At 65.7% G+C, this 107,295-nt stretch carries 123 protein-coding genes and 1 tRNA gene (1 of these 124 cut by a window edge); 51 read left to right on the top strand and 73 right to left on the bottom strand.

Annotation, left to right across the window (positions count from 1 at the left end; genetic code table 11):
• The 8 genes from VGN62_RS05030 to phhA all read left to right on the top strand — a co-directional run.
• Positions 1 to 292, top strand: the end of a protein-coding gene (locus VGN62_RS05030; protein ID WP_310088366.1) for a hypothetical protein. 1,640 nt of this gene lie to the left of the window's left edge; the window shows 292 of its 1,932 coding nt (coding positions 1,641-1,932); the start codon falls outside the window, past its left edge; it ends in the stop codon at positions 290 to 292.
• Between the two features lie 258 nt (positions 293 to 550).
• Positions 551 to 1,720, top strand: coding sequence for a sterol desaturase family protein (locus VGN62_RS05025; protein ID WP_327451646.1), 1,170 nt, complete (start codon positions 551 to 553; stop codon positions 1,718 to 1,720).
• Positions 1,721 to 1,785: 65 nt separating this feature from the next.
• Positions 1,786 to 2,178, top strand: coding sequence for a DUF2946 family protein (locus VGN62_RS05020; protein ID WP_327451645.1), 393 nt, complete (start codon positions 1,786 to 1,788; stop codon positions 2,176 to 2,178).
• A 72-nt stretch (positions 2,179 to 2,250) separates the two neighbouring features.
• The gene (locus tag VGN62_RS05015) at positions 2,251 to 4,260 is read left to right on the top strand and encodes a TonB-dependent receptor family protein (protein ID WP_327451644.1); all 2,010 of its coding nucleotides are present in this window, start codon (positions 2,251 to 2,253) and stop codon (positions 4,258 to 4,260) included.
• A gap of 54 nt (positions 4,261 to 4,314) precedes the next feature.
• Positions 4,315 to 5,079 (top strand): molybdate ABC transporter substrate-binding protein, encoded by a 765-nt coding sequence (modA, locus tag VGN62_RS05010; RefSeq protein WP_327451643.1) that lies wholly within the window; start codon positions 4,315 to 4,317, stop codon positions 5,077 to 5,079.
• Complete coding sequence (gene modB, locus VGN62_RS05005; RefSeq protein ID WP_327451642.1) at positions 5,079 to 5,774, top strand: molybdate ABC transporter permease subunit; 696 nt, start codon at positions 5,079 to 5,081, stop codon at positions 5,772 to 5,774. Before modA ends, modB begins: the two co-directional genes overlap by 1 nt.
• Positions 5,764 to 6,384: a molybdenum ABC transporter ATP-binding protein gene (locus VGN62_RS05000; RefSeq protein ID WP_327451641.1), complete on the top strand. Its 621-nt coding sequence runs from the start codon at positions 5,764 to 5,766 to the stop codon at positions 6,382 to 6,384. The genes modB and VGN62_RS05000 overlap by 11 nt, the downstream gene beginning before the upstream one ends.
• A 40-nt stretch (positions 6,385 to 6,424) precedes the next feature.
• The gene (gene phhA / locus VGN62_RS04995; protein WP_327451640.1) at positions 6,425 to 7,297 is read left to right on the top strand and encodes a phenylalanine 4-monooxygenase; all 873 of its coding nucleotides are present in this window, start codon (positions 6,425 to 6,427) and stop codon (positions 7,295 to 7,297) included.
• A gap of 7 nt (positions 7,298 to 7,304) precedes the next feature.
• Here phhA and VGN62_RS04990 read toward each other — a convergent pair whose 3' ends face one another.
• The 5 genes from VGN62_RS04990 to VGN62_RS04970 form a co-directional block, all read right to left on the bottom strand.
• The gene (locus tag VGN62_RS04990) at positions 7,305 to 8,117 is read right to left on the bottom strand and encodes a hypothetical protein (RefSeq protein WP_327451639.1); all 813 of its coding nucleotides are present in this window, start codon (positions 8,115 to 8,117) and stop codon (positions 7,305 to 7,307) included.
• A gap of 62 nt (positions 8,118 to 8,179) precedes the next feature.
• Entirely contained in the window at positions 8,180 to 9,151 is a 972-nt protein-coding gene (locus tag VGN62_RS04985; protein ID WP_327451638.1) for a 50S ribosomal protein L11 methyltransferase, read from the bottom strand.
• A gap of 3 nt (positions 9,152 to 9,154) precedes the next feature.
• A complete protein-coding gene (locus VGN62_RS04980; protein ID WP_327451637.1) occupies positions 9,155 to 9,847 on the bottom strand; it encodes an SDR family oxidoreductase in 693 nt (230 codons plus the stop codon).
• Between the two features lie 52 nt (positions 9,848 to 9,899).
• The gene (locus tag VGN62_RS04975) at positions 9,900 to 11,252 is read right to left on the bottom strand and encodes a methyl-accepting chemotaxis protein (protein ID WP_327451636.1); all 1,353 of its coding nucleotides are present in this window, start codon (positions 11,250 to 11,252) and stop codon (positions 9,900 to 9,902) included.
• A gap of 130 nt (positions 11,253 to 11,382) precedes the next feature.
• A complete protein-coding gene (locus tag VGN62_RS04970; protein ID WP_327451635.1) occupies positions 11,383 to 11,868 on the bottom strand; it encodes an Lrp/AsnC family transcriptional regulator in 486 nt (161 codons plus the stop codon).
• 166 nt (positions 11,869 to 12,034) lie between these two features.
• On the opposite strand from VGN62_RS04970, the gene ald reads away from it, so the two are divergent.
• The 5 genes from ald (at position 12,035) to sdhA (ending at position 16,287) form a co-directional block, all read left to right on the top strand.
• The gene (gene ald / locus VGN62_RS04965; protein WP_327451634.1) at positions 12,035 to 13,150 is read left to right on the top strand and encodes an alanine dehydrogenase; all 1,116 of its coding nucleotides are present in this window, start codon (positions 12,035 to 12,037) and stop codon (positions 13,148 to 13,150) included.
• Between the two features lie 22 nt (positions 13,151 to 13,172).
• On the top strand, positions 13,173 to 13,406 hold the full coding sequence (locus tag VGN62_RS04960) for a hypothetical protein (RefSeq protein WP_327451633.1): 234 nt from the start codon (positions 13,173 to 13,175) through the stop codon (positions 13,404 to 13,406).
• Positions 13,407 to 13,621: 215 nt separating this feature from the next.
• Positions 13,622 to 14,071 (top strand): succinate dehydrogenase, cytochrome b556 subunit, encoded by a 450-nt coding sequence (gene sdhC, locus VGN62_RS04955; RefSeq protein WP_327451632.1) that lies wholly within the window; start codon positions 13,622 to 13,624, stop codon positions 14,069 to 14,071.
• Positions 14,064 to 14,471 carry a succinate dehydrogenase, hydrophobic membrane anchor protein gene (gene sdhD / locus VGN62_RS04950; protein WP_327451631.1) on the top strand — a complete coding sequence of 136 codons (408 nt, stop codon included), beginning with the start codon at positions 14,064 to 14,066 and terminating at the stop codon, positions 14,469 to 14,471. Before sdhC ends, sdhD begins: the two co-directional genes overlap by 8 nt.
• Position 14,472: 1 nt before the next feature.
• Positions 14,473 to 16,287 carry a succinate dehydrogenase flavoprotein subunit gene (sdhA, locus tag VGN62_RS04945; RefSeq protein ID WP_327451630.1) on the top strand — a complete coding sequence of 605 codons (1,815 nt, stop codon included), beginning with the start codon at positions 14,473 to 14,475 and terminating at the stop codon, positions 16,285 to 16,287.
• Positions 16,288 to 16,327: 40 nt separating this feature from the next.
• On the opposite strand, the gene VGN62_RS04940 is transcribed toward sdhA, so the two are convergent.
• The 5 genes from VGN62_RS04940 to leuC all read right to left on the bottom strand — a co-directional run bounded on the left by VGN62_RS04940 (position 16,328) and on the right by leuC (position 20,021).
• A complete protein-coding gene (locus VGN62_RS04940) occupies positions 16,328 to 16,627 on the bottom strand; it encodes a hypothetical protein (protein WP_327451629.1) in 300 nt (99 codons plus the stop codon).
• A 74-nt stretch (positions 16,628 to 16,701) separates the two neighbouring features.
• Positions 16,702 to 16,911: a DUF167 domain-containing protein gene (locus VGN62_RS04935; RefSeq protein WP_327451628.1), complete on the bottom strand. Its 210-nt coding sequence runs from the start codon at positions 16,909 to 16,911 to the stop codon at positions 16,702 to 16,704.
• Between the two features lie 65 nt (positions 16,912 to 16,976).
• Positions 16,977 to 17,972: an NADPH:quinone oxidoreductase family protein gene (locus tag VGN62_RS04930; RefSeq protein WP_327451627.1), complete on the bottom strand. Its 996-nt coding sequence runs from the start codon at positions 17,970 to 17,972 to the stop codon at positions 16,977 to 16,979.
• 31 nt (positions 17,973 to 18,003) lie between these two features.
• Positions 18,004 to 18,594 (bottom strand): 3-isopropylmalate dehydratase small subunit, encoded by a 591-nt coding sequence (leuD, locus tag VGN62_RS04925; protein WP_327451626.1) that lies wholly within the window; start codon positions 18,592 to 18,594, stop codon positions 18,004 to 18,006.
• Positions 18,591 to 20,021, bottom strand: a complete 1,431-nt coding sequence (leuC, locus tag VGN62_RS04920) for a 3-isopropylmalate dehydratase large subunit (RefSeq protein WP_327451625.1) — start codon at positions 20,019 to 20,021, stop codon at positions 18,591 to 18,593. The genes leuD and leuC overlap by 4 nt, the downstream gene beginning before the upstream one ends.
• Before the next feature lie 90 nt (positions 20,022 to 20,111).
• On the opposite strand from leuC, the gene VGN62_RS04915 reads away from it, so the two are divergent.
• Positions 20,112 to 20,630, top strand: coding sequence for a sterol desaturase family protein (locus VGN62_RS04915; protein ID WP_327451624.1), 519 nt, complete (start codon positions 20,112 to 20,114; stop codon positions 20,628 to 20,630).
• Here VGN62_RS04915 and VGN62_RS04910 read toward each other — a convergent pair.
• From VGN62_RS04910 to VGN62_RS04880, 7 genes are all read right to left on the bottom strand, one after another.
• Positions 20,627 to 21,307, bottom strand: a complete 681-nt coding sequence (locus VGN62_RS04910) for a glutathione S-transferase family protein (protein WP_327451623.1) — start codon at positions 21,305 to 21,307, stop codon at positions 20,627 to 20,629. The two genes, VGN62_RS04915 and VGN62_RS04910, sit on opposite strands and share 4 nt — an antisense overlap.
• The gene (locus VGN62_RS04905; protein WP_327451622.1) at positions 21,295 to 22,272 is read right to left on the bottom strand and encodes an NAD(P)-dependent oxidoreductase; all 978 of its coding nucleotides are present in this window, start codon (positions 22,270 to 22,272) and stop codon (positions 21,295 to 21,297) included. Before VGN62_RS04905 ends, VGN62_RS04910 begins: the two co-directional genes overlap by 13 nt.
• Positions 22,273 to 22,339: 67 nt before the next feature.
• The gene (locus VGN62_RS04900; protein ID WP_327451621.1) at positions 22,340 to 23,620 is read right to left on the bottom strand and encodes a serine hydrolase domain-containing protein; all 1,281 of its coding nucleotides are present in this window, start codon (positions 23,618 to 23,620) and stop codon (positions 22,340 to 22,342) included.
• A gap of 80 nt (positions 23,621 to 23,700) precedes the next feature.
• Complete coding sequence (locus VGN62_RS04895) at positions 23,701 to 24,150, bottom strand: hypothetical protein (RefSeq protein ID WP_327451620.1); 450 nt, start codon at positions 24,148 to 24,150, stop codon at positions 23,701 to 23,703.
• Complete coding sequence (locus tag VGN62_RS04890; RefSeq protein ID WP_327451619.1) at positions 24,143 to 24,778, bottom strand: CoA transferase subunit B; 636 nt, start codon at positions 24,776 to 24,778, stop codon at positions 24,143 to 24,145. The genes VGN62_RS04895 and VGN62_RS04890 overlap by 8 nt, the downstream gene beginning before the upstream one ends.
• Positions 24,778 to 25,656 carry an HAD family acid phosphatase gene (locus VGN62_RS04885; RefSeq protein WP_327451618.1) on the bottom strand — a complete coding sequence of 293 codons (879 nt, stop codon included), beginning with the start codon at positions 25,654 to 25,656 and terminating at the stop codon, positions 24,778 to 24,780. Before VGN62_RS04885 ends, VGN62_RS04890 begins: the two co-directional genes overlap by 1 nt.
• Entirely contained in the window at positions 25,656 to 26,366 is a 711-nt protein-coding gene (locus tag VGN62_RS04880; protein WP_327451617.1) for a CoA transferase subunit A, read from the bottom strand. The genes VGN62_RS04885 and VGN62_RS04880 overlap by 1 nt, the downstream gene beginning before the upstream one ends.
• 91 nt (positions 26,367 to 26,457) lie before the next feature.
• Here VGN62_RS04880 and VGN62_RS04875 point away from each other — a divergent pair, with 91 nt between their 5' ends.
• A complete protein-coding gene (locus tag VGN62_RS04875) occupies positions 26,458 to 27,351 on the top strand; it encodes a LysR family transcriptional regulator (RefSeq protein WP_327451616.1) in 894 nt (297 codons plus the stop codon).
• On the opposite strand, the gene VGN62_RS04870 is transcribed toward VGN62_RS04875, so the two are convergent.
• The 3 genes from VGN62_RS04870 to VGN62_RS04860 are packed head-to-tail and all read right to left on the bottom strand — an operon-like array spanning position 27,343 to position 29,576.
• Positions 27,343 to 28,002, bottom strand: coding sequence for an HAD-IA family hydrolase (locus VGN62_RS04870; protein WP_327451615.1), 660 nt, complete (start codon positions 28,000 to 28,002; stop codon positions 27,343 to 27,345). The genes VGN62_RS04875 and VGN62_RS04870 overlap by 9 nt on opposite strands.
• A gap of 16 nt (positions 28,003 to 28,018) precedes the next feature.
• Complete coding sequence (locus VGN62_RS04865; protein ID WP_327451614.1) at positions 28,019 to 28,423, bottom strand: hypothetical protein; 405 nt, start codon at positions 28,421 to 28,423, stop codon at positions 28,019 to 28,021.
• Between the two features lie 46 nt (positions 28,424 to 28,469).
• The gene (locus VGN62_RS04860) at positions 28,470 to 29,576 is read right to left on the bottom strand and encodes a DUF2855 family protein (RefSeq protein WP_327451613.1); all 1,107 of its coding nucleotides are present in this window, start codon (positions 29,574 to 29,576) and stop codon (positions 28,470 to 28,472) included.
• Between the two features lie 57 nt (positions 29,577 to 29,633).
• Between VGN62_RS04860 and VGN62_RS04855 the strand changes: the two genes are divergently transcribed.
• Positions 29,634 to 30,017 carry a DUF488 domain-containing protein gene (locus VGN62_RS04855; protein WP_327451612.1) on the top strand — a complete coding sequence of 128 codons (384 nt, stop codon included), beginning with the start codon at positions 29,634 to 29,636 and terminating at the stop codon, positions 30,015 to 30,017.
• On the opposite strand, the gene VGN62_RS04850 is transcribed toward VGN62_RS04855, so the two are convergent.
• Positions 30,014 to 30,703, bottom strand: coding sequence for a VIT family protein (locus tag VGN62_RS04850; RefSeq protein ID WP_327451611.1), 690 nt, complete (start codon positions 30,701 to 30,703; stop codon positions 30,014 to 30,016). The genes VGN62_RS04855 and VGN62_RS04850 overlap by 4 nt on opposite strands.
• A gap of 7 nt (positions 30,704 to 30,710) precedes the next feature.
• Positions 30,711 to 31,631 (bottom strand): SMP-30/gluconolactonase/LRE family protein, encoded by a 921-nt coding sequence (locus tag VGN62_RS04845; RefSeq protein ID WP_327451610.1) that lies wholly within the window; start codon positions 31,629 to 31,631, stop codon positions 30,711 to 30,713.
• A gap of 45 nt (positions 31,632 to 31,676) precedes the next feature.
• On the opposite strand from VGN62_RS04845, the gene VGN62_RS04840 reads away from it, so the two are divergent.
• Complete coding sequence (locus VGN62_RS04840; protein ID WP_327451609.1) at positions 31,677 to 32,276, top strand: TIGR02466 family protein; 600 nt, start codon at positions 31,677 to 31,679, stop codon at positions 32,274 to 32,276.
• A gap of 50 nt (positions 32,277 to 32,326) precedes the next feature.
• Positions 32,327 to 33,760 carry an NAD-dependent succinate-semialdehyde dehydrogenase gene (locus VGN62_RS04835; protein ID WP_327451608.1) on the top strand — a complete coding sequence of 478 codons (1,434 nt, stop codon included), beginning with the start codon at positions 32,327 to 32,329 and terminating at the stop codon, positions 33,758 to 33,760.
• 135 nt (positions 33,761 to 33,895) lie between these two features.
• Here VGN62_RS04835 and VGN62_RS04830 read toward each other — a convergent pair whose 3' ends face one another.
• Complete coding sequence (locus VGN62_RS04830; RefSeq protein ID WP_327451607.1) at positions 33,896 to 34,657, bottom strand: SDR family oxidoreductase; 762 nt, start codon at positions 34,655 to 34,657, stop codon at positions 33,896 to 33,898.
• Positions 34,654 to 35,025 (bottom strand): dihydroneopterin aldolase, encoded by a 372-nt coding sequence (locus tag VGN62_RS04825; protein WP_327451606.1) that lies wholly within the window; start codon positions 35,023 to 35,025, stop codon positions 34,654 to 34,656. Before VGN62_RS04825 ends, VGN62_RS04830 begins: the two co-directional genes overlap by 4 nt.
• A gap of 79 nt (positions 35,026 to 35,104) precedes the next feature.
• On the opposite strand from VGN62_RS04825, the gene VGN62_RS04820 reads away from it, so the two are divergent.
• Genes VGN62_RS04820 through VGN62_RS04805 form a run of 4 tightly spaced genes read left to right on the top strand, consistent with a single transcriptional unit; the run spans position 35,105 to position 38,016 of the window.
• Positions 35,105 to 35,608, top strand: coding sequence for an N-acetyltransferase (locus tag VGN62_RS04820; RefSeq protein ID WP_327451605.1), 504 nt, complete (start codon positions 35,105 to 35,107; stop codon positions 35,606 to 35,608).
• A 46-nt stretch (positions 35,609 to 35,654) separates the two neighbouring features.
• Entirely contained in the window at positions 35,655 to 36,239 is a 585-nt protein-coding gene (locus tag VGN62_RS04815) for a DUF1285 domain-containing protein (RefSeq protein WP_327451604.1), read from the top strand.
• Positions 36,239 to 36,823, top strand: a complete 585-nt coding sequence (locus VGN62_RS04810; protein WP_327451603.1) for a CoA pyrophosphatase — start codon at positions 36,239 to 36,241, stop codon at positions 36,821 to 36,823. The genes VGN62_RS04815 and VGN62_RS04810 overlap by 1 nt, the downstream gene beginning before the upstream one ends.
• A complete protein-coding gene (locus VGN62_RS04805) occupies positions 36,820 to 38,016 on the top strand; it encodes a CCA tRNA nucleotidyltransferase (RefSeq protein ID WP_327451602.1) in 1,197 nt (398 codons plus the stop codon). Before VGN62_RS04810 ends, VGN62_RS04805 begins: the two co-directional genes overlap by 4 nt.
• On the opposite strand, the gene VGN62_RS04800 is transcribed toward VGN62_RS04805, so the two are convergent.
• On the bottom strand, positions 37,989 to 39,671 hold the full coding sequence (locus VGN62_RS04800) for a putative bifunctional diguanylate cyclase/phosphodiesterase (protein WP_327451601.1): 1,683 nt from the start codon (positions 39,669 to 39,671) through the stop codon (positions 37,989 to 37,991). The genes VGN62_RS04805 and VGN62_RS04800 overlap by 28 nt on opposite strands.
• Before the next feature lie 89 nt (positions 39,672 to 39,760).
• Complete coding sequence (parC, locus tag VGN62_RS04795; protein ID WP_327451600.1) at positions 39,761 to 42,064, bottom strand: DNA topoisomerase IV subunit A; 2,304 nt, start codon at positions 42,062 to 42,064, stop codon at positions 39,761 to 39,763.
• 99 nt (positions 42,065 to 42,163) lie between these two features.
• On the opposite strand from parC, the gene VGN62_RS04790 reads away from it, so the two are divergent.
• The 3 genes from VGN62_RS04790 (at position 42,164) to VGN62_RS04780 (ending at position 45,034) form a co-directional block, all read left to right on the top strand.
• Positions 42,164 to 43,504, top strand: coding sequence for an acyltransferase (locus VGN62_RS04790; RefSeq protein WP_327451599.1), 1,341 nt, complete (start codon positions 42,164 to 42,166; stop codon positions 43,502 to 43,504).
• 256 nt (positions 43,505 to 43,760) lie between these two features.
• Entirely contained in the window at positions 43,761 to 44,219 is a 459-nt protein-coding gene (locus VGN62_RS04785) for a hypothetical protein (protein WP_327451598.1), read from the top strand.
• Positions 44,219 to 45,034 (top strand): ferredoxin--NADP reductase, encoded by an 816-nt coding sequence (locus tag VGN62_RS04780; RefSeq protein ID WP_327451597.1) that lies wholly within the window; start codon positions 44,219 to 44,221, stop codon positions 45,032 to 45,034. The genes VGN62_RS04785 and VGN62_RS04780 overlap by 1 nt, the downstream gene beginning before the upstream one ends.
• 109 nt (positions 45,035 to 45,143) lie before the next feature.
• Here VGN62_RS04780 and VGN62_RS04775 read toward each other — a convergent pair whose 3' ends face one another.
• Positions 45,144 to 46,571, bottom strand: a complete 1,428-nt coding sequence (locus VGN62_RS04775; RefSeq protein WP_327451596.1) for a M20/M25/M40 family metallo-hydrolase — start codon at positions 46,569 to 46,571, stop codon at positions 45,144 to 45,146.
• A gap of 130 nt (positions 46,572 to 46,701) precedes the next feature.
• Here VGN62_RS04775 and VGN62_RS04770 point away from each other — a divergent pair, with 130 nt between their 5' ends.
• The 4 genes from VGN62_RS04770 (at position 46,702) to VGN62_RS04755 (ending at position 49,460) form a co-directional block, all read left to right on the top strand.
• Positions 46,702 to 47,328, top strand: coding sequence for a lysophospholipid acyltransferase family protein (locus tag VGN62_RS04770; protein WP_327451663.1), 627 nt, complete (start codon positions 46,702 to 46,704; stop codon positions 47,326 to 47,328).
• On the top strand, positions 47,325 to 48,143 hold the full coding sequence (locus VGN62_RS04765) for a DUF1295 domain-containing protein (protein ID WP_327451595.1): 819 nt from the start codon (positions 47,325 to 47,327) through the stop codon (positions 48,141 to 48,143). Before VGN62_RS04770 ends, VGN62_RS04765 begins: the two co-directional genes overlap by 4 nt.
• Complete coding sequence (locus tag VGN62_RS04760) at positions 48,119 to 48,523, top strand: ribose-phosphate pyrophosphokinase (protein WP_327451594.1); 405 nt, start codon at positions 48,119 to 48,121, stop codon at positions 48,521 to 48,523. The genes VGN62_RS04765 and VGN62_RS04760 overlap by 25 nt, the downstream gene beginning before the upstream one ends.
• 103 nt (positions 48,524 to 48,626) lie before the next feature.
• A complete protein-coding gene (locus tag VGN62_RS04755) occupies positions 48,627 to 49,460 on the top strand; it encodes a DMT family transporter (RefSeq protein ID WP_327451593.1) in 834 nt (277 codons plus the stop codon).
• A 12-nt stretch (positions 49,461 to 49,472) separates the two neighbouring features.
• Here the strand turns inward: VGN62_RS04755 and VGN62_RS04750 are convergent, their stop codons facing one another.
• The 11 genes from VGN62_RS04750 to VGN62_RS04700 all read right to left on the bottom strand — a co-directional run bounded on the left by VGN62_RS04750 (position 49,473) and on the right by VGN62_RS04700 (position 60,552).
• Positions 49,473 to 49,928, bottom strand: coding sequence for a PilZ domain-containing protein (locus tag VGN62_RS04750; protein WP_327451592.1), 456 nt, complete (start codon positions 49,926 to 49,928; stop codon positions 49,473 to 49,475).
• A 104-nt stretch (positions 49,929 to 50,032) separates the two neighbouring features.
• Entirely contained in the window at positions 50,033 to 51,358 is a 1,326-nt protein-coding gene (locus VGN62_RS04745) for a M20/M25/M40 family metallo-hydrolase (RefSeq protein ID WP_327451591.1), read from the bottom strand.
• A 129-nt stretch (positions 51,359 to 51,487) separates the two neighbouring features.
• Positions 51,488 to 52,024: a hypothetical protein gene (locus VGN62_RS04740; RefSeq protein WP_327451590.1), complete on the bottom strand. Its 537-nt coding sequence runs from the start codon at positions 52,022 to 52,024 to the stop codon at positions 51,488 to 51,490.
• A gap of 185 nt (positions 52,025 to 52,209) precedes the next feature.
• Complete coding sequence (locus tag VGN62_RS04735) at positions 52,210 to 52,749, bottom strand: hypothetical protein (protein ID WP_327451589.1); 540 nt, start codon at positions 52,747 to 52,749, stop codon at positions 52,210 to 52,212.
• 196 nt (positions 52,750 to 52,945) lie between these two features.
• The gene (locus VGN62_RS04730) at positions 52,946 to 53,782 is read right to left on the bottom strand and encodes a glycine zipper 2TM domain-containing protein (protein ID WP_327451588.1); all 837 of its coding nucleotides are present in this window, start codon (positions 53,780 to 53,782) and stop codon (positions 52,946 to 52,948) included.
• A 108-nt stretch (positions 53,783 to 53,890) separates the two neighbouring features.
• Positions 53,891 to 54,388 carry a GAF domain-containing protein gene (locus tag VGN62_RS04725; RefSeq protein ID WP_327451587.1) on the bottom strand — a complete coding sequence of 166 codons (498 nt, stop codon included), beginning with the start codon at positions 54,386 to 54,388 and terminating at the stop codon, positions 53,891 to 53,893.
• A complete protein-coding gene (locus tag VGN62_RS04720) occupies positions 54,388 to 56,541 on the bottom strand; it encodes a prolyl oligopeptidase family serine peptidase (protein ID WP_327451586.1) in 2,154 nt (717 codons plus the stop codon). The genes VGN62_RS04725 and VGN62_RS04720 overlap by 1 nt, the downstream gene beginning before the upstream one ends.
• 86 nt (positions 56,542 to 56,627) lie before the next feature.
• Positions 56,628 to 58,139: a TIGR01777 family oxidoreductase gene (locus VGN62_RS04715; RefSeq protein ID WP_327451585.1), complete on the bottom strand. Its 1,512-nt coding sequence runs from the start codon at positions 58,137 to 58,139 to the stop codon at positions 56,628 to 56,630.
• Complete coding sequence (locus tag VGN62_RS04710) at positions 58,136 to 58,834, bottom strand: DUF4166 domain-containing protein (RefSeq protein WP_327451584.1); 699 nt, start codon at positions 58,832 to 58,834, stop codon at positions 58,136 to 58,138. The genes VGN62_RS04715 and VGN62_RS04710 overlap by 4 nt, the downstream gene beginning before the upstream one ends.
• Before the next feature lie 10 nt (positions 58,835 to 58,844).
• On the bottom strand, positions 58,845 to 59,420 hold the full coding sequence (locus VGN62_RS04705; RefSeq protein ID WP_327451583.1) for a GbsR/MarR family transcriptional regulator: 576 nt from the start codon (positions 59,418 to 59,420) through the stop codon (positions 58,845 to 58,847).
• Between the two features lie 202 nt (positions 59,421 to 59,622).
• Complete coding sequence (locus tag VGN62_RS04700) at positions 59,623 to 60,552, bottom strand: isopenicillin N synthase family dioxygenase (RefSeq protein ID WP_327451582.1); 930 nt, start codon at positions 60,550 to 60,552, stop codon at positions 59,623 to 59,625.
• A 135-nt stretch (positions 60,553 to 60,687) separates the two neighbouring features.
• Between VGN62_RS04700 and VGN62_RS04695 the strand changes: the two genes are divergently transcribed.
• Entirely contained in the window at positions 60,688 to 61,113 is a 426-nt protein-coding gene (locus VGN62_RS04695; RefSeq protein WP_327451581.1) for an EVE domain-containing protein, read from the top strand.
• 12 nt (positions 61,114 to 61,125) lie between these two features.
• Here the strand turns inward: VGN62_RS04695 and VGN62_RS04690 are convergent, their stop codons facing one another.
• From VGN62_RS04690 to VGN62_RS04650, 9 genes are all read right to left on the bottom strand, one after another.
• A complete protein-coding gene (locus VGN62_RS04690) occupies positions 61,126 to 61,449 on the bottom strand; it encodes a PilZ domain-containing protein (protein WP_327451580.1) in 324 nt (107 codons plus the stop codon).
• Between the two features lie 87 nt (positions 61,450 to 61,536).
• Complete coding sequence (locus tag VGN62_RS04685) at positions 61,537 to 62,127, bottom strand: SOS response-associated peptidase family protein (RefSeq protein WP_327451579.1); 591 nt, start codon at positions 62,125 to 62,127, stop codon at positions 61,537 to 61,539.
• A gap of 54 nt (positions 62,128 to 62,181) precedes the next feature.
• Positions 62,182 to 62,355 carry a hypothetical protein gene (locus VGN62_RS04680; RefSeq protein WP_327451578.1) on the bottom strand — a complete coding sequence of 58 codons (174 nt, stop codon included), beginning with the start codon at positions 62,353 to 62,355 and terminating at the stop codon, positions 62,182 to 62,184.
• Positions 62,356 to 62,412: 57 nt separating this feature from the next.
• A complete protein-coding gene (arfB, locus tag VGN62_RS04675) occupies positions 62,413 to 62,814 on the bottom strand; it encodes an alternative ribosome rescue aminoacyl-tRNA hydrolase ArfB (protein WP_327451577.1) in 402 nt (133 codons plus the stop codon).
• Positions 62,807 to 63,490 (bottom strand): RNA pseudouridine synthase, encoded by a 684-nt coding sequence (locus tag VGN62_RS04670; RefSeq protein WP_327451576.1) that lies wholly within the window; start codon positions 63,488 to 63,490, stop codon positions 62,807 to 62,809. The genes arfB and VGN62_RS04670 overlap by 8 nt, the downstream gene beginning before the upstream one ends.
• 25 nt (positions 63,491 to 63,515) lie before the next feature.
• Positions 63,516 to 64,274: a DODA-type extradiol aromatic ring-opening family dioxygenase gene (locus VGN62_RS04665; RefSeq protein ID WP_414713246.1), complete on the bottom strand. Its 759-nt coding sequence runs from the start codon at positions 64,272 to 64,274 to the stop codon at positions 63,516 to 63,518.
• Between the two features lie 46 nt (positions 64,275 to 64,320).
• Complete coding sequence (gene wrbA / locus VGN62_RS04660; RefSeq protein ID WP_327451574.1) at positions 64,321 to 64,923, bottom strand: NAD(P)H:quinone oxidoreductase; 603 nt, start codon at positions 64,921 to 64,923, stop codon at positions 64,321 to 64,323.
• Positions 64,924 to 65,009: 86 nt separating this feature from the next.
• Positions 65,010 to 65,606 carry an FMN-dependent NADH-azoreductase gene (locus VGN62_RS04655; RefSeq protein ID WP_327451573.1) on the bottom strand — a complete coding sequence of 199 codons (597 nt, stop codon included), beginning with the start codon at positions 65,604 to 65,606 and terminating at the stop codon, positions 65,010 to 65,012.
• Between the two features lie 75 nt (positions 65,607 to 65,681).
• On the bottom strand, positions 65,682 to 66,377 hold the full coding sequence (locus tag VGN62_RS04650; protein WP_327451572.1) for a pirin family protein: 696 nt from the start codon (positions 66,375 to 66,377) through the stop codon (positions 65,682 to 65,684).
• A 139-nt stretch (positions 66,378 to 66,516) separates the two neighbouring features.
• Here VGN62_RS04650 and VGN62_RS04645 point away from each other — a divergent pair, with 139 nt between their 5' ends.
• The 3 genes from VGN62_RS04645 (at position 66,517) to VGN62_RS04635 (ending at position 68,927) form a co-directional block, all read left to right on the top strand.
• Positions 66,517 to 67,452 (top strand): LysR family transcriptional regulator, encoded by a 936-nt coding sequence (locus tag VGN62_RS04645; RefSeq protein ID WP_327451571.1) that lies wholly within the window; start codon positions 66,517 to 66,519, stop codon positions 67,450 to 67,452.
• A gap of 196 nt (positions 67,453 to 67,648) precedes the next feature.
• Entirely contained in the window at positions 67,649 to 68,356 is a 708-nt protein-coding gene (gene ctrA / locus VGN62_RS04640) for a response regulator transcription factor CtrA (RefSeq protein WP_058804653.1), read from the top strand.
• Positions 68,357 to 68,510: 154 nt separating this feature from the next.
• Positions 68,511 to 68,927 (top strand): contact-dependent growth inhibition system immunity protein, encoded by a 417-nt coding sequence (locus tag VGN62_RS04635; RefSeq protein ID WP_327451570.1) that lies wholly within the window; start codon positions 68,511 to 68,513, stop codon positions 68,925 to 68,927.
• A 94-nt stretch (positions 68,928 to 69,021) separates the two neighbouring features.
• Here the strand turns inward: VGN62_RS04635 and rplQ are convergent, their stop codons facing one another.
• The 7 genes from rplQ to VGN62_RS04600 all read right to left on the bottom strand — a co-directional run bounded on the left by rplQ (position 69,022) and on the right by VGN62_RS04600 (position 74,372).
• A complete protein-coding gene (rplQ, locus tag VGN62_RS04630) occupies positions 69,022 to 69,444 on the bottom strand; it encodes a 50S ribosomal protein L17 (protein WP_327451569.1) in 423 nt (140 codons plus the stop codon).
• A 109-nt stretch (positions 69,445 to 69,553) separates the two neighbouring features.
• Entirely contained in the window at positions 69,554 to 70,612 is a 1,059-nt protein-coding gene (locus VGN62_RS04625) for a DNA-directed RNA polymerase subunit alpha (RefSeq protein ID WP_058803170.1), read from the bottom strand.
• A 101-nt stretch (positions 70,613 to 70,713) separates the two neighbouring features.
• Entirely contained in the window at positions 70,714 to 71,103 is a 390-nt protein-coding gene (gene rpsK / locus VGN62_RS04620) for a 30S ribosomal protein S11 (RefSeq protein WP_003040416.1), read from the bottom strand.
• 104 nt (positions 71,104 to 71,207) lie between these two features.
• Positions 71,208 to 71,576, bottom strand: a complete 369-nt coding sequence (rpsM, locus tag VGN62_RS04615) for a 30S ribosomal protein S13 (protein WP_077031818.1) — start codon at positions 71,574 to 71,576, stop codon at positions 71,208 to 71,210.
• Positions 71,577 to 71,776: 200 nt separating this feature from the next.
• Complete coding sequence (locus VGN62_RS04610; protein ID WP_327451568.1) at positions 71,777 to 72,568, bottom strand: 3'(2'),5'-bisphosphate nucleotidase CysQ; 792 nt, start codon at positions 72,566 to 72,568, stop codon at positions 71,777 to 71,779.
• 13 nt (positions 72,569 to 72,581) lie between these two features.
• Entirely contained in the window at positions 72,582 to 73,925 is a 1,344-nt protein-coding gene (locus VGN62_RS04605; RefSeq protein WP_327451567.1) for a TldD/PmbA family protein, read from the bottom strand.
• Between the two features lie 48 nt (positions 73,926 to 73,973).
• Positions 73,974 to 74,372, bottom strand: a complete 399-nt coding sequence (locus VGN62_RS04600; RefSeq protein WP_327451566.1) for a hypothetical protein — start codon at positions 74,370 to 74,372, stop codon at positions 73,974 to 73,976.
• Between the two features lie 297 nt (positions 74,373 to 74,669).
• Here VGN62_RS04600 and VGN62_RS04595 point away from each other — a divergent pair, with 297 nt between their 5' ends.
• Complete coding sequence (locus tag VGN62_RS04595; protein WP_327451565.1) at positions 74,670 to 76,607, top strand: S9 family peptidase; 1,938 nt, start codon at positions 74,670 to 74,672, stop codon at positions 76,605 to 76,607.
• Positions 76,608 to 76,651: 44 nt separating this feature from the next.
• Here the strand turns inward: VGN62_RS04595 and VGN62_RS04590 are convergent, their stop codons facing one another.
• The 10 genes from VGN62_RS04590 to VGN62_RS04545 all read right to left on the bottom strand — a co-directional run bounded on the left by VGN62_RS04590 (position 76,652) and on the right by VGN62_RS04545 (position 84,621).
• Positions 76,652 to 77,254, bottom strand: coding sequence for a hypothetical protein (locus VGN62_RS04590; protein ID WP_327451564.1), 603 nt, complete (start codon positions 77,252 to 77,254; stop codon positions 76,652 to 76,654).
• 76 nt (positions 77,255 to 77,330) lie between these two features.
• Positions 77,331 to 77,846, bottom strand: a complete 516-nt coding sequence (locus VGN62_RS04585; protein WP_327451563.1) for a demethoxyubiquinone hydroxylase family protein — start codon at positions 77,844 to 77,846, stop codon at positions 77,331 to 77,333.
• Positions 77,843 to 78,325, bottom strand: coding sequence for a disulfide bond formation protein B (locus tag VGN62_RS04580; RefSeq protein ID WP_327451562.1), 483 nt, complete (start codon positions 78,323 to 78,325; stop codon positions 77,843 to 77,845). The genes VGN62_RS04585 and VGN62_RS04580 overlap by 4 nt, the downstream gene beginning before the upstream one ends.
• Before the next feature lie 13 nt (positions 78,326 to 78,338).
• A complete protein-coding gene (locus VGN62_RS04575) occupies positions 78,339 to 79,736 on the bottom strand; it encodes a S41 family peptidase (protein WP_327451561.1) in 1,398 nt (465 codons plus the stop codon).
• Positions 79,737 to 79,869: 133 nt separating this feature from the next.
• A complete protein-coding gene (locus VGN62_RS04570; RefSeq protein ID WP_327451560.1) occupies positions 79,870 to 81,087 on the bottom strand; it encodes a murein hydrolase activator EnvC family protein in 1,218 nt (405 codons plus the stop codon).
• Positions 81,084 to 81,512 carry a 23S rRNA (pseudouridine(1915)-N(3))-methyltransferase RlmH gene (locus VGN62_RS04565; RefSeq protein ID WP_327451559.1) on the bottom strand — a complete coding sequence of 143 codons (429 nt, stop codon included), beginning with the start codon at positions 81,510 to 81,512 and terminating at the stop codon, positions 81,084 to 81,086. The genes VGN62_RS04570 and VGN62_RS04565 overlap by 4 nt, the downstream gene beginning before the upstream one ends.
• Before the next feature lie 145 nt (positions 81,513 to 81,657).
• A complete protein-coding gene (gene rsfS, locus VGN62_RS04560) occupies positions 81,658 to 82,089 on the bottom strand; it encodes a ribosome silencing factor (protein WP_414713245.1) in 432 nt (143 codons plus the stop codon).
• Positions 82,053 to 82,706, bottom strand: a complete 654-nt coding sequence (locus VGN62_RS04555; RefSeq protein ID WP_327451557.1) for a nicotinate-nucleotide adenylyltransferase — start codon at positions 82,704 to 82,706, stop codon at positions 82,053 to 82,055. Before VGN62_RS04555 ends, rsfS begins: the two co-directional genes overlap by 37 nt.
• The gene (locus VGN62_RS04550) at positions 82,703 to 83,281 is read right to left on the bottom strand and encodes a hypothetical protein (protein ID WP_327451556.1); all 579 of its coding nucleotides are present in this window, start codon (positions 83,279 to 83,281) and stop codon (positions 82,703 to 82,705) included. The genes VGN62_RS04555 and VGN62_RS04550 overlap by 4 nt, the downstream gene beginning before the upstream one ends.
• Before the next feature lie 53 nt (positions 83,282 to 83,334).
• Positions 83,335 to 84,621, bottom strand: coding sequence for a glutamate-5-semialdehyde dehydrogenase (locus VGN62_RS04545; protein WP_327451555.1), 1,287 nt, complete (start codon positions 84,619 to 84,621; stop codon positions 83,335 to 83,337).
• Positions 84,622 to 84,699: 78 nt separating this feature from the next.
• On the opposite strand from VGN62_RS04545, the gene VGN62_RS04540 reads away from it, so the two are divergent.
• Positions 84,700 to 85,824, top strand: coding sequence for a DUF3667 domain-containing protein (locus VGN62_RS04540; RefSeq protein ID WP_327451554.1), 1,125 nt, complete (start codon positions 84,700 to 84,702; stop codon positions 85,822 to 85,824).
• Positions 85,825 to 85,880: 56 nt separating this feature from the next.
• Positions 85,881 to 87,512 (top strand): alkaline phosphatase D family protein, encoded by a 1,632-nt coding sequence (locus tag VGN62_RS04535; RefSeq protein WP_327451553.1) that lies wholly within the window; start codon positions 85,881 to 85,883, stop codon positions 87,510 to 87,512.
• Here VGN62_RS04535 and VGN62_RS04530 read toward each other — a convergent pair.
• Positions 87,497 to 88,393, bottom strand: a complete 897-nt coding sequence (locus VGN62_RS04530; RefSeq protein WP_327451552.1) for a hypothetical protein — start codon at positions 88,391 to 88,393, stop codon at positions 87,497 to 87,499. The two genes, VGN62_RS04535 and VGN62_RS04530, sit on opposite strands and share 16 nt — an antisense overlap.
• A gap of 114 nt (positions 88,394 to 88,507) precedes the next feature.
• On the opposite strand from VGN62_RS04530, the gene VGN62_RS04525 reads away from it, so the two are divergent.
• Positions 88,508 to 88,924 (top strand): Lrp/AsnC family transcriptional regulator, encoded by a 417-nt coding sequence (locus VGN62_RS04525; protein WP_327451551.1) that lies wholly within the window; start codon positions 88,508 to 88,510, stop codon positions 88,922 to 88,924.
• On the opposite strand, the gene VGN62_RS04520 is transcribed toward VGN62_RS04525, so the two are convergent.
• On the bottom strand, positions 88,921 to 89,289 hold the full coding sequence (locus VGN62_RS04520) for a RidA family protein (protein ID WP_327451550.1): 369 nt from the start codon (positions 89,287 to 89,289) through the stop codon (positions 88,921 to 88,923). The genes VGN62_RS04525 and VGN62_RS04520 overlap by 4 nt on opposite strands.
• Before the next feature lie 234 nt (positions 89,290 to 89,523).
• Between VGN62_RS04520 and VGN62_RS04515 the strand changes: the two genes are divergently transcribed.
• From VGN62_RS04515 to VGN62_RS04505, 3 genes are read left to right on the top strand one after another with little or no spacing between them, the layout of a single operon-like run.
• Positions 89,524 to 89,850, top strand: a complete 327-nt coding sequence (locus tag VGN62_RS04515; RefSeq protein ID WP_327451549.1) for a metalloregulator ArsR/SmtB family transcription factor — start codon at positions 89,524 to 89,526, stop codon at positions 89,848 to 89,850.
• Positions 89,847 to 90,272, top strand: coding sequence for an SRPBCC domain-containing protein (locus VGN62_RS04510; protein ID WP_327451548.1), 426 nt, complete (start codon positions 89,847 to 89,849; stop codon positions 90,270 to 90,272). The genes VGN62_RS04515 and VGN62_RS04510 overlap by 4 nt, the downstream gene beginning before the upstream one ends.
• Positions 90,273 to 90,290: 18 nt before the next feature.
• Positions 90,291 to 90,506 (top strand): hypothetical protein, encoded by a 216-nt coding sequence (locus VGN62_RS04505; protein ID WP_327451547.1) that lies wholly within the window; start codon positions 90,291 to 90,293, stop codon positions 90,504 to 90,506.
• Positions 90,507 to 90,510: 4 nt separating this feature from the next.
• On the opposite strand, the gene VGN62_RS04500 is transcribed toward VGN62_RS04505, so the two are convergent.
• Complete coding sequence (locus tag VGN62_RS04500; protein WP_327451546.1) at positions 90,511 to 91,434, bottom strand: crotonase/enoyl-CoA hydratase family protein; 924 nt, start codon at positions 91,432 to 91,434, stop codon at positions 90,511 to 90,513.
• 208 nt (positions 91,435 to 91,642) lie between these two features.
• On the opposite strand from VGN62_RS04500, the gene purC reads away from it, so the two are divergent.
• Positions 91,643 to 92,422: a phosphoribosylaminoimidazolesuccinocarboxamide synthase gene (gene purC, locus VGN62_RS04495; RefSeq protein ID WP_327451545.1), complete on the top strand. Its 780-nt coding sequence runs from the start codon at positions 91,643 to 91,645 to the stop codon at positions 92,420 to 92,422.
• A 69-nt stretch (positions 92,423 to 92,491) separates the two neighbouring features.
• On the opposite strand, the gene VGN62_RS04490 is transcribed toward purC, so the two are convergent.
• Positions 92,492 to 94,486, bottom strand: coding sequence for a lipoxygenase family protein (locus VGN62_RS04490; protein ID WP_327451544.1), 1,995 nt, complete (start codon positions 94,484 to 94,486; stop codon positions 92,492 to 92,494).
• Between the two features lie 235 nt (positions 94,487 to 94,721).
• Here VGN62_RS04490 and VGN62_RS04485 point away from each other — a divergent pair, with 235 nt between their 5' ends.
• The 4 genes from VGN62_RS04485 to VGN62_RS04470 all read left to right on the top strand — a co-directional run bounded on the left by VGN62_RS04485 (position 94,722) and on the right by VGN62_RS04470 (position 100,164).
• Positions 94,722 to 95,792 (top strand): GGDEF domain-containing protein, encoded by a 1,071-nt coding sequence (locus VGN62_RS04485; protein WP_327451543.1) that lies wholly within the window; start codon positions 94,722 to 94,724, stop codon positions 95,790 to 95,792.
• A gap of 42 nt (positions 95,793 to 95,834) precedes the next feature.
• A complete protein-coding gene (locus VGN62_RS04480) occupies positions 95,835 to 98,729 on the top strand; it encodes a M16 family metallopeptidase (protein WP_327451542.1) in 2,895 nt (964 codons plus the stop codon).
• A gap of 17 nt (positions 98,730 to 98,746) precedes the next feature.
• Positions 98,747 to 99,292 carry a Slp family lipoprotein gene (locus tag VGN62_RS04475; protein ID WP_327451541.1) on the top strand — a complete coding sequence of 182 codons (546 nt, stop codon included), beginning with the start codon at positions 98,747 to 98,749 and terminating at the stop codon, positions 99,290 to 99,292.
• 92 nt (positions 99,293 to 99,384) lie between these two features.
• Complete coding sequence (locus tag VGN62_RS04470; protein WP_327451540.1) at positions 99,385 to 100,164, top strand: hypothetical protein; 780 nt, start codon at positions 99,385 to 99,387, stop codon at positions 100,162 to 100,164.
• A 49-nt stretch (positions 100,165 to 100,213) separates the two neighbouring features.
• Here the strand turns inward: VGN62_RS04470 and VGN62_RS04465 are convergent, their stop codons facing one another.
• From VGN62_RS04465 to VGN62_RS04455, 3 genes are all read right to left on the bottom strand, one after another.
• Complete coding sequence (locus tag VGN62_RS04465; protein WP_327451539.1) at positions 100,214 to 100,633, bottom strand: addiction module antidote protein; 420 nt, start codon at positions 100,631 to 100,633, stop codon at positions 100,214 to 100,216.
• Positions 100,634 to 100,858: 225 nt separating this feature from the next.
• Complete coding sequence (bfr, locus tag VGN62_RS04460) at positions 100,859 to 101,341, bottom strand: bacterioferritin (protein ID WP_327451538.1); 483 nt, start codon at positions 101,339 to 101,341, stop codon at positions 100,859 to 100,861.
• Positions 101,342 to 101,442: 101 nt separating this feature from the next.
• Positions 101,443 to 101,616, bottom strand: a complete 174-nt coding sequence (locus VGN62_RS04455) for a (2Fe-2S)-binding protein (RefSeq protein ID WP_293643429.1) — start codon at positions 101,614 to 101,616, stop codon at positions 101,443 to 101,445.
• 181 nt (positions 101,617 to 101,797) lie between these two features.
• On the opposite strand from VGN62_RS04455, the gene purS reads away from it, so the two are divergent.
• Both purS and purQ read left to right on the top strand, forming a co-directional pair.
• Positions 101,798 to 102,028: a phosphoribosylformylglycinamidine synthase subunit PurS gene (gene purS / locus VGN62_RS04450; protein WP_037513977.1), complete on the top strand. Its 231-nt coding sequence runs from the start codon at positions 101,798 to 101,800 to the stop codon at positions 102,026 to 102,028.
• Between the two features lie 14 nt (positions 102,029 to 102,042).
• Entirely contained in the window at positions 102,043 to 102,708 is a 666-nt protein-coding gene (gene purQ, locus VGN62_RS04445; protein ID WP_327451537.1) for a phosphoribosylformylglycinamidine synthase subunit PurQ, read from the top strand.
• On the opposite strand, the gene VGN62_RS04440 is transcribed toward purQ, so the two are convergent.
• Both VGN62_RS04440 and VGN62_RS04435 read right to left on the bottom strand, forming a co-directional pair.
• On the bottom strand, positions 102,670 to 103,065 hold the full coding sequence (locus tag VGN62_RS04440; RefSeq protein WP_327451536.1) for a hypothetical protein: 396 nt from the start codon (positions 103,063 to 103,065) through the stop codon (positions 102,670 to 102,672). The two genes, purQ and VGN62_RS04440, sit on opposite strands and share 39 nt — an antisense overlap.
• 29 nt (positions 103,066 to 103,094) lie before the next feature.
• Complete coding sequence (locus tag VGN62_RS04435; RefSeq protein ID WP_327451535.1) at positions 103,095 to 103,883, bottom strand: queuosine precursor transporter; 789 nt, start codon at positions 103,881 to 103,883, stop codon at positions 103,095 to 103,097.
• Between the two features lie 70 nt (positions 103,884 to 103,953).
• Between VGN62_RS04435 and VGN62_RS04430 the strand changes: the two genes are divergently transcribed.
• From VGN62_RS04430 to VGN62_RS04415, 4 genes are all read left to right on the top strand, one after another.
• Positions 103,954 to 104,030: transfer RNA gene (locus VGN62_RS04430), tRNA-Arg, on the top strand.
• A gap of 279 nt (positions 104,031 to 104,309) precedes the next feature.
• A complete protein-coding gene (locus VGN62_RS04425; protein ID WP_327451534.1) occupies positions 104,310 to 104,897 on the top strand; it encodes a TerD family protein in 588 nt (195 codons plus the stop codon).
• Between the two features lie 65 nt (positions 104,898 to 104,962).
• The gene (locus tag VGN62_RS04420; protein ID WP_327451533.1) at positions 104,963 to 106,135 is read left to right on the top strand and encodes a TerD family protein; all 1,173 of its coding nucleotides are present in this window, start codon (positions 104,963 to 104,965) and stop codon (positions 106,133 to 106,135) included.
• A 41-nt stretch (positions 106,136 to 106,176) separates the two neighbouring features.
• Positions 106,177 to 107,229: a DUF475 domain-containing protein gene (locus tag VGN62_RS04415; RefSeq protein WP_327451532.1), complete on the top strand. Its 1,053-nt coding sequence runs from the start codon at positions 106,177 to 106,179 to the stop codon at positions 107,227 to 107,229.
• The last annotated feature ends 66 nt before the right edge of the window (positions 107,230 to 107,295 follow it).

The raw sequence follows: 107,295 nt of genomic DNA, 5'->3' as shown, positions 1-107,295 counted from the left end.
TCAGGACGTCTTCGCAAAAGAAATCGCGGCATGCGATCAACGGGGCCCGCGCAAGGCAGTTCCGATGGCGAAGGTCCTCGAGAAGGCTGAACAAGAAATCGGCATCGGCGAGATCTGTGCACGTGCTAATTGGAACGCGCGTCAGGCAAAATGGGCGCTGGCACTCTTCGCGAATGATCGCACGGCATGCGGGTGGAACCGCGCCGCAATCGAGAAATCGGGGGTTTTGGAGACGCAAATTAACTGGAGCGTCAGAGCGCATCGCCGCGATCCAAGGACGTTGGGGTCGTGATAGCTTGTAACCGGTCGTATTAGGTCAAATTAGCTTGTAGCCTGTCAGCTTGTTCTACCCAAGGAACGTGGGTCGTTTCAAGATTGGGCGAAGGGCAGGATAAATAATAATATCGTCACCCCGGACTTGATCCGGGGCCTGCCTTTCTTGAAGGAGTGGAGGCGGGTGCAGGGTCAAGCCCGGCATGACGAAAAAGAGGATGCGAAAGCCGTGCGCCTCATCACAGACGGCGCGGCGGAAATGCTGTGAGGGGACCGCATGGCAAAGCGTGACTATCTTCAGAATCTGATGCGCGATCTCGAATCGCATACCGAGGTGCGGCGTTTCGGCAGCGGCTGGCTGTCGGGCTTCTTCGGGTTGCTCTTTGCGATCGCGGGCTTCTTCATGGTGGTCGCGCTACGCTTCCCCGACTGGTTTGCGACGCCCGAACTTGAAATCATCAAGCATTGGGGCGGTTTTCGCGGGCTCGTCCATGCGGTGTTGCTGGTAAGTTACGGCCTCTCGCTACTCAGCCTGTTGCTTCGCCCCCGCAAGGTGCTCGGCCTCACCGCGCTGATGATCGGGCTTGCGGCGATCCTCGTCGGCGGAGCGAACGTCCAGCCGCAGGAGACGCGCGACTGGGGCATTTTCTTCGGGCTCGATTTCTTCGTCGTGAACCTGCTCGTCACCGGCTTCATGTTCGCGCCGCTCGAACGCGCCTTCCCGCACCGCCGGGCGCAGCGGCTGTTCCGTACCGAATGGCGCGAGGACCTTTTCTATTATCTCGTCAGCACGATGTTCGTGCAGGTGTTGGGCTTCCTCGCGCTCGCGCCCTCGACAATCATCAACGAGAATACCTCGAACTGGGAGGCCTTTCGCGCCGCGGTCGCGTCGCTGCCGTGGATCGTCCAGTTCGTCATCGTGATCGTCGCGTCGGACATGGCGCAATATTGGTTCCACCGCACCTTCCACCGCTACCCTTTCCTCTGGGGTTTCCACGCGGTGCACCACAGCGCGAAATCGATGGACTGGCTCGCAGGATCGCGGATGCACTTCGTCGAGATCATCCTGCTGCGCTCGATCACCTCGCTGCCGCTCTTCACCCTCGGCTTCGCGCCGTCGGTGATGCAGGCCTATATCGGCTTCGTCTATGTCTGGTCGTCGCTGCTCCACGCCAATGTCGGGGGTGATTTCAACCGGCTCGGCCACTGGATCGCGACCCCGCGTTTCCACCACTGGCATCACGGGCTCGAACGCGAGGCGTTCGACGTCAATTTCGCGATCCATTTCCCGTGGATCGACAAATTGTTCGGCACCTTCCATCTGCCCAAGGACCGCTGGCCCGAAAACTACGGCATCCCCGAAGATGTGCCCAAACATTATTGGGGCCAGTTCCTCTACCCGTGGACGCGCACGGGCAAGAAGACCGACGAAACGCCTGCCGAATAGCCTGGAGCAGAGTGGGGCAATCTGTCCGCTTGCCAGCGTCGTGCCCGCGCCATAAGGCGCGGCACGTGGGCATCCTCGCCGCCTTTCGCCGTCCCGGCATATTGCTGCTGTTGCCGCTGCTGCTTGCGCTCGCTGCGCGGGTGCTCGTCGCGCCGGGCTGGATGATCGAGAGCGATGCGGGCGGTTCGATCACCGTGCGCATCTGTTCGGACCCCGCCAATCCGGGCGGGACGATGACGATTCCGCTCGATAAGGCGGGCAGCCACGACAAGGGCGAAGCACAGCAGCATTGCCCGTGGGGCGCGCTCGCCAATGCGTCGATCGTGCCCGACCTGCCGGTCCTCGCCGCGGCACCCATGGCCGCGGACCCTGCGCCCGTCGCCGCGCGCTCGCTCGGCTTCGCGCCGGGCATCGCGTCGCCGCTTCCGCCGAGTACCGGACCACCTCTCTTCGCCTGATTCAGCCTGAACTGCCGTCCGCGCGCAAAGCGCGGCGCGGACCCATGCCTGTATCCGGGGAAGAGATTTCCAATGACAAAATATGCCGATTACGCGGCGCCCTTGCTGGCGCTCGCCACCTGCCTTGCCGCCGTTCCCGCCCGTGCCGACGAGGCCGATTCGACGATCATCGTCACCGCACCGACTTCGACCGACGACGCCGAGGTGCGCGCCGCGCGCGCGCCGGGCGGCACCGACGTCGTGTCATACGAAGATTATGCCGACAAATCGGTCGTAAGCCTGCGCGACACGCTCGCTTTCTCGCCCGGCGTCTATCTTCAGCCGCGTTACGGGCAGGAGGTGCGCCTTTCGATCCGCGGCTCGGGCCTGTCGCGCGGTTTCCATATGCGCGGGCTGACGCTGCTCCAGGACGGGGTTCCGATCAACCTCGCCGACGACAATGGCGATTTCCAGGAACTCGAACCGATCTTCTTCGATCATCTCGAAGTCTATCGCGGCGCCAACGCGCTGCGCTTCGGGTCGGGCACATTGGGCGGCGCGATCAACGGCGTGACGCCGACGGGGCGTACCGCACAAGGCATCTACCTGCGCGCCGACGCCGGCAGTTTCGATAGCGTGCGCGGCCTTGTCTCGGCTGGCGTCGCGAGCGACCGCGTCGACGCATGGGGCGCGATCAGCGCCGACACGTCGGATGGCGACCGCGACCATGCCAAGCGCCGCAGCCTCCGCTTCCAGGGCAATGTCGGGTTGAAGCTGAGCGATGTGGTGAGCACTCGCTTCTATGCCAGCGTCAACCATATAAGGCAGGAACTGCCCGGCGCACTGACGATGGCTGAAGTCTTGTCGACCCCGCGCAAGGCGAATGCGGGTGCCGTCACAGGTGATCAGGCCCGCGACATCGATTCGCTGCGCCTCCAGAACCGCACGCGCTTCGACTGGGGCGCACTCACCCTCGACGTCGGCGGTTTCGTCAACGCCAAGTCGCTCCACCACCCGATCTTCCAGCTCATCGACCAGAAGTCGGTCGATGCCGGCAGCTTCTTTCGCGCCGACTATGCGGCGGGGCCGGTCGAGGTGACGGTCGGCGGTGAAATCCGCCGCGGCAGCACCGACGCGCGCCAGTTCGTCAATAGCAGCGGGCGGCGCGGGGCGCTGACCTTCGACGCCGACCAGAAGGCACAGACCGCGACGCTCTATGGTGAAGTTCGCGTGCGGCCCGTCGGCGCGCTGACGCTGGTCGCGGGCGGCGTCTACGCCGACGGCTGGCGCAAGCGGGCGGTCAATTTCTCCACCACGCCGGCGACCGACGGCCGGATCGACTTCGACGCCTTTTCGCCCAAATTCGGCCTGCTGTTCGAGCCCGCCGCCGATATCCAGTTCTTCGCCAACTACAGCCGCTCGGCCGAATTCCCCGGCTTCGGCGAAGTGTTCCAGACGATCGGTGCCCCGCCGACGAGCACGGTGGTTTCGGACATCCGTCCGCAACGCGCATGGACTGCCGAATTTGGCACGCGCGGCAAAGTCGGTTTCGCGAACTGGGACATCGCTATCTACCGCTCGACGCTGAAGGGCGAACTGCTCCAGTTCACGACCAACAGCAACATTCCCGCCGCGACCTTTAACGCCGACCGGACGCTGCATCAGGGCGTCGAGGCGGGGCTGGATCTCGCACCGACCGACTGGCTGCGATTGCGGCAGGTCTATACCTACAGCGACTTCCGTTTTCGTGACGACGCCCAGTTTGGTGACAACCGCCTGCCGGTGGTACCGAAGCATGTCTATCGCGCCGAACTCCGTCTTGGCGGCGATGCGCTCCATATCGCGCCGAACCTCGAATGGGTACCCGATGGCCCCTTTGCCGATTACCGCAACCAGGTGCGCACGCCGGGCTATGCGCTGATCGGCATCACCGGGGGCGCGACGATTGCGAACGGCATCGACGCCTTTGTCGATGTCCGCAATATCACCGGCAAGAAAGCCATCGGCGACATCAGCGCGGCGATCGCGGTCACGTCCGCATCGGCGATCTATTACCCTGTCGAGCGCCGCGCGGTATCCGCCGGAATCCGCGCGCGCTTCTGACGATGGCGAGCGGGACGGCTTTCCCTGCCGTCCCGCTCCGCTTATGGTCGCGCGATGATCCGTCATGTGCATTTCCTCGTTGCGCTACTGGCGCTGCTTCTTGCCCCCGCCGCGATCGCGCAGGAGCGCGGTCCGGTCGTGCTTGCGGCGGCGAGCTTGCAGGAATCGCTGACCGAGGCGGCGAATGCGTGGGCGGCACAGGGCCACGCCAAACCGGTCATCTCCTTCGCCGCCTCGTCGGCGCTCGCGCGGCAGGCGATCGCGGGCGCGCCCGCCGACCTGTTCCTCTCGGCCGACGAGGAATGGATGGACGCGGTGGCCAAGGCGGGGCTTTTGCGCGCCGGCACACGCACGACATTGCTCGGCAACCGCCTCGTGCTGATCGCCCCGGCGGCGAGCAAGGTCCGCCTGACCCCGGCGCGCGGCTTTCCGCTCGCGAAGGCGCTCGGCCCGGGCCGGCTCGCGCTCGCCGATCCTGCGGCGGTTCCCGCCGGCAAATATGCGAAAGCGGCGCTCACCGCGCTGGGTGTCTGGAGCGGCGTCGCCGCGAAGGTCGCGCCCGCCGAGAATGTCCGCGCGGCGATGGCGCTCGTCGAACGCGGCGCGGCGCCGCTCGGCATCGTCTACGCAACCGACGCGCGCGCGTCGAAAGCGGTGCGAATCGTGGGGACCTTCCCGGCGACGAGCCACCCGCCGATCCGCTATCCGGTCGCGTTGCTCAAGGCGTCGCGGCACCGGGAGGCCGCGGGCTTCCGCGCCTTCCTCCTGTCGAAACAGGGCCGCGCGATCTTCGCGCGCCACGGGTTCTCGAACCCCTGATGCTGTCGGCCGAAGAGTGGGGGATCGTCGCACTGTCGCTGAAGGTCGGCGGCGTTGCGGTGCTTGCGACGCTTCCCATAGCCTTTGGTCTTGCGTGGATTCTTGCGCGTTATCGCTTTCCGGGGCGCGTTGTCCTTGATGCGTTCGTCCACCTGCCGCTCGTGCTGCCGCCCGTCGTCACCGGCTGGCTGCTGCTGATTGCGTTCGGGCCACTTGGTCCCGTCGGCCGCTGGCTCGAAAGCTGGTTCGGCGTCAGCCTGATGTTCCGCTGGACCGGCGCCGCGCTCGCCGCGGCGATCATGGCGCTGCCGCTGATGGTGCGCGCGATGCGGTTGTCGATCGAGGGGATCGACCGGCGGCTCGAGGGCGCGGCGCGCACGCTCGGCGCCAGCCCATGGCACAGCTTCTGGACGATCAGCCTGCCTCTCGCGCTTCCCGGTATCCTCGCCGCGCTCGTGCTCGGCTTTGCACGTTCGATCGGCGAGTTCGGCGCGACGATCACCTTCGTCTCGAACATTCCGGGCGAAACGCGCACCCTACCGCTCGCCATCTATTCGGCGCTGCAGGTGCCCGGCGGCGAAGCGATGGTGACGCGGCTCGCGCTGCTGTCGGTTGCGCTTTCGCTCGGCGCGTTGATCCTGTCCGAATATCTGGTGCGCCGTACGTATGGTGGAAGGGCGCGGTATGGCGATTGATATCGACGTCACTCGCCGGCTCGGCGAGCGCACCATCGCCGCGCGCTTCACCGCGGGGCCCGGGCTGACCGCGCTGTTCGGGCCGTCGGGCGCGGGCAAGACGAGCATCCTCAACATGGTCGCCGGGCTGCTCAAGCCCGATCGCGGGCATATCCGCATCGGCAAACGCACGCTGTTCGACGGCACCACCAACCTGCCGCCCGAGGCGCGGCGCGTCGGCTATGTCTTCCAGGACGGGCGGCTGTTCCCGCACCGCCGCGTCCGCGCGAACCTGACCTATGGTCTCGACCTCGCGCAACCGGCGAATCGCTGGATGGGCCTCGACGAAGCGACGCAGTTTCTCGGCATTGGCCACCTGCTGGGTCGCTGGCCCCACAGCCTGTCGGGGGGTGAGGCGCAGCGCGTCGCGATCGGCCGCGCCCTGCTCGCGGGCCCCGAAATCCTGCTGATGGACGAACCGCTGTCGTCGCTCGACGCGGCGCGGCGCGGCGACATCATGACAGTGATCGAGCGGATACGCGACGAGCTCAAGCTGCCGGTCCTCTACGTCAGCCACGACCGCGCCGAGGTCGACCGGCTCGCGACTTCGGTGGTGGAGATTGGCGAATAAAGTTTCACTTGAAACCATTTTGATGATAGAAGCTTGTCCTATGGAAAGCCAGTTTACCCACGTCCATGACACGCCGCCGCCCGGCGCCGCGGCCGACTGGACGATTTCGCAGAATTGGGACGCCTTCACTGCCGACGAACACGCGATGTGGGACCGCCTGTTCGCGCGCCAGTCGGAGATGTTGCCCGGCCGTGCGTCGGATGCCTTCCTGCGCGGAATCGACGTGCTGCGCCTCGAAAAGCCCGGCATTCCCGACTATCGCGAGCTCAACGCGCGATTGATGGCGGCGACGGGGTGGCAGGTGATCGCCGTGCCGGGGCTCGTTCCCGACGATGTGTTTTTCGACCATCTGGCGAACCGGCGCTTCCCCGCGGGCAATTTCATCCGCACCCCCGAACAGCTCGATTATCTGCAGGAACCCGACGTCTTCCACGACGTCTTCGGTCATGTCCCGATGCTCGCCGACCCGGTCTTCGCCGACTATATGGTCGCATATGGCGAGGGCGGTCTCCGGAGCCTGAAATTCGACGCGCTGAAACAGCTCGCGCGCCTTTACTGGTACACGGTCGAATTCGGGCTGATCCGCGAAGCCGGCGGCCTGCGCATCTATGGCGCGGGGATCGTCTCTTCCTTTGCCGAGAGTGTCTTCGCGCTCAATAGCGATAGCCCGAACCGCATCGGCTTCGACCTCGCGCGCGTGATGCGCACCGATTACCGGATCGACGATTTCCAGCAGAATTATTTCGTCATCGACAGCCTCGACCAGCTGCTCGACACGACGGTGAACACCGATTTCGCGCCGCTCTATGCCCGGAATGCCGCATTGCCGCCGATCCCGATCGCCGATTTCCTGCCAGAAGATGACGTGATTACGCGCGGCACACAGGAATATGCGCTCGCCAGGAGCGGCTGACCAATTTTCAATCGTCGTGTTTGCGGACGGTCGAAATCAGCTGGCGCCGGTGCTGGAAGGCTTCGCGGTCGGGCGGCAGGCTGTATATGCCGCGAAGCAGCGCGGCATCCTGGCTCGACAGGTCGCGGCGTCCCGGTTCGCGGCCGAAGATATCCATGATTGAGTCGGCGGGCGGCGGCGGGTTGCCGTTGATTTCGGCGAGCGCGACCATCGCCGCATAGGAAGCCACGGCGTCGAGCCTGTATCCGTCGGCCCTTTCGGCATCGATGACCACCGTTGCCGCGCGCAGCGCCCGCACCACCTGTGTGCTGACGACGCTGCTGTTATATTGCCGCACGATCCCGCTGATTGCCGGTATGCCGTCGCGGCTTTCGTCGCGGGTGGAGTACCACCAGCGGATCGCACCGTCGCCTTCGACAATCCGTTCGCGTTCGGCGGCAGACAGCGCGGCGCTTTGCCGGGGCGATTTCGCGAAGATCGCGCGCGTCAGGCCGTCGCCGTCGTCGGTGAAGATGACGGCGATATTGGGGATACAGCCCGCCGGTGCGACCGGCGCACCGACCGACGTTGCCACCGCCCGGATCCGCATGTCGACGATTTCCGCGACCGTTTCGTCGACTCCGATCGTGCGCGGGCAAACGGGCGTGATCCAGCGCGCAACGGGTTCCAGCCGCGCGACGCCCGCGCGTCGTACGAACTCGGCGGCGCGTTTCCGTTCCTCGCGCTCGGCATCGCGGGTGCCCGTGACGACAATCGAATCAGGGTCGTTGTCGGCGGTGGGTGCGACGACGAGCAAGGCAAAGGCGGCAAGCAGGCTCATGGCGAATGCTCCCAAGACTCGCCGCAACCTAGCAAATCATCGGGACATTTCCAGTGCTTGGCTTACCAGCTCCCGAAGCTTGCATCCGACGGGCTGGCTCGGTGCAGCGCGCGTTCCTTTCGACGCCAGCCGTAGCGGCGGCGCTTGACCAGCAGCAGGCACGGCCATTCGGCGCTGCCGCCGCGCGCGGCGAGGCGAAAGCCCTGCGCGCGATAGGCGGCGAGCACGGGTTCCATCTGGCGCGCGATCAGTCCGGCGAGGATCGCATGGCCGCCCGGCGCGGTCGCGGCGGCGATATCGGGGGCGAGGGTGATCAGCGGCCCCGCGAGGATGTTCGCGATGACCAGATCGTACGGCGCGCGGTGGCGGATCGCCGGATGATCGGTTCCCGGCGCGACCGCGAGCGCCAGCCGCCCGCCGCCGCGGCCGAGCGGCACGCCGTTGATGTCGGCATTGTCGCGGGTGACGAAGATGCTCGCCGGGTCGATGTCCGACGCGATCGTTTTTGCGCGCGGCCATAGCGCCATTGCGGCAAAGGCGAGCAGGCCGGTGCCGGTGCCGATGTCGGCGATATTGCGCGGGGCAGCGCCGACCCGTGCGAGCCGGTCGAGCATCGCGAGGCATCCCGCGGTCGTGTCGTGTCCGCCGGTTCCGAACGCCTGGCTCGCGTCGATCAGAAAGGGCGTGGTGCCTGCCGGCACGCGGTCGGCATAGCTGCTCGTATGGACGAAAAAGCGCCCCGCCTGCACGGGTTCGAGCCCCTGCTGGCTCAACGTCACCCAATCCTCTTCGGGCAATTCGCTGACGGCCGGTTTCTTGCCCTTCGCGCTCGGGATCAACGCCTGCAACAGTTTCAGCAGGGCGGGCGCCGGCTTGTCGTCGACATAGGCGTCGAGCTGCCATTCGCCCGCCTCTTCGTCGATCTCGCGCGTCACGACGACGGGCGCGTCGGGCAATGCGTCGAGTTCGGGGATTTCACCCGACAGCGCCTCGGCCTCGTCGCGCGTGCAGGGGAGGGAGACGATCCAGCTCATGGCTTACCGCACATAGCTTGCGCCGTTCACGTCGAGCACCGCACCGGTCATCGACGCGGGCGCATCGAGCGCGCACCAGCGCGCCATCTCGGCGACCTCGCCCGGCATCGCGACGCGGCCCAGCGGAATGTCGGCGAGCAATTTGTCGCCGCCGCGGCTTTCGAGATAGTCCTCGGCCATCCCGGTCATCGTGAAGCCGGGGCAGATTGCGAAGGCGAGGATGCCGTCCTTGGCATAGGCGCGCGCAATCGTCTTGGTCATGGCAACCATGCCCGATTTCGACGCCGCATAATGCCAGTGCGCGGGGCTGTCGCCGCGATATGCGGCCCGGCTTGCGATATTGACGATGCGGCCGGGAATGCCGCGTTCGTGCCAGTGCAGCACCGCGTGACGGCAGAGTTGCGCGCTTGCGGTCAGGTTGACCTGCATCGTGCGGTTCCAGTTTGCGAGCCAGTCGGTGTTGGGATCGCCCAGCGGATTGGCTTCGAACACCCCGGCGTTGTTGACGAGCACGTCGATGCGGCCGTCGAGGCGGTCGAGGCTCGCCTGCCACAGCCGGTCGGGCGTCGCGGGATCGGACAGGTCGCCATCGGCGCTCGACAGCGCGACGACCTTCGTCGCGTCGCCGGTCAACGCCTCGGCGATCGCGGCGCCGATGCCGCGACTGGCGCCCGTGATCAGGATATGCGTCGTCATGCCCCCGCCTTAGGCAGCGGGGCAGGGCTTGCCAAGCAAAGGAAGCGGAGCGTTACGCCACCCGGCGGCTGAATTCGCTTGCGGCCTGTTCGAGTTGCTGCAGCCGGCCGCCCATCTTGGCGAATTCCTGGCTCAGCACGCTGATCTCGCTCGCGACCATGCCCGAATCGTTGCGGATGCTGGCGATCGTCGACGACATGCTGTCGGCGGCGAGCGCGGTTTCGTCGACGGCGGCGGTGATCGAGGTGACCGTCTGCGCCTGCGCGTCCATCGCGTCGCGAATGCGCTGTGCCGAGGTTTGCACTTCGATGATCGTCTGCTGGATCGACTGGTTCGCCGACACCGACCCGCGCGTTGCCTGCTGGATCGCGGTGATCTTGCCCGCGATATCGTCGGTCGCGCGCGCGGTTTCGTTGGCGAGGCTCTTCACCTCCTGCGCGACGACGGCAAAGCCGCGGCCCGATTCGCCCGCGCGCGCCGCTTCGATGGTGGCGTTGAGGGCGAGGAGGTTGGTCTGGCCCGCGATCTCGCGGATCAGCCCCAATATGGATTCGATCGATTCGGCGTGGTGCGACAGCGTTTCGGACATCGCGACCGCTTCGCCCGCCTGTTCGGAGGCGCGCGTCGCGACGCTTGCCGATGCTTCGACTTCGCTGCGGGCATCCTCGATCGCGCGGATCAGCCCCGCGGCGGTCGAGGCGGCCTCGCGCATCGCCATCGCCGACTGTTCGGACGCTGCGGCGACTTCGCTGGTTTTTGCGATCATGCCCTTCGCCGCCTGGTCGGCCGAGGCCGCCTGCTTCGCAAGCTGTTCGCGCACTCCGTCGGTGTCCTGCACGAGCGATGCGATCGAGCGGTCGAAATCGCCCGCGAGCGTCTGCCGCTCGCTCGAGATGATCGCGCGGTCGAGCTTCTGCGCATAACGGTGCATGATATCGAATTCGAGCAGGCCGAGCCGGTTGATCGCGTTCGTCAGCCGCGCCAGCCGCTCGGCATCGCCGAGGCACGCCTCGACGACATATTCGATGGTAAGGCGCTGGCTTTCGGCGATGCACGACATCACCGATGCTAGCGGCAGCTTCACGCGCCGTGCCATATGCGTGTTCTGGCAGGCGATCGTCGCGACCTCCTGCCCGGCCGCGTCGGCATATTTCACCGACGTGTGACGCGCACTGCCGCGGATATAGCTATCGAGAAGCTCGCCCTCGACCTGGCGGTCGACGCTGGGCAGCGCGTTGAACGCATCCCAATAGGCTTTGGCGACCGCTTCCTCGCGGCCAGCTATGATCAGGTGGATCTCGGCGGCGTCGGCGGCAAGGCGGCCGTCGAGGTCGTAAAAGGGAAAGCGATCGGCCATCGGCACCGGATCGATCTGCTGCTTATGAATCGGATTTTCCTTCACCATGATCCTGCTTCCCTGATCGATCCCGATAGACGCTAAGGTCTGCCGCCCGCATGCGTCCGCCAAACTGGTGAACGGGATATGCGGTGGAAGTGGTAAAAGCCGTGTTAACCAGCGGGCGACGTTTTGCGGCTCAGCGGCGCTCGTCGATGGCGGATGGCGCGGGTACCGGATAGCCCTCGAACGCCTTGATCGTGCGCAGCGCAAAGGCGCTGTGCATCGCCGCGACGCCGGGCAGGCGCGACAGGCAGTGGCGGTGCAGCCGGTCGAAATCGGCGACATTGCGCGCCGCGACGCGCAGCCGGTAATCGGACGCGCCCGACAAAAGCTGGCATTCGAGGATCTCGTCGAAGCTTTTCACCGCGCTCTCGAACGCGGTCAGCGCTTCCTCGCTCTGCGACGTCAGGCTGATGTCGACGAACACGTCGAGGCCGAGCCCGATGCTTTCGGGATCGAGGCGCGCGGTATAGCCGGCGATGATCCCCGCCGCCTCGAGCGCGCGGATGCGGCGATGGCACGCCGATGCCGACAGCCCCACTTTTTCGCCCAGCTCGGCGGCGGGTCGAGGACCCTGCCGCTGGAGCAGGTCGAGCAGTTTGACGTCGATCCGGTCAATCATTGTGCGCCTTTGGCCCATCTCACGCAAAAATCGTGCATGTTTGTCGCGAAACTGCGATGGATATGCAAGCACCTCGCGCGCCGGACCTGCTATATCCGCGGCAGGAAGCCGCGGCGACGTAACGGAAATGTCGAAACCAGCGGCGCGGCGCAATGGAGAGCGAAGCATGATCATCGGCACCCCCAAGGAAATCAAGAACCACGAATATCGCGTCGGCCTGACCCCCGAGAGCGCGCGCGAACTCGTCGTCCACGGCCACCGCGTGCTCGTCCAGACCGGCGCGGGCGAGGGCATTGGCGCGCACGACCGTTATTATGTCGAGGCGGGCGCCGAGATCGTCCAGACCGCCGAAGAAATCTTCGCCACCTGCGAAATGGTCGTGAAGGTCAAGGAACCCCAGCCCGTCGAGCGCGCGATGCTGCGCCCCGGCCAGATCCTCTACACCTATCTCCATCTCGCGCCCGATCCCGACCAGACGCGCGACCTGATGGCATCGGGTGCCGTCTGCATCGCTTATGAAACCGTCACCAGCCCGCACGGCGGGCTGCCGCTTTTGAAGCCGATGAGCCAGGTCGCGGGGCGCATGTCGATCCAGGCCGGCGCGACCGCGCTCGAAAAGGCGCATGGCGGCCGCGGCGTGCTGCTCGGCGGCGTCCCCGGCGTCGCACCGGGCAAGGTGTGCGTGATCGGCGGCGGCGTCGTCGGCTTCAACGCCGCGCAGATGGCGGCGGGCCTCGGCGCCGACGTCACGATTCTCGACCGCGATCCCGAAGTGCTCGAACGCGTCGGCACCTTCTTCGAGGCGCGCGCCAAGACGCGCTTCTCGAACCGCGCGAACCTCGCCGAATGCGTCGCCGAGGCCGACCTTGTCATCGGCGCGGTGCTGATCCCCGGCGCCGAGGCGCCGAAGCTCGTCACGCGCGAGATGCTTGGCACGATGCGTCCGGGTTCGGTGCTCGTCGACGTCGCGATCGATCAGGGCGGCTGCTTCGAGACGAGCCACGCGACGACGCACGCCGACCCGACCTATGTCGTCGACGGCATCGTCCATTATGCGGTTGCGAACATGCCGGGCGCGGTCGCGCGCACCAGCACCTATGCGCTCAACAATGTCACCCTGCCGCACGCGCTGCGTATCGCCGATCTGGGATGGAAAGACGCTTTGCGACGCGACGTGCATCTTGCGCAGGGTTTGAACGTTTGGAATGGTAAGGTGACGTTCGAAGCCGTAGCCGAAGCGGTCGGAACCGATTATGTGCCTGTCGAACAGGCGCTTGCCTGACGAAAAGGACGAATGAGAGACGATGACCGACCAATTGCAGCCTCCCCCGCCCGAAGAGGAAGAAGAAAATGAAGTGCTGCGCGCCGCGCGCGAGCGGCAGCAGCAGCGCGAGGCGGCCGAAGCCACCGAAGCCGCCGACAAGGACGCGGCAAAGGGCAAGCGCGGCTGGAAAACCGCGGCTGCCGCCGGCCTCGGCATCGGTTCGGCCGCGGTGATCGCGGCTTTGCTCTACGCGAACCGCGGCAAGATCAAGTGACACGCCGGGCCATTCGGCAACGCTGAACGGATTGGCGATGCATCATCCCGGGGCAACCCGGGATCCGGGAGGGCGGCCGTGTGCCGCCCTTTTTCTTGGCGAAGACGTCGCTCTCCCAACCGAATTAATCACCTATGCTCCTAAGCAATTGCATATCGCGGCGGGAAGGCTTAACCGGCACCGCATCGACCGTTTAGAGTCAAGACAGGGCTGATATGGCTGGCAACGAACCGAGTGCGCGTCCGCGCTCCCCGCATATGCAGGTATATAAATGGGGGCCGCATATGGCGGTCTCTATCCTCCATCGCGTCAGCGGCGACGGTCTTGCGATCGTCGGCGCGGGGATGTTCCTCTGGTGGCTCGGCGCGCTCGCTGCGGGTCCCGATGCCTATGCGGCGTTCGTCGCCTGCGTGTGGCACGATCCCAGCCCGGAGATCAGCGCGCTGCACCAGGTCACCAACATCCTTGGCAAGGTCGTACTGATCGGCCTGACCTGGGCCTTTTTCCAGCATCTCTTCTCGGGGCTGCGCCACTTCGTGCTCGATACGGGCGCGGGTTACGAACTCAAGACCAACAAGCTCTGGTCGACCCTCGTGATGGTCGGCGCCGTGCTCGCGACCGCCGCGACCTGGCTCTATATCTTCAAGGAGGCGCTCAATGGGTAACGGAACGCACCTTGGCAAGGTTCGCGGGCTCGGCTCGTCGGGGCATGGTTCGCAGCACTGGCTGCAACAGCGCCTGACCGCGCTCGGCAATTTGCTGCTCGTCGGCTTCCTCTTCGTCTCGTTCCTGCGCCTGCCGATGACCGATCATGGCGCGGTGCTGCGCTGGGCATCGAACCCGAGCGTCGCGCTCGCGCTGATCCTGATGGTCGTCAGCGTCTTCTGGCACCTGCGGCTCGGCCTGACGGTGCTGATCGAGGATTATGTCAACGGCGAAGCGACGCGCCTTCTCGCGCTCGTCCTGCTCAATTTCTACGCGATCGGCGGCGCCGCCTATGGCATTTTCGCCATCGTCCGCATCGCGCTTGCGCCCGCCACCGGGCTTGCTCCGGGGGGCATGTAAGATGACCGACGCCTACAAGATTATCGACCATATCTATGACACTGTCGTCGTCGGTGCCGGCGGGTCGGGCCTGCGCGCCACGATGGGCAGCGCCGAAGCGGGGCTGAAGACCGCGTGCATCACCAAGGTGTTCCCGACGCGCAGCCACACCGTCGCGGCGCAGGGCGGCATCGCCGCGTCGCTGGGCAACAACAGCCCCGACCACTGGCAGTGGCACATGTATGACACCGTCAAGGGCTCCGACTGGCTCGGCGACCAGGATGCGATCGAATATATGGTGCGCGAGGCGCCGAACGCGGTCTACGAACTCGAACATGCGGGCGTACCGTTCAGCCGCAATGCCGACGGCACGATCTACCAGCGCCCGTTCGGCGGCCATATGCAGAATATGGGCGAAGGCCCGCCGGTGCAGCGCACCTGCGCCGCGGCCGACCGCACCGGCCACGCGATGCTCCACGCGCTCTATCAGCAGAGCCTGAAGTATGACGCGGACTTCTTCATCGAATATTTCGCGCTCGACCTGATCATGGAAGACGGCCCCGACGGCAAGGTCTGCCGCGGCGTCATCGCGCTGTGCATGGAGGATGGCAGCATCCACCGCTTCCGTTCGCAGGCTGTCGTCCTTGCGACGGGCGGCTATGGCCGCTGCTATTTCACCGCGACCTCGGCGCACACCTGCACCGGCGATGGCGGCGGCATGGTGCTGCGCGCCGGCCTGCCCTTGCAGGACATGGAATTCGTCCAGTTCCATCCGACCGGCATCTATGGCGCGGGCGTCCTCATTACCGAAGGCGCGCGCGGCGAGGGCGGTTACCTCACCAACTCGCAGGGCGAGCGTTTCATGGAGCGCTATGCCCCGTCGGCGAAGGATCTGGCGTCGCGCGACGTCGTGTCGCGCTCGATGGCGCTCGAAATCCGCGAAGGCCGGGGTGTCGGGCCGCATAGCGACCATATCTACCTCCACCTCGACCATATCGATCCCGCGGTGCTCGCCGAGCGCCTGCCCGGGATCACCGAGAGCGGCAAGATTTTCGCCGGTGTCGACCTGACGCGCCAGCCGCTGCCGGTCGTGCCGACGGTCCATTACAATATGGGCGGCATTCCCTGTAACTATCACGGCGAAGTCGTGACGCTCGGCAAGGACGGCCCCGACACCGTGGTCCCCGGGCTGTTCGCGGTCGGCGAAGCCGCCTGCGTGTCGGTCCACGGCGCGAACCGTTTGGGCTCGAACAGCCTGATCGACCTCGTCGTGTTCGGCCGCGCGACGGGCCATCGTCTGAAGGAAATCCTGACCCCCGGCGCGGCGCAAGCGCCGCTGCCGAAGGACAGCGCCGACCTCGCGCTCGCGCGCCTCGACCATTTCCGCAACGCCAATGGCGGATCGCCGACCGCCGAAATCCGCACCGAGATGCAGCGCGCGATGTCGCAGCATGCGGCGGTGTTCCGTACCGACGAGTTGATGGCGGAGGGCAAGGAAAAGCTCACCAAGACCTATCAACGGATGAACGACGTCCACGTCACCGACCGCAGCCTGATCTGGAACACCGACCTCATCGAAACGCTCGAGCTCGACAACCTGATTTCGCAGGCGACCGTGACGATGCACTCGGCGTTCAACCGCAAGGAAAGCCGCGGCGCCCACGCGCACGAGGATTTCCCGAACCGCGACGACGCGACGTGGATGAAGCACACGATCGGCTGGTTCGACGGCTGGGGCGGCAAGGGCGGCGGCGTCCGCCTCGATTACCGTCCGGTCCACGAATATACGCTGTCGGACGACGTCGAATATATCAAGCCGAAGGCGCGCGTTTACTAAGCGGGCGCGGAATGGGGGACAGGCGCCGCGGCGCCTGTTTCTAGAACCAGTCTTCGAGGCGTTCGAACAGGTTGACGTCGGAGAAGGGCCGGTCGACGTCCTGGCCCATGATCCACAGCTTCTGGCACGCGATGGCAAAGAACATCAGCGCGATCGTCCAGACGATGAAGGTCTTGCGCGCGATCCAGCGGCGCTCGGCTTCGGCCGCCTTGGCGCGGGCTTTATAGTCGATTCCGAGCTCGCCCTCGAACTCGGCGACAAGCTGGGCGCGGCGAGTCCGCGAGATATTCGCGATACTCTCGTTCCGGTTGTCTACCACTGTCGATCGGCGATTTGCCATCGGTCACCTTGGCCCAGCTAGTCCTGCTACCGGATATAGCTTCAAGCCCCTGCCAATTGGTTAACCCACCGGCATTAATCGGGCGCGATGCCGACCAGCTTGATCCGTGCGGTCGCGCCGCGCAGCAACGTCAAATCGCGCCGTGGGCGGTCCAGCGCGGCGGCGAGCAGGCGCAAGACCGCCTCGTTCGCCGCGCCGTCGGCGGGGGGCGCGGTGACGCGTAGCTGCACCGTCCCATCGTCGACCTTGACCTCGTCGCGGCTGGCGCCGGGCGTCACCCGCACTTCAATCCGCCCCGACGCGGCGAGCGCATGGAGCGCCTCGGTCAGCGCGGGGGCAGGGCGATATTTCAGATGGTGATCACCAGCTTGCCGACCGCGGTCCGGTCGCCGAGCTTGGCGATCGCCTTGCCGCCGTCGGCCAGCGCGAAGCTTTCGGTGACGCGGGGCTTGATCTTGCCCTGCTCCCAGAGCTGGAACAGCCGCGCGATATTGGCGCGGTTGCGCGCGGGTTCGCGCATCACAAAGGCGCCCCAGAAGACGCCCGCGACATCGCAGCTCTTGAGCAAGGTCAGGTTGAGCGGCAGGCGCGGGATGCCCGCGGGGAAGCCGACGACGAGGTAGCGGCCTTCCCATGCGATCGAGCGCAGCGCGGGCTCGGCATAATCGCCGCCGACGGCGTCATAGATGACGTTCGCGCCATTGGGGCCGACGGCCTCCTTGAACTTGTTCGCGAGTTCTTTCGACTGATCCTTGTCGAACGGCTGGCGGCCATAGACGACGACCTCGTCGGCGCCGGCCTGACGCGCGATTTCGGCCTTTTCCTCGCTCGACACGCCGGCGACGACGCGCGCGCCGAACGCCTTGCCCAGCTCGACCGCCGCAATGCCGACCCCGCCCGACGCGCCGAGCACGAGCAAGGTGTCGCCCTCGCCGATGTGGCCGCGGTCGACGAGTGCGTGGATGCTCGTGCCATAGGTCATCAGCAAGGAGGCACCTTCGGCGAAGCCATGCTCCGCGGGCAGGTGATAGACATTGTGCACCGAAACCGCGACCGCCTCGGACATCCCGCCATTGCCGCAGCCCGCGATCACACGGTCGCCTACCTTGAACTCGGTCACGCCCTCGCCGACTTCGGCAACAAGGCCCGCGACTTCGCCGCCGGGGGCAAAGGGGCGTTCGGGGCGGAACTGATATTTATCCTCGATGATCAGCACGTCGGGGAAGTTGACTGCGCAGGCCTTCACATCGATCACGATCTGGCCCTTGCCCGCGGTCGGGCGCGGCAGCTCGCCGAGCGTCAGCGTTTCGGGGCCGCCGGTTGCGGTCGACAAGAGAGCCTTCATCATCTTCTCCTCTTATGGTGTTTGTTAAGCCTTATGCTGCGGGGCGCATCCATGGCCGGTCGGCGTCGAGTTTGGCCTCATAGGCACCGATCGCGGCGTCGCTCTTTTCGGTGAGCGATATCTCGTCGAGCCCTTCGAGCAGGCACATCTTGCGGAACGGGTCGATGTCGAAGATGAAGCGGTCCTGAAACGGCGTCGTCACCGTCTGATGCTCGAGGTCGACGAACACCGGATCGGTTGCCGCGACCTCCATCAGGCGGTCGATCGCCGATTGGGGAAGCACGACGGGCAGGATGCCGTTCTTCACCGCGTTGCCCGAGAAGATGTCCGAGTAGGACGGCGCGATCACGACCCGAATGCCAAGGTCGCCGAGCGCCCACGCCGCATGTTCGCGGCTCGACCCGCAACCGAAATTGTCGCCCGCGATCAGGATCGGCGCGCCTTTGAAATCGGAGCTGTCGAACAGATTGTCGGGGTCCTTGCGGATCGCCTCGAACGCGCCGCGCCCCATGCCCTCGCGCGTCGTGGTCTTGAGCCAATGCGCGGGGATGATCACGTCGGTGTCGATATTTTTGAGCCCGAAGGGGATCGCGCGGCCTTCGATCTTGTCGAGCGGGGTCATGCCATCAGCTCCCTGACGTCGGTGAGCTTGCCGGTGACCGCCGCTGCCGCCGCCATCGCGGGGCTGACCAGATGCGTGCGCGCGCCGGGCCCTTGGCGGCCGACGAAATTGCGGTTGCTCGTCGAGGCGCAGCGTTCGCCCGCGGGCACCTTGTCGGGGTTCATCGCGAGGCACGCCGAACAGCCGGGCTCGCGCCATTCGAGTCCCGCGTCGGTAAAGATGCGGTCGAGTCCTTCGGCCTCGGCCTGCGCCTTCACCAGCCCCGAACCGGGGACGACGATCGCCCATTTGACATTGTCGGCCTTGTGGCGGCCCTTGATCACCGCCGCCGCGGCGCGCAAATCCTCGATCCGACTGTTGGTGCAGCTGCCGATGAAGATATTCTCGATGGCGACGTCCTGCATCCGCGTGCCGGGTTCGAGGCCCATATAGGCGAGCGACTTGGCGGCCGCCGTCTGCTTCGACGGATCGGCGAAGCTTTCGGGGGCGGGGACGGTGCCGGTGATCGGCACGACATCTTCGGGGCTGGTACCCCAGGTGACGCTCGGCGCGATGTCGGCGGCGTCGATGACGACGGTCTTGTCGTAGGTCGCGCCCGGATCGGTCGCGAGGCTTTTCCAATATGCGACCGCGGCGTCCCAATCGGCGCCCTTCGGCGCATAGGGGCGGCCCTCGAGGTAGGCGAAGGTCGTCTCGTCGGGCGCGATCAGGCCCGCGCGCGCGCCACCCTCGATCGCCATGTTGCTGACGGTCAGGCGTCCCTCGATGCTGAGCGCGCGGATCGCACTGCCGGTATATTCGATGACATGGCCCGTGCCACCCGCGGCGCCGATGACGCCGGTGATGTGAAGGATGATATCCTTTGCCGATACGCCGGGGCCGACGTCGCCCTCGACGCGCACTTCCATCGTTTTCGACGGCTGGAGCAACAAGGTCTGCGTCGCGAGCACATGCTCGACCTCGCTTGTCCCGATGCCGAAGGCGAGCGCGCCGATGCCGCCGTGGCACGCAGTGTGGCTGTCGCCGCAGACGATCGTCGTGCCGGGCAGCGAAAAGCCCTGCTCGGGGCCGACGACGTGGACGATGCCCTGTTCGGGCGCGACCGCGTCGATGTAGCGGATGCCGAACTCGGGCGCGTTCTTTTCGAGCGCCGCCAATTGCGCCGCGCTTTCGGCGTCGGCGATCGGCAGCTTGTTGCCGCTCGCGTCGAGCCGCGGCGTCGTCGGCACATTATGATCGGGTACCGCGAGCGTCAGGTCGGGACGGCGCACCGTGCGTCCGTTCGCGCGTAGTCCGGCGAAGGCCTGCGGGCTGGTAACTTCATGGACGAGGTGACGGTCGATGAAGATCAGGCAGGTACCATCGGGGCGCTGTTCGACGACATGCGCGTCCCAGATTTTCTCATAGAGGGTGCGGGGCCGAGTCATGCCGTCCACTTAAGCCTGCGCGACAACAATGCAAGCGAGTGGCGATCAAAAACGCAATTTTCGGTCGCGCCCGATGGAGTATAAGGAACCATGTCGACGCTCGCCATCATCGCTCTCATTTTCTTCACCGTTGCGGCGATGGAGGGCGTCGCCTGGGCGAGCCACAAATATATCATGCACGGCTTTGGCTGGGCCTGGCACCGCGACCATCATGAACCGCATGACAAGATGCTGGAAAAGAACGACCTGTTCGGCCTGGTTGGCGCCGCGATGAGCATTTCGATGTTCGTCATCGGCAGCCCGATGATCATGGGCACCGATGCGTGGGAGCCGGGGACGTGGATCGGCCTCGGTATTCTCTTCTACGGCATCATCTATACGCTCGTGCACGACGGACTCGTCCATCAGCGCTATTTCCGCTGGGTGCCGCGGCGCGGCTATGCGAAGCGGCTGGTGCAGGCGCACAAGCTTCACCATGCGACGATCGGCAAGGAGGGCGGGGTGAGCTTCGGCTTCGTCTTCGCGCGCGATCCGGCGAAACTGAAGGCCGAACTGAAGGCGCAGCGCGAAGCCGGGATCGCGGTAGTCCGCGAGGCGCTCGCCGACTAGGCCGTCCGGTAATCGGCGGTGATCACGCCCGCCGCCATCAATTCCGCTTCATGGCTTTCCTCGCGCCAGCTTTCGAGCAGCGCCTGCCGCTCCCATTCGACCATCGCCGGATGCGCGAGCATATGGTCGACCCATGCCTGCCCGCCACCGACATCGAGCCCATAGGTGCGGATGCGGAAGGCGACCGGGGCGAAAAAGGCGTCGACCGCAGTAAAGCGGTCGCCCGCGAGGAAGGGGCCGCCGAACCGCGACAGACCATCCTCGAACAATTCGCGGATGCGCGCGATATTGATCCGCAGCGCGCCCGACGGCGGCTTCGGGGTGACGCGGACGCCGACGTTCATCGTGCAATCGTTGCGCAGTGCGGCAAAGCCGCTGTGCATTTCGGCGGTCGCGCATTGCGCCCACGCGCGTGCGTCGGGATCGGTCGGCCAGACGCCCTCGTGCCGGTCGGCAAGATAGAGCGCGATGCCGAGCGAGTCGTGGACCGTCCGCCCCTCGTCGAGCAGAACGGGGACCTGCCCGGTCGGTGAAAAGCTGCGGAATTCGTCATAGTTGATCGGGTTGGTGAAGGGCTCGATATGGTCCTCGAACGGAATATCGAGCGCCGCCATCAGCACCCACGGGCGCAGCGACCAGCTCGAATAATTGCGGTTGGCGGTGATCAGCACATACATGCTTCGCGCTCCTGTGCGATGATGGGGGACGTATAGTCGGGGTCGTGCGCGAACGGCAGCGGCGTGCCGTCGCGAAGCGCGGCGAGCACGCTCGCGAAGTCGGTCGCGGCGCGCCAGCCGAAGCGCCGCTCGGCGCGCGACGGATCATAGACGCGATCGATCGTCTCGGGGAGTTGCCAGCCCTGCGCGGCGTAGAGTTCGGCGGCGTCGGGATAGTGGCGCGCGATGACGGCGAGGGCGTCGCGCGCAAGCTCCCTCGCCTCGTCGCGCGCAAAGGGCGGCGGCGCCGACAGGATGAAGGTGTCGCAGCCGATCGCCGGGACGGCTTCGAGCGCCGCGAGATGCGCCGCGGCGGCGTCCTCGACCGTCAGGCGGCGATTGAGAAGCTCGTTCGCCTTGAGGTTCGGGCCGCTCGGGACCGCGTGCGTATCGTCATCCTCCGGAAAGAAGCGTCCGGTGCGGAGGATCGCGACCGAAATCCCGTGCTCGCGGTGAACCAGCTTGCACGCCTGTTCGGCCGCAAGCTTGGTGATGCCATAGATGTTGCGCGGCTCGATCGGGCCGAAGTCCTCATCCATCCACCATGCGCCGCCCGCGCCCGCGCCCTCGCGCACATCGGCGCGCACCATCAGCGAGGTGGTCGAGGTGAAGAGGAAGCGGTCGTTGCCCACTGCGACTGCAGCCTCGATCAGGTTCAGTGTGCCGGTCACATTGACGTCGACAAAGGCCTGCCGCGGATAGCGGACGATGTCGGGCTTGTGCAGCGCGCCGCCATGGATGATCGCCTCGATGCCATGCTCGGCCATCGTCCGCTCGACCAGCGTCCGGTCGGCTACGGTGCCTAGCACCTGCGTATGCGCGCCGGGTACGACATCGAACCCGGTGACGTCATGCCCATTCCGAGCGAGCAAAGGAGCGAGATAGCGCCCGAGCCAGCCCGACGATCCGGTCAGCAGCACGCGCATGACTGATTCTCCTCCAGCTCCGGGTGTGCGCCTGATACACAGGCGGCGGAGCGGGCTGCAAGCGCCCTCACTTTTTCAGGGTGACGGTTGTGGGCCCGGGTCCGGCAGCGCCTCCGGCCGCCGGAGGCAACTCGCTGAGGTCGAGCCAGCGCGCGTCTTCGCGCTTGTGATAGCTGTCGATGGCCGCGAACGGGATGCGGAAGGGAAATCCCCAGTCGCTGTTCCAGAGGGCCACGACGCCTGTCCGCGTTGCCGGTTCGAAAATCATCGTCGCGCGATAGCCCGAAACCGCGCCCGAATGGCCTGCAAGCCGGTGGCCGCCATAGGTGAAGTTCCGCCAGCCGAGGGCATAGGATGCGTCGCTGATCGTCTGCCGCAGCGCGCTGCCGTAAAGCGGTTCGGTGCGAACGCGGGGTTGATGGGCAAGTTGCAACACCGCGGCGGGCAGCACGTCGGGGCGGTTGCCCATCATCGCCTGCATCCATGTAGCGAAATCGACGATATCGCTTTCGACCCCCGCGGCGGCGGGCACGCGCCAATAGGCTTCCTTGACCGGGCGGACTTGCGTGCCGCGGTGCGGCTTCGCCCAATCCCTGGCGCCCGTCAGCCGCTCCATCCCGTAACCCGCACTGACCATGCCGAGCGGGCGGAAGAACCGGTCCTCGACCGCGTCGGCGAAAGGCTCGTTCGCCGCGCGCGCCAATATCTCGTTCGCCGCATCGAAGGCGATGTTCTGGTAGGTATGGCAGGTGCCGGGTTCGCATTGCAGCGGGGCCGCGGCGAGGCTCGCGCGCAGGAGCTGCGGGCTCTGTCCTTCCTCCAGTTTCTCGTCATAGGCGTTCTTGGTGAGGCCGGTGCGCTGCGCGAGCACGTCTTCCAGCGTGACCCGTTCCTCGGCACCGCCGGGTAGGCGTAGCGAGGTGCGCCATTGGGATATGGGACGGTTCAGGTCGACCGCGCCGTCATTGGCGAGCGCACCCGCCAGGGCGCCGGTCGCGGTCTTGGAAACCGAGGCCCAGCGGAACAGCGTTTGCGGCGTCACCGGCGCGCCGGTCGATGCGTCTGCGACTCCATAGGTACGGACGAAACGCAATTCGCCATCCTCGACCACCGCGACCGCCAGTCCCGCCATTTCGGGTCGCTGAGCAAGCGCGGACAGTTGCTGGTCGAGTGCGCGATAGTCGATGCGGCCGCGCCATTCGGCGGGTGTGTCGGGCAGGTTTTCCGGGCCCTTGATCGGGATCGGAACGCTCGCAAGGGGATCGGCGCCGCCGAAGGCGTGAATGCCGAACCAGCCCATCGAACCCAGCGCGGCAACCGCGATCAGAAGAATAAAAACGCGCTTCATGGACTCGTGACTTGGATGGCGACCCTGTATTTTGCCATTGTCTTAGCGTCGAGAGCCTCCGCCGTCACCCCCGCAGCGGTTCAGGGTGCAAGGTGGCGCCAGGCCCTGAACGTCCCCACGGCGTACACCGCGCCATAGGCAAACACGATAAGCGACGACCAGATCGCGAAACTGTCGCTATGCTGCGGCCGCCAAAAATGGAGGGGTACGAAAAACAGGCCGCGCAACAGGTAGATTGCGGTGATGACGATCAACCCCGTCCGCAGCAACGGTAGGCGCGGAAGCGAACCGGCGCCCGAAAAGGCATAAGCGGCCCAGATGAGGAGGACCGCGCCGATTGCGAGCGTGATCAGCGTCGGCCGCAGGTCGCCGCGCGCCGCTGCTCGCGCCATGCCTTCGCCGGCGCCGAAGAAGCGGTACCAGTCGGGACCGCCGAAGATGCACGCGATGTGAAGCAGTGCTGCCGCCACCGACAACCACCCGCCGACGATCAGCCAGGTGGAGCCGGGGTTGGCGGCGACGTCAGGCAATATAATGCGCCGTCGTCTTTTCGGCGACTTCCTCGGCCGTCACGCCCGGCGCGAGTTCGATCAGCTTGAACGGGCTGTCATGGTCGTCGCGCTTGAACACTGCGAGGTCGGTGATGATCATGTCGACGACATTCTTGCCGGTCAGCGGCAGCGTGCATTCGGGGATGAACTTCGGGCTGCCGTCCTTGGCATTATGCTCCATCACGACGATGATCTTTTTCACGCCGGCCACGAGGTCCATCGCGCCGCCCATGCCCTTGATCATCTTGCCGGGGATCATCCAGTTGGCGATGTCGCCATTTTCGGCGATCTCCATCGCGCCGAGCACGGTGAGGTCGATATGCCCGCCGCGGATCATCGCGAAGCTGTCCGACGAGCTGAAATAGGCCGATTGCGGCAGCTCGCTGATCGTCTGCTTGCCCGCGTTGATCAGGTCGGGATCTTCGTCGCCCTCAAAGGGGAAGGGGCCGATACCGAGCATGCCATTTTCAGACTGGAGCGTCACCGTCATCCCGGCGGGGATATGGTTCGCCACCAGCGTAGGGATGCCGATGCCGAGGTTGACGTAATAGCCGTCCTGCAGTTCCTTCGCGGCGCGCGCCGCCATGTCATCACGCGTCCAGGCCATTATTTCGGCTCCCATTGCTTGTCGGAGGGGAAGGCATCGCCCCAGCCCAGTTTTTCCCACGGGCCGTAGACGGGGTTGGGGAAAAGGAACCAGCCCTTGTCCCAGAGTGCGGTTGCGCCCGCGCTTGTCGCAAGCGCCATGCGTTGCGCCGCGGGCAAGTCCTTGACGTTGAACTGTTGGCTGAAATCGCCGAGCTGGTCGCCGCCGAGGATGATCACACAGTAACGCGATGCGATCGTCGCACGGCGTCCGTCCTTGCTCGATCCGCCGGCATCGTCGCCCATCAGGAAGAGCGTCTCGCCATGCTTGAATTCGCCAAGGCCCGCGGCGCGGAGCGTGTCCTCGCTGCCCTTCGCGTTGGCGGCCGCGCGGTTGGTGTTGGCGATGACGGTGATCCCTGCGGCGCGCAGGGCGTTCACCATTTCGATCGAGCCGGGCATGGCGACCGCCTTGCCCGCGCCGGTCTTTTCCCACTGGTCCCAGGTCTTCGGATCGAAGGCCGTGCCCTTTTCCGCAAAGTAACGCATCGGGCCGAGATTCCAGATCAACGTCTCGTCGGCGTCGAACACCGCGGCGAAGGGCTTGTTGCCGCACGGCTCGAACGCCGGGGCATCGAGGCCCGCACCCGGTGCGAGGACGACGCTGTCCCTCGGCCGCTGCTTGATCCGTCCCACGCCATAATCGGCGATCCGGGCATTGGTCGCGCGCACTGCGACCGCGGCCTCAGGCGAGCCATAGAGATATTGCAGTGCGACCGGCGGTCTCGCGGCTTCGGCGGGCACAGTGGCAGGCGGCGGAGCTGGTGCTGTCGCCACTTCGGCCGGCGCGCTGGCGCAGCCGCCGAGAAGTAGCGCCGCAACGAGCGGGAGCGCGCGCATCACGCCGTCTCGCGCGGGCGGGTCGTGCGGAATTCGATCTTCTTGTCGTACGGCGCGCCGACGATCAGGCGCTTCACATAGATGCCGGGCAAATGGATGCTGTCGGGGTCGAGGCTGCCCACCGGCACGATTTCCTCGACCTCGGCGACGCAGATCTTCGCCGCGGTCGCCATCGGCTGGTTGAAGTTGCGCGCGGTCTTGCGGAAAATGAGGTTGCCGCTCTCGTCGGCCTTCCACCCCTTGATGATCGCAAGGTCGGCGAAGATGCCGCGCTCGAGGATATAATCCTGCCCGTCGAAGCTCTTCACTTCCTTGCCCTCGGCAACGAGCGTGCCCACGCCGGTCTTGGTGTAGAAGCCGGGGATGCCCGCGCCGCCGGCGCGGCAGCGTTCGGCGAGCGTGCCCTGCGGGCAGAATTCGACCTCGAGCTCGCCCGCCAGATATTGCCGCTCGAACTCCTTGTTCTCGCCGACATAGGAAGAGATCATCTTTTTGACCTGCTTCGTACGGAGCAGTTTGCCGAGCCCTTCGCCGTCGATCCCGGCGTTGTTGCTCGCGATCGTCAAGTCCTTGGTGCCAGCGTCGCGGATCGCGTCGATCAGTCGTTCGGGGATGCCGCACAGGCCGAACCCGCCCGCGCAAATCTGCATGCCGTCGAAGAGGAGGCCGTCGAGCGCGGCTGCTGCGTCGGAATATTGCTTGTTCGCCATGAAGGGGCCTCCTTGCCGGAATGTCGAGCGCGACATTGGCGCATTTGATCCATCAATTCTAACTGTTCAATTTTTGGATTATACATAGACGATGTCTATCAATCGCGTCTCGCTCTATCATCTCGAAACATTGCTGTGGATCGACCGTCTTGGCACCTTTTCGGCGGCGGCCGAACGGCTCAATACCACCCAGCCGACGGTGTCGGCGCGGATGCGCGAACTCGAACAAAGATTGGGGACGGCCCTGTTCCGGCGCGAGGGCCGCGCGATGTCTTTGACCGCGGCGGGACGCAAGCTGGTGCGCGACTGCGATCCGTTGCTGCGCGACATGCAATATGCGCTGCTCGGCAGCGGCGGTTATGGCGAGGCGAGCGGGGTCGTGCGGATCGGTGCCGGCGAGATCGCCGCGGCGAGCTGCCTTCCCGCCTTCGTCGCGGCGCTCAAGGCCGACATGCCCAATGTCGGGCTCGAAATCGAAATCGACCTGACCGCGAACCTGATCCAGCAGCTTCTGACCGGGCGCACCGACATGGCCTTTGCAGCCGGGCCGATCGCACATCCGGCGCTGAAGACCTGCCCGATCGGCGAGGTTGAGCTGGTGTGGCTCGCGAGCCCCGCAATTGCCTCGGCCTTCGCAGATGGCGAAGCGATGCTGCCCGTCTGGTCGCTTGCCAGTCATTCGCCGATCCACGGCCGGATGCGCGACGCGATCCAGGCGTCGCGGATCGCGCAGAAATCGCTCAATCTCTGCAACAATGCGCGGACGATGATCGACATTGCGAAGGCGGGCGGGGGGATCGGCATCTTCCCGCGCCCGATGGTGCGGAGCGAAGTAGCGGGTGGCGCGCTTGTCGAAATGGCGGAAATGCCGGCGCTTGCGCCGGTCGAATTTCACGTTGCGATGCGGGTCGCGGATACCGAGCCGGTTCTCGCCGAGATATTTGCCCGCGCCGCGCGCCTCAACATCGCCGAAGTGTCAGGGTAGGGGCATGTCGAGCGCCGCCGACAGGTCGGCGAGCGCCTGCTCGCCGCTCGTCACCTTGATCGCGTGCATCCCGAGCTGGCTCGCCGGTTTGCAGTTGATCCCGAGGTCGTCGAGATAGATGCATTCGGCGGGTTCGACGCCCAGTTTCTCGCACATCATCAGATAGATGCGCGGGTCGGGCTTGCGTACCCCCGCCTTGCTCGATTCGATCACATGCGCAAAACGCGCCATGATGTCGGCGACCTCGATCGCGGCTTCCTCGCTGCGCGTCATGCCCGCGCCGCGAACGCCCATCTTGCCGCCCGGGACGTTGTTCGTGATACACGCGATGGTGAAGCCGCGATCCTTCAGCGTATCGAGCGCCGCGACGATCGCCGGACGTACCGCCCCTGCGATGACCGCGAGGACGGCTTCGCCCTCCAGCTCATGCCCTAGCGCGCGGGCCTCTTCGGCGAACAGCGCATCGAACGCGGCGGCATCGATTTCGGCGCGCTCGAACTTTGCCCAGGCATTGCCATCGGGGTTGGCGGCGTTGACGCGGCGCACGAAATCGCGCGGCAGTCCGCGCTCTTCCTCAAGGCGATTGAAGGCCTCGAACGGGGATGCCGTAATGACGCCGCCGAAGTCGAAAATAACGGTCGTGTAAGTCATGCGAGAGAGAGCAACCTTATTTCTTGGCAGGGGTGGCGACGCGATTGCCCGACCAGCTCGCATCGTCGATCGTCAGGTCGAGCCGCTCGGGCGAGCGCACGGTGTCGAGCAGGAAGACAGAGGGGCCGCTTGCGGCGAGGATCGCGTCCATTGCCTTTTCGAGCGCGATGGTGACGGTCGGGATGCGCGCATAGCTTGACTTGATCTCGACCTTGTTCGGCCCGGTGCGCGTGACGGTGATCGTCACGCCGCTTTTCGACGATCCGCGCGCGTCGGAAATGACGTCGCCCTTGTACGTCCCCGCAACGCGGTCGGCGAGATCGGGCTTGTGCGCGGGGGCGGCCTTGGGCGTTTCGGCTAGCGCCGCGCCCGCCGGAAGCAGGAGCGCGATCGAGGCAGCGAGAACGAGGGTGCGAAGCATGGTCAATCCTTTCGAGCGGCGGGGAAAGGGACTGCTCATGCGACCCTCATGGGACGACGACGATCCCCTTTTTGGGGTCGGCCTGTCCCGAGAGCATCTCCCGATAGGCAGCGAGCGCCGCGTCGCCGCCGCTGCGCTTATCGACCGAAGTCAGCCGCGGCGCAACGTCCATGAAGGCGAGCCAGGCTTCGGCAATCTTCTGCCCGAAGACCGCCCCGCCCCAGTCGGCGATGCGCTTCTGGCTTCGGCCCGGCGCGAAAAAGCCCTGCCGTTCGGGGCCGGGGAGCGCGGCCTGCCCGGCATCGGCATCCCAGTGCGACTTGCCGACGATGATCGAGGCCTTGAGGTTATTCCCGAAATGGCTGTGCACCGCGCGCGTCACCGCGCCATTGCCCGCCATGTCGACGAGCGCCGACGGCGTGCCGGGGTTGAGCGTGAGGATGTCGTCATAGGCGATGACACGGTCATAGATGCGCTGCGCATCGAGATCGGCGACATTCGCCTTGCTGGTCAGGCCGATCGTTTCGGGGCGGTGGCCCTGACGCTGTGCGAGCGCGAAGCCGAGCCCGATCGCGGTCTTGCTCGACGCGCTCGCGATCAGGATCTGGCTCGCGCCATAATCGCCCTCATCCTCGAACTGATCGGCGATCAGCCAGCCGGTGAGGAAGAGCGGGCGGAACACCGGCCAATAATCATGGTCGGCGGCGCGATAATCGGGCAGCGCCGCGATCCGCTGATAATTATTATAGATGGGGGGCAGGGTGGTGCGGCGCGGCGTCACGTCAGTGAAACCGCCCGGACCTGCCTTGCCGACGTTGAGCACGGCATCGCTTGCCATCGGATAATAGCCATAGAAGCGCTCGCCGACCGCGACGCCTTCGGCGGTGCTTTCAGTCACCGTCGCAAAGCCCCAGACAGGCAGGCGGCCCGGCGTGCCCTGTTCGGCGAAGAAATCCCAATAGCCCTGGTCATTGCCAAAGAGGCCGGCGGGTTTGCCGAACACCGCGTAGGTGATGTTGTTCGCGGTCATTGCATAGCTGTCGAGGTGGACGCGGACCTGGCCCGGTGCCAGCGGGGTGTCGGGTTCGCCGACCAATTTAGCTTGCGTGATATCGTCGCGATCGATGTCGATCGCCCAGCTTGCTGCGCTCATGTCCGGACCCCTCCGATGGACTTGCCCGCGAATGCGGGATGGCCGATAGTCATACAGATGGCATCGCCCCTGACAATCGCGGTCAAACGCATCCATGAACCGGCTGGTCCCGGCGACGGCGCGCGCTTCCTCGTCGACCGGCTGTGGCCGCGCGGCGTGTCGAAGGAGAAAGCGGCGCTGGCGGCATGGCTCAAGCCGCTGTCGCCGAGCGATGCCTTGCGCAAGCGCTATCACGGCGAGACCGCCGATTCGGAAGAGGCGTGGGACGAGTTTCGCCTCGACTATTTCGCCGAACTCGATGCGGGCGGCGAGGAGATGAAGGCCGCGCTCTTCACGCTCGACGCGGCGGGATCGGCGGGGCCGGTGACCTTGCTCTATGCCGCGAAGAGCGAGGCGCGGAACAACGCCGTCGCGCTCCGCGAATGGCTGGAGCGGCGCTAGCCGACCGTCGTTCCGAGCAGCGATCCGATCGCGATCGTCGCCGCCATGGCAAACGCCCCCCAGAAGGTCACGCGGATGACCGGCCGCAGCATCGGAGCATTGCCCGCCCGCGCCCCGAGCGCGCCGAGGATTGCGAGAAAGACCAGCGACGCGGCGGAGACCGTGAATGGCAGCGAGTCGCCCCGATCGACCAGCACCGTCCCCAGCGGCAAGGCGGCGCCGATCGCGAAGCTCGCCGCCGAAGCCGCCGCTGCCTGCACCGGCCGTGCCGCCATCGTGTCGGTCATCCCCAGCTCGTCGCGCAAATGGGTGTCGAGCGCGTTGTGCGCGGTGAGCTCTGCCGCGACCTGTTCGGCCAGCGCGCGGCTGAGCCCGCGCTCCTCGTAGATCAGCGTCAGCTCCTCGAGCTCATATTCGGGATCGGCCGCGAGATGCCGTTTTTCCAGTTCGATGTCCGACTTTTCGGCGTCGCCTTGCGAGCTCACCGACACATATTCGCCCGCCGCCATCGACATCGCGCCCGCAACGAGCCCCGCGGTGCCAGTGACGAGGATCGACGACTGCGATGCGCCCGCGGCCGCCACCCCGGCGATGAGGCTTGCGGTCGAAACGATCCCGTCGTTGGCGCCAAGGATCGCGGCGCGCAGCCAGCCGATCCGCGTAACGGCGTGAGTTTCGGCGTGCATGACCCCCCTAATATTGCAGTTGCAGCCCGGGCCGTGCCCAGCGCGTCTTGACTAGACGCCCGGTACCCGAAAGCGTCAGATAGGCATCCTGCCGGTCGGGCCCGCCGAAGGCAATATTGGTGGTGAAGATATCGTCGGTCGCGACGAATTCGACCAGTTCGCCCTGCGGCGACACGACGCTGATCCCGCATTCGCCGATCGTCGCGACGCAGATATTGCCATTCGCCTCCATCGCGAGGCTGTCGAAGAATTTATAGCCCGCGGGGCGATAGAGCGGGATGCCGGGGCCGCCCGGGCCCGCGCTATCATCGACCTTGCCCGGTGCGATGATGTTGAACTGCGTCAGCCGGCACGTGTAGGTCTCGGCCGCGTAGAGCTTGGTCCCGTCGGGCGAGATGCCGATGCCGTTGGGATTGTAGCTCGGGAAGATCACTTCCTCGATAAAGCTGCCGTCGGCCTTGGCATAGAAGATGCCGACAATGTCGTGCACGCGCTTCGCATAGTCGACCTTGCCATGGTCGGTGAACCAGAAGCCGCCATGCGCGTCGAACATGATGTCGTTCGGCCCGCGCAGGGTGACACCATGGTCGCCCGTCTTGTAGAGGATCTCGACCTCGCCGGTTTCGATGTCGATGCGCTCGATCCGCCCGCCGGAATAATCGTCGGCGATGCCGTGCGGCGCCAGATAGCCGTTCGATTCGACATAGTTGAAGCCGCCGTTGTTGCAGCAATAGAGCTTGCCATCCGGGCCGATCGCAAGGCCGTTGGGGCCGCCGCCGGGCGTCGCGACGACCTCTTTCCTGCCGCCGGGCCAGCAACGCGTGATGCGTTTTGCCTCGATCTCGACGACGATGATGCTGCCGTCTTCCATCACGACCGGCGCCTCGGGAAAACGCAATCCGTCGGCGATCAGTTCAAACTCGGCCATAGCCTCTCCCTTGCTCTTGCGTGCGTCCTATGCTTTGCGGCCATCATGCCCGTTCGCACGCTCTTCGCCACCAATTTCTACGAAGCCGATATCGGCACGCCCGACCTGCTCGAGGAACTGGAGGAAAGCAGCCGCCTGTTCGCCGAAGAGGATGGTGCGGGACGACGCTGGAGCCGCGAACATGGCTACAAGGGTTACACCAGCTACGCGTCGCTCGGCGACCTGCCCGAGCGCGACCCGGCTTTCTACGACCTCAAGAAGCTTCTCGACAAGGAAGTGAAGGCGTTCGCCAAGGCGTGCCATTTCGATCTCGCCAAGCCGCTCAAGCTCGACAGCCTGTGGGTCAATATATTGAAACCCGGCGGCACGCACAGCGGCCATATCCATCCGCACAGCATCGTGTCGGGGACCTTCTATGTCGCGGTTCCGCCGGGATCAGGCGCGCTCAAGCTCGAGGATCCGCGCCTCGCGATGCTGATGGCGGCGCCGGGGCGCACCGACGATGCGCCCGAACATCTGCACCCCTTCATCTACGCCGAGCCCGCTGCGGGCCGCGTCTTCCTGTGGGAAAGCTGGCTGCGCCACGAGGTGATGCCGAATGCGGGCAAGGGCGAACGCATCAGCATCAGCTTTAACTATCGCTGAGCCGGTCCTATATCGCCGCCATCCCCCACCTCCTTGGCAAAGGACCTCTCATGACCGCGACCTACGACGCCGACCTCCAGCTCTTCATCAACGGTGCCTGGCGGAGCGGCGAGGGGCGCGACGAGCGGCCGGTCTATAATCCGGCGACCGCGGGCACGATTGCCGAACTGCCGGTCGCGACCGCGGCCGATCTCGACGAGGCGCTCGCCGCGGCCGAACGCGGCTGGCCGGTCTGGCGCGCCAAGACCCCCGACGAGCGCGCCGCACTGATGCACAAGGCCGCGGGAATTATCCGCGAGCGCGTCGACCATATCGCGACGCTGTTGACGCTCGAACAGGGCAAGCCGATAGGCGAAGCGCGCGGTGAGGTGCTGTCGGCGGCGGGACTGTTCGATTATTTCGCCGAGCAGGGCAAGCGCATCGAGGGCCGTGTCCTCCAGCGTCCGCTCGGACAGCGCGCGATGGTCACCAAACATCCGGTCGGCCCGGTCGCCGGCTTCAGCCCGTGGAACTTCCCGGTCAACCTGATGGTCAAGAAGATTGCGCCCGCGCTCGCCGCCGGTTGCGTCGTGATTGCCAAGGCGCCCGAAGAAACCCCCGGCTGCACCAGCGCAATCATGCGCTGCATCGCCGATGCGGGCATCCCCGGTGACGTTGTGCAACTCGTCTATGGCGACCCCGACATGATCAGCCGCCATCTGCTCGCGAGCCCGGTGATCCGCAAGGTCAGCTTCACCGGATCGACCGCGGTCGGCAAGCATCTGATGAAGCTCGCCGCGGACGGCGTGAAGCGCATCACGATGGAACTTGGCGGCCATGCGCCGGTGCTCATCTTCGACGATTGCGACCTCGAAGCGACGCTCGACAAGGTCGTATGGCAGAAATTCCGCAACGCAGGGCAGGTCTGCATCTCGCCGACGCGCTTTTATGTCCAGCAGGGCATCTACGACGCCTTTGTGAAGGGCTTTGCCGAGCGTACCCAAAAGGTGAAGATCGGCAGCGGACTCGACGCCGACACGCAGATGGGTCCGCTCGCCAATGCGCGGCGCATCCCCGCATTGGAAGCACTGGTCGCCGATGCGAAGGCCAAGGGCGCGCGCGTGATCGCGGGCGGCGAGGCAACCGGCGACGGTTATTTCTTCCAGCCGACCGCGATCGCCGATGTGCCGATCGAAGCGGACGCGATGAACAACGAACCTTTCGGCCCGATGGCGCTCATCCGCCCGTTCGGGACCGAGGACGAGGCGCTCGAACAGGCGAACCGGCTCCCCTACGGCTTGGCCTCCTTCGCCTTCACCGAGAATGGCCGCCGCATCAACCGCATCGTCGACAGCATCGAAAGCGGTATGGTCGGCGTGAACAGCTTTGTCATCTCGGCGCTCGACGCGCCGTTCGGCGGGATCAAGGAATCGGGCTTCGGCAGCGAGAGCGGGCCCGAAGGCCTCGACGGCTATCTCGTCACCAAGGCGGTGCATATCTACTGACGGGTCATCATAACGGTGCGATTATAAACTGGTGTGCCCCCGCGAAGGCGGGGGCCCATCGCCCGTCGGCGCTAGTTTGAACCCACCGGAGATGGATCCCCGCCTTCGCGGGGATACGCGATCGGTTTTGGCGCCTTAATCCCGCTCGAGCGCCACGAAATCGCGCGCCATCGGCGCAAGGTGCGCGCCGCCGTCGACGAAGATCGTCTGCCCGGTCACCGCTTCGGCGCGCGCGAGATAGATGACCGCGTTGGCGATCTGCGCCGGTGTCGGCAGCGCGCCGAGCGGCATAAGCTTTGCCAGCCGCTCGATCTGCGCATCGGAATAATCCTCGGTCGCCATCGTCAGGCCGGGTGCGACGGCGTTGACGCGTGCGCGGTTCCCGAACGCGACGGCCAGCGTCGCCGTCGCCTGCCACAGCGCCGATTTCGACAAGCTGTAGGCGATCTGGTCGGGCACCGGATGGACGACGCGCTGGTCGACGATGTTGACGATCGCCGGGCGCATACCCTCGCTCGCTGCGACAAGGGCCTTCGCGAGCATAACGGGCGCATGATGATTGACTTGCATCATCTCGGCGAGTGATGCGGCCGACAGATCGGCCCATTCGCCCTCGGCAAAGAGCGCGGCGCTGTTGACCAGCAGATCGGGCGCGCGGCCGAATTTATCGATCACCGCGGGGATCAGCGCATCGACCGCGGCCGGATCGGCGAGGTCGGCAGCAAAGCGGTGGCTGAGCGCGCCAGTTTCGGCGAGCGCATCGGCCAGCACCGGATCGGCGTCGCCGGGGCTGCGCTTGTGGATCGCCAGCGCATAACCCTCGCGCGCCAGCCGCGCCGAAATCGCCGCGCCGACGCGGTGAAGCCCGCCCGTGACGAGAGCGAGCTTTTGCGTCACTTGCGCACCCGCCGCATCGTGATGCCGATCTGTTCGCCTTCCTCGGCGATCGCGAGCTTGACGATCTTCACCTCGACCTCTTCGACCTTCTCGTCCTGCAGGAACAGCGTGTCGATGATATGGTCGGCGACGCTCTCGATCAGAACGAAGTGCACATCCTTGGGGATGCCCTCGGTCGCTGCAAATTTCAGGTGCATATAGTTTTTCGACGCGCTGAGCGGGGTGGTCGGATCATAATGATCGGCCATCGCCAGTTTCGCGCGCACCGAGATGCGCAGCGGCTGCGGCAGGTGGGTTTCTTCGGAATAGATGCCGGTCAGCACGTCGACGGTCAGACCGTCCACTTCCAGCCACAATGTATCGGTCACAAGAAATTCCTGTCCGTCGGGGGTTTGCAACCGCGCCCCCGGTCCCTAAAGCGCCGCCGCATTAGCGAAAGGGTACGCGTTGGTCGAGTTACTTCCATTGTCCGATATCGAACCGCAGGCGGTCGAGGCTCTCCTCGACGCCGCTTTCGGGACGGATCGCTTTGGACGAACCGCCTACCGCATCCGCGCAGGCGCGGATGCGGTGCCGGCGCTGAGCTTTGCGCTCGTCGAGGATGGCGCGCTGGTCGGCACGATCCAGTGCTGGCCGGTCGCGCATCGTGCGCCGGGTGGCGCCGCGACGCCGCTCGTGATGGTCGGCCCGGTCGCGGTGCGTCCCGACGTGCAGCGCGGCGGGCACGGCCGCGCGCTGATGGCGCATATGCTCGAAGCGGCGGAAACGAAGGCCGACAGCGCGCTGATGATGATCGGCGATCCCGAATATTATGGCCGCTTTTTCGGCTTCGACGCCGATGCGACGGGGGCGTGGGATTTGCCCGGGCCATACGAGAAGCGCCGCCTTCTCGCGCGCGCGGTGAATGGTCACGCCCTGCCGACGGGTGCGGGGATGATCGGGCCGCGCTGATCCCTTGCGGGGTTGCGCGCGCCGCCCGTCCGCCTATGTCGGGAGGATGGTCAGCCCTGCACCCTCGCTTCCCAAGGATCTCTCGCAGCTTTCGTTGGCCGAAGCGGCCGAACTGCTGGCGGCGCGAAAATTGCCGCCGGTCGAAAGTTGGCACCCCGAACGCGCGGGCGACAGTGCGATGGAAATTCGTGCCGACGGCAGCTGGTATCACGAAGGCGGCCGCATCAACCGGCCGGCGATGGTCAAACTCTTCTCGACGATATTGCGCCGCGAACCCGACGGCGGCCATGTCCTCGTCACGCCCGCGGAGAAATTGACGATTGCCGTCGAGGACACGCCCTTTCGCGCCGTCGAGATGAAAAGCGAAGGCGAGGGCGCGGCGCGGAAGCTCGTCTTTCGTCTCGACACCGACGATCTCGTGATCGCGGGCGCCGACCACCCGCTGACGTTCGGGCCCGACCCCGACGATCCCGATCCGCGGCTGCATGTGCGCGGCGCTGTCGGGAACGGGCTCGAGGCGCGGATCGACCGTGCGCTTTACTATGAACTCGTCGATATGGCGCTGGGCGAAGACGACGGGCATCCCGCGATCTGGTCGAACGGCGCGCGCTTTCCGCTGGTGGCTGCCTGATGCTTTCCGAAAAGCTGAATGCGGCGCTGGGCAACCTGTTGCCCGACGCGGGCGAGGACGAGGCCTATCTCGGCATGCCAACGCTGCGCGACGCCGCGGTGCTGATCGCCTTCACCGACCGTCCCGACCCCGGCGTCATCCTGACCCAGCGGCCGCAATGGCTGCGCAGCCACGCCGGGCAGGTCGCCTTTCCTGGCGGCAAGATCGATCCGGGCGATCGCGACGCGGTCGACGCGGCGCTGCGCGAGGCGGAGGAGGAAATCGGGCTCAATCGGCGCGACGTGATGGTCGCGGGGGTGACCGAACCCTATCGCTCGGGCAGCGGCTATCTGATCACCCCGGTGCTTGGCGTCATCCCGCCGGATATGGCGTTCGATCCCAATCCCGACGAAGTCGAGGACTGGTTCGAGGTGCCGCTCGACATATTGTTCGATCCTGACAATTATGCGCGCCAGCATGCGAATTTTCAGGGGCACGACCGCCATTATTATGACATGGACTGGCAAGGACGGCGGATCTGGGGCGTGACGGCGGGAATCATCATCAATCTGGCGCGACGTTTGCCCGCGGGCTGGCACCGGTGACGTTGCTGCCCGACGCCGAATGGCGCGACCGGCCGGGATTGCGCCGGATCGTTGCCGCACTGAGCGCCGATGGCGGCGCGGTCAAGGCCGTCGGCGGCGCGGTGCGCGACACGCTGCTCGGCCTGCCTGTCGCCGACATCGACCTCGCGACCCCGCTGCTCCCGCAAGAGGTGACGCGGCGGCTCGAGGCGGCCGATATCAAGGTCATCCCGACGGGTATCGCGCACGGCACCGTCACCGCGATCGCGAGCGGCGATCATCACGAGATCACGACGCTGCGCCGCGACGTCGAAACCGACGGGCGCCGCGCGACGATCGCCTTCGCTGACGACTGGCGCGACGATGCGGCGCGGCGCGACTTCACGATCAACGCGCTCTACGCCGACCCCGATACCGGCGCGGTCGACGACTGGTTCGGCGGTCTCGCTGACCTAGAGGCGGGGCGCGTCGCTTTCATCGGCGACGCCGCGACGCGGATCGCCGAGGATCATCTGCGCATTCTGCGCTTCTACCGGTTCGCGGCGCGGTTCGGACATGGCGTGCTCGATCCCGCCAGCCATGCCGCCGTGGTAACCGCGCGCCAGTCGCTCAAGAGCCTTTCGCGCGAACGGATTGCCGACGAGTTGCTCAAGATCCTCGCGCTGCCAGATCCGCGTGCGATCGTGCAGCGAATGGCCGCCGACGGGATTTTCGAGGTGTTGCTGCCCGAACTCGACGCGGGCTTTGCCGCCGCGCTCGACCGGCTGCTGGCGAATGAAGGGGCCGCGGGGGCGGCAGTCGCACCGTTGCGTCGGCTGTCGGCGCTGCTTCCCGCCGATACGGCGATTGCCGAACAGGTTGCGAGCCGGCTGCGCCTGTCGACGCGGCAGCGCAAGCATCTGGCGGCGCTGGGCGGGAACCGTTTCGATGTGGGCCGCCCGGTTCGGCGACTCGCGCACGCGATCGGTATCGACGCGGCGCGCGATGTTCACCTGCTCGGCGGTGATCCCGCGGCGGTGCAAGCGCTATCAGGCTGGGTCGTCCCCGAACTGCCGCTAAAGGGCGGCGACATCGTTGCGCGCGGTATTGCGGCGGGGCCGGAGGTCGCCCGTATCCTCAAGGCGGTGGAGGCCGCATGGGTGGCGGAGGATTTTCCGGATGCTGCGCGCGTCGCGCAGCTCGTCGATCAGAAGATCGGCCGCGCGAGCGACTGACGCCAGTAATCGAGCGCGGCGACGCTATCCATTGGCCGCGCGAAGAGGAAACCCTGCCCGAAATCGCAGCCGAGCGCCGACAGCAGCCGTGCCTGGTCGGCGGTCTCGACACCCTCGGCGGTGGTGCGCATCCCCAGCACTTCGGCGAGGCTCTGGATGGTGCGGACGATCGCCACCTTGTCGCGGTCGTCGACCATATGTTCGACAAAGCTGCGATCGATCTTGAGCACGTCGATCGGCAAGCGCTGGAGATAGGCAAGGTTCGAATAGCCGGTCCCGAAATCGTCCATCGCGACGCGCGCATCGAGCGCCTTCAGTTCGCTGAGCACCGACAGCGCGAGGTCGGGGTCGCCGATGATCGCGCTTTCGGTGAGTTCGATCATCAGCCGCTCGCCGCCGATCTTGTGCGTCTCGAGGGCCTGGCGGACCACCGCCGCGACATCGTCGCGTACCAGCTGGATGGCGGAGACATTGACCGAGAAATAGGCGTCGACGATCGCACCGCCATTCTGCTGGTCCCACTCGGCGAGTACCGCCGCGGCCTTGCCGATCGCCCATTGGCCGAGCGGAACGATCAGTCCCGAATCCTCGGCGATGGGGATGAATTCGGTGGGGGACACCGAGTGGCCGCTGCTGTTGTCCCAGCGTGCGAGTGCTTCGAACCCGGCGACGCGGCCGCTCGCGAGTTCGATCAGCGGTTGGAAGGCAAGGTGGAGCCTGTCTTCCTCGATCGCATTGCGCAGTTCGGTTTCGAGCCCGAACCGGTTGTCCGACAGCATCGCGGCTTCGGGTTCGTAGATTTCGATGCGGTCGGTCTGCTTCGCGCGTTTCAGCGCGATTTGTGCATGACGGATCTGATCGGCGACATCGGTGTCAGTTGCCGGCTGGATCGCGCAGCCCAAAGCGCAGTCGACGCTGACCTTGAGTTCGCCGATCCGGAACGGATGATCGAAGCATCCGCGGATGCGCCGCGCCATCTCGCGCACGTCGGCACGGCCGCCCGCGACACGCGATGAAATGGCGAACTCGTCGCCGCCGGTGCGCGCCAATATGTCGCCGCTGCGCAGGCTCGATTTCAACCGCCGCGCGACGGTGATGATGAGTTCGTCGCCCGCCATCGGGCCGATATGTTCGTTGATGCGCGAAAAGCGTGCGAGGTCGAGCAGCAGGATCGCATGGTCGGCGCCGGGACCCTCGACGCGGGCGCGCTGCTCGACGAGCTCCTCGAACCCGGCGCGGTTGGGGAGGCCGGTCAGGCTGTCGGAGACGAGTTCGCGGCGCAGGTTGCGCTCGGTCATCATTTCCTGCGTGCGGTCGATCAGCGTCAGCAGGAACAACCCGTCGTCACCCGATTCGGTGGGCAGCGGCCCGATCGATCCGCGCAGGTCGCGCGCCGCGGGGCCTTCGCCGAGCTGGCATGAAAATTCCTGGCTTTCGTCGGGATATTGCGACGCGCGTTCGATCGCGCGCAGCAGTTCGATCGGCGCATCGACGCCGGCCGGCGACAGGCTCAGCCGGTCGAAGGCCGCGTTGCTCGCGTGGAGCCGAAAGTTGCCGCGCGCCATCGGTCGGATGAGCGCGGCCGGAACCGGGAGCGCGTCGATCCAGCCGACAAACAACAAGGGCCGGTCTTCGCCGGTTCTATCGATAGGCATAACAGCGGGTTTTGTGCGACCTTTCCCCATTGCCCCATGCCTAGGTTACGGGAAGTAAAAAAGGGATTTACGGCTACATGGAAATACGGTCAGCCGAAGCGATTGTTCCGGGGGAAACCGGTCGGAGGCATCCGGCCGGCAGCGCCGCGCGCGACGCGCCACGGCGCGAGGTCGGTTTCGGTCCGCGTGCGGCCGGTGTCGCCGCCCATCGCCCAGCTTAATCCATCGGCAAAGGCGAAGCTGACCGTGTCCGAAAGGCCGCCGTCGCGATAGCGTTGCAGCATCACGCCCTGGCCGCGCGCCATCACCGGCACTTCGGCGATCGGGAAGACGACGAGCTTGCGGTTCTCGCCGACCACGGCGACGCTGTCGTCGCCAGCTGCGATCGGGCGGACGACGGCGAGCGACGCCTTGGGTTTCAGATTGACGACGTTGCGGCCCTTGCGCGTTTCGGCAACGACCTCGCTCATCTGTGCGATGAAGCCGTGTCCGCTCGTCGAGGCGAGGAGCAGGCGGCCCTCGGCGCTCGCCGGTATCAGCGCGACGATCCGCGCCTCGGGATCGATGTCGACCATCAGGCGCAGCGGCTCGCCGAACCCGCGCCCGCCGGGCAGCTTGTCGGCGCCGACGGTGAAGAAGCGTCCGTCGCTCGCCGCGATTAGCAGCTTGTCGGTCGTCTGCGCATGCGCGGCGAACAGCAGCTCGTCGCCTTCCTTGAACTTGAACTCGCCCCACTGGTCGGGCGCGACATGACCGCGCTGCGCGCGGATCCAGCCGCGTTTCGACAGGATGACCGTCACCGGTTCCTTCTCGATCATCGCGTCGAGCGGTATCTCGCGCGTCGGTGCAGCTTCGGCGATCGTCGTCCGGCGGGCACCGAGCAGGGTTTCGAGCCCATAGACCGCGCGCAGCTTTTCGAGGTCCTTGCGCAGCCGCGTCTTCTGCCGCGCCGGGCTTTCGATCAGCTTCGCGAGTTCCTCGCGCTCGGCGGTGAGGTCGGCCTGCTCGCGCTTCAGCTCCATTTCCTCGAGCTTGCGCAAGCTGCGCAGGCGCATGTTGAGGATCGCCTCGGCCTGCCGGTCGGTCAGGATGAATTCTTCGATCATCACCGGCTTCGGTTCATCCTCGGTGCGGATGATCTCGATGATCCGGTCGAGGTTGAGGAAGGCGATAATATAGCCCGCGACGAGTTCGAGCCGGTCGTCGATCTTCGCGATGCGGTGCTGCGCGCGGCGGACAAGGACGACGATCTGGTGCTGCAGCCATTCGGTGAGCAGCTGGTGCAGCCCCATCACCTTCGGCGTGCGTGTCGCGTCGAGTACGTTGAGGTTAAGCGCAAAGCGGCTTTCGAGGTCGGTCAGGCGGTAGAGACTGTCCTTGAGCACATCGGGGTCGACGTTGCGGCTCTTGGGTTCGAGGACGATGCGCAGATCCTCGGCGCTTTCGTCGCGGACATCCTCGAGGATCGGCAATTTCTTGTCGGCGATGAGCTGGGCGATCTGTTCGATCAGCTTGCCCTTGGCAACGCCGTAAGGAATTTCGCTGATGACGAGCTGCCAGGTGCCGCCCGACAGTTTTTCGATTCCGCCCTCTTCCCAGCGGCCATCGGCATCCTTGCCGGTCGAAAAGCGCGCGCGGACGCGAAAACCGCCGCGGCCGGTCTCATAGGCGTGCGCGATCGTCTCGGGACTGTCGACGACGATGCCGCCGGTCGGGAAATCGGGGCCCTTCACATGTTCGAGCAGTTCGGCGAGCTCGGCGCGCGGATTCTCGATCAGTACCAGCGCGGCGTCGATCACCTCGGCGGCGTTGTGCGGCGGGATGTTCGTCGCCATGCCGACCGCGATCCCGCTCGCGCCATTGGCGAGCAGGTTCGGGAACAGCCCCGGCATGATCTCGGGCTCTTCGTCCTCGCCATTATAGGTCGGCTTGAAATCGACCGTGCCCTCGTCGAGACCCTGCATCAGGTCGACGGCGACGCGCGTCAGCCGCGCCTCGGTGTAACGATAAGCGGCGGCGTTATCGCCGTCGATATTGCCGAAATTGCCCTGACCGTCGACGAGCGGATAGCGAAGCGAGAAATCCTGCGCGAGACGAACCATCGCGTCATAGACCGCGACGTCGCCGTGCGGGTGGAATTTGCCGATGACGTCGCCGACGACGCGCGCCGATTTCTTGTAGCCCTGGCTTGGGTCGAGCCGCATCGCGCGCATCGCCCACAGCAGCCGGCGGTGGACGGGTTTCAGCCCGTCGCGCAGGTCGGGCAGCGAGCGTGCGGTGATCGTCGACAGCGCATAGACGAGATAGCGTTCGGACAGCGCACTGTCGAACGGGGTGTCGATCATGCCGGGGACGGGTTCGGAAGGCGGAAGGTCGTCGTCGGTGCTGGCCATTGTCCGGAGCCGATAGCAAGGCTGGCGCGCCAAGGCAAAGGCTTGCGTCGACCGCGCGCGTCACTAGCTTGAGGTTTGAATTCGAGGAGGGACGGTATCTTGAGCGAAACCACTGGCGCCGTTCGCAAAAGCATCTGGACGCGGGCGAAAGACATGGCGGAGCAAGCGCCGCCCGAGCGAAACCGCTATGTAGATTTCCTCCGTGCGCTGTCGATCCTTGCGGTGGTCGTCGGTCACTGGCTCGTCGCCGCGCCCTATATGAAGGACGGCGCGGTCGAGGGCGGGCACCTGCTCGGGATCGTGCCCTGGACACAGTGGTTGACCTGGGGATTCCAGGTGATGCCGCTCTTCTTCCTCGTCGGCGGTTTTTCGAACGGCATGTCGTGGGCGGCGACGCTACGAAAGGGCGGCAGTTATGAAAGCTGGTACAGCGGGCGGTTGCAGCGGTTGATCAACCCGGTGCTGCCCTTGTTCCTGATCTGGACCCTCGTCGCGATGTTCGGGACGCTTGCGGGGGTCGAGCGCGGCGTCGTTGCGATGGCGGCGCAGCTCGCACTGATCCCCGTCTGGTTCCTCTCGGTCTATCTGATGGTCGCAGCGGTCGTGCCGCTGACATGGGGCGCGTGGAAACGCTGGGGTTTCGGTTCCTTCTGGGCGCTTGTCGCGGGCGCGGTGGCGATCGATGTCGCGTCGCTGCGTTTCGACGTGCCTTATGTGAACTTCCTCAACTTTGCGTTCGTCTGGCTCGCGATCCACCAGCTCGGCTTCGCGTGGAGCGAGGGACGGCTGACGCCGGGCAAGGCGCTGCTTTGGGGCATCGGCGGGGTGATTGCGCTCGGCCTGCTCGTCGGACTCGGTCCCTATCCGGTCGCGATGATCGGGGTACCCGGGGCAGGCCTCAGCAACTCGATGCCGCCGACGATTGCCTTGCTCGCGCTCGGCATCGCGCAGGCGGGCTTCGCGCTTGCGCTCGAACCTGCGGGGCGGCGAATGCTCGACAATATCCGCATCTGGACCGGCGTCGTGCTCGTCAACGGGATGATCATGACGATCTATCTCTGGCACCTCACCGCTTTCGTGCTGGTGATGGTCGCGGCGTGGCTGCTCGGCGGGGTCGGGCTCGACGTTCAGCCGGGCAGCGCGGCATGGTGGCTCGCGCGCCCGATATGGTTCGCGCTCTATATCGCGGCGCTCTTCCCGCTGATCATGGCCTTCGCGCGCTACGAACGCGCGAGCGGCAGCGAAAAGGAGGTCCCGCACTGGCGGTTGATCGTCGGGCTGCTGCTGATCTGCGCGGGGCTGGGCGCGACCGCGGCGATCAGCATCGCGAGCCCGCTGGGCGTGACCGGCGTGCGGCTGTGGCTTGTCGCGCTGCCGTTTGTCGGCGCGGCGATCGCACAGTTCGGGCCGGTGCACCGGCTGACGCAGTCGCGGACGTGAGAGGCGGCTTAGGGGTGGGGAGCTGCCGTCTATTCGCCCTCATTCGTCATCCCGGACTTGATCCGGGATCCATAACCGCACCACCGTCGTGGACCCCGGATCAAGTCCGGGGTGACGATGTGGAGAGGTCCGCTACCGGTCGAAAGCCCCCGCTCGCCAAAACCGGGCGGCGATAGAAAATCTTGAATTGCAAATGACTCGCAATAACATATAAGCCCGCCGACGCCGCATCGTGCGCGCGCTGGAAAGGGAAGCGATGTACGCCTTTGTCGACCGGCCGGTAGAGAGTCTCTGCAATGGCGGGCGCTTCCTGCTCTGGGCGATGCGCGCGTGGGTGCTTGCCGCCGGGCGCGGGCAATGTCCGCCGCAGATGCTGTACCGGGGTTTCACTGCCGCCGAGGCGCGCGGCGCGCTCCCCGATTTCCATATCGCGATGGCGCTTCTCGCCGGCGATGCGGTCGAAACGCTCGTGCTCGCACCGATGCCGTGCCTCCAGATTTCAGAGGACGAAGCAATTCTGCTTGGACTCTGGCGCGATTTTTCGCTTGGGAGCGCGGCAAATGCCCGCGCGACATTGGCCTTGCTGGCCAAGGGAGACAGCGTCGGCCCGATCGCCAAAGCGATGGGTGCGGCGGCCGACCGGCTGGCCGCGGCGGGATTCGATATGCCGGCCCTCGCGGCCGGCGCCATGACACATCAGGAAAGTTCAAAGTGATGAGTGACCGTATTGCCGAAGCCGCCAAGCTCGCCCCCTCCGCCTCGCTGACCGTCGAGGAGGTGCGTTCGGTGCGCCACTGGAACGAGCATCTGTTCAGCTTCACGATCACGCGCCCGCCGAGCTTCCGCTTCCGGTCGGGCGAGTTTGTGATGATCGGCCTGCCGGGCGAGGGGCGCCCGCTGCTGCGCGCCTATTCGATCGCCAGCCCCGCTTATGCCGACGAACTCGAATTCCTCTCGATCAAGGTGCCCGACGGCCCGCTGACTTCGCGGCTTCAGAAAATCCAGCCGGGCGATCCCGTCTATCTCGGCCGCAAGCCGACGGGGACGCTGGTCGCCGACGCGCTGACCCCCGGCCGGCGGCTGTTCATGCTCTCGACCGGCACCGGGCTTGCACCTTTCCTCAGCCTCGCGCGCGATCCGGACATCTATGATCGGTTCAACCAGATCGTGATCGTGCATTGCGTGCGGCAGGTCAGCGATCTTGCATTCCGCGACGAGCTTGAAAGCCAGCTCGCGGGCGACCCGCTGGTGCAGGATCAGGCGCTGCTGCAGTTCCACTATCTCCCGACGGTGACGCGCGAACCCTTCCGCACGACGGGCCGGATCGACGCGCTGATCGAAGATGGATCGCTCTTCGGCCACCCGCTCACGGGGCCGACGCAGTTCGATCCCGAGAGCGACCGAATCATGATGTGCGGCAGCATGGCGATGATCCGCGACCTGCAGGCGCGTTTCGAAGAGTTGGGCTTCAAGGAAGGTTCGAACGCCGCGCCCGGCGACTTCGTCATCGAGCGCGCGTTCGTGGGATAATGTTCCACTGACGTGGAACCGGCACCGGCCCGCTCCCCCACCCGGCCTCCCAATCCAATTTACGCTGTGGGAGGCCGGGTGGGGGAGCGGGCCGGTGCCGAACCCCGCGCTACGGCCTGTCGGCGTAAGCCTTCACGAGGTCGAACATATAGTCGCGCCCGACATAGACCGAGCGCACTTCCATGCGTTCGTCGAGGCCGTGCGCGCCATTGCCGTCGGGATCGCCCCACATGCCGGGGATGCCATAGGTCGGGATGCCGACCGCGCCGAGGAAGGTCGCGTCGGTATAGCCATTGGCCATCGACGGGATGACCTTCAGCCCCGGCCAATATTTGTCGACGAGCTTTTGCATCGGGCCGATGACCTTGGGATCGAGCGGCGGCGCGGGCGGGGCGGGGCGCTTCGGCGGCAGCTGGGTGATGGAGACGCCCGGATCGCCGATCACGCACCCGAGTTCATCCTTGATCGATTCGATGCCGTGCCCCGGAAAGATGCGGCAGTTGATGTTCGCGCCCGCGCGCTGCGGCAGCGCGTTGGGGGCATGGCCGCCATCCAAAAGCGTCGCGACGCAGGTCGTACGCAAATTGCTGTGGAGGAACGGGTCCTTGTTGACGATCGCCTCGGCCGCCTTGTCGGCGGGGTTCTTCGCCAGCGCGACCATCGCCTTGCCCGTCTCGTCGCCGCGCGCGGCACCGGCTTCGGCAAAGAAGCGCCGCGTCGTGTCGGTCATCTCGACCGGGAAGTCATAGTCGCCGATTTTCGTCAGCGCGCGCGCGAGGTCGTAAATCGCATTGTCGGGAACCGGCGCCGAACTGTGCCCGCCGGGGTTGCGCGTTTCGAGGCGGAAATTGGCGAAGGTCTTTTCGCCGACCTGCACCGACTGGCCGAGGACCTTGCCCTTGCCGTCGCTATCGCCGCCGCCGCCTTCGTTGAGCGCAAATTCGGCGTCGATCAGGTCGCGCTTGTTCGCCGCGAGCCATTCGATGCCGTTGAACGCGCCATTGGTTTCCTCGCCGCACGTCAGCGCCATCTTCACGGTGCGTTTGGGTTTATAGCCCGCCTGCTGGAAGCGGATCAGCGTGTCGACCCACACCGCCGCCTGCGCCTTATCGTCGGCGGTGCCGCGGCCATAGAAATAGCCATTTTCCTCGACCATCACGAACGGATCGCGCTCCCAGTCGGCGCGTTTCGCTTCGACCACGTCGATATGCGCGACGAGCAGGATCGGCTTCGCGGTTTTCGAGGTCCCCGGATAGACGGCGACGAGGCCGCCTTCCTTGGGATTTTCGGGGGTCGCGAACAGGGTGAGCTGGCTGTCGGGGAACCCCGCCGCTTTCAGCCGCACCGCCATGCGTTCGGCGGCCAGCGTGCAGCTTCCCGACGAGAGCGTCGTGTTGGTCTCGACCAGTTCCTTGTAGATTTCGCGGAAGGCGAGCTGGTCGGGACGCGGCTGCACGTCGGCGGCGATGGCGGGGGCGGCCGTGGCGGGCGCGGCAAGCAGCAAGGCGGACGTCAGCAACGCGGACAGCGACTTCATCGATTTCTCCCCTGTTTTGCGGACGAAAGGAGCAGAAAGGCTGCGCTGCCGCAAGCCGCGATGCACGCCCCCCTTGCGCAGCGTGTGGCTTTCGCGCAATCCGGGCAAAGGGAGAGGACCAAGCGTGACAATGATCGATGACGAGCAGCCGGGGCTGGTGGCGCGCGGCGTGCGCCGCTTGTTGGTTCTGCTTTACCGGACGCGTGGATGGAAAGCGGAAGGGATTGTCCCCGAACCGCGGCGCTTCGTCCTGATTGCGGCTCCGCACACGAGCAACTGGGATTTCGTCAATTTCCTCGGCCTCGCCGGCGACCTGCGCATCCAGCCGCATTTCATGGGCAAATTGTCGCTGTTCCGCTGGCCGCTCGCGGGCTTCATGCGGCAGATGGGCGGCATAGCGGTCGACCGCCGCGGCGGCACCAATGTCGTGCAGCAAATGGTCGACGAATTCGCGCGGCGCGCCGAGTTCATCCTGACCGTCGCGCCCGAGGGGACGCGCGGCAAGACGAAGAAATGGCGCACCGGCTTCTACCAGATTGCGCTTGCGGCGAATGTACCGCTCGTCGTCGGCTTTATGGATTATAGCAAGAAAACCGGCGGGCTCGGCCCGCTGATCTGGCCGACGGGCGATTTTCGTGCCGATATGCTGAAGGTCTTCGACACCTATAAAAACTGCATCCCGAAGTTCCCCGAGCGTGCAGTCCAGTCGATCGATGATATAGTCGGCACCGATGAGGAACAGGATCTGCGTGCATGAGTGACGCCCTTTTGCTGCTCGGGACCAATTTTGCCGGATTGATCGGCGTTATCCTGATCCTGTGGGGCATTTCGGTCGTCATCCGCGACGTGTCGTTCATCGACGCTTTCTGGGCGTTCGGCATGGTGCTGCTGGCGTGGGGCACCGCCTGGCAGGTCGGCGTCGAGGCGCCGCATACAAAACTGCTGCTTGGCCTCACGACGCTCTGGGGGCTGCGGCTCGCGATCCATCTGACGATCCGCTGGGCCAGCCATGGCGAGGACCCGCGTTACAAAAAGATCCTCGCGCACACGATGGAAGCGAAGAAATGGGGCTGGGCGAAGGCCGCGCTGCTCACCGTCTTCCTGACACAGGCCCCGCTGCTGTTCATCACCTGCCTGCCCGCGCAGATAGGCATATGGGCAAGCGCGAGCGACCCGGCGGCGGGGGTCGGGATCGTCGGCTGGATCGGCGCGGCGGCGGCGCTCGCCGGCATCGCGTTCGAGAGTATCGGCGATGCGCAGCTCGACCGTTTTCGCAAGGACCCCGCAAACCGGGGCAAGGTGCTCGATACCGGCCTGTGGCGCTATACCCGCCATCCCAATTATTTCGGCGACGCGCTGACCTGGTGGGGCATTTGGCTCGTCGTGCTCGACCTCGGCTGGGCGCCGGCGCTGGCGAGCGTGATCGGGCCGGTGTTCCTGACCTTCACGCTCACCCGATGGTCGGGCAAGGCACTGCTCGAAAAGGGGCTGCACAAGACGCGGCCCCAATATGCAGACTATGTCGCGCGCACCTCCGGATTCATCCCATGGCCGCCCAAGACCGGGGTTTAGGCGGAGCGGAGGTCGGCGCCGACGTCGGCGCGCTGGGCGATGCGCCGCGCATCCGTGCGATCCTGACCGAAGCGGCGCGGGAAGGGCGCAGCGTCAGCTATTCGGAACTGCTCGGCGACCTCGGCTTCCGCTTTACGCGGCCCAAGATGCGCGCGCTTTGCAAGACGCTGGGCGAGGTCGACCGGCTCTGCGCGATCGACGGCGAGCCCGACCTGGCGGTGCTGGTCGTGCGCGAGAGCGATCGGCTGCCGGGACAGGGCTGGTGGGTGGGCGGGACGGCGTTGCTGCTCGGCTATGACGGCCCGTGGGAGGGGGCGGCCGCGGCGCGTTTCATTCGCGAGCAGCAGCAACTGGCGTTCGATTATTGGGAAGCGCGCTAGCTTATCGATTTCGGGGGTCTTGCCGAAAATTGATGATTGTTATTCGGCGCGGTGCCGCGCAAGGGCAGGAAATCCAAACCGCACCGACCATCGAAAGACCGGAATGTCGCCCCTAGTCATCGGTCTTCTTCTCGCTTCGGCGCTCATCCACGCGATCTGGAACGCCATCGTCCGGAACGGCGAGGATCGCTTCTGGTCGCTGGCGATCATTTGTCTGGTCGGGGCCGTCGCGGCCTTGCCCTTTGCGCTGGCTTTGGGCGCGCCTGCCGCCGCGAGCTGGCCCTATCTCTTCCTTTCGGCCTCGCTCCAGATCGGATACAGCCTGTTCCTCGTCCGGGCCTATCGCGATGGCGACCTGTCGAGCGTCTATCCGATCGCGCGGGGGAGCGCGCCGCTGCTCGTAACGCTGGGCGCGGCCTTGCTTGCGGGCGAGCTACCGAACACCACGGGGCTCACGGGGATCGCCTGCGTATCGGCGGGCATCATCCTGCTGACGCTCGGAAGCAACCGCCCCGATCCCAAGTCGACCGCCGCCGCGTTGGCGACGGGGGTTTTTATCGCGAGCTATATGGTCGTCGACGGGCTGGGGGTCCGCCTGTCGGAAGGAGCGACAAGCTATGCCGCGTGGCAGGCCGTCGTCGCGGGCGTGCTCATCCCGCTGTCCTTTGTCGTCATCCGGCGGCAGACGCCGCGCCTGCCGCGCGGACGCGAGGGCATGCTGGTCGTCGGCGCCGGGATATTGGGCACATTGGGTTATTGCATCGCGGTCTGGGCGATGAGCCGGAGCACGATGGGCGGCGTGTCGGCGATCCGTGAAACGAGCATATTGTTCGCCGCGCTGATCGGGACATTCGTGTTGCGCGAACGGATGACGCTGCCCAAAGCCCTTGGCGCGCTCGTGATCACGGCGGGCGTCGTCTGCCTCTCGGCCGGCTAAGCGCGGAGCGGCTTACTCGCGCTTGCTCATCCACACGCTGCGGCCGAAATGCCCGGGCTGCGCGGCGCCGAGGACGAGTCCCGGACGGCGCGCGGGCGCGGTCGGCGGCTTGATGATCTCGAACCCGTCGGCGACCGCGTGCGCCGGGGATATGCCGCCGCCATATGCGGCGCGGAGCAAGCTGGTGTCGATGGCGCGGTCGGTCTCGATGCCGAAGCGCTTGTCGACGACCCAGCGGACGGTGCCGAGCATCGGATCGTGGCCGGGCAGGAATATCGTGATTCGTTCGCCGATGTTGAGCGCGGCGGGTGCCTGTCCCCCGATGCCCGTTTCGGACACGTTGCGGATCGTCACGTCGAATTGCCCGAGCCGCGCGCAGGCAAGCGCTCCCTTTACCAGACGCGACTGGCGCGGCTGACGCTTGTCGGGAGGAACGGATGAGGCTGGGGAAGCCTCGGGACTGGACATGCGCGACTCATTTTTTCCCGCCCGACCCCCACGTCGGCCGATCATTTTGGTCCCTCGCCACGCGTAAAGGAGGAAGGTAAATTTTCGTATAGCGTCTTCGGTAATTATTTCGCGGGTGGCAGGCCGCCGAACGTGACGATGCTTTCGCTGCCGTTCGCCGAAAGTGCTGAAACCCCAAAGAAATAATCGTCGACGATAACGCCGGGCAGCGTCCGTCCGGCGTCGGCCTTATCCGCCGGGACGAGCAGGCTGTCGGTCCAGTCGTTCCGGTCGGCCCGCCGCCAGTAGATCCGATAAGCGGCCGCGTCCTTGACCGGTGCCCAGGTCACATTGGTGTTCGAGCTGACCGCGCCGTCGATGCTGACGCTGGCGGGCGCGGGGGGCGCATCGGCGAGCTCGCGCGCGAGGGCGACGTTGAGCGCGGTCACGCGCGCGAGATAGGGAAAGTCCATCTCGTCGACGGTATCGCCATATTTGCGACCGTTTTCGGTGCGCAGATCCTGATGTTGGTGATCATAATCCTCGATACCGACGGTGAAGCGGATCGCCGGATAGCCCAGTTCGAGTGAGGGCAGGTGATCGCCGCCGCGACGGAAGCGGTCTGGGCGGCGCACCGCGAGCACTTCGAGTCCGATTGCGGGGTTGTTTTCTCCCGCGCGAATCGCCGCCTTGGCAAGCGCGCGCGAAGGGCCGTCATCCTCGCCGCCGATACCGCGCCGCGCGAGCTGAGCCGCCAGATCCTCCGACGCGCGGATGCCTTCGCTGAAGACGCGCACCCGATTGTCGACGATCGTGCCGTCGGTGCCATGCGTGCCGCCGACGATGTCGTTGTTGAGCATCGCTGCGACCTGCCAATTCTGGTCTTTGGCATGTTTGGCGAGCAGCTTGCCGCCCCACAAACCCTGTTCCTCGCCCGACAGCAGCGCATAGACGATCGTGGCGCGATGCTTCTGCTTCGACAGCAGCCGCGCGGCCTCGATCACCAGCGCCGTGCCCGACGCATCGTCGTTCGCGCCCGGTGCATCGGCGGTGAAATTCATCGGGTCGGTGACGCGGCTGTCGATATGCCCGGCGATCATGATGACATGCGCGGGGTCACCGCTCCCCGGCTGGATCGCGAGGACATTCTCCACGATCACCCCGGCGGGCGCGCGCGGCCCTTCAAAACGGTCGGCGATGCGGGTCACCTTCAGGCAGCCGCCGCAGGCTTTCGATATACGCTCGAATTCGGCGGCGCCCCAGTTGCGCGCGGCGCCGATGCCGCGTTTCGGATCGGTCGCCGACGACAAGGTGTGGCGCGTTCCGAACGACACCAGCTTCTCGACCGCGGCTTTCAGCCGGGCCGGATCGGCGGCGGGGGTTTCGTCCTTCGCGAAGGCCGGGGCGGGCGCCGAGAGCAGCAGAGCGGCGAGCAGCGTGAGTTTGATCATGCCGCTTCATGCGGTGTGGGGCACGCCGATGCAAGGCGGGTAGCGGTGACGCAGAAAACAACGCCACCGCAACAAAAGGCCCGCCGCGTGCCGGAACACGGGCGGGCCGATCGGGTCGGGGCAGGGGTGTTAGCCGAGGCCCGAGAAACGGACATCCTGGACGCGGCCATAACGGACCTCGCAAGTGAACTTGCCTTTGTCGTAATAGCCGCCGCGACCCCAGCGATTGCCGTAACCGTCGCGCACGACGACGCGGCCCTTGACGCGGTAGCCGTCGCGCTTGCGGTCGATGCTCGTCACTTCGGTGACGTCGGTGCGGCCATAGCGGCGGCTGCCGCGTTCGACCGAGTTGACGCACTGGCTGACCGCGCTGCGGCTGTTGCCATAGCGGTTATAATCATAACCATAGCCGTAACGCGCGTCGTCGTAGCGGCCGCCATAGCGGTCGTCATAACGGCGGTCGTAACGATCGTAGCGGTCGTTGTCGCCGCTCGACAGGATCGCGGCCAGGCCGCCGATCACGACGGCGCCCGCGATGATTTCGCCTGCGCTGATCCCGTCGCGATCGTGGCGGTCGCGCGCCGCGGCAGGGGCAGCGCTCATCAGCATCGCGCCGGCGGTGGCCGCACCAATTGCGGCCTTGGTCAGGTTGGTCTTGATAGCCATGGTTCGGTCTCCTCAATAGCGCAGGCGGCATGTTCGCGGCCTGTTGGATAGGGTTTACCGATTCGGCGGTGACGCGGTGCTGAACCCGTCGCTTATCTGGCGTTCAGCCTTGGTTTTGCTGGCGTTCATAAAGGAAAAGGCCCCCCGCCAAAGGGCGGGAGGCCTTTGGATGATATCGGATATTGTCAGCCGAAACTGACGTCGACGACGCGGCCGCCGCGATAACTGCAGCCGAAGCTCCGCACTTCGCCGCCGAGGCGCGAAGCGGTGCCGGTAACGTACCAGCCGCCATTGTTGGCCTCGGTGCCGGTGATGCTGTCGACGCGGGCGTCGTTGCCCATCTCGCCCTCGACTGCCCAGCTGCACGCATCCACGGCGCGGCTCTCGGCTTCGCCGCGGCCATAGGCGCCGGGGACCGTGTCATTTGGCGTGTCGGGTTCGTAACGCGGTACGTCCTGCCGCTCGTCGGCGCGATACGGCGGGTCATAACGGTAATCGGGCGCGCGCTCGCGCTCGCGCTTGTCCTTGCTCGCGGCGCTGGCGATCGCGGCGATGGTGCCGATGATCAACAGGCCGCCGAGCACGTCGCCGGTGCTGATATTGTCGCGGTCGCGATACCCCCAGCCGCCATGATGGCGCCCGCGCGCTTCGGCGGGGGCGGCGCTGAGGCCGATCGAGGTCAGGACGATCGCCGCCGCGGTGGTGAGGCTGGTCAATTTACGCATCGAGGAAAACTCCCCTTGGGCAGGCCCCGGACGGTCCGGCCTGCAATGTCGTTGTCCTATGCCTTCGATGCTTTCCCGCCGCTGAACCGTTGCCGATGCGCGGCGAACCGAATGCAGGATATGAAACGGCCCGCCATCGGGTGGATGGCGGGCCGCGCGACCAGATACAGATGACCAGACCTGTTTCGGGTGAATATCAGCAGACGCAGCGTGCGACGGCCTTGGGCCGCGGCTTCCACTTCTTCTTTGCGACATAGCGTTTCCGCACCGGCACATTTTCATAATAGGTGCGCGTGCTCGTTTCGACCGTTTCGGTCACCACCGGCGCGCCGTTGATGATCGTCGTCACGACGACGCCCGGCGTGTAATAGCCATAACCGTAACCGTAGCCGTGTTGGTAGGCCGTCGCATAGCCGCCGGGGTAATAGCCACCCTGGTAATAGCCGCCCTGATAGGGACCACCCTGGTAACGGGCGCTGCGGCTCGACCACCATTCGTCGCATTTATTCTTGTCGGCGGCGCTGCCGATTGCGCTGCCCGCCAAGGCGCCGAGCCCGCCGCCGATCAGCGTGCCCGCTGTGCGATCGCCGCGTCCGGCAATGCGGTTGCCGGCGATGCCCCCCACGAGCCCGCCGACAACCGCGCCGCCCACTGTGCCCCCCCGGCCACAGCGGCGTTCCATTTCGGCGTCGTAACGCGGGTCGTACCCGCCGCGATAATAAGGATCATAAGCGGGCGGCGGCGGATAGCCGGCGCCGTGGCCCTCGACACTGCCTTCGTAACGGCCTTCATAGCGGCGGCCGTCGGGCGTTTCGTAGGTGCCGTCCCAGGTGCCGGTCCAGCGCCCCTCGGCGTCATAGCCCGAGACGCGGCGATATTCGACTTCGCTCGGCACGCGGTCGGGATAGCCGGTATAGACGCGGGCATCGGGGTCGTCCGGATTACCATAGTCGAGCGACGGCTGTTCGGCGCGCGCGTGGCCCGCCAGCAACAACGACCCTGCGGCCACCCCCAACAAAACCAACGTGCGCATGACAAGCTCCCTGTTCCCTCGGCCTGAACCGATTGGTTAACAGCTTGTTAGCAAAATCAGCGTCTTTTCGCGAATCCGTTAACCCTGCGAATCCCGTCCCATTTTGGGTCAGGAAGCCGGAAGTGCAAGCGCCGCCGCGATGCGCGCGACGAGCGCCTCGGCACCCGCCTGGTCGTCGGCGGTGAAGCGCGCGGGACGCGGGCTGTCGAGGTCGAGCACGCCGACGAGGCGGTCGTTCGCGATCACCGGCACGACAAGCTCGCTGCGGCTGTCGGCGTCGCACGCGATATGGCCGGGAAAGGCGTGGACATCGTCGACGCGCTGGGTCGCACGGAGGCGTGCGGCGGCGCCGCACACGCCCTTGTCGAGCGCGATGCGGATGCACGCGGCCTTGCCCTGGAACGGGCCGAGCACGAGCTCGGTCCCGTCGAAGCGGTAAAAGCCCGCCCAGTTCAAATCGGGGATCGCCTGCCAGATGAGTGCCGCGACATTGGCCATATTGGCGATGCCGTCGGGCTCGCCCGCGACGAGCGCCGCGGCGGCGTCGCCCGTCTCGGCCCAGAGTTCGGCCGGATCGGTCGCGGTGAAGGAAAGCGTATAGGACATTATTCGACGCTCAGCCCGGTCCACTTCGCCGCGAAGGCATATTTGTCGGCGGCCTCGGCGATGATCTTGTCGGTCGGCTTGCCGCTGCCATGGCCGGCGCGCGTTTCGACGCGAATGAGGTGCGGCTTGTCGCCCGCCTGTGCGTGCTGGAGCGCCGCGGTATATTTGAAGCTGTGCCCCGGCACGACGCGGTCGTCGGTGTCGGCGGTCGTCACCAGCACCGCGGGATAGGCCGCGCCGTCCTTGATATTGTGGTACGGCGAATAGGCGAGCAGGTTGCGGAAATCGCCTTCCTTCGACGGATAGCCATAATCGTCGACCCAATAGCGGCCCGCGGTGAAGCGGTCGAAGCGCAGCATGTCCATCACGCCGACCGCGGGCAGGGCGGCGGCGAACAGGTCGGGGCGCTGGTTGGTCACCGCGCCGACGAGCAGCCCGCCGTTCGACCCGCCCTCGATCGCGATCTGGCCCTTGCCCGCGATCCCTTCCTTAATCAGATATTCGCCCGCGGCGATGAAATCGTCGAAGACATTCTGCTTCTTGTCGAGGCGGCCGGCGTCGTGCCACGCCTTGCCATATTCGCCCCCGCCGCGCAGGTTCGCGATCGCGAGCACCCCGCCCTTGTCGACCCACGCGAGCCGCGTCGGCGAGAAGGCGGGGGTCATCGACACGTTGAAGCCGCCATAACCATAGAGCAATGTCGGCGACCCCTTGCTGCGGTCGAGGCCCTTTTTCATCACGACGAACATCGGCACCTCGGTGCCGTCCTTCGATTTGTAGAAGCGCTGTTCGACCGAGAAGTCTGCGGGCTTGAAGGTCAGCTTGGGCTCGGCGAAAATCTCGCTCTTCCCGGTCGCGGTGTCGAAGCGATAGATTGTCGTCGGGCGCGCGTAGCTCGAGAATTCGTAGAATGTCTCGGGGTCGCTCGACTTGCCGCCAAAGCCCTTGGCCGCGCCGATGTCGGCAAGCCGGATATTGGCGATGGGCTTGCCGTCCAATGCGACCATCCGCGCTTCCGACTTCGCATCGCCGAGATAGGAGAGGATCAGGCGGTTGCCGACGCGCGATGCGCCGACCAGCGTCGCTTCGTTTTCGCCGACCAGTTGGGTCAGCACCGCGGGCTTCCGAATGTCCATCGACACGATGCGCCCGCGCGGCGCGCCCTTGTTTGTAACAAAGGTAAAGCGCGAGCCGGTGTTAGTCACATATCCCCAGTTGTTCGCATAATCGTCGACGAGGATGATCGGCTTGGCGCCGGGTTTGCCGATCGGATGGAGCGTCAGGCCATAGCGTTCGTCGGTCCCCTCGGACGAGACGACGAGCAGATATTGCCCGTCGTCGGTGACAATCGCGCTGTTGTTGAGCTTGGGCTTGTCGGGGGTCGCGTGGATCAGCACATCGGCGCTCTGCGGCGTGCCGAGCTTGTGGAAATAGACGCTGTGATTTTCATTGAGCGACTGAAAGGCTTCACCCTGCTTCGGTTCGGGGAAGCGCGAATAGTAAAAGCCGCTGCCGTCCTTCGCCCAGTCGAGCGCCGAAAATTTGACCCAGCGAACCTCGTCGGAAAGGTCATTGCCCGTCGCGACATCCTTGACGCGCACGATCCGCCAATCGGTGCCGCCGTCCTGCACCGAATAGAGGAGATGCCTGCCATCCTCCGAAGGATTCCATTCGCCGAGCGCGGTCGCGCCGTCCTTCGCCCACGCATTGGGGTCGATCAATATGCGGCCCTCGCCCTTCAACCCTTCGCGGACGTAGAGCACCGACTGCGGCTGGAGCCCGTCGTTGCGGGTGTAGAAATAGCGCGTCCCGGCCTTGGTCGGCAGGCCGAAGCGTTCGTAATTATAGAGCTCGGTCATCCGCTGCTTGAAGCTGTCGCGGCCGGGCAGCGTTTCGAGATAGCTGTCGGTGACCTTGTTCTGCGCCGCGACCCACGCCGCGACCTTCGGATTGACGCGGACGTCGTCCTCCAGCCAGCGATAGGGATCGGCGACGTCGACGCCGAACTGCGGGTCCACCGTGTCGCCGCGCGCGGTGTCGGGATAGGCCAGTTTCGCCGCCGATGCCGCGACCGCGTCGGCCGCCTGCGCTGCTGTCGGGGCCGTCATCAGGAGGGCGAGCGCCAGCGGGGCGGACAGGGTTTTACGGGACATGGCAAGGCGACCTCATCGTCTGGAGAAATTATCGTGCGCCGATATGTAAGGATGGGAAAGGCCGGGGCAAGGGGATTCAGGGCCGATCAGGCGGCGGTTCGCAGAATGGCCTCTTCACGCACGGCTTCAGTCTGAGCGAAGTCCGGTCGCGCCGGACGCCTGTTGCCCACGATGATATCCAGCGCCTCGGCAATCGTCGGATAAGCGAAAGCAAAGCCGCTATCGAGTGCCGCCCGGGGCAGCACATTCTGCCCCGACAGCAGCAGTTCGTGCGCGAAGTCGCCGAGCATCGTGCGGAGCGGAGCGGAAGGGACCGGAAGTATTGCCGGGCGGCGCAAAGCGCGACCGAGCGCGGCGGTGAACTCGGCGTTGGTCACCGGCGTCGGCGCGGTTGCGTTGAGTGGCCCTGCGATGCTCGGCGTTGCGATCGCGTGGACGATCAGTCGCACGATGTCGTCGCGGTGGATCCAGCTCATGACCTGTTGCCCATGACCGAAGCGGCCGCCCAGCCCGAATTCGAAGGGCGTCAGCATACGTGCCAGCATGCCGCCCTCGGCCGCCAGCACCAGCCCCGTGCGCAGGGCCACGAGGCGAACGCCCAGCGGTTCGACCTCCTTCGCGGCGGCCTCCCATGCGGCGCACAGGCGCTGCGAGAAGCAGGGCGTTCCGCCATCGGCTTCTGTAAGCGGAGTCGCGTCACGCATGCCATAAATGCCAATGGCAGAGCCGGATACAAACACTTCGGGTTTGCGATCGAGGCGCGCGATGAGCCGGCGCAGGTCGTGTGTCAGCACAAGGCGCGAACGCAAGATGCGCTGCCGCTTGCGCCGTGTCCACGGGGCGTCCGAAATCGGCTCGCCGGCGAGATTGACGATTGCATCGATCCGGCAGTGCGAGGGAATGTCGTCAAGGCGTGCAAACAGTCGTGCGGGGGCGGGCAGGGCTGCGGATTTCGGGTCGCGTGTCAGCACGATCGGGTCGTGCCCGGCCGCCGCGAGCGCCGCGACCAGGCGGCGGCCGATGAAACCCGTCCCGCCGGTGATCAGGATGCTATGACGATCGAGCAAGGCGGAGGCGAGATTTGCAGGGTCGGCTTCGGCGAGGCGCGGTGCTCGCCGCGCCGCCGCGAGATCGCGGAGACCGAAGATTGTCACGCCTGCAGCCCCGATTGTGCAGGCCCATGACAGCCAGCCATGCCGGGCGGGCGGCATCGCGGTCGGATCGCCGGCCCATCCGGCCAGCAGAGGAACGAGCAACGCGAGGATGACCCCATAGTTGAGCGTCAGGAGGGTGTGGGTGACGCGCTCGGTTGCCGGGAGGGCGCGGCTACGGTCTTCTTCCACAAAATCCCACAGCGTGATGAACAGTTCGACGAGAAGCAAGCCGATCAGCGCGATCGCCCAAACACCGCGCGGTTCGGTCCAACCGAGCGCCAGAAACAGCAGCGCGTAGAGCAGGTTGCGTACGCCGTGCAGCATCAGCTCGATGCGTTGCGATGCGCGCCATGCGAGCCGCTCGGTACCCTCATGATGGTAGAGCGTATCGAAGGCTCCCATCGCCATCTGGATCATGACAAGGGTCCACAGCCAGCCGGTCATGCCGGTTCTCCTGCATCCGGAGCGGGGTCGCGGAACCGCCCGATCTGGTGCATCATCTCGCCGAACCAGCGGTGGCGTAGCGTCAGGATGAACAGGAATTCGCCCGCGCCGATATCGATATGATCGATCGTCAGCGCACCGGGGCGAAGCCAGGCGGGCAGGGGAATGCGAACGGACCCCGCTTGCCAGAAATAGTCGGCGGACCGGAAGCGGAGCCCGTCGGCGTGCGCGCCAACCGTCAGCGTCATGCCGATCCCCATACCGACATGCTCTTCCAGCCCGGTGGGACCGGCGAACCGCTTCGCGCTGTGGATGACCTGCGGAAAGCCACGGCGACGGGCATATTGCCGCGTCCAGCATTGGCCGCCGCCGCCATCCTCGCTTACCGTAACCACCGCCGCGACGCCGATGTCGGCAGACAGCGGCAGCGGTGCTCCGATGAGACGGCAGGCTTGCGCTACTATCCAACCGGCGGCGTTGCGCTCGGAGGTGACGATCTCGCCGCGATAGATGGCAAGGCGAAGTCCAGTCAGCCGTTTCGAAAAGCGCCGTTGTACCGCTTCGGGAAGCCTCGCCCAGTCATCGGGAGCGATCAGGCGGCGGAAGCGATAGTCGTAGAGGCTGTCGCTATCGCCTTCGCATGGCGGCGGGATTCTGCCTCGCGCCTTCGGCTCATATCGTGCCTGCTCGCCCATTGTTCGTCCCCTATTCCGCGTTTTTTCCCTTGCCGGGGCGCCAGCCCAACAGCTTCGTCACCCCCGCGCCCAGCTTGATCAGCCGCATCAGCGCCGGTTTGGGGACGTTCAGCATCTCGTCGTGCCAGCGGCTCATCGTCGTCACGAAATCGAGCATGTCGGCGAGCCGCGCCTTCGCGTCGGCGCTGAGGCCGGGATCGGTCGCCGCGCGCGCGACGCAGGCTTTGAGCGCCGCCTCTGCGGGGTCGACCTCGCGCGCCTTGCGGCCCGCGGCGATCCGCGTGACCATCTCCCAGATATCCTTCTCGGCGGTGAAATGGTCGCGCCGGTCGCCGAGCAGGGGAACGCGTTCGATCAGGCGCCAGCCGAGCAATTCCTTGATCGAGTTGGAGACGTTGGAGCGCGCGAGGCCGAGGCGGTCGGCGATCTCTTCGGCGTGGAGCGGGCGGTCGGACACGAACAGCAGCGCGTGGATCTGCGCCACCGAGCGATTGACGCCCCACTGCCCGCCGAGATTGCCCCAATGGAGGATGAACTCGGTCGCGGCCGGGGACAGGTTTGACTCATGTTCCGATATTTCTGTCATAACAGAAATATCGGATATTGCAGGCTGTGAGTCAAGCTGCCTTGGGAGAAGTGTTTTCGGCGAAGGGGAGTTCTCCACCATCGTCACCCCGGACTTGATCCGGGGTCCATGACGATGGTGCAGCTATGGATCCCGGATCAGGTCCGGGATGACGAAGAGAGCGGACGAACGATGGCTACCGTCGTTGCGCTCCCGCCCGGCCCTATTTCTTCAGGCCGATCTCGCGCAGCCGTTCCTGCAGATAGTCGTCCGCGGTGATCGGCGTCGGGTAGAGGTTGGGGTGCGACGCGTCGACGCAGCTTTCGAGCGTCTCGATCGGATAGTCCGAGCGGAAGTGCAGGAAGAAGGGCATCGAATAGCGCGCGACGCTCGCGCGGCCTTCGTCGGGGTTGCGCACGCGGTGCGTCGTCGAAGGCAGCTTGTTGTTCGTCAGCCGCTGGAGCATGTCGCCGACATTGACCGCCATCGCGCCCGGCGGGGGCGACACCGGAAGCCAACTCCCGTCCTTGTCGAGGATTTCGAGGCCGGCCTCTTCGGCGCCGAGCAGCAGCGTGATCGTGTTGATATCCTCATGCGCCTCGGCGCGGATGCCCTTGGCGGGCGCTTCGACCGGCGGATAGTGGAGCAGGCGCATCACGCTGTTGCCGTCGGCGACGGTGTCGTCGAAGAAGTCGGGCGCAAGGCCGAGGTAGCGCGCAATACCCGAGAGAAGGCGCCCGCCGACGCGATCGAATTCGGCGAAGAGCTTGTCGTAAGCGGTGCGGAAGCCATCGACTTCGGCGGGCCAGACATTGTTCGGCTGCTGCGCGGCGAGGCGGTGGCCGGCGGGCAGGTCGCGGCCGACGTGCCAGAATTCCTTGAGGTCGACTTCCTTCGCGCCCTTGGCGATCTCGGTCCCGAACGGCGTATAGCCGCGCGCGCCGCCGCCGCCCGCGATATGATAGGCGCGCTTGGTTTCTTCGGGCAGCGCGAAGAACGCCTTCGCCTTGTCCCAGGCTTCGTCGATCAGCGCGGGGTCGATGCCATGGTCGGTGATCATCGCGAAGCCGAAGCGTTCGAACGACGCCCCGAAGCCCTTTGCGAACTGGTCGGCGGGAAGCGACATGGAAATGACGGGAACGGCAGCGGTCATGAAAGATAGGTCCATCTGATAAGGGGCGGCGCCCGTTGGAGGCGCGTCATGAGTCGCGATTTAGGCGCTGTGCGGCTGCGGTAAAAGGGAAAAAGGCGGTTTCGTCCCGCGCGCCGCTCGGCTAAGCCCCCGGCCATGGCAAAGCAATATTGGCTGATGAAATCCGAACCCGACGCCTATGCGTGGGACCAGCTCGTCAAGGACGGCACGGGGATGTGGGACGGGGTGCGCAACCACACCGCGAAACTGAACCTGATGGCGATGAAGGTCGGCGACGAAGCGCTCTTCTATCACAGCAATATCGGCAAGGAATGCGTGGGGATCATGACGATCACCGAGACAGCCTCGCCCGATCCGACCGCCGAAAAGGGCTCGCCCTGGGTCATCGTGCGCGTCGCCCCGGTGCGCGCGCTCAAGCACCCGGTGACGCTCGCGGCGATCAAGGCCGACCCGGCGCTCGCCGACATGGACCTGATCCGCCAGTCGCGGCTGTCGGTCGGGCGCGTGACGCCCGCCGAATGGAAGCATATCCTGAAGAAATCGGAGAAGCCCGCGGGCTAGCCCCCGCGGCAGTCAGCGCAGCTTTGTCTGTAGGTGCGCCGCCACCGACGGGTGGAGCGGATAGACGAACTCGCAGCCATAATCATTGCCGTCGGCCCGGCGCACGATCGCCTCGAGCGGCTGAAGCCCGGGCAGGTTCACCCAGATATGCTTGCCGAGCTGCGGCCGGAAAAAGGTCACCATGCGAAAGCCGGTCGACGACAGGTCGAACAGTTCGACGTCGAAGGGGTTCAGCCCGGGTTCGCGGTAGCGCGCGCGCGCCTTGACCGGCGCGCGTTCGGCACGGCGCGCCGACGTTGGCGCCTTCCTGGCTTCGATGCTGCGATTCCCCGACACGGATTTGGTCCCGATGCTTGTTGCTTGATCGGCCGCTTTTAGGGTTTCACTGGTTACCTCAAAGTGAAGCAATATGGTGAAATTCGCCTATACCGGCGGAGCCTCGCCGACCGCCATCGACTGGCTTGGAAAGGGGGTCGCGAGCGCGACCGCGGCGCGCCATTCGCCGCCGAGCCAGGTGGCATGATCCCCGGGATGCAGGATCACCGGCATGACCTTCGGCTGATGATGCGCGACCAGCCGGTTCGGTTCGGTGGTGACGATGGCAAAGCATGGCCAGTCTTCGCCCTGCCGGAGGATGCCGGCGAAGGCGAAGACGCGCTGCGACGGTACCGAGAACCAGTGCTGGCGCCGCGCCCCGGCGGCGCCTGACCAATAGGAAAAGGCGGTCACGGGGACGAGGCAGCGCAGTTCGGCATGGCGCAGCGTGCCGATCCAGAAAGGGCTTTCGAGGTTGCGGACCGCGGTAACCGGCCGGTCGCCCTGCGGGGGTGGGGGCACGCCCCACAGCCGGGGGCGCAGGAAACGCCGTGACCCGGAGCGCCCGTCGCTGACGATGACCGGCGCGGGGCGGCCCGGCGCGACATAGTCGCCGGTCCACGGATCATCGCCCGCTTCGGCGTCGAAAGCTGCAGCGATCGTGCCCGCGGCAGCGTCGAGACGATAAAGGCTGGTCATCGCGCCACGGTCGCGATGCGCGTAGCGGCTGTCAATCGGGCGGAATGGCGGAGACTATTTGTCCCAGGGCGATTTTTCGCCATTGTCGCGGGCGTTGTCGGCGCGGATTTCGTCGGCGGCGCGGTCGGCCGCGACGATCACGCCGGCCCCCATCATGCTGCAACCGACGAATCCGAGGATACTGAGGCAGCCGAGCCCCATCAGGACCGATCGAAGAATTTCAGTCATTTACGGCTCCGCTTGCTGGTTGCGGATAGCCCTAGGCGAAGATTGTAAAAATGCCGTTTACTCTGTGCCGCGCACGCGTCCGCGGCCGGCCTTGACCGTGCTGCGCGCTTTCTTGCTGTCGACGCGGCGGGCCTTGGCCGCCTTGCTCGGCTTGGTCTTGATGCGGCGTTCGGGGCGCACCAGCGCTGCGTCGACCAGCTCGTTCAGCCGCGCGCGCGCGTCGGCGCGGTTCGCTTCCTGCGTACGAAAACTGCGCGCGAGGATGACGAGTTCGCCCGCGGCGGTCATCCTGCTTCCCGCCAGCGTCTGGAGGCGGCGATAGGCGTCGGGCGCGAGCCCCAGAGCAAAAACATCGACGCGAAGCTGGCACGCGGTTGCGACCTTGTTGACATTCTGGCCGCCCGGACCCGACCCCGCGAGAAACTTCTCGCTGATCGCGCTTTCGGGGATATCAGCCACGCGTCGGGGCCGCGCCCTCCGGCGCTTCGAAGCCAAGCGCGACGAAGGCATCGGGGAAGGGCGCTTCGGCAATTATCGACGGCTTGACGTCACGTTTTACGACCAGCCTTTCGGCATGAAGGAGCGTGCGCGTTTTCGTACCGCCGCGGCCGTAGACGGGATCGCCGACCAGCGCGAAGCCGAGGCCTTCGAGTGCGTGGACGCGCAGCTGGTGGGTGCGGCCGGTTTCGGGACGGAAGCGGAGCAGGCTGCGGCCTTCGACGACCGCGAGCTTCTCCCAGTGCGAGACCGAGGGCTTGCCTTTGGGATCGCCGACCATGCGCCAGCCCTCTTCGGCGGTCGACACCTTGGCGAGCGGCAGGTCGATCGTCCCGCCGTCGCCGTCGGGCACGCCCTCGACGATCGCGAGATACTGCTTTTCGACCTCGCGGCTTTCGAACGCGCGGGTGAAGCGGCCGTGCGCCTTGGGATTGCGCGCGAGGAGCAGGCAGCCCGAGGTGTCGCGGTCGAGCCGGTGGACGGGAAGCGGCCAGCGCTTGAAGCCGAAGCGCAGCAGGTCGAGATGGTTTTCGAGGCTGAGGCTGCCGTCGCGCGGGGCGTCGACCGGAAGGCCGGCGGGCTTGTTGATGACAAGGGCCTCGCCGTCGAGGAAAAGGACACGATCTGAAAGGAGCATGGCGGCGCTATAGGGCGCGCGCGTCTCAGTCGAAAGCGTAAACGTCCATCGCGAGCACGGCATAGGTCGTGCTTGCGTGCAGGCGCTCGGCGTTGAGCGGCGTGCCGCCCGCGCCCATCGCGACGAACAGCGGCAATATGTGATCGGCGGTCGGATGATTGTCGCGGCCGTGCGGCGCGCGTTCGACGCTCTGGAGGATATCGCCGGTCGCGCCCGCGGCCATGCGCTCGGCGATCCAGTCGGTGAAATCGCTCACCCACGCGGGAGCGGGCGCGTCGATCGGCGGGCGCGTCGTGAAATAGGCGCGAAGGTTATGCGTGATGCTGCCCGATCCGATGACCAGCACGCCTTCGTCGCGCAGCGGCGCGAGCGCCTGCCCGAGTGCATAATGCCATTCGGGCGAGGCGTTCGACGCGATCGAGAGCTGGAGGACGGGGATATCGGCCTCTGCGTAGATCAGCGACAGCGGCACCCATGCGCCATGGTCGAGGCCGCGGGTCGCATCGGCGGTAACGTCAAGGCCATGGCCCGCAAGCAGCTCGACGACGCGGTTTGCGAGCACCGGATCGCCGGGCGCCGGATAGCGCATCGCGAACAGCTCATCGGGAAAGCCGCCGAAATCGTGGATCGTCGGCGGCGCGAGCGACGCGGTCACCGTCGCCCGCCCGCCTTCGAAGGCGGCGTCATGATGCGCCGACACGACGAGGATCGCGCGCGGGCGCGGCAGTTGGGCACCCAGCCCGGCGAGGAAGGTCCGCGCCGGGCTGGGCTCGAGCGCCATCATGGGCGAGCCGTGCGAAAGGAAAAGGCTCGGGAGACGGCGCATTGGTTCAGGCAATCAGCTTGGCAGCGGTGCGCGCGACGCGTTCGCCGAGATAGCGGGCACCGCCAAGGTCGGCTTCGCCCGGCTGGCGCGATCCGTCGGCGCCGGCGATCGTCGTCGCGCCATAGGGGGCGCCACCCTTGACCTCGTCGACGCCCATCTGGCCGGCAAAGCCATAGTCGAGCCCGACGATCGTCATGCCGAAGTGAATGAGGTTGGTCAGGACCGAGAAGAGCGTCGTTTCCTGGCCGCCATGCTGCGATCCGGTCGAGGTGAAGGCAGCGCCGACCTTGCCATTGAGCTTGCCCTGCGCCCAGACGCCGCCGGCCGTGTCCCAGAAGCTCGCCATCTGGCTCGCCATGCGGCCGAAGCGCGTCGGCGTGCCGACGACGATCGCGTCATAATTTGCGAGCTCGTTGGGGTCACTGAGCAGCGGGTGCGCGGTGTCGGTCTTGAACCCGGCGGCCTCGACGACCGCCTGTGGCGCGGTTTCGGCAACGCGGCGGATGTCGACTTCGGCGCCCGCGGCGCGCGCGCCCTCGGCGACCGCGTCGGCCATCTGTTCGATATGACCATAGCTCGAATAATAGAGCACCAGAACCTTTGCCATCGTAACTCTCCTTTCGTGGATTGAACCGGGAATAGGGGGGAGGGCCGCCGCCGGGGGAGGGGGAGGGAGGCGGCGGCCCGAGGGGGTCAGGCGGCCTGCTTCAGTCCTTCGATCGCCGTCGTGGCACGCGCGATCGCATCGCCGTCCATCTGGTGACCGTCGGCGGCGACGATAGTGACGTCGGTGATGCCGATGAAGCCGAGCACATGTTTGAGATAACCGCTCGCGAAATCGACCTGGCTGCCGAGCGGCACGCCGCCCGAGGCGAAGACGATATAGGCGCGCTTGCCCTTGAGCAGGCCTTCGGGGCCGGCTTCGGTGTAGCGGAAGGTGCGGCGCGCCCGCGCCACCTGGTCGACCCATGCCTTCAGCGTCGCGGGGATCGCGAAATTATAGATGGGCGCGGTGATGATGATCGTGTCGGCGGCTTCGATCTCGGCGATCAATTCCTCCGAACCGGCGAGCAGCGCCTTCTGTTCGTCGCTGCGTTCGGCCTCGTCGGTGAAATTCGCGCCGACCCAGCTTTCGGTCAGGAAGGCAGGCGGCGTCACATTGAGGTCGCGGCGGGTGACGGTGGCACCGTAGCTTTGCTCGACAAGGCGGCCTTCGAGCTGGTCGGCGAGCAGGCGTGTGGTCGAGCCGGTATTGCGGGCGCTGGCGTCGATACGGAGAATCTGGCTCATCTTGCGGTTCCTTCGATTTCGAAAAGGGGTGGGCCGCCGCCGGGGGGAGGGGGAGGGCGGCGGCCCGGGGGCTCGTCAGAGACTGTCGACGAGCACCAGTTCGGCGTCATCGACGGCTTCGACCTCGATCGTGCCGACATCGCGGAGCGCGATGCCGTCGCGGGGGTCGGCGTCCTTGCCGTTGACACGGATGCGGCCCTTGGCGGCGACGAGGTAAGCGTGGCGTCCGGCTTCGAGGTCGTAGGAGACGCTTTCACCGGCGTTCACCGTTGCCGCGGCGACGCGGGCGTTGGCGCGGATCGGCAGGGCTTCGTCACCCTCGATTCCGCTCGCCAGCGTCACGAACTGGCCCGACCGGTCGGCCTTGGGAAACTGGCGTGCGCCCCAACCGGGATTGCCGCCGTCGCGGTCGGGCATGATCCAGATCTGGAACAGCGTCGTTTCCTCATCCTCGAGGTTGAACTCGCTGTGCGTCACGCCGGTGCCCGCGCTCATCACCTGCACGTCGCCCGCTGCGGTGCGGCCGGTGTTGCCCATGCTGTCGCGGTGCGTGATCGCGCCGGTGCGGACATAGGTGATGATTTCCATGTCGCGGTGCGGGTGCGGGGGGAAACCCGCCTGCGCCGCAATGGCGTCGTCGTTCCAGACGCGGAGCGCGCCCCAGCCCATGCGGCCTTCGTCATAATAGTTGGCGAAGGAGAAATGGTGGCGGGCATCGAGCCAACCATGGTTGGCGTGGCCCAGCGTGTCGAATTTGCGAATGTCGATCATGGCTGTTCCTTTCGTATCTTCTCGATCGTTGCGCACATCGGCCAGGCCGGTGTGAACTTGTTGAGGTCAAAATAGGCTCTTGGATCGTTTCGAAAATAGCGTAGATGGAAAACCATCGTTTCCAATCAGGAGCTATTGCGTGGCGCTTCCCGATTATGAAGGCTGGGCCTGTTTCGTCGCCGTGGCGGAGGGCGGCAGCTTTACCGCCGCGGCGGCGTCGCTCGGCCTGTCGAAAGCGAGCGTGTCGAAAGCGGTGACGCGGCTCGAGGCATCGCTCGGCATCACCTTGCTCCACCGCAGCTCGCGTGTCGTGACGGTGTCGACCGCCGGCGCGGGCCTGCTCGACGAGGCGCGCGCGATGGTCGCGGCGGCGACCGCGGCGACCGAGGCGGCGCGCGGCGACCGGGTCGACCTCGCGGGGCCGATCCGCCTTGCCGCGCCGATGAGCTTCGGGATCAAGGTGCTCGGCCCGCCGCTGGCGGTGTTCCTCGAACGCCATCCGGCGGTCGAGATCGAGGTACTGCTGAGCGATGCGCGCAACGACCCGGTGGCCGAGGGGATCGACCTGACGCTGCGTATCGCGCCGCTGGCGGATTCGAGCCTGCTCGCGCGGACGATCGCGCCGGTCGCCGCGTCGGTGATCGCCAGCCCCGCCTATCTGGAAAAGCACGGCACCCCCAAACATCCGCTCGAACTGTCGGGGCACCGGCTGATCGGTTACGGCCATCGCCAGCGTGCGATGCCGCTGCATTTCCATCGCAAGGGCGAAGAGGTGACGGTGCTGCCGACGGGGCCGCTGTTCGCGAACAATGGGGACATCGCGGTGCCGCTGGTCGCGGCGGGGGGCGGCATCGCGGTGCTCCCCGACTTTATCGCCGCCGACGAGCTGGCGTCGGGGGCGGTGGTCCCGATCCTCACCGACTGGTCGATGCCGCAGGCGCATCTGCACCTGCTGTCGCCGCCGTCGCGGCTGCGCCCGGCGCGCGTGAAGGCGCTTTCGGATCATCTCGTCGACACGCTGAAAATCTCGTGTACCGGCGCGCACGAGCAATATCTGGCGCTGCATAAAGGATAGGGCGCCGCTGCGGCACTGTTGCAAATAGGCCGCGACTCGTGGATTTCCGCGGGTTAAGTCAAAATTAACCTTTTCCCTTCATTGGTTTCATGGTTAATGTTCCGGCAGTCCTGCAACGGGGGTTGGTCGGTGACATCCTTGATGGTCATGCGGCCGGTTCGCGGGATTATCGTGGGAAACAGTCAAGGGGTGCCCAATGCGCGTACTGCTGATCGAGGACGAGCCGACGACCGCGAAAGCGATCGACACGATGCTCACGACCGAGGGCTTCAATGTCTACACCACCGATCTCGGTGAGGAAGGCTTGGACCTGGGTAAGCTCTATGATTACGACATCATCCTGCTCGACCTGAACCTGCCCGACATGCACGGCTATGACGTGCTGAAGAAGCTCCGCACCGCCAAGGTGCAGACGCCGGTGCTGATCCTGTCGGGCATTTCGGAAATGGATTCGAAGGTGCGTTCGTTCGGCTTCGGCGCCGACGATTATGTCACCAAGCCGTTCCACCGCGACGAACTGGTCGCGCGCATCCATGCGGTCGTCCGCCGGTCGAAGGGCCACAGCCAGAGCGTCATCAAGACGGGCAAGCTGGCGGTCAATCTCGACACCAAGACGGTCGAGGTCGATACGACGCGCGTGCACCTGACCGGCAAGGAATATCAGATGCTCGAGCTGCTCAGCCTGCGCAAGGGTACGACGCTCACCAAGGAAATGTTCCTGAACCACCTCTATGGCGGCATGGACGAGCCCGAACTGAAGATCATCGACGTCTTCATCTGCAAGCTGCGCAAGAAACTCGCGCTCGCCTGCGGCGGCGAAAATTACATCGAGACGGTCTGGGGCCGCGGTTATGTCCTTCGCGACATCGACGACGAAGGCAATGAGGTGCGCCGCGTCGCCTGACGCCGCGTCCTTTCTGACGAGCTAACCGAGGGAACCCGGCGCGGAGCGATCCGCGCCGGTTTTCTTTTGCGCGGGTTGGGGCGAGGGTGTGTTGGTGAATGGCTGGTTTCGACCGGTTGCGGACGTCCGGAAAATTTGCTGAACGGTGCGCGCTATGAAACCCTTCGATCCATCCAAAACGCTGGAAGATCTTACCGGCCTCCATGTTGGTGATCCTGAAGCTGCGGAGACGCCGCTGGCAGCATGGGTCATTAGGTCTTGGAAAAAGCCGCTGTGCGAGTTGTCAGATGATGAAATCGGCCGGCTCGTGACGCAACGAGATGGGTTTCCTTACATCCTCGACCTTGTTTGGCCGAAGCTCGAAAATGACCCGCTGTTCGATGGAGGCTATTATCCGGGCGACGTCCTATCCAGTCTTATTCGATGCGATCTGCAGGTCTGGGCCACTCGTCCAAACTATCGGGCACAATTGGCTTTGCTTTACCAACGAGCTCTCGGCCGGAATGCAGAGGAAAATGACGCCTTTCGAGCCAGCCTCGATCTTCCCAGCGAAGGCTTAGCAATTTCCTGAACTTTACCACCGCGAAGACGGCCCGCGCCGCGCATGAAAAAGGGCGGCAGTCCCTTCGGACGCCGCCCCTGATCTGTGTGCAAGGCAGTGAAGCTTATGCTTCTTCCAGTGCCTCGTCATATTGTTCGACGGGGCCCGAATCCTGGCCCTTGGCGTCGACGTCGCGGTCGACGAATTCGATGATCGCGATCGGCGCCGCGTCCGAGGCGCGGATGCCGGCCTTGATGACGCGCGTGTAGCCGCCGTTGCGGTCCTTGTAGCGTTCGGCAAGGACGTCGAACAGCTTCACGAGCTGCGTGTCGTCCATCAGGCGGCTCATCGCGAGGCGACGGTTGGCAAGGCCACCGCGCTTGGCGAGCGTGACGAGCTTTTCGATGTAGGGACGCAGTTCCTTCGCCTTGGCGACGGTCGTCGTGATCTGCTCATGCTTGATGAGCGAGGCCGACATGTTGCGGAACATTGCCGTGCGGTGCGCGCTCGTGCGCTGCAGCTTCCGGCCACCCGATTTATGACGCATAATCCATTCCTTCGTTTGTCAGAGGGGCCGTTCAAGGTACCCCAAGCCAGGTCGATGTGCGGGCCGACCCCTTCCCGTTGTGAGCCCCGGCCGAAGCCGGGGCGCAAGGTCAGCCGAGAAGTTCCTGTTCGAGCTTCTTGGCCATTTCCTCGATGTTTTCCGGCGGCCAGCCGGGGATGTCCATGCCGAGGCGCAGGCCCATCGACGACAGCACTTCCTTGATTTCGTTCAGGGACTTGCGGCCGAAGTTCGGCGTGCGGAGCATTTCGGCTTCGGTCTTCTGAACGAGGTCACCGATATAGATGATGTTGTCGTTCTTGAGGCAGTTCGCCGAACGGACCGACAGTTCGAGCTCGTCGACCTTCTTGAGAAGGAAGCGGTTGAGCTGGTTGACGTCCGATTCATCGGCGGTGGTCGGCGAAGCCGCCATGCCGATGAGGCCGCTGTCGTTCATCGCTTCTTCGAAGTGGACGAAGACCTGGAGCTGGTCCTGGAGGATGCGCGCGGCGTAAGCGACGGCGTCTTCCGGGGTCACCGTGCCGTCGGTTTCGACGGTCAGGTTCAGCTTGTCATAGTCCAGTTCCTGGCCGATGCGGGCATTGTCGACCTTGTAGGCGACCTGGCGCACGGGCGAGTAAAGCGAGTCGACCGGGATCAGGCCGATCGGCGCGTCGACGGGGCGGTTGGCGGTCGCGGGGACATAACCCTTGCCGGTGTCGGCAACGAGTTCCATGTTCAGCGTCGCGCCGTCGTCGAGGTGGCAGATGACGTGGTTCGGGTTCATCACCTTGATGTCGCCCGACACCATGATGTCGCCGGCCTTCACGGTTGCGGGACCGGTCGCCGAAAGCTGGAGCCGCTTCGGGCCTTCGCCTTCCATCTTGAGAGCGATCTGCTTCACGTTGAGGACGATATCGGTGACGTCTTCACGCACGCCGGCAAGGCTCGAGAATTCGTGCAGGACGTTCTCGATCTTGATCGACGTGATAGCCGCACCCTGGAGCGACGAGAGCAGCACGCGGCGCAGCGCGTTGCCAAGCGTCAGGCCGAAGCCGCGCTCGAGCGGTTCGGCGACGAAGGTCGCCTTGCGCTTGCCGTCGCTGCCAGCCTTGATTTCCAGGTTGCTGGGCTTCTTCAATTCCTGCCAGTTCCGGATATTGACAGTCATAGACTTCCCTTTGCTTTGGGCGGGACGGGCAGGGGTCGACTGCCGCGTCCAGCGAGGATTTTATGCGGGCGGCGCCCCGGCGGGGCGCGCCCGAAGAGACGTCAGACGCGGCGGCGCTTGGCCGGGCGGACGCCATTGTGCGGGATCGGCGTCACGTCGCGGATCGACGTGATGTGGAAACCGACCGCCTGCAGGGCGCGGAGGGCCGATTCACGACCGGCGCCGGGACCCTTGACTTCGACTTCCAGCGTGCGGACGCCATGTTCGGCGGCCTTCTTGCCGGCGTCTTCGGCGCAAACCTGCGCCGCATAAGGGGTCGACTTGCGGCTTCCCTTGAAGCCCATCATGCCGGCGCTCGACCAGGCAATGGCGTTGCCCTGTGCGTCGGTGATGGTGATCATCGTGTTGTTGAAGGTCGCGTTGACGTGGGCGACGCCCGACGAGATGTTCTTGCGTTCGCGCCGACGAAGACGCTGCGGTTCACGAGCCATGATATATTCCTAACCTAATCCTGAATGGCCGGTGGCGGGCGGTTCGCCGCTGCCCCGGCAGGGGAAAGAAACAAGGAAGCGCGCCCGGAAGGACGCGCTCGACCTTACTTCTTCTTGCCGGCGATCGGCTTGGCCTTGCCCTTGCGGGTGCGCGCATTGGTGTGCGTGCGCTGACCGCGGACCGGAAGGCCCTTGCGATGACGCAGGCCGCGATAGCAGGCGAGGTCCATCAGGCGCTTGATGTTCATCGCCGTGGTGCGGCGAAGGTCACCCTCGACCGTGTGGTCGGCGTCGAGCGTTTCGCGGATCTGCAGGATTTCGGCGTCCGAAAGGTCCTGAACGCGACGCGTGTGGTCGATGCCCAGCTTGTCGGCGATGTCGACTGCAGTCTTGCGACCGATGCCGTGGATGTAGGTGAGCGCGATGATTACGCGCTTGTTGGTGGGCAAATTGACGCCCGCGATACGTGCCATGGGGTACTTTCTCCTGCTCCACAGGGCCGGTGGCAATCGGCCCCATCTCAAAGCGTCTGATTTTCCAACGCAAAAAACGGACCACGATGCGCACGAAGACGCTTCGCCGTCCGGTCAGGCTGTCGGAATGCTCGCGCAGTTAGGGTGAGTCGCCCTGAAAGTCAAGCGAACTGCGGTGGATTGCTTGTCGGAACCGGCGGCTATGGCTGCGATGTAAGGGCCACCGCACGGTCGTGCAAGCGGGCGACGACGGCCCGGTGGATTCCGGGGGCGCAGGCGATGACGCCAAAGGCTTGCGCGCGCGGTGTGTTGAACCTGAGTGGCTCGCCGAAGGCATCGGTGACGGTCGCGCCGGCCTCGCTCGCGATCAGCGCCGCCGCGGCGACGTCCCACTCGAAGCCCCAGCGCAGCGTCGCGACGAGGTCGGCGCGGTCGTCGGCGACGAGCGCCATGCGCAGCGCGATGCTGTTCGGCTTGGTCACCATGATCAGGTCGCGGTCGATCTTGGGCAGGCTGTCGGCGGGGACGCGCGACCCGTCGAAGATCATCCGCCGGCTGGCGCGCAGGCTCTCGCCGTTGAGCGTCGCACCCTTGCCCTTTTGCGCGACCCACAATTCGTCGAGCGCGGGGGCGTAGAGCACTCCGAGCTCGGGGGTGCCGTCGACGACGAGCGCGACCGATACGCACCAGCCGGGGCGCCCACGGATGAAATCGCGCGTGCCGTCGATCGGGTCGACGCACCACATCGCGCGGCACGACAGGCGGTCTTCATTGTCGGCGGTCTCTTCGGACAGCCACCCGGCCTCGGGGACCATCGCGCCGAGCACCGCTTTCAGGCGCGCATCGACCGCGAGGTCGACGTCGCTGACCGGATTGTCGTGCGATTTGTGCCAGACATCGACCGGCCGCCCCTCGCCGCGCCAGCGCGCCATCGCCATGTCGCCGACCTCACGCGTCGCGGCGATCACGGCTTCGAGGTTACGGCCCGGCATCGGCGTCCGGCCTTTAGCTCGACGCGACGGTCATGCCGTCGATGCGCAAGGTCGGCGCGTTGGTGGCGTGCCGGAATTCGAGGTCGTTTGCGGGGACCAGCGCGGCGAACATGTCGATCAGATTGCCCGCGATCGTGAATTCGGCGATCGGCCCGGCAAGCGCGCCGTCCTTGATCAGGAAACCCGATGCGCCGCGGCTGTAGTCGCCCGTCACCGGATTGACGCCATGGCCGATCAGCTCGGTGACATAGATCCCGTCGGCGATGCCCTCCATCAGCGCGGCGGGCGTCACGCTGCCCGGCGCAAGGTTCAGGTTGCTCGCACCCACCCCCGAAGCACCGCCGCCGCGGCTCGCATGGCCGGTCGGCGTCAGGCCGAGCTGCTTCGCCGAGGCGGTGTCGAGCAGCCAGCCGGTGATCTTGCCGCCCTCGACCAGATTGCGCGCCGCGGTGGGCAGTCCTTCGCCGTCGAAGGCGCGGCTGCGCAGGCCGCGCGGGCGGTGGGGTTCGTCGCGGATGACGATGCTGCTGTCGAAGAGCATCTGATCTTCCTTGCCGAGCAGGAAGCTGGTCCCGCGCGCGATCGCGGGGCCGGCGATCGCGCCGAGCAGATGGCCGACGATGCCGCCGCTGACGCGCGGGTCGAGCAGCACGGGCAGCTTTCCGTTCGGTGCCTTGCCGGGGTTCAGCCGCGCGACCGCTCGCGTGCCGGCGCGGTGGCCGATGTCGGCGGCGCTTTCGAGGTCTGTCAGATGGTGCGCGCTGTGCCAGCCATAGTCGCGCTGCATCGCGGCGCCTTCGCCGGCGATGACGCTGGCCGACAGGCTGTGGCCGCTCGACCCGTAACCGCCGGCAAAGCCGTGACTGGTCGCGAGCGCGAAGCGCGTGCGGCTGTGGCTCGCGCTGCCGCCTTCGCTGTTGGTGACGCCGTCGATCGCGCGCGCGGCTTCCTCGGCCGCCAGCGCGGCCTCGCGCAGTGCCTGCGGATCGGCTTCGCTGGCGTCGTCGAGGTCGAAGTCGGGAATGGCGCCCTTGAACAGCAGCTCTTCGGGGGCGAGGCCGGCGTACGGATCCTCGGGGGCTTCGCGCGCCATCGCGACGCAGCGTTCGACCAGCTTCGCGAGTTCGCCCGCGTCCATGTCGGCGGTCGATACGCTCGCGCTGCGCTGGCCGACGAAGACGCGGAGCGAAATGTCCTGCCCCTCCGACCGCTCGACATCCTCGAGCGCGCCGAGCCGCATCGAGACCGAGGTCGCGGCGTTGCAATAATAAAGCGCGTCGGCGGCGTCGGCGCCGGCCTTGGTCGCGGCGTCGCACAGCATCTGTGCGCGGTCGAGGGCTTCGGAAACGGTCAGCATGTCCGCGCCCTATACGGCGCGCGGCAAAGCGTCAAAATCTAAGTCCGATTAGCGGATGATCGCCGCGATCGCGTCCGATGCAGCGACTGCGCCGCTGATCCACAGAAAGGGCAGCGTCAGCGCGGCGACCCACAGGCGGCGGACATCGCGGCGGAAGCGCGCGTGGAGGCCCCAGCTGGCGAGCGCCTGGCGGCTGAGATGATACCAGCGGCGTTCGGTCGACCGCGCGATCGGCAGCGCCAGCGCCAGCAGCATGACCAGCGCGACGACGATGAGTGCGGACGGTGCCCCGGCGGAGACCGCGCCCATGACGAGCCAGATCTGGAGGGCGGCAAAGGCGAGGAGGGCGGTTGCGGCGTGCCAGGTCATTCGGCGGCCGAGACTCCGTGCCGGCGGCACGCTGACTGCCGTGCGCCTCCACAGGCGCGGTCCGAATGCTGATGCCATGTTACAGCCCCCTTAGGCTGGCGATTCCCAGAACCGCACGTTTTGCCCCAAAAATTCCCAAGTCAAGACAGGTTGCCAGCGATTCGTTAATTTTTGCACTCAACTCGGCGTGGATTCGCAACCAAATCGCGTCAGGCCGCGAAATTGCTGCAAGAACGGCGATATTCGTCGCGTTGCCGGCTCATAATTGCGGTCAATCGTCGAGGCGGACGGGCGGTTGGTCGACTTGCTTCCGGGGCGGACGGCGGTAGCGTCTAGGCCAGATTCGTCCATTTCAGGAAACCGGGGAAATCCATCATGCGTCATCTCGCCGTTCTGGCCGCACTTGTCTTGCCATTTGCACCCGCGCTGGCGGCCGAGGGAGACGCGTCTGCCGTCGAACCGAAACCCGCCGCGCTTGTCGCCGACGGCGTGCCCGTGGTCCCCGCGGCGCTGGCGGCGGCGACCCGGCCCTATCTCGAATATCGCACCGCAGCCTTCGTCGGCTGGAACCCCGCCGACCGGTCGATGCTCGTCGCGACGCGTTTCGGCAATACGGCGCAGTTGCACCGCGTCGCGCACCCGCTCGGCGCGCGCGAGCAGCTGACCTTCGAGGCCGAACCGGTTTCGCACGGGCGCTGGTCGCCCGGCGCCGGCAACCTGATGCTGGTCGAAAAGGACATCGGCGGCAGCGAATTTTACCAGATCTTCGCGATGAAGGACGGCCGGCTGACGATGCTGACCGACGGCAAGAGCCGCAATTCGTTCGACGCGTGGAGCAAGGACGGCAGCCTGATCGCCTTCACCTCGACCCGCCGTAACGGCCGCGACAATGATATCTATGCCATGGACCCGCGCGACCCCGCATCGGCGCGGCTGGTCGGGCAAGTGGACAGCAATGGCTGGTCGGTCGCCGCCTTTGCGCCCGACAAGAGCTGGCTTCTCGTCACGCGCTCGGCGTCGGTCGAAAAGACCGACCTGTTCCGCCTCGACCTTACGAGCGGAAAGATGGTGCCGATCGGCGATCATGCGAAGAAGATTGCCTTCAGCGGCGCGTCCTTCGCGCCCGACGGCGCGATCTGGGTGGCGAGCGACGACGGCAGCGACGTCCAGCGCCTCGGCACACTCGATCCCGCGACCGGCAAGTTCACCCCGCGCGGGCCGGCCGAAAAATGGGATGTCGAGGCGTTCGATATTTCGGGCGACGGCCGCTTCATCGCTTATGCGGTCAACGAGGCGGGGGTGAGCCGGCTGCGCGTGCTCGACATCGCGAGCGGCCGCGCGCGCACGGTCGACGCGCTGCCCGCGGGGGTCATCGGGCATATCGACATCGCGCCGTGGGGCGCGATCGGCATCGGTTTCACCTCGGCGCGGAGCGCAGCCGATGCGTACAGCATCGACCCCGAAACGCTTGCCGTAACGCGCTGGACAAAGAGCGAGACCGGCGGGCTCGATGTCGCGCGCAACGTCGAACCCGAGCTGGTCAGCATCAAGAGCTTCGACGGCACCGCGATGTCGGGCTTCCTCTATCGCCCCGACCCGGCGAAATTTCCGGGCAAACGGCCGCTGATCATGCACGTCCACGGCGGGCCCGAAAGCCAGTGGCGCCCCGAATATCTGGGCAGCACCAACTATGTCGTGAACGAGCTGGGGGTCGCCTATTTCTATCCGAACGTCCGCGGCTCGACCGGTTACGGCAAGCGCTTCGTCGGGCTCGACAACGGGCCGTTCAAGCGCGAGGACAGCGTCAAGGACATGGGCGTGTTCCTCGACACCCTCGCCAAGGATCCGCGGCTCGACGCGTCGCGCTTCGGCCTGACCGGGCGCAGCTATGGCGGCTATATGTGCTATGCCGCCGCGACGCATTTCGCCGCCAAGCTGCGCGCGAACCTGTGCGTCGTCGCCATCTCCGACTTCGTGACCTTCCTCGAGAATACGCAGGAGTATCGCCGCGACCTGCGCCGCGTCGAATATGGCGACGAGCGCGATCCCGCGCAGCGCCGGAAGCTCAAGGAAATCTCGCCGCTCACGCGCGTCGCCGATATCCAGAAACCGCTGTTTGTCGTCACCGGAGCGAACGATCCGCGCGTGCCCGCGTCCGAGGCGGATCAGGTCGTCGCCGCGGTACGCAAGGGCGGCGGGACCGCGTGGCACCTGGTGGCGACGAACGAGGGGCACCAGTGGGGCAAGAAAGAGAATGTGGACTACACATTCTGGTCGTCGCTGCTCTTCTGGCAGACCTATTTGCTGAACTGACGGGGCGCGTCACCCGCCACGGGATCGCACGGCGGAACGCCGGTTCAGTTTTTCGGCGGAACCGGCAGTTCGGCGGCGTCGGCTTCGTCGGGTGCCGTGCGCGCGGGCGGCTGTCCGCTGGCCTGACGTTCCAGCTCTTCGGCCGCCTTCTGGCGCTCGGCGAGCGCCTTTTCCTCGGCAACGACGGCGGCTTCGACTTCATCTGCCGCGGCGTCGATGCCCGCGATGCGCTTGGCGCGCTCGTCGGCGATCATCGCCTGCCAGTCGGTCTTGTCGGCGGCCTTGCGCTCGGCCTTCGCCCCGGCAACGAGCGCCTGCGTGCAGCCGGTGAAGCCGCCAAGGCCCGTCGGCGAGCAGCTGTCGGTGCCGAAACGGCCGACGCGTTCGAGCGCGACGACCTTGTTCGCCCACGCTTCGTTGCGCACGTCGAGCGGGTTGCCGCGCAGCATCGGCGGGACGCGATAGCGTTCGGTTTCGGGCAGGCGGTTACAGACGACGATTTCGTCGGGGCTCGACTGTTCGCACTTGTCGTTGCCATAGACGATGACCTGGTTGATCTTGTCGGCGTCCACCGACTGTTGCGCCGCGGCGGGCATGGCGGCGGCGCTGCCGGCGAGGATCAGCGCGAACAGGGGGAGGCGGGTCATCTCGATCATCCTTTGTCGTTTCAGGCGGCATGGCAGCCGCTGTCTGCACCCGTCGTGAACGGCGACGGCTATTCTATCAGATACGTTTGGACAGCGCGATGGCTGCACGGCAACCGGCGCGGATCGCGAAGCTGAGGATGGGATAGCCGGGGGCGCTTTCGGCTCCTGCCGCCAGTGCAGCTTCCTTGTGCTCCAGTTCCTCGGCGCGAAACTCGTCGACCGCGGCGCTGAGTTCGGGGTCGCTGTCGCCCAGTTCGTCGAGCTGGTGCCGGTAATGGCGGTCGATCTCGGTCTCGACGGCGGCGGTGCACGCCATCGCGGCGCGCGGCCCCATCGCTGCGGTGACGGCGCCGAGCGCGAAACCCGCGACCTTCCACACGGGCTGGAGCGCGGTCGGGCGCACGCCGCGCTTCGCGATCATGTCGTCGAAGAATTTGCGGTGGCGCTCTTCCTGTTCGGCCATATGCGCGATCTCGCGCGCCATCGGATGGCGGTCGCCCATCACCGCGAGTTGGCCGGCATAGATGCGCGTGGCGCCATATTCGCCCGCCTGGTCGACGCGGATCATCGATGCGGTGCGCTTGTTCGTCATACCGCCGATGTGGTCTTCCGGCGAAGCAAGGTCAAGACAAGTGCGGCGGCGCCAAGCGAGAAGATCGCGTTGAAGCCTGCAAGCGAAATGCCGAAAAGCGTCCATTGCGCGGTGTCACAGCGGATCAGCGGCGCGTTCATGATCGAATCGAGCGACACCGGTCCGGCGCCGCCCGTCGCGCAGGTCGTGATGCCCTCCCAGAAGCCATATTCGACCCCGGCGTGGAAGATGCCGATCGCACCGCTGATCGCGACAGCGATGGCGGCGAGCAGGGTGAGTGCGCGCATCGCCTTGTCATTGCGGCGGAGCAGCAGCGCGAGCAGCGCGAGCACGATCGCCGCCTGATGCGGCCAGCGCTGCCAGTAACACATCTCGCACGGGTGCAGGCCAAAGCCATATTGCGACACGAGCGCGCCGCCATAGAGCAGCAACGGCGCAAGAAACGCGACGACGGGCGCGGAAAGCCGCGAATTCAGCATGGCCGAAGCGTCCTCAGTTGCGCGCGGTGGGCTTGGCGGGCTTGGCCGGCGGCTTGCCGCCCTGCGCCATGCGCGGTGCGACCGGGCCGATGCGGCCGATCGTCTGCAACGCATAGTGGAGCTGGAAGTCCTCGATGCCCTTGGCCTTCAGGTCGGCAGCGGTCGCGGTAAAGCGCGGGTCGGCCTTTTCGTCCTTTTCGAGCAGGCCGTTGTCGACCTTCTTCTCGTTGACGAGGTGACGGCGCAGGTCGCTCTCGCGGAACTTCGGCCGCGCTGCATAATCGGGGTCCGAAAGCTGCGGCACACGGATATCGGGCTCGATCCCGCCTTCCTGCACGCTGCGGCCCGACGGCGTGTAATAGCGCGCGGTGGTGAGGCGCAGCGCGGTGGTGTCGGTCAGCGGCAGGACGGTCTGCACCGATCCCTTGCCGAAGCTGCGTTCGCCCATCACGACCGCGCGGTGCTGGTCCTGTAGCGCGCCCGCAACGATTTCGGAGGCCGAGGCCGATCCCGAGTCGATGAGCACGACGACCGGCGCGCCGCCGGCAAGGTCGCCGGGTTCGGCGAAATAGCGTTCGATATCACCCTTCTTGCGGCCGCGCTGCGAGACGATCTCGCCGCGTTCGAGGAACAGGTCGCTGATCCCGACGGCTTCGTCGAGCAGCCCGCCGGGGTTCGAGCGGAGGTCGAGGATCCAGCCGCGCGGTTTCTTGCCCAGCGACTTTTCGACCGCCAGCATCGCGGCCTTGAGGTCGGTCGTCGCGTCGGCGGAGAAGCTGGTGACCGTCAGCACGCCGACGTCGCCCGACACTTCCCATTTGACGGGCTTCAGGTCGATGATCTCGCGCGTCAGCGACAGCTCGATCGGCTTGTCCTGTCCTTCGCGCACGACGGTGATGTCGATCTTCGTGCCGGGACGCCCACGCATCTGTTCGACGGCTTCGTCGAGCGTCATCCCGAAGATGAGTTCCTTGTTGATGTGGGTGATATAATCGCCCGCCTTGATCCCCGCCTTGTCGGCCGGGGTGTCGGCGGTCGGCGCGATTACCTTGACGACACCGTCCTCCATCGTGACCGACAGGCCGAGCCCGCCATATTCGCCATCGGTCTGCGTGCGCAGGTTCGAAAAGCCGCGCGCGTCGAGATAGCCCGAATGCGGGTCGAGGCTGGCGAGCATGCCGTTGATCGCGCCTTCGATCAGCTTCGAATCGTCGACGGGTTCGACATAGTTCGATTTCACTTCGAGATAGACGTCCATGAAGCGCGAAATTTCTTCCTGCGTCTTCGAATCGACGGTCGCCATCGCACCGGTGGCAAGCGGGACGAGCGCCAGCGTCGAGAGCGCGGCTGCGCCCTGCCACAAGGCAAAGCGGCGCTTCGGGGAAGGGGCGATTCTGGTCGAGTCGGTCATCTGCATCTTTCACTCAGGCGAGAGCAAGCGCGCCTTATAATCCCCGGCGCGCCATCCTCCTACGCAAATCTGCGAGCGTCAAGCGGGGCATCTCGATAGAGCACGGCGCCATAATGTGCGATTAACCGCCGGATCAGCCGATCATCGCGACGATATCGACCGGATGCCCGGCGCGGCGCAGCTCGACGGTGATGCGGCTGTCGTCCGATCCCGCACGGCCGACCGGCGCGCCGGCATCGAGCGTATCGCCGACCCCGACCGACAGCGCGATCATTCCGGTGAGCAGCGAGACCCAGCCGCCGCCATGGTCGATGATCACGATCTTGCCATAGCCGCGATAGTCGCCCGCGAAGCCGACGCGGCCGGGCGCGGGCGCGACGACCTGTCCGCCCGGACGCGCCGCGATCGTGACGCCGCGCGATCGCACGCCGCTTTCATTGACCTCGCCGAGCCCCGCGACGATGCGGCCGACGACGGGCAGGCGGTAAGCGCCGCGCGCGAGTTCGGCTTCGGCGGCGGCGGGCGGTGCGGTGGCGGCGGTCACGCTGCCTTGGGGATTGCGCGGGCGCGGTAAGGGCCCTGCGAGCTGCGCGAGTTCGGCGCGCACCGCGCCGTCGGCCTCGAGGCTGTCCATCAGCTCGACGATGTCGCGCGCCTTTTCGCCGAGTCCCAGCGCGCGGTCGGCCTCTAACTGCGCGCTGCTCATCAGCTCGCGCGAGCGCAGCCGGCCTTCATTTTCGAGTCGCGTCAGCGCGTCGCGGCGCCCGGCGAGCTGCGCCTTGCTCGACGACAGCGCTTTCAGCGCCAGCGCCTGCTGGCGCCGCGTCGTGTCGAGCAAGGCCAGTTCGCGGCGGACCCCGGCGGTGCGGCGCTCGATCACCGGCATCGCGGCGTCGATCACCGCGCGTGCGTGGACCATGTCGGACAGCGATCCGGGCTGCGCGAGCACGCTGACCGGTGGCTGGCGGCTCAGTTGCTGGAGCGAGGCGGCGAGTTCGAGCAAAGGTTGCTGCTGGCGCGCGAGCTGCGCGCGCTGCGCCGACAGGCGGCGACTGACGAGGGCGACGCGGGCCTCGCCCGCGCTGATATCGGCCTCGGCCGACTGGATGCGCGCGGCGAGCGCGGCGCTGCGCTTTTGCAGCCGGTCGGCTTCGCTGCTCGCCGCGGCGGCCTGTTTTTCGAGCAGCGCGCTGCGCGCCATCGCCGCCGCCGACTGCTGCTTTGCGTCGACCAGCTGGGCGCGCTCGCGCGCGGCGATCGCCTGCGGATCGAATATGTCGCTCTGCGCCAGCGCCAGCGCGCCGCCGGCAAAGGCCGTCGCGATGGCGAGGGTGACGAACGCGCGCCTCACTGGCGGCCCTCGCGATGATAGGGGTGGCCGGCGACGATGCTTGTCGCGCGCCACAATTGTTCGGCGAGCATCGCGCGCGCCATCAGGTGCGGCCAGGTCGCGCGGCCGAAAGCGATGACCTTGTCGGCGCCCTCGCGCTCCTCAGGGGTAAAGCCGTCGGCGGCGCCGAGGCAGAAGCGCGCTTCGCGCACGCCCCCGTCGCGCCATTTTTCGAGCAATTTCGCAAATTCGAGCGACGACATCTGGTCGCCGCCCTCGTCGAGCAGGATGGTGCGGCTGTTATCTTGCGCGGCGGGAAGGCGCCCGCCGGTATCGGGAAGTTCCGAAATCTTCTGCGCCCAGGTCACGCGCTTCATATAGCGCTCGACCAGCTCGGCCTCGGGCCCGCGTCCGATGCGCCCGCGCGCGATGATGTGCAGCAACATAAGGTTTTCATTCACCTTCGGTGAAAGCGGCACCAGCCCGCTCCCCCACCCGGCCTCCCCGACGATAGTAGCCTATGGGAGGCCGGGTGGGGGAGCGGGCTGGTGCCGCTTCTGTTCGGGCTCTAGGCCGAACAGAACAAAAACGTCAATTCGCTGCGGTAACGGGCGGCGCGTCGCCGAACGACCACATGCGCTCGAGGTTGTAGAAGCTACGGACCTCGGGACGGAACAGGTGGACGATGACGTCGCCGGCATCGAGCAGCACCCAATCGGCGTTGGGAAGCCCTTCGACGCGAACACTGCGGCCCGCTTCCTGCTTGATCCGCTGCGCCAGTTTTTCGGCGATGGCCGAGACATGGCGCGTCGAACGGCCGCTCGCGATCACCATATGGTCGGCGATGCTGCTCTTGCCGGCAAGCGGGATGGAGATGGTTTCCTGGGCCTGGTCCTCGTCCAGCTGGTGGAGGATCAGCGCGTGGAGCGCTTCCACGCTGTCATTGGCGGGTGCGGCGCCGGAGGCGGCCCCCTGGGTGGCGGAGATCAAATGCGTCCTTTCCTGTTCGGTTCCACCAGCCATGAACGCGTGATCGGGTCGCGCAGGGCGCGGCCTTCATAGCGTTCGAACCAGCGGGGGTTGGCCTGCCGTATCGCAGTTGCGGATCGCACATCGGGCGAAAATCGCAGGAACACGAGGGCGGGCGGTCTCCAGTCTGTCCAATGCTTCTTCTGGTCTGCGGGCCGGACAAATCGCCGCAGCCATCCCATCGCACGTCTTGCATGGGCACGGTCGTTATAGCCCGGACGCGCGATAACCGCAATCGGCATCAACCGCGCGATCCCCCGCCAGTCGCGCCACTGGGGCAACTGGACCAGATTGTCGGCGCCCATGATCCAGATGAACTGGCGGTTCGGGTAACGGCGGACGAGCTTCTTGAGCGTGTCGATCGTGTAGCGAGTGCCCAGTTCGGCCTCGATCGCGGTCGCGCGGATCGGCGACCGCCGCGCGGTACGCTGCGCCGAGCCGAGGCGTGCGGGGAGCGAGGCCATGCCCGCCTTGGGCTTCAGCGGATTGCCTGGCGAGACGAGCCACCACAGTTCGCCCAATCCCAGCGCCTCGATCGCATTGAGACTGATCGCGCGATGCCCGCCATGCGCGGGGTTGAAGCTGCCGCCGAGGAGGCCGGTGGGGGTCATCGCTCAGACCCTTCGACAACTTCGGGCAACATATAGCATTCACGATAAGGTTCGCCAGCTTGTCGCGCCTTTAGTCCTAGGTCAGCGGCAACCTTACGATAGGTCATGTCGCCCGTCTTATCGATCCTTACGGAAACCTTGTTTTCACACCATCTCGCGAGCGGCGTCGCGGCAATGCAGCCGTTCAAAGAGATTAATTCACCCGTCGAAAAGTTGTCCGAAATTTGCGTGCGAAAAACGAGATCCCGGACTTCGCACTCGGCGATCCAGCGATGATTGGAGAGAATTTCTTCAAGCGACGGGAATTTTTTGTCTCGAAGCGAAGCCGTCTCGGCCGGCGTCTTGCTCGGACGGAAGCTCGTCCCATCGATCACGAAACAAGATGGATCGAGCACGATCGTCAGATAGAGCGGCTCTCGCGAAAAGGGCGCTGCCTTCGAAAAGCGGATCGTCTCTACCAGGCGATCGGCGACAATGTTCCTTGCGATTTCTTTTCCATAGCCTTCGTCAGCGCGCACTATGAGAAGGACATCCCGCGCAACAAGCCATAAAAAAGGCGTTGCGGTGATCAGCAAGATGAGCGCCGCCCAGCGAAACCATCGTGCCCGTCTGCGGGGCTTCACGGCCGTCAAGGCCGGACTTGCCCGCTTCCGCGCACCAGCCACTTGTAGGTCGTCAGCCCTTCGAGCGCGACCGGGCCGCGCGCGTGGAGGCGGCCCGTGGCGATGCCGATTTCGGCGCCGAGGCCGAATTCGCCGCCGTCGGCGAACTGCGTCGAGGCGTTGTGCATGACGATCGCGCTGTCGACGCCGGTCAGGAAGCGTTCGGCGGTCGCGGCGTCCTCGGTGACGATCGCGTCGGTGTGGCGGCTCGAATGCGCGTCGATGTGGTTGAGCGCGCCGGAGAGGCCATCGACCATGGCGATCGCGACGATCGCGTCGAGATATTCGGTGTCCCAGTCGGTCGCCGATGCGAGGTCGACATGCGGGCTCAGCGCCGCGACGCCCTTGTCGCCGCGCACTTCGCAGCCGGCCTTGATCAGCGCGTCGACGATCGCGAGCGGCGCGGAATAGGCGCGGTCGATCAGGATCGTCTCGGTCGCGCCGCAGACGCCGGTGCGCCGCATCTTGGCGTTCACCGCGAGCTCGACGGCCTTCGCCGGATCGGCGGCGCCGTCGATATAGAGGTGGTTGATCCCGTCGAGATGCGCGAGCACGGGCACGCGCGCCTCGTCCTGCACGCGCGCGACGAGGCCCTTGCCGCCGCGCGGGATGATGATGTCGATCAGCCCCTGCGCGCGCAGCATCGCGCCGACCGCGGCACGGTCCTGCGTCGGCACGAGCTGGACGGCGTCGGCGGGTAAGCCGGCCTCGACCAGCCCCGCCGCAAACGCCGCGTGGATCGCGCGGTTCGAATGCACCGCTTCGCTGCCGCCGCGCAGGATCACCGCATTGCCCGACATCAGCCCGAGCGCCGCGGCGTCGGCGGTCACATTCGGCCGGCTTTCATAGATGATGCCGACGACGCCGAGCGGCACGCGCACGCGGCTCAGCACCAAGCCATTGGGGCGCGTCACGCGGTCGATCTCTGCCCCCGACGGATCGGGCAGCGCGGCGACATCGTCGATCGCATCGGCGATCCCGGCGAGCCGGCCCTCGTCGAGCCGCAGCCGGTCGAGCATCGCGCCCGACAGGCCGTTCTTCTGTCCCGCTGCCATATCTTCGGCATTGGCGGCGAGGATGTCGGCCGCGCGTGCACGAATCTGCGCCGCTGCCGCACGCAGCGCCGCGGCCTTGTCCGCCGTCGGGGTCAGCGCGAGCCGCTTTGCCGCGGCGCGCGCGTGCGCGCCCATGTCGGCGATCAGGGCGGCGGCGTCGCCGGGCATCGGCGGGGCAGAGAGGGCTTCGGCGTTCATGGCGCCGCCCTATCACGCTTTGCTTGAGGGGCGAAAGTCCCGTTGCGCCGCTCCCCGCACCTCATTAGGCAGGGCGCCATGAGCGGGGACATCGAAGGCATCGGGGCGGCGGTGACCGCCGGTTTGGCAGGACATGCGGTCGAGCCGCGGCACGGCGGGGCGGGCGCGGCGCATGCGGGCATGCGTTGCCTCAATTGCGGCACCAGCCTGACGGGCTCGCATTGCCACCACTGCGGCCAGCGCGCCGACGTGCACCGCAGCTTCGGCGCGATCGGGCACGACCTTGTCCACGCGATCTTCCATTTCGAAGGCAAGATCTGGAACACTTTGCCCTTGCTGACCTGGCGGCCGGGCGACCTCACCCGGCGCTATATCCATGGCGAGCGCGCGCGCTTCATCTCGCCGCTCGCGCTGTTCCTGTTCGCGGTGTTTCTGACCTATGCGGTGCTCGCGATGGTCGGCAGCGGCGGCGGCGTGGGCGAGGGGATCGCGAAGGCCGCGGCCGAACAGACGCGCTCGAACGCGCTCAAGGAGAGCTTCCACGAGGAAGCCGATCGCATCGACCAGCGGCTGGCCGACAAGGGCCTGCCCGCTGCCGAGCGGCGTTTGCTGGAGGAGGAGCGCGAAACGCTCCAGAAGAGTGCAGACTATCTCGGTGTGGCGCGGCGCCTGAGCGAGAAGGAGCGCGACACGGGGCCACCGGTGCTCGACGATCCCGCCAAGCAGATGATGACCAGCGTCGAATTCGTGTCGCGCACCAAGGTCAATACCGGGGTCCCGTTCATCGACCATGGGCTCGAAAAGGCGATCGCGAACCCCGCGCTCATATTCTACAAGCTCCAGGCGAACGCCTATAAATTCGCCTGGGCGCTGATCCCGCTGTCGCTGCCTTTCATGTGGCTGCTTTTCCCGTTCAGCCGCCGTTTTCACACCTACGACCATTTCGTCTTCGTCACTTACTCGATCAGCTTCATGCTGCTGCTGTTCGTGGTCGTGCGTCTGCTCAACCTGACGATATTCGGCGACGTCGCGACCGCGTTCGCGATGCTTTATGTGCCGTTCCATATGTATCGCCAGCTTCGCGGCGCCTATCGCTCGTCGCGTTTCGGGGCGCTGGTACGCACGAGCCTGCTGCTCTTTTTCAGCCTCTTTTCGGTCATCACCTTCATGCTGCTGCTGCTCGCGCTCGGGGTGATGGGATAGCGCAATAACGTAACAAAGACCGGGCACAGACCCCGGCGGACGAAGGGAGACGCGCGATGCACGAGCTTTGGGGCGAAATGGACCGGCGCCTGCTGATCAAACTCGGCACCGCGGGGCTCGCCGCGCTGTCGCTGCCCGGCGCGGCGCGCGCGATGATGGCGCAGGGCTTTACCCACGGGGTCGCGAGCGGCGAGCCGGGGGCGAATTCGGTGCTGCTGTGGACGCGTTACGCCGCGGCGAACGACACGCTGCTGACGGCCGAATTGTCCGAAAGCGCGGACTTTGCGCGGATTGCCGGTGGCGGCAGCGTCACCGCCAGCGGCGACCGCGACCATACGGCGAAGATCATCGTCGACGGGCTCGAACCCGGGCGCTGGTATTTCTATCGCTTCATCGCGCCCGACGGGGCGAAGTCGGCCACCGGCCGCACGCGCACATTGCCCGCCGGGCCGACGAGCGCTTTCACCATCGCGCTTTTTTCCTGTTCGAACCTGCCGTTCGGCTGGTTCAACGCCTATGCCCACGCTGCGGCGCGGAACGACATCGATCTCGTAGCGCATGTCGGCGATTATCTCTATGAATATGGGGTCGGCGACTATCCGTCGCTCAAGGACCGGCTTCCCGGCCGCGATATCCAGCCAACGCATGAGATGGTGAGCCTCGCCGACTATCGCCTGCGCTACGCCGCCTATCGCAGCGACCCCGATCTCCAGCGGCTGCACCAGCTCTTTCCCGTGATCGCGCAGTGGGACGATCATGAATTCGCGAACGACGTCTGGAAGGGCGGCGCCCAGAATCACGATGCGGGCGAAGGTGAATGGCGCGTCCGCGAGGCGGCGGCCGAGCGCGTGCATGGCGAATGGATGCCCGTCGCCGATACGCGCTGGCGCCATTATCAGGCGGGCGACCTCGCGACGATCTTCCTTCCCGAAACGCGGATCACCGCGCGCGACAAGGTCTTTGACCTCGGCGAGATATTGAAGGGAAAGGGCGCCGCCGCCGCCGCGCTGAAACAATTCGCCGAGACCGGCTATCGCGATCCGGCGCGGCAATTGATGGGCGCCAGCCAGGAAAGCTGGCTGTTCGACGGTTTTGCGAAATCGGTGAAGGCGGGCACGCGCTGGCAGGTCTGCGCGCAGCAGATCGTGATGGGATCGCTGTTCACGCCGCCCGAATCGCGAGGCTGGTTCGGCGCCGACCAGCCCGATTATGTGAAACGCCGCGTCGAGGTGTCGCAACTCGCGGCCAAGGCGGGGCTGCCGCTCAACATGGACAGCTGGGACGGCTATCCGGCGGCGCGCGATCGCCTGCTCGCCGCGGCGCAGCGCGCCGACGCCGACCTTGTCACCCTGTCGGGCGACAGCCACAATGCCTGGGCGTTCGACCTTGCGCACGACGGCCGCCCCGCGGGAATCGAGATTGCGGGACACAGCGTCACCTCGCCGGGGTTCGAAGCCTATACGCCGGGCATTTCCGACGCGACGCGCGTGTCGGGGCTGCGCGCGTCATCGCCGCAGCTCAAATGGGCGAATACGGCGGCCCGCGGTTATGTGACGGTGCAACTGACGAGCGAGCGTGTGACCGCGAACTGGCACAATATGGAAACGATCCGCGCGCGCGCGCCCGCGATCCGGAACACGCACAGCCTGACCGCGCAGCGCGGCCGCCGCGCTTACGACGCCGCCTGACAGACCGGAGGCCACGACCGGTCGGGATCGGGCACAAGGTCGATCAGGAACATCTCGCCCGACCGGTCGCCGTGGCGCTGCGCAAAGAGCAGGCGATCGCCCTTTGGCGACAGCAGCGGGCCGACCTGGAACTGCGCGGGATCGGCGGGGATGCGCCCGGCTTCGATCCAGCGCTCCCCCTCGCGGCGATAGCGGTAGAGGTGCGAGCGGTCGCCGCGGTCGGACACGGTGATCATCGTCTTGCCGTCGCGCGAAATCTCGGCCTCATAATCATGGCCGTCCCCGCTCACCGGCGCGTCGAGATTGGCGACCGTCCATTCGCCCGGCCGCACTTCGGTCGCGACATAGATGTCGCCGCCGCCGGCGCTGCCTGCGCGGTCCGATCCGAAATAGAGGCGGCCGTCGGCGTCGGTGCGCGGCAACAGCTCGGCGGCGGGCGAATTGACGGGCGCGGGCAGGCGCTGCGGTTCGCCCCAGCCGCCATCGACGGTGCGCTCGACATACCAGATGTCAAAATCCTCCTTCGCGGGCGCGTGGCGCGACGAGATATAATAGAGCCGCCGACCGTCGGGGGTGATGAAGGGGTCGGCCTCGATCACCGGCAGGGGCATCGCGAACGACGGCGGAACGGGCTGGCCCCACGCGCCCTTTTCGCATCGCGATTGCATCAGCCGATAATTCCGGAAGTCCTTGTCGGCGGCGAGATAGACCATCGTTTGGCCGTCGGGGGCGAAGGTCGGCGAGGATTCGTAACCCGGCCCCGAAATGGCGGCAGGCGTCCATAGTGTGGCGGAGCCGGATGGCGGCGTTTCCGCCGCGGCCGTGCAGCCCGCGAGCGCAGCGGAGGCGAGGAGGGCAAGCAGACGGTCGGCAAATGGCATGGACTTTCGCTCCGGCAAGACGCTAGCAGCAGGGCAGCGAATGTTGCCGCGGCGCGGGCGATTGGCCAGCGTCCGATCGGCGGCGGCGGCGCCATAATGGCGGCGGGAGAGGATATGGACGCGATCGACCGGCAAATCGTGGCGATGCTGCGCGACAACGCCCGCCTGCCATTGAAGACGATCGCCGCGACCGTGGGCCTTGCGCGCAGCTCGGTGCGCGAGCGGCTGACCAAGCTGGAAGCGGCGGGCACGATCGGCGGCTATCACGCGCATATCGTCGACGAGGGCGCGATCGCCGCGATCCTGCAGCTGCGGCTCGCGCGCACGCCTTCGCCCGATATCGTCGCCACGGTAACGGGCATGGCCGAAGTCGCGCGCTGCTATTCGCTGAGTGGCGAGATCGACCTGCTCGTCGAGATCGAGGCGGCCGACGCGGCGAAGCTCAATGCCGCGCGCGACCGGATCGCGCTGATCGCGGGGGTCGAGGATGTGACGACCGCGCTGATCCTGAAACGCGACAAGGATCGCTAGGCGGCGGCGATCGCTTCGATTTCGAGCAGCCAAGCGGCGTCGTAAATGTCCGCGATGATGATCGTCAGCGCGGGAGAATGGCCGCCCAGAACCTCGTGCCGCACGCGGTAATTCGCCTCGCGATATCGCCGGTCCGACAGGAAGACGGTGACCTTGACCAGGTTCTGTAAGGCCATGCCGCCCGCCTTGAGCTGCGTTTCGATATTGCGCCAGACGAGCCGGCATTGCTCCTCGAAACCTGCCGGCACCGCATCCTTTTCGTCGACCGGAATCTGGCCGCTGACGAACAGCCAGCGCGTCGGCGCTTCGACAAGATGCGCCTGCGCATAGGAAACGCCGGTGGGGTTGATCGCGCGGTTGGGCATGACGGGCCTTGCTATTGCGGAGGACGGGGCGGCCAATCCCGCCAGCATCCCCGCGCACATGATGCGGCGCGAGGGATGGAGCAGGGGCGGGCCGGGCGGGTTCACCGTCGTATCTAGGGCGAAAACGGGCGCGCACTCCAGCGTCCGATCGGCGGCGCGGCCGCCGCATGGGCGGCGCTTGACATTCATAACTCACTGGCTATGGAATAACTCATAGCCAGTGAGTTATGAATTATGACGCAGCCTTCACCCGACCTCCTTTTCAAGGCACTCGCTGACCCCAGCCGGCGCGCGCTCTTCGAGCGGCTGTGCCTCGAAGGCGAGCAGACCGTGGGGACGCTCACCGCGGGCGCGGGCATCTCGCAGCCCGCGGTGTCGAAACATCTCGGCATTCTCAAACAGGCGGGGCTGGTGCTCGACCGGCATCAGGGCCGCCAGACGCATTATAGCGCGCAGCAACGCGCACTCGCGCCGCTCGTCGACTGGACGGGGCGCATGAACCGCTTCTGGGAAGCGCGGTTCGACGATCTCGAAGATTTGCTCAAAAGGATGGATCAATGACCGATACCGAGGTGCGCAGCGTGACCGTGGAACGCGAAATCCCGCATCCGCCCGCAAAGATCTGGCGCGCGCTGACGACGCAGCACCTGATCGAGGAGTGGCTGATGAAGAATGACTTCGGCCTCGACCTTGGCCATCGTTTCCAGCTCCGCGGCGACTGGGGGAATGTCGATTGCGAGATTCTCGAGGTCGAACCGGAGCGGAGCCTTTCCTACACATGGAATTATGCGCACGAGGACCCGGCCTATCGGCTCGACAGCACCGTCACTTTCACCCTCGAACCGACGCCGGCTGGCACACTGCTGCGCATGGAGCAGGTCGGCTTCCGCCCCGACCAGAAGCAGGCGTTCGGGGGCGCCAAGGGGGGCTGGAAGATTCACTTCGAAAATCTCGAGAAGGTCGTGGCGGGCCTCGATGCATAATCAAACAGGGAGAAGATTATGAACTGGAGTCTGTGGATCCGGCAGTTCCACCGCTGGGTATCGATCGTCTTTTCGGCGATCGTGCTCGCGATTTTCGTGACGCTCGGGTTGGGGCATCAACCGGTCGAGTGGGTCTATTACCTGCCGCTGCCGCCGCTTTTCCTGCTCATGTTCTCGGGCCTCTATATGTTCTTCAGGCCGTATTTCAGGAAGCGCGGCGGCGCGGCGGGCTGACCGCTCAGCTATAGGGCGGAGTATCCTCGAACTCGGCGAACCAAGGATAGTCGTTCGCGACGCTGACGGTGAAGTTCGCGGGGCGCTTTTCGAGGAAGCTCGACACGCCCTCGGCCGCATCGGCGCTGCGCCCGCGCGCGAAGATCGCGCGGCTGTCCCAGCGGTGCGCGCTCATCGGGTGCGGCGCGCCGAGCATCCGCCACAACATATGGCGGGTGAGCGCGACCGACACCGGCGCGCTGTGCTCGGTGAGCTCGCGCGCCTTCGCGATCGCGGCGTCGACGAGCTCGCCGGGCGCATGCACCGACTGGACGAGGCCCTTTTCATGCGCCTCGGCGGCGTCGATCAGCCGCCCCGAATAGCACCAGTCGACCGCATTCTGGATGCCGACGAGCCGCGGCAGGAACCAGCTCGACGCCGCTTCGGGAACGATCCCGCGCCGCGCGAAGACGAAGCCATAGCGCGCGGTCTCGCTCGCGAGCCGCGCGTCCATCGACAGCGTCATTGTCGCGCCGATGCCCACCGCGGCGCCGTTGATCGCGCCGAGCACCGGCTTCTTGCAGTCGAAGATGCGCATCGAGACACGCCCGCCCGAATCGCGGATCAGCGGGTGCGACCAGTCGATCGTGCCGTCGGCGGCGACGGGGCTTGCCGATATGCCTTCGGGCAAAGTCGCCGCCTTGTCGGTCCGCTTGTCATAATCGAAGGTCGCGGCGCCCTGACCCAAGTCGGCGCCGGCGCAATAGGCGCGGTCGCCCGATCCGGTGAAGATCACCGCGCGTACGCCGTCGTCGGCATCGCATTCGTCGAGCGCGGCGACGATTTCGAGCATCATCTCGGTCGTGAACGCGTTCATCCGGTCGGGGCGGTGCAGCGTCAGCAGCGCGATGCCCTCATGCTTGTCGAGGCGAATCTGGTCGAAGCTCATCCATCTCTCTCCTTGGTTTCGGGCCAGCGTCGCAAGCGATGGCGCCGAGTGCAAGCACTTTACGTAAACGTAAGGAGAAGCGTGTCATGCCGGGGATGACGCGCCCGACCTTTGCCGCTATAGGGCGCGCGACCGCCCCGGCGCCGCGCCTCTGTCTGAGTCGCTTGGCCGGGGTCATTCATTTGGTTCCGACAGAAAGTTGACCGCCATGGCCCGTCGCCGCCAGATTTACGAAGGCAAAGCCAAGATCCTCTACGAAGGCCCCGAACCGGGCACTTTGATCCAGTATTTCAAGGACGACGCGACCGCGTTCAACGCGCAGAAGCGCGGGACGATCAACGGCAAGGGCGTGCTCAACAACCGCATTTCTGAGCATGTCTTCACCCTGCTCGGCAACATCGGCGTGCCGACGCACTTCATCCGCCGTCTCAACATGCGCGAGCAGCTGATCCGCCAGGTCGAGATCGTGCCGATCGAAGTGATCGTGCGCAACGTCGCCGCGGGCACGCTGTCGAAGCGCCTCGGCATCGAGGAGGGGACGCAGCTTCCCCGCACCTTGATCGAATATTGCTACAAGGACGACGCGCTCGGCGATCCGCTCGTCGCCGAGGAGCATATCGCCTGCTTCAACTGGTGCAGCCAGGACGAGCTTCACGACATCCAGGACATGGCGATCCGCATCAATGACTTCATGTCGGGCATGTTCGCCGCTGTCGGTATCCGCCTGATCGACTTCAAGCTTGAGTTCGGGCGTCTTTACGAAGGCGATTTCAGCCGCATCATCCTCGCCGACGAGATCAGCCCTGACGGCTGCCGCCTGTGGGACATGACGACGAACGAAAAGCTCGACAAGGATCGCTTCCGCCGCGACCTCGGCGGCGAGGTCGAGGCCTATCAGGAAGTCGCGCGCCGGCTGGGCCTGATGCCCGAGGGCAGCGAAAATGCCGTGCTCGACCTTGAGAGCCACCGCAAGAAAAAGGGCAGCTGATCCCGGCGTATGCCGAACCAGCCGCACGACAAACGGACCCCGGCTTTTGCCGGGGTACCTATTTGTGCGTCAGATATTGATGCTCGTCGGGATCAGGCTCGGCTGCAGATAGGGATAGGGCTGCATCCGCTCCGCGTTGCGCTGCACGATCTCCGCCTCGACGCCCTTGAGCGCCGCCTGGAACCAGGCGAGCGGACCTTCGGCGCCCGTGACGCGCGGGTCCTGAAACCATTTGGGATAGGGAAAGGCGTTGCTGCGATAGTCGCCGAGCGGCCGGTAATGCACCGACCCCAATAGTTCGAGCACGTTCAATTGTTCGAGCGCGAGCGCCATCGGCGGCATCATCGCAAGCCAGCCCGCCTTGTCGTGCCCGCGCTGGCCGTTCGGCGCCGCCTGCCAGCCAGCGCCGGTGATCGCGGGCGCGAAGGCCATGATGTCCTTTTGCGGGAAGTTGACCGCGGCGTGCTGCGCGCTCGCGGTGAACATCACCATCGCGCAGATCTCGGCGAGCTGCGCGCGCGTCGCGACCGGACCGAAACCCTTGATCTTCGCTTCGCCGGCGAGGCACGCGGCCCATGCGGCGAGCTCGGTATCGGCGACGACGTCGGCGTCGTGCGCGTAATAAAGGTCGACATATTGGCGCGCCCATTCGTGGATCGCGTCCCACACGAGCAGCGCATCGTCGCGGTACGGATAATCTTCGAGCGCCGATTCGACGCCGACGCCGCGCGCAGCGAAGTCGGCGCGCGGCATCTTGCCGTAAAAGTCGAACGCGAGCCGCGCGTCGACCGCGGCAAGCTGGCTCGAATTGATCGTGCCCGCGAAAATATGGTCGATCGGGCCGTCCGCGGCGATCAGCGAGGTCGCCGCCGCTTCGTTGATGAAGAGCGTTCCTTCGAAATGCGGGACAAGCAACGCCCAGATCGGGTGCACCTCGGCAAGGTGGCGGTGCGTCGCGACGGCGAAGGCCTCGATCACGAGATGCGTGCGTGCGAGATGGGTGAAGAGCTCGTGATAATTGCCGTCGGCGACCGCGACGACGAACTTCGCCATCTCCCATCCCCATTGCTTGTCGGCGACGGCGGAGGGCGTGAAGATCGCATAATCGATCGGGTCCTGTCCGCACTGGATCGCGACGGGAACCAGCGACGATCCGCCCGGCGGGATCGCGAACAGCGCCATCGGCTGCCAGGCATATTTGGCGAGGCCGCCGTAGGTGCCCGGATCGAGTATTTCGAGCGGCTTGTAGTCAAGCAGGAAGAGGCGTCCGTCGGCGAGCGCGGCGCCGAGCGTGTCGCCGTTGACGACCGCGCTATATTTGGCGGCGCTGAGCGGGAAGTTGGCGGGCAGCGCGTCGCCGACCGCGGCGATCAGCATATTGTTCGGTCCCTGCACGCGCAGCCGGGCAAATTCGCTGTCGTCCTGGAAGGTATAAGAGATGCCGGGCACAGGCAGCGTCGCGAACAGCGCGCGATACGCCTCGATGCTCCGCGGCGTCTTGCTGCCGAGTCCGGCGACTTCCGCTTCGTCGACTTTCATCAGCTCTTCGAGGCGATCCTTGTAGCCCTTGAGCAGCGCGGCATGCGCGTCGCGTTCGGCGGCGGCGACGGCATTTTCGACATCGCCGACCAAGCGTTCAAAGATGTTGCCCCCGCTATGAACGCCATGCTCGGCTGCGATCTTCGCCGTCGAGGCTTCGATCGCGTCGCATTCGGCGAGCGCGGCTTCATATTCGGCGCGCGGGCTGTCGAGTTCGCCCTTATCCACCCCGCCGAGCTTCACGGTCAGCGCGTTGCGCACGATGTCGATCCCGACGCCGATCAGGATCGCGAACCAGGCGATCGTCGGTTCGTCATTCTTCGGCACGCTGGTCGCGAGCGGGACGCCGGGCAGCGTCGGAACATCGGTCGTCCACGTATAGATCGCCTGCGTTCCAGCGAGCTGGGCCGCGCGCGCGGCCTGCTGCGCGGGCGTATCGTCCTGCGGCAAGGTCGGATCGCTTGCCGGCATCGGGACGGCGGGCACGGTGGTGGGCGAGGTCAGCGGCGGCATCGGATAGGACATGGCGTGGCTCCTGTCGGGCGCGGAAAATTTGGCGCCGCTTGTCGCCGGACATGGTTAATATTTCGCAAGTCATCACTACGGGCTGCACCGCCTAGGTATGTGATAAGACGAGGTTTCGATCCTTAACTCCTGCTTTACCCGCGCTTGCTATCCCGCCCCCATGACGGGGGTCTATCACTGGTTGCAGCGGCGGTTTTTTCCGCCGATTCCGGACGCAATTCGGGACGATGTCGCGTTGCTGCGCGCCAATCGCATCGAAACGCTGACCCCGATGCTGTTCCTGATGCTGGCCGCGACGACGCCGACCGCGATCTATGCGGGGGTCGAGACCGTCCATCCCGTCGTCCGCATCGGCTTTCCGGTGGCGCTCGCGATCATCGGCGTACTTGGTTTCGCCGTTCTGATGCACAATCGCGGGCGGCGGATGAGCGTGCGCCGCGCGCGGCGGATGATCGCTGAATCGACCTGGCTGTCGGGCACGACCGGCGCGATGTGCAGCAGCTGGACGGTGATGAACTGGCTCGCCGCGCCGCCCGAAACGCACAGCTATTACGCAATGGTCATGGCGATGGGTTCGCTCGCGACCGCCTATTGCCTGTCGTCGATCCGTTTCGCGACCTTCGTCAACCTGCTCATCGGGCTCGTGCCGATCTCGTTCCTGATGCTGACGTCGGGGATCGCGCCCGAAATCGCCGCGGGCACCAGCCTTGTCGTGGCGACGATCTTCCTCCTCCGCATGATCCTGCAGCAGCACGACCAGCTGATCGACTTGCTCGAACTCCAGCACCAGATGCGCGACCTCGCGCACACCGATCCGTTGACGGGCGTCGCCAATCGCCGCGCGTTCGACATGCGGCTCGACGAAGAAATTGCCAAGGCCGACGAAGCCAGCCCTTTTGCGATCGCGCTGCTCGACCTCAACGGGTTCAAACCGATCAACGACCAGCATGGCCATGCGATCGGAGACGGCGTGCTGTGCGAGCTCGCCGAGCGGCTCCGCCGCGCGTGCGGCGACCATGCCGTCGTGGCAAGGCAGGGTGGCGACGAGTTCGCGATCCTCGTGCCCGCGGGGTCGCCCTTGCTTGAAACCGCGCTCGCCGACCATATCCTCGCCGCGCTCGCCGCACCCTATCGGATCGGCGGGCAGGCGATCGGCGTCGGCGCGGGGATCGGCACCGCTTATTGGCCCGAACATGGCGACAGCGCGCGCAAATTGCTCGAGGTCGCTGACCGCGCGCTTTATGCCGCCAAGGCAGCCGGCCGCGCTCCCATGTCGTCCGTCGAAAGCGTCGGCCGCGTCGCGTAACGATGGCTTGACCGGCTGCGGGGCTGCGGTCACATCTTCGCCATGACCAAATCCCTTGTCCGGCGTGCTTCGACCGCGCTGTCGCCCCTCGTCTTCCTCATCGCCAGCACCGCCCCGGCCCACGCGAAGGAAGCACCTGCCAAGGCTGCGGCGCCCGCGGCGGTCAACCCGCAGAGCGAAGCCGCCAAGGCGTGGAATTTTGCGCCCAGCGACGTCCCGGTCGATGCGAACATCGTCTTCGGCGTACTCCCCAACGGGATGAAATATGCGCTGCTCAAGAACAGCACGCCGAAGGACAGCGTCGTGTTGCGCATGCGTTTCGCGGTCGGAAGCTTTGCAGAGGCCGAGGACCAGCGCGGGCTTGCGCATTTCCTTGAACATATGGCGTTCAACGGGTCGAAGGGCGTTCCCGAGGGCGAGATGATCAAGCTGCTCGAACGCAAGGGCCTTGCCTTCGGCGCCGACACCAACGCGTCGACCGGGTTCGACGAGACGATCTACAAGCTCGACCTGCCCAATGCGTCGGACGATCTGATCGACACCGGGCTGATGCTGATGCGCGAGACGGGAAGCGAGCTGACGATCGATCCCGCCGCGGTCGATCGCGAGCGCGGGATCATCCTGTCCGAACGCCGGGCGCGCGACACCTACCAACTGCGCAACCTGATCGACCAGCTCGATTTCCAGATGAAGGGGATGACGGTCGCGAACCGCATCCCGGTCGGCACCGAAGAGGTGATCAAGATCGCGCCGGCTGCGCGGCTGCGCGACCTCTACGATCGCTATTACCGTCCCGAACGCGCGACCTTGGTGATGGTGGGCGATTTCGACCCCGCGGCGGTCGAGGCGAAGATCAAGGCACGCTTTTCGGACTGGAAGGGCCGCGGACCCGCGGGCGCCGATCCCGATATCGGCAATGTCGATTATAGCCGCGCGGCGGCCGCCGACGATTTCATCGATCCCGCGATCCAGGATTCGGTGACGATCGCGGCCTTCAAGCCGTGGACGCTCGATCCCGACACCAAGGCAAAGCGCGCGCGCAAGCTGGCCGAGGATATCGGCGAGGCGATCGTCAGCCGCCGGCTCGCGAAGATTGCGCTCAATGAGGATTCGCCGATCCTCACCGGCTATTTCAGCGATGCCGAGGGCTGGAAGAAATTCGACCAGGTCACCGTCGGCGTGGTCGCCAAGGAGGGCGCGTGGAAGGACGCGCTCGCGCTCGCCGAACAGGAACAGCGCCGCGCGGTCCAGCATGGCTTCACGCAGGCCGAAGTCGACGAGCAGCTCGCGAACCGGCGCACCGCGCTCAAGAACGCCGTCGCGGGCGTGACGACGCGGCGCAGCGATGCGCTGGCCGACACGTTGATCGGCGCGGCCGAGGGCGATTTTGTCGTCGTGCGCCCCGAAACCTCGCAGGCGCTGTTCGAGGCGGCGGCGCCGTCGCTGACCGCCGCCGCGGTCACCGCCGCCTTCCGGGCGCGTATGGAAGGATTGAGCCCGCCGCTCGCGCGCGTGTCGGCGAAAAAGCCGATCGACGGCGGCACCGGCGCGATTCTCGCGGCGCTGCGTGCGTCGACCGAGGTCGCGGTCGCGGCGCCGACCGAGGCGGCGAATGCGGCCTTCGCCTATGACAATTTCGGCACGCCGGGCAAAATCGTCAGCGACGAACGCGTCGACGACCTCGGCATCCGCCGCATCCGTTTTGCCAATAATGTGATGCTCAACATCAAGACGACCGATTTCCAGAAGGACAAGGTCATGCTGTCGCTGCGCGTCGACGGCGGCAGCCTGCTCGCGACGCGCGACGACCCGACGAAGGTTTCGCTCGCCAGCTCGATCATGCTCGGCGGGCTCGAGGCGCACAGCGTCGACGAGCTGCGCTCGGTGCTCGCGGGCAAGACGGTCAGCCCGGGCTTCGGCATGGGCACCGATGCCTTCGGCGGCAGCGCGCTGACCTCGCCCGAGGATTTTGCTCTCCAGGCGAAGCTGATGGCGGCCTTCCTGACGCATCCCGGCTACCGCCCCGATGGCCTCGCGCTGATCCGCCGCGTGCTTCCGCAGCAATATGCTGCGAACGACGCGACCCCGGCCGCGGTGCTCGGGCGCGATGCGGGGGGTATTCTCGCCAACAATGACCCGCGCTCGCAGACGCCGCCGCTCGACAAGATGATGACGCTCGACTGGGCGCAGCTCAAACCCGTCGTCGCCGACAGCTTCGCGCATGGCGCGATCGAGGTCGGCGTCGTCGGCGACATTGGCGAACAGGCGGCAATCGATGCGATCGCCGCGACCTTCGGCGCGCTTCCCGAACGCCGCGCCGCGTTCGATCCGCGCACCGATGCGCGCGTTCGCCAGTTCGCGACCGACCGCAGCGAGCGGACGCTGATCCACAAGGGGCCGGCCGAGCAGGCGGAGCTTCGCGTCTATTGGCCGGCGCGCGACGACAGCGATCTGGGCGAAGCGATGCGGCTCAACCTGCTCGCGCGCGTGATGCAGCTGATGCTGACCGAGGAACTGCGCGAAAAGCTCGGCGAAAGCTACAGCCCCGGCGCGGCGGCGAGCCTGTCCGACGAATTCCCCGGCTATGGCCATTTGTTTGCGGCGAGCAATGTCGACCACAAAGATCTCGCGACGACGCGCGCCGCGATCTTCGCGATCGCGAAGGAATTGCGCGACAAGCCCGTCGACACCGACCTGATCGACCGCGCGCGCAAGCCGCTCGTCGAGGCGATGGTGAAGTCGCGGCGCGAGAACAGCTATTGGTTGAACTATGTCGCCGAGGCGACGAGCCACGCCGACCGCCTCGACCGCAGTCGCAAGGGCATCGGCGAGGTCGAGGCCGCAACACCCGCCGAGTTGCAGGCGCTCGCGAAACGCTATCTCGTCGACGACAAGGCGCTGGTGATCAAGGCGGTGAGTGACAAGGCGGCAAAGTAGCGCGCGAGGTCAAGGCGATGTCACGTCTGCGCGCGATGGCGGCCGGGGCGATGCTGTTCGGCTTGCCGATGACGGCCGGGGCTTCGGATACCGCGGTCGCCGAAGCCGGTCCGGACGCGGCCGCGATCGTGCGCGAGCTGGAAGAGCTGAAAGCGGCCGAGGTAACCGGACTCACGCCCGACGCGGCGATGGACGCGCAGCATATCGGTGCGCGCGTGCGCTGGGCCGGCGGCGTCTACGCCATCGACGGGCGCTGCCTGACGATCAATTTTGCGCACAGCGGCGATTATGGCGAGCCGCGCTGGACGCCCGAGCCGACGTACCAGAGCTTCGTCGCTTGCGGCGACGGCGTGTATGACCCCGACCTTGTCCACCTCTATACCAATGTCACGGTCATCGGCCGCGTCGCCGGCAAGCGCTATATCGGCATGGGCGGCGGCGGCTCCGACGGTGCGCTGGTTGACCTCGAACGCCTGTACCGCTGGTCCGACTGCCTTGCCGGAGACGACAGTCCGGTGTGCAGGCAGGGGTTCCTGACGGCCGCGCCGATTTTGGGGGAGTAGGGAGGGAAGGTCGGTTGCGGCCGATTGCGGACGCTGGGATTTTGGTGTCTACCTGTCTCCAGGTCTATCCGGCGTGCGGTGATCGGATGAATATGAGGGTCTACCCAATTCGAAGCCTCTCTCTGCTGCTGGGCAGCCTGGCTGCAGCTTCGTGTGTTGCCAGTCCAAACATAACGGAACGCGATCGGGCAACGGCTTCGTTACATTCGCCGTTGCTTGCGCCGGAATGGGGATGGCGCTGCTCGGCACGGTTCGACGTTGAAGGCCGCCGTGTCACGATTTGGCGCGATTTCGATGCTTCCGGCAAGCCAAGCTCTTACCAGATTCAGACCTTTGAAAACGAGCCGAATGGCACATATTGGACGATAGGTCCACGTCCCGACGGGGCTCCGAAGGGAGAAGCGTCATCTGGGGATACAGGGCGCAGCGAAGCAGAGGTTCTGCGGAACGGCCCTGACTATGTGCACATTAATTATCCCTGGCACACCGAGGTCACAGGGCCTGTTTATGCCCATTTCTGGGGTGATGGAACCTATGTGGGCGCCGAGCGGCTATTCAGCGCAAAGGAAGTGCGACGCTACACCGAACGGGACGGGAAGATGGGCGGCCTTAGCGGAGGGTTGTCGCAGGGGCCAATCATGAAAGCGCTGTACGGATCGCAGGCTTGGATGTTCAAAGTCACCGATGCGACCGGAAAGGAACTGACATCCGGCATCTTTCGGCCCCCCGATCTCGCCCGCGCCGTCACTGAATATCGGGTTTCCCGTGCTGAGATCGAGAAACTGGTTACGGAGTTTCGCACGGACTTCGAAACACGAATTCGCGGTTCGGCAATATGTGCCGCGCACGATGACCCTGCGAATGGAATCTGATGGGCTCTAGCAGGAATGGCGGATGTCCATTTCCCACCCCAAGCGGCACTTAAACCCGCCCCGGCGCCCGCGCGCGGATGAAATTCTCGAGCGCGACGAACAGCATCTCGCGCGCATCGCTGCCGAGCATCTCGGCGGTCAGCCAGTCGAACTGCACGCGGTCGCGGCGCGACGCGGCGCCGACCATCGCGGCGAGCAGCGCCTCGTCGAAGCTGACGCGGGGGCAGCAGGGCGGGGCGACGGCAAAGGGTTCGGGCCAGACATGGCCGATCGCCTCGACAACCAGCCGATAGCGCCGCGCGGCGAGGATATTGCCCCAGCGGCGTTCGAGTTCGGGCATCGGATCGCGCTCGCTGCGGCGGCAGAGGATGCAGTAACGCAGCGCGAGGACGGCCTGCGCGGCCTCGACCGACAGGTCGCGCACCAGCGGCTGCTCGGTCAGTTGGCGGATCAGCTCGCTGCTTTGCATGAGGTGTTTTCTCCCGGCCCGTGCAGTCCTTCTGTCCGTCTTTTGGGAAAAAGATGCCGGCCGCTTTAAGCGCAACTGGAAGTTGCAGCGGCCGGCAGGAGGGGACTGCTCCACCTTGCTATTGAGAATTATTCGCAAATACAAGCGAAAAAAGAGGCGCCCGAAAGCGCCTCTCTTATCAACGGCTTAGGGTGTGGACTTGGCTCCCGCGCCGCCGAATCGCTGTCAGTCGTCGCTCACCGGCTTCGACTGGAGCTGGATATAATTTTCGAGGCCCATGCGCTCGATCATCTCGAACTGCTTTTCGAGCTCGTCGACATGATGCTCTTCGCTTTCGAGGATGTCGGAAAAGAGGTCACGGCTGACATAGTCGCGCACGCTTTCGCAATGTGCGATCGCGTCGCGGAGCAGCGGGATCGCTTCTTCCTCGATCGCGAGGTCGGCCTTCAGGATTTCCTCGACCGTCTCGCCGACGCGCAGGCGGCCGAGCAGCTGGAAATTGGGGAGGCCGCCGAGGAAGAGGATGCGGTCGGCCAGCTTGTCGGCGTGCTTCATCTCGTCGATCGACTCTTCGCGCTCGAAATGCGCGAGGCGCGCGACGCCCCAATTGTCGAGCATGCGATAGTGCAGCCAGTACTGGTTGATCGCGGTCAGCTCGTTCTTGAGTGCCTCGTTGAGGAAGTCGATGACTTTTTCGTCGCCCTTCATGGTGTCTGTCCTGTCATTTTTGTCTTGGAATGGGGTGGGCGCATTATACGCGCCCCGGCCCCATCAGGCCAAGGTCAAAAATGGCAGAAAACCAAGAAAAATCAGGCGGTCGCGGCGACGTCGCTGATGATATTGCGAGCGAATGACAGGCACTGTCCGCACTTGGGTTTGCGACCCAGTTGCGCATAGGCAGCCTTGGCGCACCGCAATTGGCCGCTCCGCGCGACATCGCGCAGCTGGCTTTCCTTTATTGCGTTGCAGACACAGACGACCATGTGCGAATCCTTCTCAACAAGGTCGATGTAGGGATAGTGCGAGGGATTCGCAACAGGAAAGATGCGACTGGTTCGCAATCCGAACAGCCATATTTTTCGTGCGGCCAGCCTTGCCCGAAAAGTGATTCGCGGGCATAGGCGCGCCCATCTTCCCCGCACCCATCTTGCAAAGGCCCGCCCCATGAAAGTGAATGTCTATGTGACGCTCAAGCCGGGGGTCCTCGACCCGCAGGGCAAGGCGATCCATCATGCGCTCGAAGGGCTGGGGTTCGGCGGCGTTGCGGACGTGCGCGCCGGCCGCTTCATCGAACTCGATGTCGCCGACGGCACGAGCGATGCCGACCTCGACGCCATGTGCGCGAAGCTGCTCGCCAACACGGTGATCGAAAACTACCGCATCGAACGTCCGTAAGGGGAGCCGCTGCCATGAAGACCGCCGTCATCGTCTTTCCGGGTTCGAACTGCGACCGCGACATGGCGGTCGCGCTCGAAACGGTCACCGGCCGCGCCCCCGCGATGGTGTGGCACCGCGAGACCGAGCTGCCCGATGGCATCGACTTCATCGCGCTCCCCGGCGGCTTTTCCTATGGCGATTACCTCCGCTCGGGCGCGATGGCGGCGCGTTCGCCGATCCTGCGCGCGGTCTCTGATGCCGCGGGCCGCGGCGTACCGGTGCTTGGCGTGTGCAACGGTTTCCAGGTGCTGACCGAGGCGCAGTTGCTGCCCGGCGCACTGATGCGCAACGCGGGCCTCAATTTCGTGTGCCGCACCGTGCCGCTGACGGTCGAGAACAGCCAGTCGCTGTTCACCGCCAGCTATAACGCGGGCGAGCGGATCGATATTCCCGTCGCGCATCATGACGGCAATTATTTCGCCGACGCCGAAACGCTCGACCGGATCGAGGGCGAGGGCCGCGTCGCGTTCCGCTACGCCGATAGCGTCAACGGGTCGGCGCGCGACATCGCGGGCGTGCTGAACGATGCGGGCAATGTGCTTGGCATGATGCCGCACCCCGAGCGCGCGATCGACCGCGCGCACGGCGGCACCGACGGGCTACGCCTGTTCGAGGCGGCGCTCGGCGTACTCGCCTGACATTTCGTCGTCCGGTTCGGCCGGCGCTTCCGGCCGTGGTTGCAGCCAGCGCCCGACGAGCAGCAGCACCGTCGGCCAGAACATCGTGTTCCAGATATCGTGCCAGTGCGCCGCGTCGGGCTGGATCGACGATCGGCTGATTTCGGCGTTGAGGTCGAGCCATTCGCCGCCGCACGCCATGACGAGCACCGCCAGCCAGGCGATCACCCATCCGCCGCGGCGGCGCCACAGGAAGCGGACCACGAGGAACAGGGTCAGTCCGAAATAGATGTGCAGCGCGTCCTTATCGAGGCCCGTCGCCTCGATGACCGACACCTTGCGCGCCTCGAACAGCGAGGCAATTTCAAGCAACGTCATAAGAATCCAGTTCCCGGGGAGGCTAGGGTCTATACCTTGGCGGCAAAGGGGTTGAAGTCGGTGCCTTCGTCGAACACGTCGACGCCTTCGCGGCGCTTCAACGCCCCTACCACCACATAGGTTGCCGGTGTCAACGCCGCTTCCCACGCGACCTTCATCGCCCAGTTCGTCGTGAGGACCAGCAGCACCTGCTCGGTTTCCCAGATGCCGAGGAAGGCGATGGGGTAAAAGATCAGGCTGTCGACGCCCTGTCCGACGATCGTCGATCCGATCGTGCGCATCCACAGGAAGCGGCCGCCCGTCGCGATTTTCATCCGCGCGAGGACGTAGGAGTTCACGAACTCGCCGGCCCAGAAAGCGGCTATCGAGGCAACGACGATCCGCCACGCGCTGCCGAACACGCTTTCATAGCTTGCCTGGCATACCGCGCCGGTGCCGGTCGCCGCACCTTCCTTCAGCGTCAGCGTGTCGGCGCCGCCGCACCACCAGTCCTGCGCGGGCGGCATCGCGAGCACGACCCAGCTCATCACCGCCATGAACAGCAGCGCGCCGAACCCCGCCCAAATCACGCGGCGCGCGCGTGCATAGCCATAGACTTCGGTCAGCACGTCGCCGATGACATAGCTGATCGGGAAGAACAGGATGCCGGCGCCGAAAGTCAGGCTGCCGACCGTCGACAATTTGGACGCGCCGATGATGTTGCTGAGCAGCAGCACCGCGACGAACGCCGCCATGACAAGGTCATAATAGCGAAAATGATGGACATTGGCCGCGCTGACGGGAGCGGGTTTGGCAGGGGGCGCGGCGGAATCGGACATCGACCGCTGCTTAACCTGCTTTGCAGCCTACGCAAACCGCGCTATTCGCGCCGCGACGCAAATGCGCTGCGCGCCCGTAGCTCAGCTGGATAGAGCACCCGCCTTCTAAGCGGGTGGTCGCAGGTTCGAATCCTGCCGGGCGCGCCAACATCCCCTGGAAATTCGTGGTTCGGCTGCGGTGCGCCGCGCCTTATCCTGCACGAATAGCTCCGCCTATTGAAGAGTTCGCGCTAACATGCAGCTCGCAATCACGGCCGACCGATCATCGATCACCGATTTACAAACATACTATTCTAAGGGTTTGAATTGCAGAATTATTTCATTCATTTTTTCTTATGAAACCCGAATGCAAAGATATGGACAGGCTGCCGGCCAATTTATATCAGTTACGGCATATTTCATGATTGTCGGAGGAGGATGAAGCTCGTGGCTATTTCGCTGAACAAGAATTCGAGCGTCAGCCTGGCCAAGGAGGCCGGTGCAGGCGGATTGACGCGGATCGCGCTGGGCGTGGGCTGGGACATGGTCCAGGCAACCGGATTCTTTGCGAAGCTGTCGGGCGGCAATGCTGACATCGACCTCGACGCATCGTGCCTCGTTTTCGACGCCGCGGGCAATGTCGTCGACACGGTATGGTTCCAGAAACTGACAAGCGACGACGGATCGATCCGCCACAGCGGCGACAATCTGACCGGCGAAGGCGACGGCGACGACGAGACGATCTCGGTCGACCTGACGCGCCTGCCCGCGAATGTCGAGACGCTGGTGCTGACGGTGACCAGCTTCCGCGGTCAGACCTTCGACAAGGTCGCCAATGCCTTCGGCCGCGTCATCGACCTGTCGACCAACCGCGAACTCGCGCGCTACGACATCAGCGAAAGCGGCTCCTACACCGGCCTGATCCTCGCGTCGCTGAAGCGCAGCGGCGGCGAATGGGTGTACAAGGCGATCGGCGAGCGCGCCGCGGGCGTGCACGTCCAGCAACTGGTCGACCAGTCGCGCCGCCTGATCTGATCTTTTTTCGAACAATTGGCGACCCTTCGCGGCCCTGACGGCCGCGAAGCCAGTGGGGAATATCGATGCAGCTGCAAAAGGGTGAAAAGCGCGGTCTGGCCGATCTCGGGATCGGCGGGCGCTGCGAGGTGGCGGTATCCTTCGGGATGGCCGGGGTCGACATCGCGGCCTTCGGGCTCGATGCCGCGCGCAAGATCGGCGACGACCGCTATGTCGTGCTCTTCTCGAACCCGCGGTCGCCCGAAGGGGCGATCGGCCTGACGGCATCGGCGGACAAGGCGGTGTTCGCGCTCGACCTCGATGCGCTGCCCGCGAGCATCGACCGCATCGTCTTTACCGCGACGCACGACAGCCGCCCGATCGCCGAGGCGCGGCCGCTCCTGGTGTCGATCGACGGCGGCAAGGCCGAATTCAACGTCGCCGAGCATCTCACCGACGAAAAAGCGGTGATGATGGTCGAGCTGTATCGCCACAGTTCGGGCTGGAAGTGCGGCACGATCGCTGCGGGCTTCGCGGGCGGGCTGGCGAGCCTGATCGGGCATTTCGGAGGCGAGGTCGCCGACGCACCGGCGCCTGCGCCCGCGCCGACGCCCGCACCGGCTCCGGCCCCTGCGCCCGCTCCGGCGGCACCAGTCAGCCTCAAGAAAATCACCCTCGAAAAATCGAGCCCGAGCGTCAGCCTCAAGAAAACGGGCGCGACGTTCGGCGAGATCATACTGAACCTCAACTGGAGCCAGGCCGAGCAGAAGCGCGGCTTCTTCGGCGGCGGCGCCAAGAATATCGACCTCGACCTTGGCGTGCTGTTCGAGCTGCAGGACGGGTACAAGGGCGTGATCCAGGCGCTCGGCCGCTCGTTCGGCGATTATGAGCGCGAACCGTTCATCCAGCTGTCGGGCGACGACCGCACCGGCGCCGTGTCGGCGGGCGAGACGATCCGCGTCAACGGGCGCTATTTCGACCAGATCAAGCGCATCGCGGTGTTCGCGCTCATCTATGACGGGGTGCCGAACTGGACCAAGACCGACGGCGTGGTGCGGATGACCGTTCCCGGCCAGCCCGAGATCGAGGTCCGCCTTGACGAAGGGCGCGACAATTGCCGGCTTTGCGGTATAGCGCTTCTCGAGAATGAAGGTGGCAGCCTGCGGATGCAGCGCCACATGCGTTATTACCGCGACCAGAAGGAATATGCCGACGACGTCGGGATCTTCCTGCGCTGGGCAGCGGGATCGAAAGATTGACGATCGAGGCGCCGCAACGGGTGGCAAGGGGACATAAGTAGATGTTGAAACATTTTGGCGGCTCACTGCTCTTTTCGGTGGTCGCGCTCGCACTGGGGGCCTGGTACGGCTGGGAACTCACCGGAACGATCGACGGCGTGCTCGGGATCGTCTGGATCTGCGTCGTGCTGTCGGTGCTCGAAGTGTCGCTGTCGTTCGACAACGCCGCGGTTAACGCCTCGGTGCTCAAGGACATGGACCCGGTATGGCAGCAACGCTTCCTCACCTGGGGTATCGCGATCGCGGTCTTCGGGATGCGCATCGTGTTCCCGCTGGTGATCGTGATGGTCGCCGCCGGTCTCGGCCCGATCGAGGCGTTCAAGCTCGCGCTTAACGAACCCAAACAATATCAGGCGATCGTCAGCGATGCGCATATCGGGCTGATGGGCTTCGGCGGCGCCTTCCTCGGCATGGTCGGCCTCAAATATTTCTTCGACTCCGACAAGGAGGTCGACTGGATCGCCGCGATCGAACGGCCGCTGGCGAAAGTCGCCGATATCGATGCGGTGGCGATCGGGCTGGTGCTGCTCGGCACCTGGGCGACCTCGACGATGCTGTCCGACGCCGATGCGCTGACCTTCATCATCGCGGCGATCGGCGGCCTTTTGACCTTCATCGTCGTCGAGATCGTCAACCATGTGCTCGAACCCCCGACGCCGACGACGGGACAGGTGGCAAAGGCCGGCTTCGGCGCCTTCCTCTATCTCGAAGTGCTCGACGCCAGCTTCTCGTTCGACGGGGTGATCGGCGCCTTCGCGCTCACCAACAACCTGATCATCATCGCCATTGGCCTTGGCATCGGCGCGATGTTCGTGCGTTCGATGACGATCTTCCTCGTGCGCAAGGGCACGATGTCCGAATATCGCTACCTTGAGCATGGCGCCTTCTACGCCATCCTCGCGCTTGCGGTGATCATGTACATCAACACCTTCCAGCATATCCCGGAAGTGATCACGGGCCTGATCGGCGCGGTGCTGATCGGCATCGCCTTCTGGTCCTCGGTGCGGTGGAACAGGGCCAATCCGGGCGGCGAGGGCGAAGCCGCCGCAGCCTGAAACAACCCCAGCGTGACGGTGGCCCGGTAATCCGGGCGCACCCGATCGGAATCAGAAAGGATAAAT

The organism is Sphingopyxis sp. (assembly GCF_035998905.1).
GTDB lineage: Bacteria > Pseudomonadota > Alphaproteobacteria > Sphingomonadales > Sphingomonadaceae > Sphingopyxis.
This window is presented reverse-complemented; position numbering and strand designations above follow the sequence as displayed.

What these genes read in the sequence shown, in the direction of transcription:
- VGN62_RS04980 (WP_327451637.1), bottom strand. Translation starts at nt 9,847, where the DNA reads ATGACGACGCATATCCTGATCACGGGCGCCAGTCGCGGCATCGGCGCC.
- VGN62_RS04910 (WP_327451623.1), bottom strand. Translation starts at nt 21,307, where the DNA reads ATGTATGTGCTGATCACCGCCAACCGCAATTATTCGAGCTGGTCGCTG.
- VGN62_RS04655 (WP_327451573.1), bottom strand. Translation starts at nt 65,606, where the DNA reads ATGAGCCAGATTCTCCGTATCGACGCCAGCGCCCGCAATACCGGCTCG.
- VGN62_RS04915 (WP_327451624.1), top strand. Translation starts at nt 20,112, where the DNA reads ATGTCGACGCTCGCCATCATCGCTCTCATTTTCTTCACCGTTGCGGCG.
- leuD (WP_327451626.1), bottom strand. Translation starts at nt 18,594, where the DNA reads ATGACCCCGCTCGACAAGATCGAAGGCCGCGCGATCCCCTTCGGGCTC.
- VGN62_RS04930 (WP_327451627.1), bottom strand. Translation starts at nt 17,972, where the DNA reads ATGAAGGCTCTCTTGTCGACCGCAACCGGCGGCCCCGAAACGCTGACG.
- VGN62_RS04695 (WP_327451581.1), top strand. Translation starts at nt 60,688, where the DNA reads ATGGCAAAGCAATATTGGCTGATGAAATCCGAACCCGACGCCTATGCG.
- VGN62_RS04665 (WP_414713246.1), bottom strand. Translation starts at nt 64,274, where the DNA reads ATGATGGCGCTCGAGCCCAGCCCGGCGCGGACCTTCCTCGCCGGGCTG.
- VGN62_RS04525 (WP_327451551.1), top strand. Translation starts at nt 88,508, where the DNA reads ATGGACGCGATCGACCGGCAAATCGTGGCGATGCTGCGCGACAACGCC.
- sdhC (WP_327451632.1), top strand. Translation starts at nt 13,622, where the DNA reads ATGGCTGGCAACGAACCGAGTGCGCGTCCGCGCTCCCCGCATATGCAG.
- VGN62_RS04755 (WP_327451593.1), top strand. Translation starts at nt 48,627, where the DNA reads ATGTCGCCCCTAGTCATCGGTCTTCTTCTCGCTTCGGCGCTCATCCAC.
- VGN62_RS04650 (WP_327451572.1), bottom strand. Translation starts at nt 66,377, where the DNA reads ATGATCGACATTCGCAAATTCGACACGCTGGGCCACGCCAACCATGGT.
- VGN62_RS04730 (WP_327451588.1), bottom strand. Translation starts at nt 53,782, where the DNA reads ATGCGCACGTTGGTTTTGTTGGGGGTGGCCGCAGGGTCGTTGTTGCTG.
- VGN62_RS04785 (WP_327451598.1), top strand. Translation starts at nt 43,761, where the DNA reads ATGTACGCCTTTGTCGACCGGCCGGTAGAGAGTCTCTGCAATGGCGGG.
- rplQ (WP_327451569.1), bottom strand. Translation starts at nt 69,444, where the DNA reads ATGCGTCATAAATCGGGTGGCCGGAAGCTGCAGCGCACGAGCGCGCAC.
- VGN62_RS04480 (WP_327451542.1), top strand. Translation starts at nt 95,835, where the DNA reads ATGACCAAATCCCTTGTCCGGCGTGCTTCGACCGCGCTGTCGCCCCTC.
- sdhD (WP_327451631.1), top strand. Translation starts at nt 14,064, where the DNA reads ATGGGTAACGGAACGCACCTTGGCAAGGTTCGCGGGCTCGGCTCGTCG.
- VGN62_RS04510 (WP_327451548.1), top strand. Translation starts at nt 89,847, where the DNA reads ATGACCGATACCGAGGTGCGCAGCGTGACCGTGGAACGCGAAATCCCG.
- VGN62_RS04750 (WP_327451592.1), bottom strand. Translation starts at nt 49,928, where the DNA reads ATGTCCAGTCCCGAGGCTTCCCCAGCCTCATCCGTTCCTCCCGACAAG.
- VGN62_RS04415 (WP_327451532.1), top strand. Translation starts at nt 106,177, where the DNA reads ATGTTGAAACATTTTGGCGGCTCACTGCTCTTTTCGGTGGTCGCGCTC.
- VGN62_RS04700 (WP_327451582.1), bottom strand. Translation starts at nt 60,552, where the DNA reads ATGACCGCTGCCGTTCCCGTCATTTCCATGTCGCTTCCCGCCGACCAG.
- VGN62_RS04735 (WP_327451589.1), bottom strand. Translation starts at nt 52,749, where the DNA reads ATGCGTAAATTGACCAGCCTCACCACCGCGGCGGCGATCGTCCTGACC.
- wrbA (WP_327451574.1), bottom strand. Translation starts at nt 64,923, where the DNA reads ATGGCAAAGGTTCTGGTGCTCTATTATTCGAGCTATGGTCATATCGAA.
- VGN62_RS04420 (WP_327451533.1), top strand. Translation starts at nt 104,963, where the DNA reads ATGCAGCTGCAAAAGGGTGAAAAGCGCGGTCTGGCCGATCTCGGGATC.
- phhA (WP_327451640.1), top strand. Translation starts at nt 6,425, where the DNA reads ATGGAAAGCCAGTTTACCCACGTCCATGACACGCCGCCGCCCGGCGCC.
- VGN62_RS04875 (WP_327451616.1), top strand. Translation starts at nt 26,458, where the DNA reads ATGTCTATCAATCGCGTCTCGCTCTATCATCTCGAAACATTGCTGTGG.
- ald (WP_327451634.1), top strand. Translation starts at nt 12,035, where the DNA reads ATGATCATCGGCACCCCCAAGGAAATCAAGAACCACGAATATCGCGTC.
- VGN62_RS04990 (WP_327451639.1), bottom strand. Translation starts at nt 8,117, where the DNA reads ATGAGCCTGCTTGCCGCCTTTGCCTTGCTCGTCGTCGCACCCACCGCC.
- VGN62_RS04740 (WP_327451590.1), bottom strand. Translation starts at nt 52,024, where the DNA reads ATGGCTATCAAGACCAACCTGACCAAGGCCGCAATTGGTGCGGCCACC.
- VGN62_RS04565 (WP_327451559.1), bottom strand. Translation starts at nt 81,512, where the DNA reads ATGTTGCTGCACATCATCGCGCGCGGGCGCATCGGACGCGGGCCCGAG.
- VGN62_RS04605 (WP_327451567.1), bottom strand. Translation starts at nt 73,925, where the DNA reads ATGCTGACCGTTTCCGAAGCCCTCGACCGCGCACAGATGCTGTGCGAC.
- modB (WP_327451642.1), top strand. Translation starts at nt 5,079, where the DNA reads ATGCTGTCGGCCGAAGAGTGGGGGATCGTCGCACTGTCGCTGAAGGTC.
- bfr (WP_327451538.1), bottom strand. Translation starts at nt 101,341, where the DNA reads ATGAAGGGCGACGAAAAAGTCATCGACTTCCTCAACGAGGCACTCAAG.
- VGN62_RS04555 (WP_327451557.1), bottom strand. Translation starts at nt 82,706, where the DNA reads ATGACCCCCACCGGCCTCCTCGGCGGCAGCTTCAACCCCGCGCATGGC.
- VGN62_RS04865 (WP_327451614.1), bottom strand. Translation starts at nt 28,423, where the DNA reads ATGCTTCGCACCCTCGTTCTCGCTGCCTCGATCGCGCTCCTGCTTCCG.
- VGN62_RS04455 (WP_293643429.1), bottom strand. Translation starts at nt 101,616, where the DNA reads ATGGTCGTCTGTGTCTGCAACGCAATAAAGGAAAGCCAGCTGCGCGAT.
- VGN62_RS04670 (WP_327451576.1), bottom strand. Translation starts at nt 63,490, where the DNA reads ATGCTCCTTTCAGATCGTGTCCTTTTCCTCGACGGCGAGGCCCTTGTC.
- VGN62_RS04710 (WP_327451584.1), bottom strand. Translation starts at nt 58,834, where the DNA reads ATGGGCGAGCAGGCACGATATGAGCCGAAGGCGCGAGGCAGAATCCCG.
- VGN62_RS04530 (WP_327451552.1), bottom strand. Translation starts at nt 88,393, where the DNA reads ATGCCATTTGCCGACCGTCTGCTTGCCCTCCTCGCCTCCGCTGCGCTC.
- rsfS (WP_414713245.1), bottom strand. Translation starts at nt 82,089, where the DNA reads ATGGCTGGTGGAACCGAACAGGAAAGGACGCATTTGATCTCCGCCACC.
- VGN62_RS04595 (WP_327451565.1), top strand. Translation starts at nt 74,670, where the DNA reads ATGCGTCATCTCGCCGTTCTGGCCGCACTTGTCTTGCCATTTGCACCC.
- VGN62_RS04685 (WP_327451579.1), bottom strand. Translation starts at nt 62,127, where the DNA reads ATGACCAGCCTTTATCGTCTCGACGCTGCCGCGGGCACGATCGCTGCA.
- VGN62_RS04590 (WP_327451564.1), bottom strand. Translation starts at nt 77,254, where the DNA reads ATGACCCGCCTCCCCCTGTTCGCGCTGATCCTCGCCGGCAGCGCCGCC.
- rpsK (WP_003040416.1), bottom strand. Translation starts at nt 71,103, where the DNA reads ATGGCTCGTGAACCGCAGCGTCTTCGTCGGCGCGAACGCAAGAACATC.
- VGN62_RS04435 (WP_327451535.1), bottom strand. Translation starts at nt 103,883, where the DNA reads ATGTCCGATTCCGCCGCGCCCCCTGCCAAACCCGCTCCCGTCAGCGCG.
- purS (WP_037513977.1), top strand. Translation starts at nt 101,798, where the DNA reads ATGAAAGTGAATGTCTATGTGACGCTCAAGCCGGGGGTCCTCGACCCG.
- VGN62_RS04900 (WP_327451621.1), bottom strand. Translation starts at nt 23,620, where the DNA reads ATGAAGCGCGTTTTTATTCTTCTGATCGCGGTTGCCGCGCTGGGTTCG.
- purC (WP_327451545.1), top strand. Translation starts at nt 91,643, where the DNA reads ATGGCCCGTCGCCGCCAGATTTACGAAGGCAAAGCCAAGATCCTCTAC.
- VGN62_RS04985 (WP_327451638.1), bottom strand. Translation starts at nt 9,151, where the DNA reads ATGAGCTGGATCGTCTCCCTCCCCTGCACGCGCGACGAGGCCGAGGCG.
- VGN62_RS05015 (WP_327451644.1), top strand. Translation starts at nt 2,251, where the DNA reads ATGACAAAATATGCCGATTACGCGGCGCCCTTGCTGGCGCTCGCCACC.
- VGN62_RS04600 (WP_327451566.1), bottom strand. Translation starts at nt 74,372, where the DNA reads ATGGCATCAGCATTCGGACCGCGCCTGTGGAGGCGCACGGCAGTCAGC.
- VGN62_RS04770 (WP_327451663.1), top strand. Translation starts at nt 46,702, where the DNA reads ATGATCGATGACGAGCAGCCGGGGCTGGTGGCGCGCGGCGTGCGCCGC.
- parC (WP_327451600.1), bottom strand. Translation starts at nt 42,064, where the DNA reads ATGGCCAGCACCGACGACGACCTTCCGCCTTCCGAACCCGTCCCCGGC.
- VGN62_RS04890 (WP_327451619.1), bottom strand. Translation starts at nt 24,778, where the DNA reads ATGGCCTGGACGCGTGATGACATGGCGGCGCGCGCCGCGAAGGAACTG.
- VGN62_RS04440 (WP_327451536.1), bottom strand. Translation starts at nt 103,065, where the DNA reads ATGACGTTGCTTGAAATTGCCTCGCTGTTCGAGGCGCGCAAGGTGTCG.
- VGN62_RS04715 (WP_327451585.1), bottom strand. Translation starts at nt 58,139, where the DNA reads ATGACCGGCTGGCTGTGGACCCTTGTCATGATCCAGATGGCGATGGGA.
- VGN62_RS04870 (WP_327451615.1), bottom strand. Translation starts at nt 28,002, where the DNA reads ATGACTTACACGACCGTTATTTTCGACTTCGGCGGCGTCATTACGGCA.
- VGN62_RS04970 (WP_327451635.1), bottom strand. Translation starts at nt 11,868, where the DNA reads ATGATTGACCGGATCGACGTCAAACTGCTCGACCTGCTCCAGCGGCAG.
- VGN62_RS04680 (WP_327451578.1), bottom strand. Translation starts at nt 62,355, where the DNA reads ATGACTGAAATTCTTCGATCGGTCCTGATGGGGCTCGGCTGCCTCAGT.
- VGN62_RS04515 (WP_327451549.1), top strand. Translation starts at nt 89,524, where the DNA reads ATGACGCAGCCTTCACCCGACCTCCTTTTCAAGGCACTCGCTGACCCC.
- VGN62_RS04470 (WP_327451540.1), top strand. Translation starts at nt 99,385, where the DNA reads ATGAGGGTCTACCCAATTCGAAGCCTCTCTCTGCTGCTGGGCAGCCTG.
- VGN62_RS04490 (WP_327451544.1), bottom strand. Translation starts at nt 94,486, where the DNA reads ATGTCCTATCCGATGCCGCCGCTGACCTCGCCCACCACCGTGCCCGCC.
- VGN62_RS05000 (WP_327451641.1), top strand. Translation starts at nt 5,764, where the DNA reads ATGGCGATTGATATCGACGTCACTCGCCGGCTCGGCGAGCGCACCATC.
- VGN62_RS04535 (WP_327451553.1), top strand. Translation starts at nt 85,881, where the DNA reads ATGCACGAGCTTTGGGGCGAAATGGACCGGCGCCTGCTGATCAAACTC.
- VGN62_RS04540 (WP_327451554.1), top strand. Translation starts at nt 84,700, where the DNA reads ATGAGCGGGGACATCGAAGGCATCGGGGCGGCGGTGACCGCCGGTTTG.
- VGN62_RS04745 (WP_327451591.1), bottom strand. Translation starts at nt 51,358, where the DNA reads ATGATCAAACTCACGCTGCTCGCCGCTCTGCTGCTCTCGGCGCCCGCC.
- sdhA (WP_327451630.1), top strand. Translation starts at nt 14,473, where the DNA reads ATGACCGACGCCTACAAGATTATCGACCATATCTATGACACTGTCGTC.
- VGN62_RS04575 (WP_327451561.1), bottom strand. Translation starts at nt 79,736, where the DNA reads ATGACCGACTCGACCAGAATCGCCCCTTCCCCGAAGCGCCGCTTTGCC.
- VGN62_RS04545 (WP_327451555.1), bottom strand. Translation starts at nt 84,621, where the DNA reads ATGAACGCCGAAGCCCTCTCTGCCCCGCCGATGCCCGGCGACGCCGCC.
- VGN62_RS04905 (WP_327451622.1), bottom strand. Translation starts at nt 22,272, where the DNA reads ATGCGCGTGCTGCTGACCGGATCGTCGGGCTGGCTCGGGCGCTATCTC.
- VGN62_RS04580 (WP_327451562.1), bottom strand. Translation starts at nt 78,325, where the DNA reads ATGCTGAATTCGCGGCTTTCCGCGCCCGTCGTCGCGTTTCTTGCGCCG.
- VGN62_RS04800 (WP_327451601.1), bottom strand. Translation starts at nt 39,671, where the DNA reads ATGCCTATCGATAGAACCGGCGAAGACCGGCCCTTGTTGTTTGTCGGC.
- VGN62_RS05025 (WP_327451646.1), top strand. Translation starts at nt 551, where the DNA reads ATGGCAAAGCGTGACTATCTTCAGAATCTGATGCGCGATCTCGAATCG.
- purQ (WP_327451537.1), top strand. Translation starts at nt 102,043, where the DNA reads ATGAAGACCGCCGTCATCGTCTTTCCGGGTTCGAACTGCGACCGCGAC.
- VGN62_RS04725 (WP_327451587.1), bottom strand. Translation starts at nt 54,388, where the DNA reads ATGTCCTATACGCTTTCCTTCACCGCGACCGATCCGGCCGAACTCTGG.
- VGN62_RS04720 (WP_327451586.1), bottom strand. Translation starts at nt 56,541, where the DNA reads ATGTCCCGTAAAACCCTGTCCGCCCCGCTGGCGCTCGCCCTCCTGATG.
- VGN62_RS04585 (WP_327451563.1), bottom strand. Translation starts at nt 77,846, where the DNA reads ATGACGAACAAGCGCACCGCATCGATGATCCGCGTCGACCAGGCGGGC.
- VGN62_RS04500 (WP_327451546.1), bottom strand. Translation starts at nt 91,434, where the DNA reads ATGAGCTTCGACCAGATTCGCCTCGACAAGCATGAGGGCATCGCGCTG.
- ctrA (WP_058804653.1), top strand. Translation starts at nt 67,649, where the DNA reads ATGCGCGTACTGCTGATCGAGGACGAGCCGACGACCGCGAAAGCGATC.
- VGN62_RS04635 (WP_327451570.1), top strand. Translation starts at nt 68,511, where the DNA reads ATGAAACCCTTCGATCCATCCAAAACGCTGGAAGATCTTACCGGCCTC.
- VGN62_RS04465 (WP_327451539.1), bottom strand. Translation starts at nt 100,633, where the DNA reads ATGCAAAGCAGCGAGCTGATCCGCCAACTGACCGAGCAGCCGCTGGTG.
- VGN62_RS04780 (WP_327451597.1), top strand. Translation starts at nt 44,219, where the DNA reads ATGAGTGACCGTATTGCCGAAGCCGCCAAGCTCGCCCCCTCCGCCTCG.
- VGN62_RS04475 (WP_327451541.1), top strand. Translation starts at nt 98,747, where the DNA reads ATGTCACGTCTGCGCGCGATGGCGGCCGGGGCGATGCTGTTCGGCTTG.
- VGN62_RS04705 (WP_327451583.1), bottom strand. Translation starts at nt 59,420, where the DNA reads ATGACAGAAATATCGGAACATGAGTCAAACCTGTCCCCGGCCGCGACC.
- VGN62_RS04610 (WP_327451568.1), bottom strand. Translation starts at nt 72,568, where the DNA reads ATGCCGGGCCGTAACCTCGAAGCCGTGATCGCCGCGACGCGTGAGGTC.
- leuC (WP_327451625.1), bottom strand. Translation starts at nt 20,021, where the DNA reads ATGACTCGGCCCCGCACCCTCTATGAGAAAATCTGGGACGCGCATGTC.
- VGN62_RS04775 (WP_327451596.1), bottom strand. Translation starts at nt 46,571, where the DNA reads ATGAAGTCGCTGTCCGCGTTGCTGACGTCCGCCTTGCTGCTTGCCGCG.
- VGN62_RS04520 (WP_327451550.1), bottom strand. Translation starts at nt 89,289, where the DNA reads ATGCCCAACCGCGCGATCAACCCCACCGGCGTTTCCTATGCGCAGGCG.
- VGN62_RS04960 (WP_327451633.1), top strand. Translation starts at nt 13,173, where the DNA reads ATGACCGACCAATTGCAGCCTCCCCCGCCCGAAGAGGAAGAAGAAAAT.
- VGN62_RS04765 (WP_327451595.1), top strand. Translation starts at nt 47,325, where the DNA reads ATGAGTGACGCCCTTTTGCTGCTCGGGACCAATTTTGCCGGATTGATC.
- rpsM (WP_077031818.1), bottom strand. Translation starts at nt 71,576, where the DNA reads ATGGCACGTATCGCGGGCGTCAATTTGCCCACCAACAAGCGCGTAATC.
- VGN62_RS04760 (WP_327451594.1), top strand. Translation starts at nt 48,119, where the DNA reads ATGGCCGCCCAAGACCGGGGTTTAGGCGGAGCGGAGGTCGGCGCCGAC.
- VGN62_RS04835 (WP_327451608.1), top strand. Translation starts at nt 32,327, where the DNA reads ATGACCGCGACCTACGACGCCGACCTCCAGCTCTTCATCAACGGTGCC.
- modA (WP_327451643.1), top strand. Translation starts at nt 4,315, where the DNA reads ATGATCCGTCATGTGCATTTCCTCGTTGCGCTACTGGCGCTGCTTCTT.
- VGN62_RS04940 (WP_327451629.1), bottom strand. Translation starts at nt 16,627, where the DNA reads ATGGCAAATCGCCGATCGACAGTGGTAGACAACCGGAACGAGAGTATC.
- VGN62_RS04885 (WP_327451618.1), bottom strand. Translation starts at nt 25,656, where the DNA reads ATGCGCGCGCTCCCGCTCGTTGCGGCGCTACTTCTCGGCGGCTGCGCC.
- VGN62_RS04845 (WP_327451610.1), bottom strand. Translation starts at nt 31,631, where the DNA reads ATGGCCGAGTTTGAACTGATCGCCGACGGATTGCGTTTTCCCGAGGCG.
- VGN62_RS04880 (WP_327451617.1), bottom strand. Translation starts at nt 26,366, where the DNA reads ATGGCGAACAAGCAATATTCCGACGCAGCAGCCGCGCTCGACGGCCTC.
- VGN62_RS04815 (WP_327451604.1), top strand. Translation starts at nt 35,655, where the DNA reads ATGGTCAGCCCTGCACCCTCGCTTCCCAAGGATCTCTCGCAGCTTTCG.
- VGN62_RS04860 (WP_327451613.1), bottom strand. Translation starts at nt 29,576, where the DNA reads ATGAGCGCAGCAAGCTGGGCGATCGACATCGATCGCGACGATATCACG.
- VGN62_RS04855 (WP_327451612.1), top strand. Translation starts at nt 29,634, where the DNA reads ATGGCATCGCCCCTGACAATCGCGGTCAAACGCATCCATGAACCGGCT.
- VGN62_RS04810 (WP_327451603.1), top strand. Translation starts at nt 36,239, where the DNA reads ATGCTTTCCGAAAAGCTGAATGCGGCGCTGGGCAACCTGTTGCCCGAC.
- VGN62_RS04505 (WP_327451547.1), top strand. Translation starts at nt 90,291, where the DNA reads ATGAACTGGAGTCTGTGGATCCGGCAGTTCCACCGCTGGGTATCGATC.
- VGN62_RS04840 (WP_327451609.1), top strand. Translation starts at nt 31,677, where the DNA reads ATGCCCGTTCGCACGCTCTTCGCCACCAATTTCTACGAAGCCGATATC.
- VGN62_RS04975 (WP_327451636.1), bottom strand. Translation starts at nt 11,252, where the DNA reads ATGGTGAAGGAAAATCCGATTCATAAGCAGCAGATCGATCCGGTGCCG.
- VGN62_RS04625 (WP_058803170.1), bottom strand. Translation starts at nt 70,612, where the DNA reads ATGACTGTCAATATCCGGAACTGGCAGGAATTGAAGAAGCCCAGCAAC.
- VGN62_RS04850 (WP_327451611.1), bottom strand. Translation starts at nt 30,703, where the DNA reads ATGCACGCCGAAACTCACGCCGTTACGCGGATCGGCTGGCTGCGCGCC.